At 60.3% G+C, this 115343-nt stretch carries 93 protein-coding genes and 2 pseudogenes (1 of these 95 running past the window's edge); 42 read left to right on the top strand and 53 right to left on the bottom strand.

Annotated features, from left to right (window positions below; genetic code table 11):
* From BMZ70_RS26905 to BMZ70_RS26885, 5 genes are all read left to right on the top strand, one after another.
* Positions 1–570, top strand: the 3' portion of a protein-coding gene (locus tag BMZ70_RS26905; RefSeq protein WP_307184483.1) for an ABC-type transport auxiliary lipoprotein family protein. The gene continues 54 nt to the left of window position 1, outside the view; the window shows 570 of its 624 coding nt (coding positions 55–624); the start codon falls outside the window, past its left edge; the stop codon is at positions 568–570.
* 125 nt (positions 571–695) lie between these two features.
* The gene (locus tag BMZ70_RS26900; protein WP_092281389.1) at positions 696–1811 is read left to right on the top strand and encodes a VanZ family protein; all 1116 of its coding nucleotides are present in this window, start codon (positions 696–698) and stop codon (positions 1809–1811) included.
* Positions 1812–1838: 27 nt separating this feature from the next.
* Positions 1839–2156 (top strand): (2Fe-2S) ferredoxin domain-containing protein, encoded by a 318-nt coding sequence (locus BMZ70_RS26895; RefSeq protein WP_092281361.1) that lies wholly within the window; start codon positions 1839–1841, stop codon positions 2154–2156.
* Between the two features lie 5 nt (positions 2157–2161).
* Positions 2162–2830 (top strand): alpha/beta hydrolase, encoded by a 669-nt coding sequence (locus BMZ70_RS26890; protein WP_092281359.1) that lies wholly within the window; start codon positions 2162–2164, stop codon positions 2828–2830.
* Between the two features lie 43 nt (positions 2831–2873).
* On the top strand, positions 2874–4019 hold the full coding sequence (locus tag BMZ70_RS26885) for a D-alanyl-D-alanine carboxypeptidase family protein (protein WP_092281357.1): 1146 nt from the start codon (positions 2874–2876) through the stop codon (positions 4017–4019).
* A 120-nt stretch (positions 4020–4139) separates the two neighbouring features.
* Here the strand turns inward: BMZ70_RS26885 and BMZ70_RS26880 are convergent, their stop codons facing one another.
* Positions 4140–5327 (bottom strand): EAL and HDOD domain-containing protein, encoded by a 1188-nt coding sequence (locus tag BMZ70_RS26880; RefSeq protein WP_229205613.1) that lies wholly within the window; start codon positions 5325–5327, stop codon positions 4140–4142.
* A gap of 182 nt (positions 5328–5509) precedes the next feature.
* On the opposite strand from BMZ70_RS26880, the gene BMZ70_RS26875 reads away from it, so the two are divergent.
* Positions 5510–6427, top strand: a complete 918-nt coding sequence (locus tag BMZ70_RS26875) for an aldo/keto reductase (RefSeq protein ID WP_092281353.1) — start codon at positions 5510–5512, stop codon at positions 6425–6427.
* 9 nt (positions 6428–6436) lie between these two features.
* On the opposite strand, the gene pssA is transcribed toward BMZ70_RS26875, so the two are convergent.
* A complete protein-coding gene (pssA, locus tag BMZ70_RS26870; RefSeq protein ID WP_092281351.1) occupies positions 6437–7192 on the bottom strand; it encodes a CDP-diacylglycerol--serine O-phosphatidyltransferase in 756 nt (251 codons plus the stop codon).
* Between the two features lie 112 nt (positions 7193–7304).
* On the opposite strand from pssA, the gene BMZ70_RS26865 reads away from it, so the two are divergent.
* Both BMZ70_RS26865 and BMZ70_RS26860 read left to right on the top strand, forming a co-directional pair.
* Positions 7305–8234 carry a CAP domain-containing protein gene (locus tag BMZ70_RS26865; RefSeq protein WP_092281349.1) on the top strand — a complete coding sequence of 310 codons (930 nt, stop codon included), beginning with the start codon at positions 7305–7307 and terminating at the stop codon, positions 8232–8234.
* A 62-nt stretch (positions 8235–8296) separates the two neighbouring features.
* Positions 8297–8920: an Hpt domain-containing protein gene (locus BMZ70_RS26860; RefSeq protein WP_229205612.1), complete on the top strand. Its 624-nt coding sequence runs from the start codon at positions 8297–8299 to the stop codon at positions 8918–8920.
* A gap of 6 nt (positions 8921–8926) precedes the next feature.
* Here BMZ70_RS26860 and BMZ70_RS26855 read toward each other — a convergent pair whose 3' ends face one another.
* A complete protein-coding gene (locus BMZ70_RS26855; RefSeq protein ID WP_092281347.1) occupies positions 8927–9136 on the bottom strand; it encodes a hypothetical protein in 210 nt (69 codons plus the stop codon).
* 260 nt (positions 9137–9396) lie between these two features.
* On the opposite strand from BMZ70_RS26855, the gene BMZ70_RS26850 reads away from it, so the two are divergent.
* Both BMZ70_RS26850 and BMZ70_RS26845 read left to right on the top strand, forming a co-directional pair.
* Positions 9397–10368 carry a sensor domain-containing diguanylate cyclase gene (locus BMZ70_RS26850; RefSeq protein WP_092281345.1) on the top strand — a complete coding sequence of 324 codons (972 nt, stop codon included), beginning with the start codon at positions 9397–9399 and terminating at the stop codon, positions 10366–10368.
* Positions 10365–11300: an SMP-30/gluconolactonase/LRE family protein gene (locus BMZ70_RS26845; protein ID WP_092281343.1), complete on the top strand. Its 936-nt coding sequence runs from the start codon at positions 10365–10367 to the stop codon at positions 11298–11300. Before BMZ70_RS26850 ends, BMZ70_RS26845 begins: the two co-directional genes overlap by 4 nt.
* 186 nt (positions 11301–11486) lie before the next feature.
* On the opposite strand, the gene mnmE is transcribed toward BMZ70_RS26845, so the two are convergent.
* The 5 genes from mnmE to rpmH are packed head-to-tail and all read right to left on the bottom strand — an operon-like array spanning position 11487 to position 15545.
* On the bottom strand, positions 11487–12866 hold the full coding sequence (gene mnmE / locus BMZ70_RS26840) for a tRNA uridine-5-carboxymethylaminomethyl(34) synthesis GTPase MnmE (RefSeq protein ID WP_092281341.1): 1380 nt from the start codon (positions 12864–12866) through the stop codon (positions 11487–11489).
* A 56-nt stretch (positions 12867–12922) separates the two neighbouring features.
* Positions 12923–14674, bottom strand: a complete 1752-nt coding sequence (yidC, locus tag BMZ70_RS26835) for a membrane protein insertase YidC (RefSeq protein WP_092281339.1) — start codon at positions 14672–14674, stop codon at positions 12923–12925.
* Between the two features lie 8 nt (positions 14675–14682).
* Positions 14683–14940: a membrane protein insertion efficiency factor YidD gene (gene yidD / locus BMZ70_RS26830; RefSeq protein ID WP_092281337.1), complete on the bottom strand. Its 258-nt coding sequence runs from the start codon at positions 14938–14940 to the stop codon at positions 14683–14685.
* Positions 14937–15374 (bottom strand): ribonuclease P protein component, encoded by a 438-nt coding sequence (gene rnpA, locus BMZ70_RS26825; RefSeq protein ID WP_092281385.1) that lies wholly within the window; start codon positions 15372–15374, stop codon positions 14937–14939. Before rnpA ends, yidD begins: the two co-directional genes overlap by 4 nt.
* A gap of 36 nt (positions 15375–15410) precedes the next feature.
* A complete protein-coding gene (rpmH, locus tag BMZ70_RS26820; protein WP_040378179.1) occupies positions 15411–15545 on the bottom strand; it encodes a 50S ribosomal protein L34 in 135 nt (44 codons plus the stop codon).
* 388 nt (positions 15546–15933) lie between these two features.
* Here rpmH and dnaA point away from each other — a divergent pair, with 388 nt between their 5' ends.
* The 3 genes from dnaA to gyrB all read left to right on the top strand — a co-directional run bounded on the left by dnaA (position 15934) and on the right by gyrB (position 21159).
* Positions 15934–17337 carry a chromosomal replication initiator protein DnaA gene (gene dnaA / locus BMZ70_RS26815; RefSeq protein WP_092281335.1) on the top strand — a complete coding sequence of 468 codons (1404 nt, stop codon included), beginning with the start codon at positions 15934–15936 and terminating at the stop codon, positions 17335–17337.
* Positions 17338–17439: 102 nt separating this feature from the next.
* A complete protein-coding gene (gene dnaN, locus BMZ70_RS26810; RefSeq protein ID WP_092281333.1) occupies positions 17440–18546 on the top strand; it encodes a DNA polymerase III subunit beta in 1107 nt (368 codons plus the stop codon).
* Between the two features lie 120 nt (positions 18547–18666).
* On the top strand, positions 18667–21159 hold the full coding sequence (gene gyrB, locus BMZ70_RS26805) for a DNA topoisomerase (ATP-hydrolyzing) subunit B (RefSeq protein WP_092281331.1): 2493 nt from the start codon (positions 18667–18669) through the stop codon (positions 21157–21159).
* A gap of 644 nt (positions 21160–21803) precedes the next feature.
* On the opposite strand, the gene BMZ70_RS26795 is transcribed toward gyrB, so the two are convergent.
* From BMZ70_RS26795 to BMZ70_RS26780, 4 genes are read right to left on the bottom strand one after another with little or no spacing between them, the layout of a single operon-like run.
* On the bottom strand, positions 21804–23423 hold the full coding sequence (locus BMZ70_RS26795; protein WP_092281329.1) for a type I restriction-modification system subunit M: 1620 nt from the start codon (positions 23421–23423) through the stop codon (positions 21804–21806).
* A 21-nt stretch (positions 23424–23444) separates the two neighbouring features.
* Entirely contained in the window at positions 23445–24578 is a 1134-nt protein-coding gene (locus BMZ70_RS26790; protein WP_092281327.1) for an AAA family ATPase, read from the bottom strand.
* The gene (locus BMZ70_RS28505) at positions 24575–25852 is read right to left on the bottom strand and encodes a restriction endonuclease subunit S (protein ID WP_229205611.1); all 1278 of its coding nucleotides are present in this window, start codon (positions 25850–25852) and stop codon (positions 24575–24577) included. Before BMZ70_RS28505 ends, BMZ70_RS26790 begins: the two co-directional genes overlap by 4 nt.
* Complete coding sequence (locus tag BMZ70_RS26780) at positions 25845–28835, bottom strand: type I restriction endonuclease subunit R (protein ID WP_092281383.1); 2991 nt, start codon at positions 28833–28835, stop codon at positions 25845–25847. Before BMZ70_RS26780 ends, BMZ70_RS28505 begins: the two co-directional genes overlap by 8 nt.
* Positions 28836–29242: 407 nt before the next feature.
* Between BMZ70_RS26780 and BMZ70_RS26775 the strand changes: the two are divergent.
* Both BMZ70_RS26775 and BMZ70_RS26770 read left to right on the top strand, forming a co-directional pair.
* Positions 29243–29566: pseudogene (locus BMZ70_RS26775) on the top strand (IS21 family transposase); the annotation flags it as partial.
* Positions 29567–30053: 487 nt separating this feature from the next.
* A complete protein-coding gene (locus BMZ70_RS26770; RefSeq protein ID WP_092281325.1) occupies positions 30054–30542 on the top strand; it encodes a hypothetical protein in 489 nt (162 codons plus the stop codon).
* A 266-nt stretch (positions 30543–30808) separates the two neighbouring features.
* Here the strand turns inward: BMZ70_RS26770 and BMZ70_RS26765 are convergent, their stop codons facing one another.
* The 3 genes from BMZ70_RS26765 to BMZ70_RS29055 all read right to left on the bottom strand — a co-directional run bounded on the left by BMZ70_RS26765 (position 30809) and on the right by BMZ70_RS29055 (position 35181).
* The gene (locus BMZ70_RS26765) at positions 30809–33097 is read right to left on the bottom strand and encodes a hypothetical protein (protein ID WP_130300990.1); all 2289 of its coding nucleotides are present in this window, start codon (positions 33095–33097) and stop codon (positions 30809–30811) included.
* Positions 33094–34332, bottom strand: coding sequence for a hypothetical protein (locus BMZ70_RS26760; RefSeq protein WP_092281321.1), 1239 nt, complete (start codon positions 34330–34332; stop codon positions 33094–33096). The genes BMZ70_RS26765 and BMZ70_RS26760 overlap by 4 nt, the downstream gene beginning before the upstream one ends.
* A 147-nt stretch (positions 34333–34479) precedes the next feature.
* On the bottom strand, positions 34480–35181 hold the full coding sequence (locus BMZ70_RS29055) for a hypothetical protein (RefSeq protein WP_229205610.1): 702 nt from the start codon (positions 35179–35181) through the stop codon (positions 34480–34482).
* A 73-nt stretch (positions 35182–35254) separates the two neighbouring features.
* On the opposite strand from BMZ70_RS29055, the gene BMZ70_RS26750 reads away from it, so the two are divergent.
* Positions 35255–36172 (top strand): hypothetical protein, encoded by a 918-nt coding sequence (locus tag BMZ70_RS26750; RefSeq protein ID WP_092281319.1) that lies wholly within the window; start codon positions 35255–35257, stop codon positions 36170–36172.
* A 342-nt stretch (positions 36173–36514) separates the two neighbouring features.
* The gene (locus BMZ70_RS26745; protein WP_092281317.1) at positions 36515–36859 is read left to right on the top strand and encodes a hypothetical protein; all 345 of its coding nucleotides are present in this window, start codon (positions 36515–36517) and stop codon (positions 36857–36859) included.
* Between the two features lie 226 nt (positions 36860–37085).
* Here the strand turns inward: BMZ70_RS26745 and BMZ70_RS28210 are convergent, their stop codons facing one another.
* The 3 genes from BMZ70_RS28210 to BMZ70_RS26735 form a co-directional block, all read right to left on the bottom strand.
* Positions 37086–37280 carry a hypothetical protein gene (locus tag BMZ70_RS28210; protein WP_130300992.1) on the bottom strand — a complete coding sequence of 65 codons (195 nt, stop codon included), beginning with the start codon at positions 37278–37280 and terminating at the stop codon, positions 37086–37088.
* Between the two features lie 185 nt (positions 37281–37465).
* The gene (locus BMZ70_RS26740; protein ID WP_229205609.1) at positions 37466–38338 is read right to left on the bottom strand and encodes an HNH endonuclease; all 873 of its coding nucleotides are present in this window, start codon (positions 38336–38338) and stop codon (positions 37466–37468) included.
* 8 nt (positions 38339–38346) lie between these two features.
* Positions 38347–38775, bottom strand: a complete 429-nt coding sequence (locus tag BMZ70_RS26735; protein ID WP_229205608.1) for a helix-turn-helix domain-containing protein — start codon at positions 38773–38775, stop codon at positions 38347–38349.
* A 56-nt stretch (positions 38776–38831) separates the two neighbouring features.
* On the opposite strand from BMZ70_RS26735, the gene BMZ70_RS26730 reads away from it, so the two are divergent.
* The 8 genes from BMZ70_RS26730 to BMZ70_RS26695 all read left to right on the top strand — a co-directional run bounded on the left by BMZ70_RS26730 (position 38832) and on the right by BMZ70_RS26695 (position 48915).
* Positions 38832–39578 (top strand): hypothetical protein, encoded by a 747-nt coding sequence (locus BMZ70_RS26730; RefSeq protein ID WP_092281315.1) that lies wholly within the window; start codon positions 38832–38834, stop codon positions 39576–39578.
* Positions 39579–39815: 237 nt separating this feature from the next.
* Entirely contained in the window at positions 39816–40211 is a 396-nt protein-coding gene (locus tag BMZ70_RS26725; protein ID WP_092281313.1) for a helix-turn-helix domain-containing protein, read from the top strand.
* Positions 40212–40393: 182 nt separating this feature from the next.
* The gene (locus tag BMZ70_RS26720) at positions 40394–41122 is read left to right on the top strand and encodes a hypothetical protein (protein ID WP_130300994.1); all 729 of its coding nucleotides are present in this window, start codon (positions 40394–40396) and stop codon (positions 41120–41122) included.
* Positions 41123–41133: 11 nt separating this feature from the next.
* The gene (locus BMZ70_RS26715) at positions 41134–43095 is read left to right on the top strand and encodes a DDE-type integrase/transposase/recombinase (protein ID WP_092281309.1); all 1962 of its coding nucleotides are present in this window, start codon (positions 41134–41136) and stop codon (positions 43093–43095) included.
* On the top strand, positions 43092–44030 hold the full coding sequence (locus BMZ70_RS26710) for a TniB family NTP-binding protein (protein WP_092281307.1): 939 nt from the start codon (positions 43092–43094) through the stop codon (positions 44028–44030). Before BMZ70_RS26715 ends, BMZ70_RS26710 begins: the two co-directional genes overlap by 4 nt.
* Positions 44031–44033: 3 nt before the next feature.
* Positions 44034–45542 (top strand): TniQ family protein, encoded by a 1509-nt coding sequence (locus BMZ70_RS26705; protein WP_092281305.1) that lies wholly within the window; start codon positions 44034–44036, stop codon positions 45540–45542.
* A 366-nt stretch (positions 45543–45908) separates the two neighbouring features.
* Positions 45909–47210 (top strand): hypothetical protein, encoded by a 1302-nt coding sequence (locus BMZ70_RS28205; RefSeq protein WP_130300996.1) that lies wholly within the window; start codon positions 45909–45911, stop codon positions 47208–47210.
* Between the two features lie 142 nt (positions 47211–47352).
* The gene (locus tag BMZ70_RS26695) at positions 47353–48915 is read left to right on the top strand and encodes a recombinase family protein (RefSeq protein WP_092281301.1); all 1563 of its coding nucleotides are present in this window, start codon (positions 47353–47355) and stop codon (positions 48913–48915) included.
* A gap of 1513 nt (positions 48916–50428) precedes the next feature.
* Here the strand turns inward: BMZ70_RS26695 and BMZ70_RS26690 are convergent.
* The 9 genes from BMZ70_RS26690 to BMZ70_RS26650 all read right to left on the bottom strand — a co-directional run bounded on the left by BMZ70_RS26690 (position 50429) and on the right by BMZ70_RS26650 (position 59691).
* Complete coding sequence (locus tag BMZ70_RS26690) at positions 50429–51319, bottom strand: plasmid partitioning protein RepB C-terminal domain-containing protein (RefSeq protein WP_092281299.1); 891 nt, start codon at positions 51317–51319, stop codon at positions 50429–50431.
* Positions 51316–52212: a ParB/RepB/Spo0J family partition protein gene (locus tag BMZ70_RS26685; protein ID WP_092281297.1), complete on the bottom strand. Its 897-nt coding sequence runs from the start codon at positions 52210–52212 to the stop codon at positions 51316–51318. Before BMZ70_RS26685 ends, BMZ70_RS26690 begins: the two co-directional genes overlap by 4 nt.
* Before the next feature lies 1 nt (position 52213).
* On the bottom strand, positions 52214–53779 hold the full coding sequence (locus BMZ70_RS26680; RefSeq protein WP_092281375.1) for a recombinase family protein: 1566 nt from the start codon (positions 53777–53779) through the stop codon (positions 52214–52216).
* 127 nt (positions 53780–53906) lie between these two features.
* On the bottom strand, positions 53907–54173 hold the full coding sequence (locus tag BMZ70_RS29050) for a hypothetical protein (protein ID WP_229205607.1): 267 nt from the start codon (positions 54171–54173) through the stop codon (positions 53907–53909).
* 583 nt (positions 54174–54756) lie between these two features.
* Positions 54757–55215: a contractile injection system protein, VgrG/Pvc8 family gene (locus BMZ70_RS29045; RefSeq protein WP_255372226.1), complete on the bottom strand. Its 459-nt coding sequence runs from the start codon at positions 55213–55215 to the stop codon at positions 54757–54759.
* Positions 55216–55306: 91 nt separating this feature from the next.
* Entirely contained in the window at positions 55307–56245 is a 939-nt protein-coding gene (gene tssG / locus BMZ70_RS26665; protein WP_092281293.1) for a type VI secretion system baseplate subunit TssG, read from the bottom strand.
* On the bottom strand, positions 56209–58041 hold the full coding sequence (tssF, locus tag BMZ70_RS26660; protein ID WP_092281291.1) for a type VI secretion system baseplate subunit TssF: 1833 nt from the start codon (positions 58039–58041) through the stop codon (positions 56209–56211). The genes tssG and tssF overlap by 37 nt, the downstream gene beginning before the upstream one ends.
* Positions 58042–58310: 269 nt before the next feature.
* On the bottom strand, positions 58311–58715 hold the full coding sequence (locus BMZ70_RS26655; RefSeq protein WP_092281289.1) for a type II toxin-antitoxin system PemK/MazF family toxin: 405 nt from the start codon (positions 58713–58715) through the stop codon (positions 58311–58313).
* Positions 58716–58788: 73 nt separating this feature from the next.
* The gene (locus BMZ70_RS26650; RefSeq protein ID WP_092281287.1) at positions 58789–59691 is read right to left on the bottom strand and encodes a hypothetical protein; all 903 of its coding nucleotides are present in this window, start codon (positions 59689–59691) and stop codon (positions 58789–58791) included.
* A 117-nt stretch (positions 59692–59808) separates the two neighbouring features.
* On the opposite strand from BMZ70_RS26650, the gene BMZ70_RS26645 reads away from it, so the two are divergent.
* Positions 59809–60534 (top strand): substrate-binding periplasmic protein, encoded by a 726-nt coding sequence (locus tag BMZ70_RS26645; RefSeq protein ID WP_092281285.1) that lies wholly within the window; start codon positions 59809–59811, stop codon positions 60532–60534.
* On the opposite strand, the gene BMZ70_RS26640 is transcribed toward BMZ70_RS26645, so the two are convergent.
* From BMZ70_RS26640 to BMZ70_RS26605, 8 genes are read right to left on the bottom strand one after another with little or no spacing between them, the layout of a single operon-like run.
* The gene (locus BMZ70_RS26640; protein ID WP_092281283.1) at positions 60531–61787 is read right to left on the bottom strand and encodes an NAD(P)/FAD-dependent oxidoreductase; all 1257 of its coding nucleotides are present in this window, start codon (positions 61785–61787) and stop codon (positions 60531–60533) included. The two genes, BMZ70_RS26645 and BMZ70_RS26640, sit on opposite strands and share 4 nt — an antisense overlap.
* On the bottom strand, positions 61784–62101 hold the full coding sequence (locus BMZ70_RS26635) for a c-type cytochrome (protein ID WP_092281280.1): 318 nt from the start codon (positions 62099–62101) through the stop codon (positions 61784–61786). The genes BMZ70_RS26640 and BMZ70_RS26635 overlap by 4 nt, the downstream gene beginning before the upstream one ends.
* Before the next feature lie 10 nt (positions 62102–62111).
* Complete coding sequence (soxA, locus tag BMZ70_RS26630; RefSeq protein ID WP_092281278.1) at positions 62112–62864, bottom strand: sulfur oxidation c-type cytochrome SoxA; 753 nt, start codon at positions 62862–62864, stop codon at positions 62112–62114.
* Positions 62861–63187 (bottom strand): thiosulfate oxidation carrier complex protein SoxZ, encoded by a 327-nt coding sequence (gene soxZ / locus BMZ70_RS26625; protein WP_092281276.1) that lies wholly within the window; start codon positions 63185–63187, stop codon positions 62861–62863. The genes soxA and soxZ overlap by 4 nt, the downstream gene beginning before the upstream one ends.
* Entirely contained in the window at positions 63187–63627 is a 441-nt protein-coding gene (locus tag BMZ70_RS26620) for a SoxY-related AACIE arm protein (protein ID WP_229205605.1), read from the bottom strand. The genes soxZ and BMZ70_RS26620 overlap by 1 nt, the downstream gene beginning before the upstream one ends.
* Positions 63624–64016, bottom strand: a complete 393-nt coding sequence (gene soxX / locus BMZ70_RS26615) for a sulfur oxidation c-type cytochrome SoxX (protein WP_092281373.1) — start codon at positions 64014–64016, stop codon at positions 63624–63626. Before soxX ends, BMZ70_RS26620 begins: the two co-directional genes overlap by 4 nt.
* A 2-nt stretch (positions 64017–64018) precedes the next feature.
* Complete coding sequence (locus tag BMZ70_RS26610) at positions 64019–66175, bottom strand: xanthine dehydrogenase family protein molybdopterin-binding subunit (RefSeq protein WP_092281272.1); 2157 nt, start codon at positions 66173–66175, stop codon at positions 64019–64021.
* On the bottom strand, positions 66172–66675 hold the full coding sequence (locus tag BMZ70_RS26605; RefSeq protein WP_092281270.1) for a (2Fe-2S)-binding protein: 504 nt from the start codon (positions 66673–66675) through the stop codon (positions 66172–66174). Before BMZ70_RS26605 ends, BMZ70_RS26610 begins: the two co-directional genes overlap by 4 nt.
* A gap of 153 nt (positions 66676–66828) precedes the next feature.
* Between BMZ70_RS26605 and BMZ70_RS26600 the strand changes: the two genes are divergently transcribed.
* Positions 66829–67437, top strand: a complete 609-nt coding sequence (locus tag BMZ70_RS26600; protein WP_092281268.1) for an OmpW/AlkL family protein — start codon at positions 66829–66831, stop codon at positions 67435–67437.
* Here BMZ70_RS26600 and BMZ70_RS26595 read toward each other — a convergent pair whose 3' ends face one another.
* Positions 67438–68361: a LysR family transcriptional regulator gene (locus BMZ70_RS26595; RefSeq protein WP_092281266.1), complete on the bottom strand. Its 924-nt coding sequence runs from the start codon at positions 68359–68361 to the stop codon at positions 67438–67440.
* 107 nt (positions 68362–68468) lie between these two features.
* Here BMZ70_RS26595 and BMZ70_RS26590 point away from each other — a divergent pair, with 107 nt between their 5' ends.
* Together BMZ70_RS26590 and BMZ70_RS26585 are read left to right on the top strand one after the other, a co-directional pair.
* Positions 68469–69065 (top strand): NADPH-dependent F420 reductase, encoded by a 597-nt coding sequence (locus tag BMZ70_RS26590; protein ID WP_092281264.1) that lies wholly within the window; start codon positions 68469–68471, stop codon positions 69063–69065.
* A 64-nt stretch (positions 69066–69129) separates the two neighbouring features.
* Positions 69130–69555 carry a hypothetical protein gene (locus BMZ70_RS26585; protein WP_092281262.1) on the top strand — a complete coding sequence of 142 codons (426 nt, stop codon included), beginning with the start codon at positions 69130–69132 and terminating at the stop codon, positions 69553–69555.
* A gap of 1 nt (position 69556) precedes the next feature.
* Here BMZ70_RS26585 and BMZ70_RS26580 read toward each other — a convergent pair whose 3' ends face one another.
* The 5 genes from BMZ70_RS26580 to nudC all read right to left on the bottom strand — a co-directional run bounded on the left by BMZ70_RS26580 (position 69557) and on the right by nudC (position 74602).
* On the bottom strand, positions 69557–71155 hold the full coding sequence (locus BMZ70_RS26580) for a methyl-accepting chemotaxis protein (protein ID WP_092281260.1): 1599 nt from the start codon (positions 71153–71155) through the stop codon (positions 69557–69559).
* A gap of 161 nt (positions 71156–71316) precedes the next feature.
* Entirely contained in the window at positions 71317–71610 is a 294-nt protein-coding gene (locus tag BMZ70_RS26575) for a DUF4148 domain-containing protein (RefSeq protein ID WP_092281258.1), read from the bottom strand.
* A gap of 225 nt (positions 71611–71835) precedes the next feature.
* A complete protein-coding gene (locus tag BMZ70_RS26570; protein ID WP_092281256.1) occupies positions 71836–73155 on the bottom strand; it encodes a thioredoxin family protein in 1320 nt (439 codons plus the stop codon).
* Positions 73156–73160: 5 nt separating this feature from the next.
* Positions 73161–73721: a GTP cyclohydrolase I FolE gene (folE, locus tag BMZ70_RS26565; RefSeq protein WP_092281254.1), complete on the bottom strand. Its 561-nt coding sequence runs from the start codon at positions 73719–73721 to the stop codon at positions 73161–73163.
* Positions 73722–73783: 62 nt separating this feature from the next.
* Positions 73784–74602, bottom strand: a complete 819-nt coding sequence (gene nudC / locus BMZ70_RS26560) for an NAD(+) diphosphatase (protein WP_092281252.1) — start codon at positions 74600–74602, stop codon at positions 73784–73786.
* A gap of 208 nt (positions 74603–74810) precedes the next feature.
* Here nudC and BMZ70_RS26555 point away from each other — a divergent pair, with 208 nt between their 5' ends.
* The 13 genes from BMZ70_RS26555 (at position 74811) to BMZ70_RS26495 (ending at position 100410) form a co-directional block, all read left to right on the top strand.
* Positions 74811–87371, top strand: coding sequence for a hypothetical protein (locus BMZ70_RS26555; RefSeq protein ID WP_092281250.1), 12561 nt, complete (start codon positions 74811–74813; stop codon positions 87369–87371).
* Between the two features lie 132 nt (positions 87372–87503).
* Complete coding sequence (locus BMZ70_RS26550; RefSeq protein WP_092281248.1) at positions 87504–90704, top strand: O-linked N-acetylglucosamine transferase family protein; 3201 nt, start codon at positions 87504–87506, stop codon at positions 90702–90704.
* A gap of 19 nt (positions 90705–90723) precedes the next feature.
* Positions 90724–91137: a sugar 3,4-ketoisomerase gene (locus BMZ70_RS26545; RefSeq protein ID WP_092281246.1), complete on the top strand. Its 414-nt coding sequence runs from the start codon at positions 90724–90726 to the stop codon at positions 91135–91137.
* Positions 91138–91155: 18 nt separating this feature from the next.
* Positions 91156–92262 (top strand): DegT/DnrJ/EryC1/StrS family aminotransferase, encoded by a 1107-nt coding sequence (locus tag BMZ70_RS26540; RefSeq protein ID WP_092281244.1) that lies wholly within the window; start codon positions 91156–91158, stop codon positions 92260–92262.
* Between the two features lie 10 nt (positions 92263–92272).
* Positions 92273–93007: an acyltransferase gene (locus BMZ70_RS26535; protein WP_092281242.1), complete on the top strand. Its 735-nt coding sequence runs from the start codon at positions 92273–92275 to the stop codon at positions 93005–93007.
* An 18-nt stretch (positions 93008–93025) separates the two neighbouring features.
* Positions 93026–93988: a glycosyltransferase family A protein gene (locus tag BMZ70_RS26530; protein WP_092281240.1), complete on the top strand. Its 963-nt coding sequence runs from the start codon at positions 93026–93028 to the stop codon at positions 93986–93988.
* 39 nt (positions 93989–94027) lie between these two features.
* Positions 94028–96943 carry an O-linked N-acetylglucosamine transferase family protein gene (locus BMZ70_RS26525; RefSeq protein WP_092281238.1) on the top strand — a complete coding sequence of 972 codons (2916 nt, stop codon included), beginning with the start codon at positions 94028–94030 and terminating at the stop codon, positions 96941–96943.
* Positions 96944–97003: 60 nt separating this feature from the next.
* Positions 97004–97639, top strand: coding sequence for a PI-PLC domain-containing protein (locus BMZ70_RS29040; RefSeq protein WP_092281236.1), 636 nt, complete (start codon positions 97004–97006; stop codon positions 97637–97639).
* On the top strand, positions 97626–98261 hold the full coding sequence (locus BMZ70_RS26515) for an HAD family hydrolase (protein WP_092281234.1): 636 nt from the start codon (positions 97626–97628) through the stop codon (positions 98259–98261). Before BMZ70_RS29040 ends, BMZ70_RS26515 begins: the two co-directional genes overlap by 14 nt.
* The gene (locus BMZ70_RS26510; protein ID WP_092281232.1) at positions 98254–99009 is read left to right on the top strand and encodes a glycosyltransferase family 2 protein; all 756 of its coding nucleotides are present in this window, start codon (positions 98254–98256) and stop codon (positions 99007–99009) included. The genes BMZ70_RS26515 and BMZ70_RS26510 overlap by 8 nt, the downstream gene beginning before the upstream one ends.
* Positions 99006–99341: a nuclear transport factor 2 family protein gene (locus tag BMZ70_RS26505; protein WP_092281230.1), complete on the top strand. Its 336-nt coding sequence runs from the start codon at positions 99006–99008 to the stop codon at positions 99339–99341. The genes BMZ70_RS26510 and BMZ70_RS26505 overlap by 4 nt, the downstream gene beginning before the upstream one ends.
* Before the next feature lie 2 nt (positions 99342–99343).
* Positions 99344–99670, top strand: a complete 327-nt coding sequence (locus BMZ70_RS26500) for a hypothetical protein (RefSeq protein ID WP_092281228.1) — start codon at positions 99344–99346, stop codon at positions 99668–99670.
* On the top strand, positions 99667–100410 hold the full coding sequence (locus tag BMZ70_RS26495; protein ID WP_207231561.1) for a glycosyltransferase family 2 protein: 744 nt from the start codon (positions 99667–99669) through the stop codon (positions 100408–100410). The genes BMZ70_RS26500 and BMZ70_RS26495 overlap by 4 nt, the downstream gene beginning before the upstream one ends.
* Before the next feature lie 26 nt (positions 100411–100436).
* Here BMZ70_RS26495 and BMZ70_RS26490 read toward each other — a convergent pair whose 3' ends face one another.
* The 12 genes and pseudogenes from BMZ70_RS26490 to BMZ70_RS28500 form a co-directional block, all read right to left on the bottom strand.
* Positions 100437–101285 (bottom strand): hypothetical protein, encoded by an 849-nt coding sequence (locus BMZ70_RS26490; RefSeq protein WP_092281226.1) that lies wholly within the window; start codon positions 101283–101285, stop codon positions 100437–100439.
* 75 nt (positions 101286–101360) lie between these two features.
* Entirely contained in the window at positions 101361–102020 is a 660-nt protein-coding gene (locus tag BMZ70_RS29375) for a putative sugar O-methyltransferase (RefSeq protein ID WP_373922569.1), read from the bottom strand.
* A gap of 423 nt (positions 102021–102443) precedes the next feature.
* The gene (locus tag BMZ70_RS26480) at positions 102444–104018 is read right to left on the bottom strand and encodes a glycosyltransferase (protein WP_092281222.1); all 1575 of its coding nucleotides are present in this window, start codon (positions 104016–104018) and stop codon (positions 102444–102446) included.
* A gap of 25 nt (positions 104019–104043) precedes the next feature.
* Entirely contained in the window at positions 104044–104946 is a 903-nt protein-coding gene (locus BMZ70_RS26475; RefSeq protein WP_092281220.1) for a transketolase family protein, read from the bottom strand.
* Complete coding sequence (locus BMZ70_RS26470; RefSeq protein WP_092281218.1) at positions 104943–105749, bottom strand: transketolase; 807 nt, start codon at positions 105747–105749, stop codon at positions 104943–104945. Before BMZ70_RS26470 ends, BMZ70_RS26475 begins: the two co-directional genes overlap by 4 nt.
* A gap of 14 nt (positions 105750–105763) precedes the next feature.
* Positions 105764–106702, bottom strand: a complete 939-nt coding sequence (locus BMZ70_RS26465; protein WP_092281216.1) for an NAD-dependent epimerase/dehydratase family protein — start codon at positions 106700–106702, stop codon at positions 105764–105766.
* A 3-nt stretch (positions 106703–106705) separates the two neighbouring features.
* Positions 106706–107950: a class I SAM-dependent methyltransferase gene (locus BMZ70_RS26460; RefSeq protein WP_092281214.1), complete on the bottom strand. Its 1245-nt coding sequence runs from the start codon at positions 107948–107950 to the stop codon at positions 106706–106708.
* A gap of 22 nt (positions 107951–107972) precedes the next feature.
* Positions 107973–109040: a CDP-glucose 4,6-dehydratase gene (rfbG, locus tag BMZ70_RS26455; protein WP_092281212.1), complete on the bottom strand. Its 1068-nt coding sequence runs from the start codon at positions 109038–109040 to the stop codon at positions 107973–107975.
* Entirely contained in the window at positions 109037–109810 is a 774-nt protein-coding gene (gene rfbF / locus BMZ70_RS26450; RefSeq protein WP_092281210.1) for a glucose-1-phosphate cytidylyltransferase, read from the bottom strand. Before rfbF ends, rfbG begins: the two co-directional genes overlap by 4 nt.
* 86 nt (positions 109811–109896) lie before the next feature.
* Positions 109897–111264 (bottom strand): HlyD family type I secretion periplasmic adaptor subunit, encoded by a 1368-nt coding sequence (locus BMZ70_RS26445; RefSeq protein WP_092281208.1) that lies wholly within the window; start codon positions 111262–111264, stop codon positions 109897–109899.
* Positions 111237–113387, bottom strand: coding sequence for a peptidase domain-containing ABC transporter (locus BMZ70_RS26440; protein ID WP_092281206.1), 2151 nt, complete (start codon positions 113385–113387; stop codon positions 111237–111239). Before BMZ70_RS26440 ends, BMZ70_RS26445 begins: the two co-directional genes overlap by 28 nt.
* Before the next feature lie 268 nt (positions 113388–113655).
* Positions 113656–115343: pseudogene (locus BMZ70_RS28500) on the bottom strand (heme utilization protein); the annotation flags it as partial.

The following is a 115343-nucleotide window of genomic DNA, read 5'->3' as shown; positions in this document are numbered from 1 at the left end:
GCCGCGTGCGCCAGCAAAGGTTCGCCGACCGCGCAGTATGATTTCGGACCGCTGCCCGCTGCCGCCAGCACCGCCGGCCCGGCGCCGGCCAGCGCCAGCAAGATCGGCGCGATCATCGTGGCCGATGTCAGCGGCCCGGCGGCGCTGGACACCGAGCGCATGCATTACCGCCTGCTGTATTCCGATGCACGTCAATCGCGTCCTTACGCATACAACCAGTGGGTCAGCACCCCGGCGCAGTTGCTCACCCAACGCATGAAAGCGCGCCTGTCGCAGGCCGGCGTGAAGGTGCTGTCGACCACCGATGCCGCCGCCAGCGCCACGGTGCTGCGCATGGAGGTGGAGGATTTCGCGCAGAACTTCGACAGCGCCACCAGCAGCAAGGGCGTGCTGAGTTTGCGCGCCTCGGTGTTCCGCAACCACCAGCTGGTGGACCAGAGGACCTTTAGCGGCAGCGTTGCGGCGCCGAGCGCCGATGCCGCCGGCGGCGCGCGCGCACTGGCCGACGCCAGCGACGCCGTCGCTGCCGACCTGCTCACCTGGCTGGCGGCGCTGCCGCCGTCGAAATGACGGAGAACCTGCCGCCGCAAGACGCAGCGCGCGAAGCCGCGCCTGCGCCTACGGCGGATGCGCAAGCCGCACCGGGCGCCGAGACTGCCAGCTCCGCCACCTCCGCCCGGCCGCCGATCGCGCCAATGAGCAAGACCTCGCCCATCACGCGCGCGGCGCTGCTGGCTTACCTGCTGCTGATCGTCTACGCCAGCTGGTTCCCGTTCTCCGGCTGGCACAACCAAGGCCTGTCGCCGCTGATCTTCCTCGAGACGACCAGCATGCCGCGCTACTGGACCAAGTTCGACGCCATCATCAACATCATCGGCTACATCCCGTTCGGCACGCTGATCGCCTACGCGCTGTACCCGCGCGTCAAAGGCATCCTGGCGCTGCTGATCACCGCCGCCGCCGGCCTGCTGGTGTCCGGCACGATGGAGGCGGTGCAGACCTACCTGCCCAGCCGCGTCTCCTCCAACCTGGACTTCTACACCAACGCCGCCGGCTGCGCCATCGGCGGCCTGATCGGCGTGCTGACGGTGCGCCGCCTGCTCGACCAAAGCCAGCTGCAGCGCCTGCGCCAGGCCTGGTTCGCGCCGCATGCCAGCCAGGGCCTGGTGCTGCTGGCCCTGTGGCCGCTGGCGCAAATCTACCCGCAAAACTTCCTGTACGGCCTGGGCCAGCTGTTGCCCATCCTGTCCGAATGGCTGTCGCAGCTGCTGGACATGGAGATCGATCTCGCCAGCTTCGTGCGCCCCGACGTCGACCTGACGGTGGAGCAATACTGGCTGTCCGAAACCATCATCACCGCCTGCGGCATGGTGGGCGCCGGCCTGACCCTGCTGTGCCTGATGCGCAAGCCCTCGCCGCGCGGGCTGCTGGTGGGGCTGATGATCGCCGCCTCGGTGATCGTGAAAGCGCTGGCCTCGGCCCTGCTGTTCGCGCCCGAGAATGCTTTCGTCTGGATCACCCCCGGCGCCCAGGGCGGCTTCCTGATCGGCGCCATCATGCTGGCCGGCCTGGCCTACGCGCCGCATGTGGCGCAGCGGCGGCTGGCCGTGACCACCCTGCTGCTGGGCCTGGTCATCATCAACACCACCCCGGCCAACCCGTATTTCGTGGCCACTTTGCAAACATGGGTGCAGGGCAAATTCCTGAATTTCAACGGCGCGGCCCAGTTCCTGTCGCTGATGTGGCCGTTCTTTGCGGTCTGGTTCCTGTGGCTCCCGGCCCACAAGCTAAACGCGGCCAAGGTATCATAGCGGCTACGACTTTAAAGAGGCACCGCCATGAGCGACAACCAATACTTCAAGCACCACGTCTTCTTCTGCATGAACAAGCGTGACGACGGCCGCAACAGCTGCGGCGACCACGGCGCCGAAACCGCCCAAAAGCACGCCAAGAAGCGCTGCAAGGAACTCAACCTGAACGGCGCCGGCAAGGTGCGCATCAACCAGGCCGGCTGCCTCGACCGCTGCGAGGAAGGCCCGGTGATGGTGGTCTATCCGGAAGGCACCTGGTACACCTACGTCGACACCAGCGACATCGATGAAATCATCGACAGCCATCTGGTCAACGGCAAGGTTGTGGAACGTCTGAAAATCTGAGAACTATGAACAAGAGCGAAAAATTCACCCTGGCCGGCGGCGCCGGCCAAATGGAAGGCGTGATCGATTACCCGGCGGACGACGCCGCGCCGCGCGGCGTGGCGCTGGTGGCGCACCCGCATCCGCTGTACGGCGGCACGATGGACAACAAGGTGGCCGTGACCCTGATGCGCACCTTCGTCAACCTCGGCTACGTGGTGGCGCGCATTAACTTCCGCGGCGTCGGCAAATCGGAGGGCGTACATGACCACGGCCAGGGCGAAACCGACGACATGGCCATCCTGCATGCGTGGATGACCGAAAAATTCCCCGGCCTGCCGGTGGCGCTGTCGGGCTTCTCGTTCGGCACCTATGTCCAGACCCACCTGGCGCAGCGCCTGGCCGCCGCCGGCACGCCGGCCGAGCGCCTGGTGCTGGTCGGCGCGGCCGCCAAGAAATGGCAGATGGCCGACATCCCGGCGGACACCATCCTGATCCACGGCGAGAACGACGACACCATCCCGCTGATCGACGTGCTGGACTGGCTGCGCCCGCAGGATATCCCGGTGATCGTGATCCCCGGCGCCGACCACTTCTTCCACCGCAAGCTCGGCCACATCAAGAGCTGGGTCACGCAATTGTGGGGCGGCAGCGGCTTAACCGACGCTGAAACGGACACCGCAAACGCGGACTAAGCAACTATAATCATCGGGCTTTTAACTTTTACCACCAGATCACATGAAGAAAATTATCGCGGCACTGGCCACCAGTGTGATGTTGATGACCTCGGCCGTGGCGCAGACGCTGCCGGCCCCGACCATCGCCGCCAAATCCTGGCTGCTGCTGGACGCCACCAGCGGCCAGATCATCGCCTCGCAGGATCCGAACGCCCGCATTGAGCCGGCCTCGCTGACCAAGATCATGACCGCCTACGTGACCTTCGGCGCGCTGCGCGACAAGAAGATCGCGCTGAACCAGATGGTCAACGTCTCGACCAAGGCGTGGAAAGTGGACTCCTCCAGCTCGAAGATGTTCATCGACCCGGCCACCCCGGTCAGCATCAACGACCTGCTGTACGGCCTGATGGTGCAGTCGGGTAACGACGCCGCCGTGGCGCTGGCCGAAGCCGTTGCCGGCGACGAGTCCGCCTTCGTGGTGCTGATGAACAAGGAAGCCCAGCGCCTGGGCCTGACCTCGACCCACTTCGCCAACCCGCACGGCCTGCCGTCGCCGGAAAACTACTCGACCGCGCAAGACCTGTCGCAGCTGGCGCAGCACGTGATCAAGGACTTCCCGGAGTTCTACAAGATTGATTCGGTGAAGACCTTCACCTACAACAAGATCACCCAGCCGAACCGCAACCGCCTGCTGTGGCTGGACCCGACCGTGGACGGCATGAAAACCGGCCACACCGAGGCGGCCGGCTACTGCATGATCGCCTCGGCCAAGCGTCCGAACGGCAGCGGCGAGCGCCGCCTGATCTCGGTGGTGCTGGGCACTTCGTCGGACCAGGTGCGTACCCAGGAAAGCCAGAAGCTGCTGAACTGGGGCTTCCAGAACTTCGACACGGTCAAGCTGTACTCGAAAGGCCAGCCGATCGCCACGCCGGAGATCTGGAAAGGTTCGAAGAACGCCGTCAAGATCGGCTTCGCGCAGGACGTGATGGTGACCGTGCCGAAGGGGGTGGCGGGCAAGATGAAACCGGCGCTGGAGCGCAAGGATCCGCTGGTCGCCCCGCTGGCAGAGAACAGCCGCGTCGGCACCCTGAAGATGGTGGTGGACGGCAAGCCGATGCTGGAACTCCCAGTCGTGGCGCTGGAGACCGTGGAGCAAGCCTCGATCTTCGGCCGCGCCTGGGATTCGATCCGTCTGTGGTTGAAGTAACGCGTCGTTCCGGCGCAGGCCGGAACCCATAGAACGCCGAGCTCGGACGCTCAGCATGGACCGCAGCGGCGGACCGCCCGCCTGCGCCGGGAGTCATTTCGCCCAGTGGGCGGAATGACGCTAGTCGGCGCCGGTCTGTTGCATCGATTCCTGCGCCCACTGGAAGGCGGCCTGTCCCACTTGCGGCAGGCCGTCGATATCAATCTCCAGCGTTGCCGCAATGTCCAACGCGCGGTCGACCTTGTCCCGCTCCAGCAGCAGCACCATCGTCAGATACGGGCCATAAGCGCCCTCTTTCCCCAGCAGCACATCGCGGATATCGTCCGACAAATGCATCTTGCCGACCAGGTTAGCCATCGGCACGCTCAACAACACATCGAACAGCGACAGCAAGCCGACCAGGAACAACTCATCGCGCTTGGCCTGCGGCAGCTTGCTGCACGTCTCGAGGAAGCGCGCACGCGTCAGCGCCACTTCCAGCAGCGATTCATCGCGCTCCTTGTTGGCGCCGCCGCCGAGGCGGAACATCGACACCGTCAGGCCGCGATACAGCTGGTTGCGGCCCAGCACCATGAACGCCTGCTGCAGGCTGGTGACCTTGGTGGTCTGGCCGCTGCCCGGCGCGTTCGCCCATTGCAGCACCTGGTAAGTCATGCCCGGATCGCGCTTGGCGACTTCGATCATGGCCGGCAATTCGGCATCGGTGCGCAGCAGGTTAAGCAGCTCGATCGACGTCATGCGGCTTTGATCGATCTTGGCGTCCGGATCCACCTTGTCGGTGGTGGTCAGGAAATGCCCCATGAAATAGTTGGCGCCCCACGACGCACACATGCGCTGCTCGTCCCAGGACTCGACACCGTCCACCACCAGCTTGAGGTCGGGATAGCGCAGGCGCAACTGCTTGGACAGGGTCTGGAACTCGGCCAGCGTGTGCTCCTGCAGGTGCAGCAGCACCACGTCGCACTTGGCCAGCAGCGGCGCATCGTCGGCATCGAGCGAGACGCCGCGCAGCGCCACCTTGCAGCCGGTTTCGCGCAAGGCCGCGATGCGGCCGGCGATCTGGTCGACCGGCAGGTTGGCTGTCTTGCGATCCAGCAGGAACACCGTGTACGGCGCCACCAGCGGCAGGTGGCGGTTGAACACCACCGCGTCCATCGTGATCTGCACCAGGGCGACGCGCTTTTGCGCGAAGTCGGTGATATGGCCGGCCACCAGCGCATCGATCATGGCCTGCTCGGGCAGCGGCGCGTTGAAACGGTAGCCGCACAGGCGATGACGCTCGTCGACGATCTCGACACGCGTGATCACAGCATCGGCAGCCGGGGCAGACGGAGGCGGTGCAGCGGGCGCAGCAGTTGGCGCGCTGGCGGGTGTGGCTTGAGGTTCCGGCTTCGATTTCAGAAACGATAACAATCCCACTTGATCCCTCCGTTGAGTCAGCATACGTCCTGATCATACTATAATTCCTGCCTCTCACTTAACCTGGAAAGATGCCGATGACCGACCTGACCTGCCCCTCCCTCGTGACCTACCAAGGCGGCCTGACGCTGTCGCGCATCGTGGCCGGGATGTGGCGCATGAATGAATGGAACCTGACGCCCCAGCAGCGGGTGGAATGGATCGAGCAGGCGCTGGCGTTGGGCGTGACCAGTTTCGACCACGCCGATATCTACGGCGGCTATGGCGTGGAAGCCACGTTCGGCGCAGCGCTGGCGCTGCAGCCTTCGCTGCGCGACAAAATGCAGATCGTCAGCAAGTGCGGCATCAAGCTGGTGAACGCGGCGCGCCCGGAGCACACCATCCAGCACTATGACACCAGCGCCAGCCACATCATCGCCTCGGCCGAGAATTCGCTGCGCCAGCTGGGCACCGACCACCTCGACCTGCTGCTGATCCACCGCCCGGATCCGCTGATGAATTTCGATGAAATCGCCGGCGCGTTCCAGAAATTGAAAGCTGATGGCAAGGTCAAGCACTTCGGCGTGTCCAACTTCACTCGCCATCAATTTGAAAGCCTGAACCGCCGCATTCCGCTGGCCACCAACCAGGTGGAGTTCTCGCCGCTGCACGTGGCGCCGATGTTCGACGAAACCTTCGACGGCCTGCAAGACCTGGGCGTGGCGCCGATGATCTGGTCGCCGCTGGCGGGCGGCCGCCTGTTCAGCAGCGACGACGCGGCCGGCGTGCGCGTGCGCGGCGTGATCCAGAAGGTCGCCGACGAGTTGCAGCGCCCGTTCGGCGCGGTAGTGTTTGCGTGGATTATGCAGCTGCCAAGCCGCCCGGTGCCGTTGACCGGTTCGGGCCGCATTGCAGCAGTAAAAGAAGCGGTGGAAGCGACCCAGTTCAGCCTGAGCCGCAGCCAGTGGTTTGAGATCCTGCGCGCGGCCCGTGGCCACGAGGTAGCTTAAACTGCGAGCTTAATCCTCGTAGACGACCGGCGGGGCGACGCCCGTCCAGCCGGTCCTCCACGCCGCGTTCAGCGCCAGCGTCAGGCCGATGTAGAAGGCAAAGAACAGCACGAAGTACACCGCTTGCAGCCAGGCCAGCAGGCCGAGGTTAATCAGCAATACCACCAGCGCAGTCCAGCTTTTCTTTTGCTTGGAACTCGGGAAGCGCACGGTCGACACCATCAGCGTACCCACCACGAACAGCAGCAGCACCACCCACACGCCTTGCAACACGGTAGCCGCCGGCTCCGGCCACGCCACCACCACTGAAGCCACACAGGCCGCGCCGGCCGTGATCGGCATGCCGACAAAGTAGCGCGGGTCGGTGCGGCCCACATTCACATTGAAGCGCGCCAGCCGCAGCGCGCCGCACGCGACAAAGAAGAAGCTGGCCATGCCGCCCAAGCGCAGCAGGGTCGGATGCTCGAGTCCCAGTTGCTGGAAGCCCCAGCAATACAGCAGCAAGCCCGGCGCGCAGCCGAAGTTCATCACATCCGCAATCGAATCGAGCTGCATGCCGAAGTCGGACTGGGTGTTGGTGGCGCGCGCCACCATGCCGTCCAGCGCGTCGAACACGCCGGCCAGCACCAGCAGCACGGCCGCCAGGCGGTAGTCGTGCGCCGCGCCGATCAACGCGTTGTCGACCGAAATGACGATACTGCCAAAGCCGCAAGCGATCGACATCAGGGTGACCATGCTGGGCAAGGCAAACTTGGCGCGCTGCATGCGCGGATGGTGTAAAGGCTTCAAAACTGGTGCATCCCGAAAAAATAGACGGCAAGCTTACCATGTGTAACGGGTGCGGCGGTTTTGAAATCCGGCATAGAATTTACCCATCATGAAGAAATCGCGCATTCTCCCCGCAGCGTTGCTGTGTGCCCTGCTGGCCGCCTGTGGCGGTGGCAGCGACAGCACCAGCAACAGCGGACCGGTCATCACGCCGCCCACGCAAGAGCCGGGCGCGCCCACGCTCACGGGCAATACCGCCACCGACGGCTACAACTGGTTCAACTACCGGCGCAACCAGGTCGGCCTGACCACCCTCGCCCGCAACAGCCTGATCGATGTGGCGGCGCAGGGGCATTCAGACTACCAGCGCCTGAACCGCACCATCACCCACGAGCAAACGCCCGGCCAGCCCGGCTTTACCGGCGTGGCGCTGACCAACCGCCTGCTCGCCGCCGGCTACACGCTGAGCGGCTCCTATTCGGCCGGCGAAGTGATTTCCGCCACCACCAGCGGCTCCGGCTTCTACCAGGCCGAGGAACTGATTGCCGCCATCTACCACCGCTTCGTGATCTTCGAGCCGGTGTTCAAGGAAATCGGCACCGGCGCGGCCAGCGTGAGCGGCGGCTACACCTATTTCACCGCCGACTTCGCGGCCGTGAACGGTTTGAGCGGACTGGGCGAGGGACGCCTGGCCGTCTACCCGGTAGCCAATCAAACCAATGTGGCGCTGAATTTCTTCAGCGACAACGAAGCGCCCGATCCGGTACCGGACCGCAACGAAGTCGGCTACCCGATCAGCGTGCACGCCGACTACGGCCGCACGGTACTGGTGCGCAGCTTTACGGTCACGCCGCGCGGCGGCACGGCGCTCGAGACCCGCCTGCTGAGCTATGCCAACGGCACCAGCAACGACAGCAGCAGCGCCGCCGCCATCGTGCCGCTGGCGCCCTTGCGCAGCGCCACCACCTACGACGTCAGCTTCAACGGCGCGGTGGGCGGCGTGGATGTCAGCCGCAGCTGGTCGTTCAGCACCAAATAAAAGCCGCAGGTGTTGCACGAATTTAACTGTTCATTGTCACACTGTCTGCTATCGTAGCGTCTATGATGACCCTGCCCAGCCCGCCAGAACCTGTCGAAGGCCACGTCCTGCAAGTGGAGACCGGCTTGCAGCAGCTGATGGGCGACCGCGAGCTCTACCTGCAAATCCTGCGCCGCTTCCGCCAGCGCTATCCGGACAGCGGCTGCGAGGCGCGCACGGCGCTGGACAACGGCGAGCCGGGCCACGGCCAGCGCATCGTCCACACCCTCAAGGGCGCGGCCGGCATGATCGGCGCGCAACAAGTGTATTTGCTGGCGTCCCGGCTGGAACCGCTGTGCGCGGGACCGGCGCCCGGCTGGTCGGCGCCGCTGGCGCAACTGGAACTGGCGCTGCGCGCGCTGATCACGGCCATTGACGACATCCTCGACGGCGATCCGCAACAAATGCTGGCGGTGCCGGCCGACCATCCCGGCGCACGCGCGCACGTGCCGGAAACCCGCATGCTGTTGCTGCATCTGGCGCGCCTGCTGGACGAGGGCGACGGCGCGGCGATCGACGTGCTGGAGCAATCGGCGACGGTGCTGGCGGCGAGCCTGGGAGTGGAAGTATTTCAGGAAGTGACGGAAGCGGCGCACCAGTTCGACTTTGAGGCGGCGCTGGCGACCTTGCAGGCGGCGATGGCCTGAGCGGCCTTAGCGGGTGTATTCCTTTTCTTCGTCGAACGCGTCGGCGCATTCCTTGTCGCAGAAGCGGCGCACATTATCGAGCGGTTTTTCACAGTACCAGCACGAGCCCTTGGGCGGCAGCATCTGGCGCGTCCGCGCTGGCGGCGCCGGCGTCGCGGCGCTGGGGGGCGGCATGCCGGCGCCGTCGTCGGGAAGACTCTCTTGTATCGGTTCCACGCTGCACTCCTTTCCAGGCCACGCTAGGTCAGTTGCAAGATTACTTCAGCGGAATAGCCGCAAGCATGAGATTTCTCAACGGTTGCCTGAAACGGCATACCCATTTGCGACAAACAATAATAGCAGGATAAATGCGACGCCCGCTGAGGCTACAGTCGGGGAAATATTTTTCAATGAAAAAGCGAGTTACGATAGTGCAGCAAGCCGCGTGGCTGCCCTTATAATCTGGACACGTTTTCAATTCCATCAGGAAAGCACGCATGACTGAATCCGCTTCTGTACCGCACCAACTGTCCGCGCGCGTGCTCGGGCTGGCCCAGCTGGGCATGATCGTCATCGATGCCGATATGCACATCGTCATGTGGAACCAGTGGATGGCCAGCCGTTCCGGCAAGTCGGCACACCGGGTGCTGGGGCAGGACTTGTTCGACCTGTACGGCGAACTGCGCGGCCAGCGGCTGGAACAGGCGGTGCTGAGCGCGCTGCAGAGCAACCTGCCGCAGACCCTGTCGCCGTCGCTGAACCCGTCGCCGTTCCCGCTGTACCCGGCCGGCAGCTGGGGCGGCGAGCGCGTCGAGCAGGCGGTGTCGGTGACGCCGTTCAACGAAGGCAAGGAACGCTTCTGCCTGATCGAAGTGAGCGACATCAGCACCATCGTCGGCCGCGAGCGCCAGCTGCGCAGCCAGGCCGAAGCGCTGCGCGCGCAATCGTATGTGGACGGCCTGACCGGCATCGCCAACCGCCGCCACTTCGACGTCGCGCTCGACCGCGAACTGCGGCGCGCCCAGCGCAACGACGGCCAGCTGTCGCTGCTGCTGATGGACATCGATTCCTTCAAAGCCTACAACGACCACTTCGGCCACCAGCAAGGCGACGCCTGCCTGACCCTGGTGGCGGAAGCCTTCGCCTCCATGCTGCAGCGTCCGGCCGACCTGGCGGCGCGCTATGGCGGCGAGGAATTCGCGGCCGTGCTGCCGGACACCAGCGGCGAGCAGGCGGCGCAGCTGGCCGAAACCATCCGCGCCAAAATCGCCTCGCTCAACATCAGCCACGCACCGGCGGCGACGCGGCCGCACGTCACCATGAGCATCGGCGTGGCCACCTTCGACAAAGACCGGCTGAACGAAGGCGCCGCCATGCTGGCCGCCGCCGACAGCTGCCTGTACGCCGCCAAGAAAGCCGGGCGCGACTGCGTCATCGTTTATCGTCACCAACAGGAGAATGCAGCATGAAGTTACGCAGTACCTTGATTCTGGCAGCCATGCTGGCCGCGCCGCTGGCCCACGCCGCGACCGGTGTGTGCACGGGCAAAGCCCCGTCCGGCGAACTGAGCGCCACCCGCATCGCCGCCGCCAACAGCACCCGCAGCGAGCCGGGCTTGTACGAGGGGCCGGTGTGGATCAAGGATGCGCTGTACTTCTCCGACTTCACGTTTGGGCCGGGCTTCCCGTCGCGCATTCTCAAGCTGGACGCCAGCGGCAAAGTCAGCACCGTGATCGACGACAGCGGCAGCAACGGCCTGGCGACTGATGGCAAGGGCAACCTGATCGCCGGCACGCACAAGTGGAAATCGGTATCGCGCTACACGCTGGACGGCAAGCGCAGCGACGTGGTGAGCCAGTTCAACGGCAACGTCTTCAACTCGCCGAATGACCTGGCACTGGCTGCGGATGGTACCTTGTACTTCAGCGATCCCGACTTCCAGCGCGACGCCGCGCCGGGCGGGCAGGAAAAGACCCGCGTGTACCGCGTGGCGACCGATGGCAAAGTGACGGTGGTGGACGATACGCTGAAGAATCCGAATGGCGTATCGCTGTCGCCGAAGGGTGACGTGCTGTACGTGAACGGCATGGTGGGCGAGCACGGCGTACTGCGTGCGTATGCCATCGTGAACGGCGTGCCGCAGCAGGGCAAGACGCTGGTGGACAAACTGGGCATCCCGGACGGCATGGCGGTCGACTGCCACGGCAACATCTACGTCACCGAGCACACCGACAAGCGCCTGCGCGTATTCACGCCGGCCGGCAAGCAAATCGCCACGATCAAAGTCGACGCCAACGTAACAAACGCCGCATTCGGCGGCGCCGACGGCAAGACCCTCTACATCACCGGCGCCGGCGCCGTCTGGCAACTCAAACTCGACGTCACCGGCTCGCCCTACTAATTCAGGGTCAGCTCTGTCATTTGGACACGCGCGCAACACCTTTGATGCATCTCAATACGGGATGCGTCAATTTCAGAACGAATTACCATCGACAGTGATCAGGGCGCTCCACGATCGGACGCGGCGCGTCTTGAGGTACCTCAAGCTTGTGGCGCGCGTGTCCAAATGACAGAGCTGACCCTGAATTTATTTGCCGATGCAGAAGCGGCTGAAGATGACGCCTAGCAGGTCGTCGGAGGAGAAGGCGCCGGTGATGCTCGACAGTTGAACTTGCGCCAGCCGCAGTTCTTCCGCGAACAGGTCCAGCGACTGGTCGTTCTGCGCCGCGTGTTCGCCAGCCCGCGCCAGATGGGCGCCGGCGTTTTTCAGTGCGATCAGGTGGCGCTCGCGCGCCAGGTACAGCGATTCGCCAGTCTGCTGCCAGCCGGCGATGCGCAGCAGTTCCTGGCGCAGCAGGTCAATCCCGATGTGCTCGTGCGCCGACAGGTAGATGTGGGTCGCCTCGTCCATCTGGTCCACCGCCGGCTTGTGGCCCGACAGGTCGATCTTGTTCCAGATGCGCAGCACCGGCACGCCTTGCGGGAAGGCTTCCATGATGTTTTCATCCGAACGCGACGGGCCGTGGTCGGCATCCAGCAGGTGCAGGATGACGTCGGCCTTGCCCACTTCGGTCCAGGTGCGCTCGATGCCGATGCGCTCGACCACGTCGCTCGCCTCTTCCGGCGCGCGGATGCCGGCGGTGTCGATGATGTTGAGCGGGATGCCTTCGATCTGGATGGTCTCGGTCACTTTGTCGCGCGTGGTGCCGGCGATCGGCGTGACGATCGCCACGTCATTCCCCGCCAGCGCATTCAGCAGCGAGGATTTGCCGACGTTCGGCTGGCCTACCAGCACCACGTTCAGGCCTTCGCGCAGCAAGGCGCCCTGCGCCGCCTGCTTGAACACTTGCTCCAGTGCGTCGACGATGCCTTTCAGTTGGCCGCGCGCGTCGGATTTTTCCAGGAAGTCGATTTCTTCTTCCGGGAAGTCCAGCGTGGCTTCCACCAGCATGCGCAGGTTGGTGACACTGCCCACCAGCTTGTTCACGGTATTCGAGAACGCGCCCGACAGCGATTGCGAGGCCGACTTGGCCGCCGCTTCGGTCGATGCATCGATCAGGTCGGCCACGGCCTCGGCTTGCGCCAGGTCGAGCTTGTCATTGAGGTAGGCGCGGCGCGTGAATTCGCCCGGCTCGGCCAGCCGCAAGCCGCTCTCGGCACCGGCTTCCAGCACCCGCGCCAGCAGCATTTGCAGCACGATGGGGCCGCCGTGGCCTTGCAGTTCCAGCACATCTTCCCCGGTGTACGAATGCGGTCCCTTGAACCAGATGGCAATGCCTTGGTCGATCACGCTGCCATCGGCCTGCTTGAACGGGATGTAGGTGGCGTGGCGCGGCTGCAGCGCGATGTCGCCGAACAGCGTTGCAATCAGCGGCTTCAGGTTTTTGCCGGAGGCGCGCACCACGCCGATGCCGCCGCGTCCCGGTGCGGTGGCGATGGCGGCGATAGGGGAAGAGTCGATATTCATAACATCAATTGTATTCAATAAAAAAAGCCCGCGATCAACGCGGGCTTTGTCAGGCGTCAGGCCTTGGCGGGCTCTACCGCACCAAATTTTTTCGAAATCACATACTGCTGCGCAATCGACAGCACGTTGTTCACGACCCAGTACAGCACCAGGCCGGACGGGAAGAAGAAGAACATCACCGAGAACGCCAGCGGCATGAACAGCATCATCTTCGCTTGCATCGGATCGGCCGGCGCCGGATTCAGCTTGGTGGTGATGTACATCGAGATCGCGTACAGCACCGGCAGGATCGCATACGGGTCATGCTGCGCCAGGTCGGTGATCCAGCCGATCCACGGCGCGCCGCGAATTTCCACCGCCGACTGCAGCACGTAGTACAGCGCGATGAACACCGGCATCTGCACCAGGATCGGCAGGCAGCCGCCCAGCGGATTGATCTTCTCGGCCTTGTACAGTTCCATCGTGGCCTGGTTCATCTTGGCCGGGTCGCCTTTGTAGCGCTCGCGGATGGCTTGCATCTTCGGCGTCACCAGCTTGACCTTGGCCATGCTGCGGTAGCCAGCGGCCGACAGCGGGAAGAACAGCAGCTTGATCAGGATGGTGAAGGCGATAATCGTCCAGCCCCAGTTGCCCAGCACGCCGTGGATGTGTTCGATCACCCAGAACATCGGCTTGGCGATCATGGCCAGCCAGCCGTAGTCGCGCACCAGTTCCAGGCCGTGCGACACTGGCTCCAGCAGCGAGGTTTCCTGCGGACCCGAGAACAGCTTGGCGTCGTTGGTCACGGTCGCGCCCGGCGCGATGGTGCCCAGCGGCTGCTTGACGCTGATGCCGTACAGGTTGGTATCGATCTTGGTGGTCTCGATTTCATGCATCAGCTTAGGCTGCGGCACGAAGGCGGAGACGAAGAAGTGCTGCGAAATCGCGATCCAGCCGTTATCAGCCTTGGTGGCGTGGTCTTGCAGCATCGGCTTGCCGGTCTTGGCGGCTTCCTGTGCGGCTTTTTCCAGCTTTTCAAACTGCAGCTTTTCGTAGTGCTTCTCTTCGGTGTACAGCGTAGGACCGGTGTAGCTGCTGTTGAAGAACGAGTCGCCGGCCGGCTTGTTGCCGTCGTGCGCCAGTTGCAGGTACAGGGTCGGCGACACTGGCGCGGTGCCGGTGTTGGTCACGTCGTGACGCACATCGACCACGTAGTCGCCGCGCTTGAAGGTGAAGGTCTTGGTCAGCTTGACGCCGCCCGCTTCCGATTCCAGCACCAGTTGCACCTGGTTGGCGTCGTTCAGCATGCGCGGGCCAGGCTTGGCCACGAAGCCGGTGGTGTGATTAGGCAGGCCAGCGCCGATCAGGCCGGTGCGGCCCAGATAGGTCTTGCCGGTGCCGGCATCGACGTCGAACAGCACCACGTTCTTGCTGTTGTCGCCCGGCTTGCACCAGTCGAACAGGCCGAAGCAGCCGCCGAACCAGCCTGGGTGGCCGTTTTCTTTGTACTTCAGCAGTTCCAGACGACGGATCACGCCGCCCTGGGTGTCGATATCGGCACGCACCACATCGGTGGTGATGGTGATGCGCTCGGCCTTGAACGGCGCCACATCAGCTGCGGCAGCGGCGGCACCAGCTCCCGGCACGGCGGCGGCAGCGCCGGCAGCGGCCGGCACATCGGATTTCTTCGCCTCAGGCGCCTTGGCCGTCTGCGCCGGCGGCGGCGCAAACATCGATGGATGGCCGTTGGAGATCTGCCAGTTGTTCCACAGAACAAACAGCGACACCGCAAACACGATCCACAAGATGGTACGTTTATTGATATCCATTATTTCAATCAGGAGTGGTTGCAACCGCAAGCGGTTGTAGAAGAATTCGATTTGGCCGGAGGGACCGGGTCATGCCCGCCCGCATTCCACGGATGGCAGCGACACACGCGCTTGACCGCCAGCAGGCTGCCCTTGGCGGCGCCGTGCACTTGCAGCGCTTCCAGCGCATAGTTCGAGCAGCTCGGATGAAAACGGCAGCTCGGCGTCATCATCGGGCTGATGGCCAGTTGATAAAAGCGCAGCAGGAAGCGGAGCACGGTTTTCATGGCGACCTATCTGGAGGCGGCGACGATGAAGGCAAGGCCGGCTTGGCCGACAATTTGACTTGCGCGGCGAACAGACGTGCCAATTCCACCCGCAAGGCTGCTTTCAGCTTTGCAGTGGTGGCAGGTCCAGCCTTGCTGTTGACCGGCTTGGCCAGGCGCACCAGGCAATCGATGGGCGGCAGGCCAGTCTGGCGGAACAGTTCGCGGGTGACGCGCTTGATCGTGTTGCGGGTGACGGCACGCGGCGCAAAGCGCTTGGCCACCACGACGCCCAGCCGCGCATGCGGCAGTTGATTCAGACGGGTGTACAGCACGAAGTGCGCGCTTTTTTGGCTAGGGCGCAAACGAAAAACGGATGAAAATTCATCCGTTTTAACGATACGCCGAGCGCGCGCGAAGTCGTGTGAACCTTCGCCTGTCGAGCCGCTGTTGATGCAGCTGTCCACGCGATCAGCTAACAAGTGACTAGCTTATACAGCCAGACGCTTGCGGCCTTTGGCGCGGCGTGCGTTCAGCACTTGGCGGCCACCACGGGTAGCCATACGTGCGCGGAAGCCGTGGGTACGCTTACGGCGTACAACGGAAGGTTGGTAAGTACGTTTCATGTTGGTCTCGCTTAAAGCAGAAAAAAATGCAAAATCGGGTCAGACGGCCCGTCAGTTTTTGGTGCCAATGACACTTCGCGCACCCATGCCAACGCTATCCGGCACAAGCTGGGTCCATCTCATCGCCCGCTAAATCCTCGCTACTCCATATTGATATCCATGTGAAGAAACAAGGAATACGGGCGGGGAACCCTGAATTATCAGCATTTCGGCCCCGCTTGTCAACAACTGGCTGGCCCGGATTGCCGTGCCGGCCAGGCCCCCGGCGCGAAAAAATCCTGTTTCGCCTGTGGATAACTGTAGCGAGCGAGAGTAGAATAGCGCGTTACGTGTGAAAAACTTCAAAGTTGCCCACACCCTTATACAAGCAAGAACAAAGATACGTTTCATGGAAAATTTCTGGCAGACCTGCTCCGCCCAGCTGGAGCTGGAGCTGACGCCGCAACAATTCAGCGCCTGGATCAAGCCGCTTATCCCCATCGATTACGAGGCGGGTAAGTTGCGCGTGGCCGCGCCCAACCGCTTCAAGCTGGACTGGGTGAAGACCCAGTTCGCCAGCCGCATCACCGCGCTGGCCTGCCAGTACTGGGAGCAGCCGACCGAGGTGCAGTTCATCCTCGACCCGCGCCTGTCCGCGCCGAAGAAAGCCACGACCACCGCGCCGGTGCCGGACCACAATGGCGGCGCCCCGAGCAATAATGCCCGGATGGCAATGGCCGACCCGGCGCCTTCGGTGCCGGAACTGCCGGCCTCGGCCCCGCCGCGCCGCGAGCAAAGCAAGATCAACACCGACCTGACCTTCGACAGCTTCGTCACCGGTAAGGCCAACCAGCTGGCGCGCGCCGCTGCGATTCAAGTGGCCAACAATCCGGGCGTGTCGTACAACCCGCTGTTCTTCTACGGCGGCGTCGGCCTGGGTAAGACCCACTTGATCCACGCGATCGGCAACCAGGTGATGGCCGACCAGCCAGGCGCCCGCATCCGCTACATCCACGCCGAGCAGTACGTGCGCGACGTGGTGACCGCCTACCAGCGCAAGGGCTTCGACGACTTCAAGCATTACTACCACTCGCTGGACATGCTGCTGATCGACGATATTCAATTCTTCGGCGGCAAAAGCCGCACGCAGGAAGAATTCTTCTACGCGTTTGAAGCGCTGATCGCGGCCAAGAAGCAGATCATCATCACTTCGGATACCTATCCGAAAGAGATCACCGGCATGGATGACCGCCTGATCTCGCGCTTCGACTCCGGCCTGACGGTGGCAATCGAGCCGCCGGAGCTGGAGATGCGCGTGGCGATTCTGCTCAAGAAAGCGAAACAAGAAGGCGTGACCTTCTCCGACGACGTCGCCTTCTTCGTGGCCAAGCACCTGCGCTCCAACGTGCGCGAGCTGGAAGGCGCGCTGCGCAAGATTCTGGCGTACTCGCGTTTCCACGGCAAAGACATCACGATCGACATCGTGAAAGAAGCGCTGAAGGATTTGCTGTCGGTGCAGAACCGCCAGATCAGCGTGGAAAACATCCAGAAGACCGTGGCCGACTTCTTCAACATCAAAGTCGCGGACATGTACTCGAAGCGCCGGCCGGCCAACATCGCCCGCCCGCGCCAGATCGCCATGTACCTGGCCAAGGAGCTGACGCAGAAATCGCTGCCGGAAATCGGCGAGCTGTTCGGCGGCCGCGACCACACCACGGTGCTGCACGCGGTGCGCAAGATTGCCCTGGACAGAACCAAAAATCCGGAATGCAACCACGAGCTGCACGTGCTGGAACAAACGCTCAAGGGCTAGCTTGAGGCAGGCTTTGGCTTTATCATTTAGTCAAACCTGTCCGGCTGCTCACAAGGCAAAAGTACTAAAAAAACATCTTTAAATTTTTACTGAGGATAATCTATGCAATTGGTCAAAACCACCCGAGATACGCTACTCCGGCCACTGCAGATCGTGAGCGGTATTGTCGAGCGTCGGCACACTATGCCGATTCTGGCCAATATCCTCATCCGCAAAGAGGGCGAGAGCGTATCCTTCCTGTCGACCGACACCGAAGTCCAGATCACCACCAACGCCGAAATCGGCTCCGGTGCGGAAGTGACCGGCACCACCGTGGCCGCGCGCAAGCTGCTCGACATCTTGCGCGCGCTGCCGGAATCGGGCGACGTCACCATCACCCTGCAAAACAAGCGCCTGGCGGTGCAATCGGGTAAATCGCGCTTCGCGCTGCAAACCCTGGCCGCCGAAGAGTTCCCGACCGTGCAGCAAGCCGACAGCTACAGCGCCTCGGTCACCCTGCCGCAGAAAACCCTGAAGCACCTGTTCAACATGGTGCACTTCTCGATGGCGCAGCAGGACATCCGCTACTACCTGAACGGCCTGCTGCTGGTCCTGGACGGCAACAACGTGATCGCCGTGGCCACCGACGGCCACCGCCTGGCCTTCTGCCAGGTGGAGACCGAGCAAACCTTCGCGCGCCAGGAAGTCATCATCCCGCGCAAGACCATCATCGAACTGCAGCGCCTGCTGGAAGAAAACGACGAGCCGGTACAACTGGACATCGCCGCCAACCAGGTCAAGCTGACCTTTGCCGACATCGAGCTGATCTCGAAGCTGGTGGAAGGCAAGTTCCCGGATTACACCCGCGTGATCCCGAAGGGCTACAAAAACGAATTCACCATCGGCCGCGATGAACTGCTGCGCTCGCTGCAACGCGCTGCCATCATGACCAGCGACAAATTCAAAGGCGTGCGCTGCATCATCACGCCGGGCAGCATGAAGATCAGCTCCACCAATGCCGACCAGGAAGAGGCCGTGGAAGAACTGGAAATCGACTACGGCGGCGACAGCGTCGACATCGGCTTCAACGTCACCTACCTGCTGGACGTGCTGAACAACCTCAAATGCGACCAGGTCAACGTCGCGCTGGGCGACTCCAATTCGTCGGCGCTGATCTCGATCCCGGAAAATGCCGACTTCAAATACGTCGTCATGCCGATGCGCATTTAACCCCGTCGCCCCGGCGCAGGCCGGGGCCCAATGAAAAGCATGCTCCGCATGGATTGGATCCCGGCCTTCGCCGGGATGACGTCCCAGTAATACACGTTATATTGATTGAGAAAGCAGCACATGTCCGAAGAGAATGCAGTCCCAGCGGTAAAGAGCGAAGAATACGGCGCGGCCTCGATTCAAATCCTTGAAGGCCTGGAAGCAGTCCGCAAACGTCCCGGCATGTACATCGGCGACACCTCGGACGGCACCGGCCTGCACCACCTGGTGTTCGAAGTGCTGGACAACTCGATTGATGAATCGCTGGCCGGCCACTGCACCGAGATCCACGTCACCATCCACTCGGACAACTCGATCTCGATTACCGACAACGGCCGCGGCATTCCGGTCGGCCTGAAAATGGACGACAAGCACGAGCCGAAGCGCTCGGCGGCCGAGATCGTGCTGACCGAGCTGCACGCCGGCGGCAAGTTCGACCAGAACTCGTACAAGGTATCGGGCGGCCTGCACGGCGTGGGCGTATCGTGCGTGAACGCACTGTCCAAACTGCTGCGCGTGACCATCCGCCGCGACGGCAAAGTGCACCAGATGGAATTCGTGCGCGGCGTGGCACAGAACCGCGAAATCGAAATGCGCGACGGCGTGGCCGTCTCGCCAATCAAGGTCATCGGCGAAACCGAAAAGCGCGGCACCGACGTCCACTTCTGGGCCGACGAAGAAATCTTCACCCACGTCGAATTCCACTACGAGATCCTGGCCAAGCGTATCCGCGAACTGTCGTTCCTGAATAACGGCGTCAGCATCAAGCTGAGCGACCAGCGCACCGGCAAGGAAGAACTGTTCGCGTTCGAAGGCGGCACCCGCGGCTTCGTGGAATACATCAACAAAGCCAAGACCGTGCTGCACCCGACCGTGTTCCAGGCCACCGGCGAGCGCCAGTCGGACCAGAACACCACCATTACCGTGGACGTCTCCATGCAATGGAACGACGCCTACAACGAACAGGTGCTGTGCTTCACCAACAACATCCCGCAGCGCGACGGCGGCACCCACCTGACTGGCCTGCGCGCGGCGATGACCCGCGTCATCAACAAATACATCGACGAGAACGACTTCGCCAAGAAAGCGAAAGTGGAAGTCTCCGGCGACGACATGCGCGAAGGCCTGACCTGCGTGCTGTCGGTGAAAGTGCCTGAGCCGAAATTCTCGTCGCAGACCAAGGACAAGCTGGTGTCGTCCGAAGTGCGCGGCCCGGTGGAAGAGATCGTCGCCAAGACGCTGTCCGACTACCTGATGGAAAAGCCGAACGACGCCAAGATCATCTGCGGCAAAATCGTCGAAGCAGCGCGTGCGCGCGAAGCAGCCCGCAAGGCACGCGACCTGACCCGCCGTAAAGGCGTGATGGACGGCCTGGGCCTGTCGTCGAAACTGGCGGACTGCCAGGAACGCGACCCGGCGCTGTGCGAACTGTACATCGTCGAGGGTGACTCAGCAGGCGGCTCGGCCAAGCAAGGCCGCGACCGTAAATTCCAGGCCATCCTGCCGCTGCGCGGTAAGGTGCTGAACGTGGAAAAAGCGCGCTTCGAGAAAATGCTGTCGTCGGAACAGATCACCACCCTGATCGCCACGCTCGGCACCTCGATCGGCCCGGACGAATTCAACGTTGAAAAACTGCGCTACCACCGCATCATCATCATGACCGATGCGGACGTCGACGGCGCCCACATCCGCACCCTGCTGCTGACCCTGTTCTATCGCCAGATGCCTGAGCTGGTGGAACGCGGCCACATCTACATCGCGCAACCGCCGTTGTACAAAGTCAAGGCCGGCCGCGACGAGCGCTACCTGAAGGACGATGCGGAAGAAGCGACCTACATGATGAACGTGGCGCTCAACACCGCCGTGCTGACCCCGCGCGAAGGCGCCGAGCCGATCATGGGCGAAGCGCTGAGCGAGCTGGTGCGCCAGTTCAACCTGTCCAACGTCATCATGACGCGCCTGACCCGCGTGATCGACCGCGCCGCGCTGACCGCCATCATGACCGGCGTGACGCTGGACATGAGCACGCTGGAAGCCTCGGAAGCCTCGGCCCGCGCGCTGGAGACGAACATCAACGACATCGCCGTCAAAGTCAGCGTGCGTTCGGACGAGCTCAACGAGAAGCACCAGCTGTGGATCGAGCGCATGCACCACGGTAACGTCAAAGTCAGCTCGATCGACGCCGACTTCGTCGAAAGCGCCGACTACCGCGTGCTGGCCGAAGCGGCCGCCACCTTTACCGGCCTGATCGGCCCAGGCGCCTACGTGCGCCGCGGCGAAGGCGAGCGCACCAAGGAATCCGCCGTGACCGACTTCCACCAGGCGATGCAGTGGCTGCGTGACGAATCGGAACGCGTGGTGTCTAAACAGCGCTACAAAGGTCTGGGCGAGATGAACCCGGAACAGCTGTGGGAAACCACCATGGACCCGACCGTTCGCCGCCTGCTGAAAGTGCAGATCGAAGATGCGATTGCAGCGGACCAGATCTTCACCACGCTGATGGGTGATGATGTTGAGCCGCGCCGGGCGTTCATTGAGACCAATGCGCTGCGTGCAGGTAACATCGACGTCTAAATTTTAGTTTGCACGCGTAGGGCGCCAGAGTAATTGCAACTGGCGCCACAATTCTGCGACTAAAAGCCGCTAGTTAATGCAACTTGCCTATTGTTTTCGCTAGACCGGAACGCAAAGAGCCATGCTGAGTTATTGAATAACCAATGGCCAATGGTGTGAGGATTGAAAATCCTTGTGTCGGTGGTTCGATTCCGCCCCGGGCCACCAAGAATAAGCTTTAAAATCAAAGAGTTACGCGCAGTGGCACGTAACTCTTTTTTACGCCCTTAGTAAAGGTAGCCTATAGGTAGGATACCTTGCCCATGCCGTGGGAATGATCGCCTCCACCATGCGAGCACCGGCCTGCGCGACACGAATGCAGCGGCCACTCCAACACAGTGACACCCCAGACATTTTTCTCGGGTTCATTGCCGCTATCAAAGCAGGGGGCGTAAAAATTCCCCCCAGTTTTTCCAAAATTTTACCTTTGAATTTGCGTGGTGATGCTACTGGCACTCGGTGATATGCGACGCAGCTAAGTAGTGGCCTCATCCAAGATTTAGAATGTCTCGCTCCATCCCACAAGTCAAAAACATTCCAAATCAAATCAAGTAACAATAGCAATGACGCGCAAATAAATCAATTAACGCAGTCTTTGAGTTTACTCACGAGATGGGCAACTGCCCCAATTCTTTAAGAAAAGAATTGTGCACTTTGACAGCTTTCGCAGCACGTTTTTCGATCTCATTGAGCTCAGTGCTGATTAAAGACAATTCTATCTTTTCGGCTGTAGTTGCCGTGCTGACGTAACGCGAAATATTAAGGTTAAAATCGTTTTTCTCTATTTCCGCCATCGATACCCGCCGAGAGTAGCGCGTCTCCTCCTTGCGATATTGGTAAGTACCAACTATCTTTTCGATGTGCTCCGGAGTTAAATGATTTTGTCGCTTACCCTTCTCAAAGTTTTCCTCAGAGCTTGCATTTATAAACAGCACATCATTTGGCTTTTTACATCTTTTCAAAACTAAAATACAGACAGGGATACCCGTAGAGAAAAACAAGTTAGCGGGCAATCCAATCACTGTGTCTATATGCCCATCTTTGAGCAACTTCGTTCGAATACGTTCTTCCGCCCCACCACGGAACAAGACGCCATTCGGTAAAATAATTGCCATAACTCCATTTTCACTGAGGAAGTGAAAACCGTGCAATAAAAAAGCGAAGTCAGCGGCAGACTTCGGCGCGAGGCCATAACTCTTAAAGCGGAAATTCTCGTTTAATGCGTCTGTAGGCTCCCAGCGATAGCTGAAAGGTGGATTCGCAACCACGGCGTCGAACTGCAGCTTTTTGGCCGGATTCATCTCGTTAAGAATATTCCAGTCATTTAACAGCGAATCACCGTGGTGAATCTCGAACTCGGTGTCTTTTACACCGTGAAGCAGCATATTCATGCGTGCTAGATTGTAAGTAGTAATATTTTTTTCTTGTCCGTATATCTTTCCAATCGTCCCCCCTTCTTTTTGCAGTCGCTTACGCACATTCAGCAGCAACGAGCCAGATCCACAGGCGAAGTCTAATACCTTAGTTAGTTTTTTCTTCTTCCCGCTTGCTGGGTCTTGACTGTCCAGCGTGACTATTTCTGACAAAACTGTTGAAATTTGTTGCGGGGTGTAAAACTCGCCTGCTTTTTTGCCAGACCCAGCCGCAAATTCACCGATCAGATACTCGTAAGCATCGCCCAGGATGTCTGTGTCAGTGCTAAATTTAGAAATACCTTCGGCGATCTTCTGAATGATAGTACAGAGCTTAGAATTTCGCTCAGAAGCTTTCTTACCCAATTTTTCAGAGTGCAAATTCACTTCGGAAAATAATCCCTGAAAGGTACTTTCGAATGATTTCTCTTCGATATACTTGAAGCCTTTCCACAATGTATCCAAAAGATCAGGGTGCTGGGTACGCGCCATCTCGGCAACACTGCTCCAAAGATACTGCGGCTCGATAACATAATGCACCTTCAGGCGCATCTGTTTTTCAAAGTCGTCAATATCTCCCGAATTGGCGTTATACCAAATTGCCAAAGGTGTACGGCGATCATTCTTTGGAGCAACAGGATAATCTCTACCCAATTCTTTCTTTGCGGCAATCTCGTAATTATCAGAGAGGTAACGCAAAAATAGAAACGACAACATGTAGTCGCGAAAGTCATCGGCGTTCATTGCCCCCCGCAACTGATCGGCAATATCCCAAAGGGTTTTACCAAGCTGATTTAATTCTTCTTTAGTCATATCTTAATAATCTTTTTTAAATCACAGATGCACTTCTGGCAAACTGAATGCGTATCGTTCCAAAAATCCATGCAGAATATTTCGGAAAAGTTGTTTATTATCTTCAGTCAACTCTTTTGGATCAAATAATGAATAATCTCCATGACTTAATAAATTCAAAGCCCGAGAAAACAAAATTTCATCTTCAATGCCATGAATGCACCCAGAAAAATCAGCCAACCCAAAAAACGAAGACGTTTTTTCTAGTACGCCGCGTAGCACATTAAAGTGGTTCGCGTAGAGTTGCCCAGCATCTGAAGCTCTCTTAAGCTCACTAAGCATCGCTACATGATGGAAAAATGGGGTATCGTGCGTCGCTTGTAAGCTATAGCCGTCATTATTTTTCCCATAGACAAAATAAGACTTATGCTCTTGCTTTTTTAATTCATTACACATAACATTAAAAAAGAGACTATGATGCGATGATATTACTACCTTAACTTTTCCAATGCATCGACGCAACAATTTTGCCAAATCGGAGCCCACTGCAATTGCATTGTTATCGTCAAGTGATGAAATCGGGTCATCAATATAAAGAAACTTTACCCAATTGTAAGCTTCTGAACCATCCACAACCAATTCACATATGGCAAGATAAATACACCATATAAAAACATTTTCTTCACCGCGAGAAATCTTTATATTATTCGCAATAATAGTCTGTGGTTCGTCAGCGCCAGGTCGAAATTTTGGGTTAACAACGTCCTTACTGAATACAACGTTCCAATTCTCATAATCAATTTTAAAATTGAACTTTGCATATCTTTCCAAATACGAAAAAATCTTCTCCTCTAATGCCAAGGCTCGAAAACCATCAAAAAACTTAGATTCTGAGTTAATATTTAATGTACGCTCGGTATCATTTTCAAGATCATTATCCCAATTAAAGAGATCCTCTGTAAAGGCGTTAAAGTAAAGCGTATCGCGCTTTATTCCTCTTTTACGCTTTCCAGCTTCCTTAAATTCCATTGACAAACGTGTCTTGCCAGTACCGTTGTATGCATAAAGCAATACAAAATCAACGCCACCGTTAGCTGAAACCCGCAAATCGTCGCGCAACCGCGTTACTACACCACGAAGACTGCCATATTTCTGAATCTTTGGCTTGCCACTCATACATTCACCTCAGGAGCGCTCAAAAAAAGCTGTTGCATAAGCCCTCTTTTGTGAGCCTTGAGGCCATCAACCTTTTGAGTTTGAGCTTTAATAAGTTCGTCGATCGAATTAAGACAATCGGTAATTTTCTTTTGTTCTAAGCCAGAAGGAAATTTTATGGTTAGTTTGTGCAGTACCTTACCTTGAATACCTTGTACTGTGCTCCCAATAGCCATAAATTTCAACAGGTTCTGGAACGTATCACCTAACATATAATGTTTAAGGAAATCGTTGTCGATCAGCTCACCTGCTCTAAATTTAATTACTCGCTGCGCTAATGCTACGTTTTCCCTGTCTATTTGGGCGACATTCCCCAGGGGAGCTTCAGTCGTTAAAAGAACGTCGCCAATTATCGGCTTCCCTTTTTTCATTACCTCATCATAATCATCCAGCAAAACATATTCTTTCGAAATATCGTAATCTATATTTCCTTGCTTTATATTTTTTGCTGTTACTAAAAATATTCCATGATCAGATTTCGGAGGGGCTTTGCCTCTATAGTCGACATAGCTAGTTAACTTATTCAGAGGCTTTGCGTCCCATGCTCCATTAGCTTTAAACTCCGGAAATCGAAGTTGAGGAATAACCTTTCCTTCAGCAGGAAAAAGTTGTTGCATTAAGCCTTTTTTGTGAGATTTAAGCGCCGCAAGTTTTTGAGTTTGAGCATCAATTAAATCGCTTATCGAATTGAGGCAATCTGCGATTTTTTGTTGCTCCTCCAACGATGGCACATGCAATGTTATATTACTGAAAAACTCCCCTACACTGACATTTAATAACCCATGCGCGCGGCCACCCTCCTGCGCAATTTTCGCAATTTCAGAATTGAGAAGCCCTGCTTCGAAATAATGTTCAAAGAAAGACTCGTTAAATCCTTTTTTGGCTCTGAAACAAATGTAGAGAGTTGAGACAACACCCTTTTCATATAGCTTCAGTGGCTTAATTGCCCCCATCGGGTAGCCTTGAGAATAGCTCTTATTGTATGCAAAGTCACCTTTATGAAGCAGGTAATATCCCGATAAATTCTTTGCTGCTACTTTTTTATTAAAATAATGCAATTGACTGACCAATCCAAGTTGCGCTGAAATGGTTAGCGCATTTTGATTGTCCTCTACATTCTTAGTGGTAATTCTTTGAAATACCTCGTCAAACCGCTTCTGTGACCATTTCGGCGCGCCACGAAACTCGGGAAAGCGAGTCGCAGGCACCAAGCCTCTTTTTTGTTGCCTATTCATACCCATTTAACCCTGAAATCTCGCGCCCACCAGTGAGCTTTTGCAAATATGGAACTAAGTCTTGCATTAATGCTAGCTCGACTTCACGTCGAGCTTTCCATGACAGCTCCAACGGCGCAAGGAGATCCGTGAGCTGCTCACCATCGAAGATCATTCGGGCCACAATGGCCTCTACAAAGGCTTGCAAAGCTCCGGCTGGCAAACCATGCTTGCCGGCGATATGAACTAGGTCGGTGGCAGCTTTCTGCGCTTGAAATGCCTGATAGCCTTCGCGAATCTCTTTTTCATTTAGAACTTCACCAGTTTGCAAACTATTGATATAAGCGATAACTACTTCGCGCTCGTCAAGAAGGTTAGCATTCGCGCTTATCAGATCGATAAGTTGAACGCGCGTCATTTTTTGTTTACCGGTTTTTTGGGTGGACTTCGCAATCAACCCCATGATGTAGTCGTAGTCAATTAAGCTGGAGGCAAACAGGACCAAGTCAAACTCCAAAGCCTCTACTTCTGGACCAACATCATCGCCTTTTCCCTGCTTACGCTTAAGCTCCAACGCGATGTCAAGATATGCAGCCTTAAAGCTGCGCAGCGTGTCCGTGGGAAGCTTGTGCTCAATGGTCTGCCTGCTCTTGTCGTCCAAGTCGGTGTATTGCTCCAGTTGCGTCTTGAGTTTCTGTACCTCTTTAAAGTGGTTGATGAAGTCCGCTTTTGCAATGTCACCTTTGAGGTTGACGACCTGTGAGGGATCGCATGGTAGACCTTTGGCAGCCATAAATGTTTCCAGCTTATCTACGGCAACTCTATAAAGTTCAACCACTTGTGGAGCCGGATCGACCAACCAGATTTCCCGTGCTCGATCTATCGCAGCGCCGGAAAACAGCTTGATGGCGTCATCTACCTCGCTTTCTTGATAGCGAAAGTCGAGAATATTTCCCCAGGGCTTGCTGTCGTTAAGCACTCGATTGGTACGCGAAAATGCCTGGATCAGGCCATGATATTTAAGTCTTTTATCAACGTATAAAGTGTTCAGATATTTAGAATCGAAGCCAGTGAGCAGCATGTCCACTACTATCGTCAGATCGATCTTATTCTTGCGTGAATAATCGGCGTTGCTATACTTTTGATCCTTAATACGCTGTTGAACATCTTGGTAGTACAAATCGAATTCACTAATACTATGATTGGCACCGTATTGCAAATTGTAATCGTCAATAATTGCCTTGAGCGCTGCTTTCTTCTTCTCCGGGTCTTGCTTGTTATCTTCTTTTTCTTGTACGAGATCTTCCTGTAGCTGCTGAACGTCTTTATTTCCCTCTGCGGGAGGTGAAAAAACACAAGCGATATGTAGCGGCTCAAAATTTGCATCTTCAAGTTGCTTCTGTACCTGCATGTCTTTGAACAACTCGTAATATTCAATGGCACTGTTGATTGAAGCAGTAGCGAGAATCGCGTTGAAACGACGCTGGTCCGTTGCGCTATCATGTTTTTGCAAAATTGCGTTGACAATAGCCTCTGGTGGCGGTGTTTGACCTTTCTTTGGCTTTTGGTCTCCCTCTTTACCAAAGTAATCGATATGGAAACTCAGTACATTCTTGTCATCAATGGCGTGGGTAATCGTATAGGCGTGCAGCTCTTTTTCGAAAATATCCTTCGTGGTCTTAAATGAACCGACATTTCCGTCGATCTGCTGATACGTGGCGTTGTCGTCAAAAATTGGGGTGCCAGTAAAACCAAACAACTGAGAGTTAGGAAAGAATTCTTTGATAGTCTTGTGGCTCTCGCCAAACTGGGACCGATGACATTCGTCGAAAATAAAGACGATGTGCTTATCGCGTAGCGGTTCAAGCCGCTCCTTGTATGTCTGCTTACCCTCTTTTTGCCGTGCCTTGTTTCGTTTGCTTTTTTCGTCCAGTGCCAAGGCCAACTTCTGAATGGTAGTGACGATTACTTTATCGGAATAGTCATCCGACAACATTCGACGAACCATCGCATCAGTATTTGTATTTTGTTCAACACAACCTTCCTGAAATTTATTGAATTCTTCGCGAGTCTGCCGGTCTAAGTCCTTGCGATCTACCACGAAAACGCATTTTTCTATGTCGGCGTTGTCTTTCAGTAGGGTAGCGGCCTTGAACGACGTGAGCGTCTTGCCGCTCCCTGTGGTGTGCCAAATGTAACCGTTGCCCCTGTTTTGGTGGATGCACTCAACAATGGCCTTAACCGCATAGATTTGGTAAGGGCGCATGATTAGGATTTTTTGCTCACTCTGCACGAGAACCATGTAACGGCTGATCAAGCGACCTAAGCTGCACTTTTCGAGGAAGTCTTCAGCAAAGTCGTGCAGATGAGCAATTTTGTTATTTTTTTCATCAGCGTGCTGATAGATGGGCAGAAAACGTTCTTCCGCATTAAAGCTAAAGTGCTGATTGTTGTTGTTGGCAAAGTAGCGAGTGTTGCCTTCGTTGCTCACAATAAACAATTGCATAAAACACAGCAACGAGTTGCTGTATCCGTTGCCGGGTTCATTTTTATAATCCACAATCTGCTCCATGGCGCGGCGCGGACTGAGGTGTAGTGATTTCAACTCAATCTGCACCATTGGGAGGCCATTGATCAGCAGGATAATATCGTAGCGCTGATGGCTGTTATCGGTGTTGATACGAAGCTGGCTGATCACCTCAAACTCGTTCTTGCACCAGTCGCGGATATTGACCAGCATGTACTCTAGTGGAGTGCCATCTTCGCGGGTGAATTTCCCCTTTTCCCGCAACGCCTGCGCGGCTGCAAAGACATCTGCAGTGACGATCTCTTCTCGTAAACGTACAAATTCGGCATCGGTGAGGTGCACGCGATTTAACGCCTCAAATTTTAGGCGGAAATTATGCTCAAGCTTGGCCTTGTCACGGATGTCCTCTCGGTAGGTGTACTTAAGATCAGTCAGCTTAGCGATCAGGTTCCGTTCGATCTGGCTTTCTTTATGCATCATCAGGGCAACTCGATTCACTTAATTGTTCATTATGGTCCCACACACCATCCAACGGAAGTCATCCGTTGACATATAGTTTTGATGCGGCGCTTCTTGCGGCAAGGGAGCTGCCAGAGTAAGCTTGCGTCGCAGTGCACGGCCGGGCATAGTCCGGGAGCACGTGCCGCAACAGCTAAGAATTGGCTATTATCGCCGATTTAAAGCTCACAAAAAAATGTGAAATAAACAATGAAATATCTCACAGCTACCAGCCTTTGCGATAGGCACCTTAACGCTTAGAAGGCTCGTCGAAATGATGGGTCAATTTGCATCGAAAATTGACCCACTTCACCCCATAATTTGCAGGCGAATCTGACCCACGTATAAGACACAATCCTACTCATAACATTGAGCGGGGAAATGGAGTGATCGACGTGGAGCTACTAGGAATTATTCGACGCTGGCACATTCGTGACCAGGTCTCATTGAGAGAGAGCGCCAGACGCTTAGGCATCTCCAGAAACACCGTCAGACGCTATCTCCGTGCGGAGATGGTGGAGCCAGCCTACCCTGAGAGGCGCGGCGCCAGCGCCATCGACAAATACGCCTTACAGCTCGCTGCCCTGCTCAAGACAGAAGCCAGCAAAAGTCGCAAGCAACGACGCACCCTAAAACAGATACACGAAGACCTGAAGGAGCTGGGGTTTGAGGGATCTTACGACCGCGTCGCGGCATTCGCGAGGGTCTGGAGAGAGGGTCAAATTGACAGGGTCAATTCAGCGAGCAAACGAACAGGTAGATCACCGATTGAAGGCACAAAGCAGTACGAGCGAATGGATGGGATAGTCGGTGTGTCATCAAATGACTGCGGCTTTTTTTCCATATTCAAGTTCTTCTCATAAGCGCGCCGAAGGCAAGGAGTAAAGCCAAGTCCCCTTTGGCACAGAGTTGCGTGGGCTACTAAAACACCTACTGAGCGCTATTCCACATTGTTCAATATCGCCCTGATGGTCAGAGAAAAGAAGCCAGGGTAATTATCAGCGCTGAAAAGAGTAGCATCTTGCACTCTTAATATTGTCACACTTTTTCACACTACCAATCTTGGAAGGTGAAAATTAATATTCCTCCCTTGAAATTGCAGCAATCGTACCTCACCTCAATGGGCAAGAAGTCTTCTCTAACTTCATTGAATGGATTCTCATGGTTACAAGATGCCCTGCACAACCAGATGCTGAGATGGTCAAAGCACTTGGTGATTTCGATCTTTCTACGTCTAGGCCACTGAAGGAAAATGTATTCGGATTTGGGGTCAACATTTGGCAGAGTGATATCAATGTTCCTGGTGGCATAGGCCTGTGGATCGGTTTGATGGACAATGGTCAAGGAGAGCAAGACATCTACTCGTTCCTAGCCCTGGTCCCTAGAAATTTGGGTACTCTGCAAGTGTTAGAGGGGAAGAAAGGATGGACTGAGGACATATGGCGCAGGAAAGGACTCAGTCACGCCTTGTTGCAGGAAGCTGCCAAGATTTCTCCGTTATGCAGTGACTTCGACGGCATGACGGACAACGCTTACAATCATTGGATTAGTGCATCGGAATTCACGCGGCGATGGTGGGACAAAGCCACGTCGCAGTTTGTCACAGAGCCGGCTGTACCAGCACTTGATAAATTCACCCATTACGAACAAGGAGCACGATGGATTTTAGTGATAGATCCCAAATAGGCCTGCTCAGCACCTCATTAGTCAAAAGGCATCTCGTTAGATGGTACGAGCTCAAATTTAACTGGCGAAGCTGCGCAGCAATACTCCTGTCAAGGGGCGTATAGTTAGCCGGCAACCAAGATCACGTTTTCCCATGCACGTTGAAGCACAGCGACCCTGCTTACGAGCTTTTTCAGAACCTTCTTCGTACTGCGGAAGAAAAAATTGCTCGGCAAAACGGGAAAATGATGCAATGCATGACGAGGAAGACTAGATGCCACCAGTCGTCAGTCGGACGTCCTGGTCAAGTTAGCCGTTGCAGGAGTGGCCAAACTCGCCAAAATAAATTGTGCAATTGTGGTCATCACTGGCGACTCCGAGTTATCCACAACCGCTGCCAGAAATTCCTGCACATGTTCTTCATGAAGCGTCAGCCGACCAATCAACAAAGCAATAAGATACTCGATCAGCGCTGGGCCTCCGCCGTGTTTTGTAGCAGCAAGTTCGCCCATAAGAAACACGAACATTCGCTCGCTAACCGTCTTTTCGCAATTGCCGTATGCGATCTCACCACCTCGCGCGGCTCGAAGAAAGGACGCTTGAAGGACGCCATCGCTAAACCTTTGGAAGCATTCGGGAGCAATTACCGTTCGCTCATAGTTGCGTGATACAAGCTTCGGCTTCTTCCTCACACCTTGCCGGTATTTATGAAATAGCGAGGTAACAATCGCGAAAATGTCCGCTTGAGATATCTTACGGGATCCATCTCGCGTTGGGATGATCGTAAAGTCAGAAGCAATGTTCAGCTGAGTGCCTGCTGGAGTAGGCCAATACACATCATTTATCAAACCGACGGCAGGGGCGTTGCGTAAAGCTGTGATGCGGCCGCCGATAGGTGTAGGCACCTCTATAGCGTTCAAATCGCACCAATGCTGAACCTCAAGCAGGCGATCGTACTCTAAGCTCCATGCGTGGTTTGACTCGCACGATGGCAGGTCAATCGTGAGAACGTTAAACAGAGAAAATGTCTTGGGGCCTTGATCACCGAAGGTCAGATTGGACTCAACCCGCTTGCGTTCCGACTCAGAACTCGCCCTGAAGACTGGGCTGACATAAGTGATGTTGCCCCCTGGCTGGACCGTACGCAAATCTCTGCTGATGCCCATCAACTCATAAATATCGTCCATACACCCTGATACAACTAAAGTTGCGGTTTCCGCATCCTCAGGCCGAGGCAACAAATTCTCCGAGAGGAGCACTTCAACGCTTGACTGTACTGAACTAGGAAGAGTCTCCCGCGCTTGCTTCGCAAAGCGTTCAGCCCCTAGATATTTCGTTGGAACGATACGCCTAAGATGGGTAGGCATTCCACGGCGCAAAAGCCTCGTAAATCGCATTTGAATGTCGTTAATTGAAGCAGTACCATCAACGTCATTGGTCTCACCATAAACCAACTGCTCGACATCAATGTAAAGCTCCATTTGGCGAGCACCGTTCGAGCGAAAAACTTTGAATGCGCCAGTGCTGACCAGCCTATTAAGAGTCAGGCGTGTAGCCTCGTCAAAGTCACTAAGAAGAATATTCAGCTCCTCGACCTTTGCCGGCTCTGTGCGAAATTGATCACCCACGAGTGGAATTGGATAAGAGTGCATCTTGCAATCCGGACAGTTTTCTGTGCTGTGATTGTCTATGACTGGGATCCCCTCAAAGCCAACGCCCCTGTCATCCTTGAGCTCACATATGACAGTTCCATCTGTAGAGGAACCTAAGAAGAAAAGCGTAAAAATGTTTTGAGCCAGTGCCCCTTTACTCATCAGCTTTGACGCCAGATTGCCAGAGGTAGATGCTGAAATGAGGAAGATGGTCTGATCAGGATCAGCAATGGTTAGGGAATCTAAGCCGCCATAGGATGCATGGGACTCAATACTCGGTAGCTCCGAATCAATGCCTCTCCGCAGCCGTTCATATGCCAGTATGAATGCCACAGGGGCGATTCCCGAAGTGTCTACGATCAGTCTCCGAATCCTCCGTCGACTGAGACGGGGATAAAGCCAAAATGCCAGCTGATGACTAGCAGCGCGTCTTTCGAGCAGGTTTGCCGCTCGAAGAAATCGCTGAGAGTGCGTGCCAGATGGCTTTGTGAAATGCGTCCCGGTAGCGGCAGTAACTACACCACCGTTCTTCAAAAACGCATCGCTTAACGAGAAGCGTCGCTCAAGGTCTGTGATACTTTGCTCTAATGAGGTGCCAGCTAGCGTCTCCCCTACGATATTGTCATTTGAAGGTAGACTCCATTTGATAAGTACGACATCACGCTCAACGTTTGGGAGCACATTCTGTAAGCGAGCGCGTGGTGAAGATTCTGCTTTGAGGATTTCGCGGACACGCGCGATATCCTCCGGCGCTCCCGATATGTGCACATAATCAGGCGGCTCGCCGCTCCCTAGGAATGGCGCTATTGCTTCGTCAAAGAGCTCTTCGTTGAGAGGTACGGGCGGAAGAAAAATCGACAGCACGCGCTTCGTTTGCCCATCACCCTTAGTACACACAAATTTACAGACTGTGATGGGGTTCATAGGTTGTCCCCCAGAGGAATTAGAACTGTGACGTGCGCACCTCGCATATCGCCATAATCGTCTGAAATCTTTTGCGTAATTCCTCGACGCCAGTCCATCATCCTTTCCTCAGGCGCTACTATGTCGGACTGCATGAACATATCAGTATACCAAGCGAAGTCACGATAGACGTGAATACGATTTGTTCGAACTCGAATAAATCCCTTGAGTTCGCGTAGGTCGCGCAAGACTTTCCAGAGCCCATAGCCGCGGCTTGGGTCACTTGTTGAGGATCTGCCCGTGCTGAAGCAACCCAAGACCGCATCAAACTGATCCTGAACTGAGGAACCTGAAAATTTGTTCTTCAAATATGTAGCGGCAAATCCAGGCCCGGTATCGAATACAGACAGCTCAAGGAGCCCCAAAAAACGAGGCGGATCACCTGCTTTTATGCGCTTGGCAGGCGCTACTTTTGCACGGACAAAATACGACGCATAACGCTCTGCCTGATTGAGATCAGGAAAAATCTCGTTACCTTCTTTATCTTCTTTTTTCGGCGGCGCAGTGTAAGCCAGCTCTTCCGCAGTGTAAAACCGAGCGTAGGGGCCCCTGATAGAAAGAGGCAATGCTCGCATGTCAACGGTAGTTCTGGCGTGATCGTGGGTATTTTTAAACAATTCGTGAAGTATCGTTGTGAGGCGGTCGCGATGATCATTGATTGCACCGCGTATGTTCTCTTCTGCAGTCACTGCACGAATGAGCTTGTCGACCAAGTTCTCAAATTGCTCTCGACTAGCCACGCGATTGGCATGTCCTACCGGATACAGCTGTAAAGGAAGACCGATGGTCGGGGGAACATTATCCAAACAGAGCAAGGAGGCCCGGTCCTGGACGTTCAAGTCCGGCCAAGATCTCTGCTGCTTGAAAAAAGCATCTTTGTAACGGGCGAGTGCCGATCGAGGTATGTCGATCAATGCTTGATCATCCAGCATGCCAAGCAGTGCTCCGGGCAACGTCATCGATATCCGCTTAAGCGTATCGCTTGCTAAGTCTGGGGTAAATGGCTCGATTAGAACGCGGCCGTGGAGGTCCTGAGTCCATGTGGCTAACCATTGCACTATTGAGGCTTCGGCAAGAAGCTTTTCACCGCCAGTTCGAGCAAAACTCGCATTGAATACAACTGTCCGCTCCTCTAATGGAGGTGGAGCCAAGAGGAGTGACTCCATCTCTTCGAGCGTTTGCGGAAACTTGAGCATTTGGTATCGGCCTTAGGTTCGGCATGCAGTTAGGAAATTATCCCAGAAAGTTACCTGGAAATAATCACGAATTCTCACCAGCAAAGGTTCATAGTAGGCGACTGCTCGTAGGCGTGAAGGCCGTAGGTTAGCGCTGCAAAACTACGCCTACTTATTTTCTACTGAATAAATTTGCTCCAAAATCTCGCGAACTAACTCGAAAGTCCCCAGTACTTGGTTACTTAGCTTAAAGCTGCCGTGCGCATACGAATTCCGGATGCCAGGCAGAATCTCATCAAGCGTTGAAACAAATTCGCAACTCAGGTCTTGGGTATTCGGTACCACCTCATCAAGTCTAATTTCCGCAGAAGTTGAATTCGTCCGCTCCATCTCAGCGATTTGTTCATACATAGCCCTACTTCGGGCACGCTGTTGTACGATGTTGTGCCAACGAGAAAAACCTTCATTTCTGATGAGTTCTTGGTCAATGGCATAGCGAAGTAGCGGCGCCAACGTGGGGCGAAGATTAGGATGTTTTTTGAAAGGGTAGCCTATCGGCAGCCCTCCTGAGAAACGAACTCTCAGTCCCATTTCCAGACAAGCTAACACTTGTTGTTCAGCTACCGGGTAGAACCGGTACACATGCCAGGAGTAAAGGTACAAATTCTTTGCAGTTTCATATAGGACCGCGACATCGATCGGAACGGTATCAGATAATTGAAATTTGGCGATATCAGTGTAATGATCGTCCAAGGTATTGGCACGCAAACCAGCTTCATCGTAGCGAGAATGTGCGAAACATCTTTCATCCGGAGAATGAATTTCGCATAGATTTCTTAGTGAGTCGGCCAGATGAACGCGATTACTCATGATTGTTGAGCGGAGTCGAGTAATCAAGCAGAATATCCCAATTTTTCGTATTAACAAATCTTTACGGAGAAAAATGGAAGCAACTATGATTTGGTCGCTGCGCAAACCGGTCATGTGGGTTTGGCGCAACCTGGTCGGCTTGGTGGGTGCTTGGACCGTAGCACCGATCTTTCGCCAAGCTCACGACTATCACCTCGCAGTTCGTCGGTGGCAGCGACGATGGGCCGAGCTTGCCGAAAATGTTGAATTTCAACTTCATACGCGGTCAAGCTTCGATGAGGACAATAACGGTGAGCAGTCCATCTGGATACGAAACAGTGGGCCAGTTCTCATTGACGAGGTTCACTTCTGCGTTGAGGCCAAGCTCGGCAGCGTTTCATATCAAGTTCCACTCGCAGCGTATCGTCTCAAACCTGGTTGCAAATCGAAATTAGCCCTAGTTGGGCTGCCACTGCAAGACCTGATTTTCCACAACGATCAGGTGTACACGACCTACGATTCCATAAGCACCTATCCGGTGCGCATTATTAGAAATCAACACATGGAAATTTACTCGACTGACGGCGTGTCACGGCATCCAACCTATGGTGATTACCTCAACGGCGAATGGAGGCGTTGGAACGGCCGCCTGTATAACATAAAGGCCATCGATGAATTACGGCGCGAGAATTTCTTCCGGCTCGCTCATTCCTTTTGCGGAAGGCATGGTTTGTTTGGCTTGGAATTCGATATGCTACTGAAGCAGACGATGCGAACAAGGAACTATCGAAGACTTCCTGGGGTGATGATCTTTGCGCTGATCTCGTACAAGCCGATCCTCAACGCGATCGTCTGGGCACGCCTCTTATTGCGTGTAGAGCGAATTGTCTTCGAACGAGATCCAGCCACAGACAAGGCAACAGAACATATCCTTAATAAGGGACATGGAGACCGTCCAGTAAAGGTGATCCTTATAGATGCCGGTCACACGGCGATTGAAGGCTCGACCTAGACCGACCAGGCCACCTACTGCCTGCTCGGCGGGATTCGCTACAAGATACACCACAACTTAAATCTGATGATCAGTGAAGTACTCGTCCTTTGCTGACAGTGTCGACTTCAGTACTGCAACGATCGGGACGCACTAAAAACTGAAGCTCGGTTTAGCTGGTCAATCCCACTATGAAGCGCACTAATGAAATTAGGATCTTATGCAAAACCGCCCGAATTGCTGTTTCGCGGATCAGGCGTTATGTCCAATTTGTGGCGCACACAACATATTCGCCACTTGCAGCGTTTTATTGGGCGCGTATCATGCCCTGATCACCTGCAGCGCAACACCGCGGAGATCACCATGCCCACCACCACCATCGACCACACCACGTTTATAAAACTCACCGAGGCCGACGTGGTGCGCCAGGTCCAGGTCATCGGCCAACCGGCCGGATGGGCGATTCTCGTACAGTACGGCATGACCGAACGGGTGTTGGCCGCGCAGCGCTCCCACCAAGTCCGTCTCTTCCGCAAACTCGACACCTTGGTCCTGTATCTGCGCAGCGTTGGCATCGCTCGCTTTACGGTCGATGCCGCGCAGTACACCCCGCACAGTGCGCAGCAGCAGAAACGCCCAGACCGAGCCGCCGCCATGAAAGCCGCCCATGCCGCAGCCGCCCGCGCGCGTCTCAACGGCGTGGGCTAAGCCTGCGTGTGGAGGGGAGTGACATGTTGGCGCCCGGGGATAGCGCACGTGTGGCGATCGGCAACGCCGGCGCCGTCGTTAATTGAATATTCTCTTCACTACCGCCACCCAATCGCCTAGAACGCCACCACTCGTTCTCGTTGGTCACCGCCAGCGCTCAGCTGTGGCTGCACTACAACCGCGCTACCTCGCTGCAATGATTTCTGAATGGTGGTGGGGCGCAATGTTATTCAGTGGCAGGCCCAATGCAGATATCTTTGCAGTGGAGTTGCTGCTTTGTTTCCAGTTCAGCAAACGTTTTACGAAAGCCCCCTGTCAATGCCTCTTCCCATTCCGCTACCGAATACCCAATGACACGGGTTTCGGAGGTCATGATGGACGGTGAGCTAAATCGATTGGTGATGAGTTGAGAAGCTTTCATACAGTTCCCATGTGTCTTGCAATCAGAACTTCATCATACGCTACACTCGGCTCTTTTTCGCCGCTTCAGATAGCAATTTCCAGCTTCTAGCAGGAATCAGTGGCCGATCAGGGAAGAATACGTAGGCAGCAATGATGAGAAGACTCAAGATGCGAATGAGGGGCGTTTTTGAGGCGAACACTCAGTTAATCAGGCTCAAGCGCACGCAAGCGTTCTTGTAACGCCGCATTTTTTGCTTCACCGCCAACACCAAAATGGAGTTCGCGATGACACGCGGGACAGACGGCACCGACAAAGCGTGGGTGATCCGGGCCGCCATCGGACACCCTGGTCGTGTGATGCGGTTCCAGATACGGCGTGCCGTTTTTGCGAATAAAGGGTGCCGGCTGATCGCACGACTCGCAGTGCCCTGCTGCCCGCATCAACACGTAATCGCGTACCGCTTTGCTGCGCACATATAAGGTCCGGGCCGCCGAGTCTTTGGCGGGCATCGCGCCGCCGGCGGCAGCGGCTAAGGCCATGCGGCGCGCGTCCGCTAAGGTCATGCTGATGGCGGTGTGCACGCTCTCCTCATCCCCCACGGCGTCTTCAATCGCGTGGGCATCCGCGACACCGACCAAGCGAAACACGATGAGGCGCCGAGTGTCGCCATTGCGATCTGGTCCTGGTATGAACTTGTGACCGGCATACACAAACTCGCCAACGTACCGCTGCCCTTTGCCTTTACCTAAGGACTGAAACAAGTGCAGCGCGCGCCCATCATTGCTGTGGTCCAGAATGGCGCGATTGCCGCGGACGAATTCCATATCCCCGACTTGGCCCTCGCCAGTGTACGAAAAAGAGCGCACGCCTTGCGCATCGACTTCTTCTTCATCCGCATAGCCATATTGACTGCCAGTGTCACCAGTAAAAATGAAGATCGCATCCACCACGCTCGATGGCGCGATGCCGCTTTGAAAGCTGCCACCATAGGGACCATGAATGTGCTGCCGACGGTCATAGACCTCGCCCACCGTAAAGTGGGGAATCGGCTTAGGTTGCGCACGACGGGATGGCATGCGCCTTCTTACCGCTTGCCTTGGGCCGTCGTGGCCAGTTTGGCGCACATGTCCGTGACCCAGCCAAGTACCCAGACGCGGTCTTCTTCACTCAGCGTATTCAAGGCACCCGCAAGATCAATGGCCTGATCAATGGAGCGGGCTGAGCCGGCACGCACCAGCGCATCAAGGGGGACGTCAAAAATCTCCGCCAGGTCGATCAGACGGAGTAACGGCGGCAGCGTGGCGCCGCGCTCAAAACGAGAAATGGTTTCCTGCTCGACGCCCAGCTGCGCAGCCACTTGTTCTTGCGTCAGATTGCGCGCGATGCGCTGCTTGGCCAATGCCTTGCCGATCCTCTTAGCAAATAGTCCCTCCTGCCGCGCCGTGACCATATTCCACATTCCATGATGAGTAACCACATGAATGGTGGTGCCGCAGAGAAATTCTGGTAACATCGCAATATGTGGTTAAACCACAAATTTTGCATATAAACCTTCCTCTGGAGCTGTCGATGCCCTCTTCCCCCGCGGTCTTTCGGTGTGTGATGATCGGTCTAGGGCTGGCCTTGTCGGGATGCGCCACCACTATCCCCGAGGCACAACTGCACGACTATGCGCTGCTCGTGCCGCAAGACGTTACGGGGAATGGCGCCGCAGTGACCGAGATCGATCGCGGTCCGAACCGGATGGCGCTGCAGATGACGGCGGAGGGCAGCAACATCCTCCCTGGCGTGCGTACCCGACCGGGCGTCAACGTCCTCCCGGGACGACATACCATTGAGGTGAATGTGTGCTATGGCGGCGGTGCACGGAGCTGCACACCGGACACCTATGTATTTGAGGCACAGCCTGGTGTGGCGTACGTTCTGCGGGGGCCGGCGCAAACCATCGTGATGCTGGACCGATTCAAGAAATCTCCGCTGGGCGAACTGTACCCCGCCGCGCAGCATGCATTCGTCAGTCAACAAGAATGGACGACGATGCGCAACGGCGAACTCGCCGCCGCGGCTGACGCAGGTCTGCGGCTCAGCGAGCAGCGCCAACGCGATCTGCCGATGATCCGCAAAGTGGGCGCGCACGTGTGCCAAGAGGCTGGCCGCGACATTATTTATAGCGGGTACGTGGAGAGGCTCACCGATGACAAGATGCAGATCCGTATCGCCGAGGCGCATTTCAAGGGCAACCCCAACCTTCGCCCTGGCGGCTTCGTCCCGACAACGGTATGGGCGTCCCCTATGCAATGGGACCTCTGTAACTAACGCATTAGTTCCCGCAAAAACAACATCAGACATCCTCCTATTTCCCAGGGCATAGCACCCGCTCTGGGAGTCCAACGTAAAAGAGCCCCATATCCGCCAGGGCAACATCGGTGCCATCCTCCCTAACCATCTGATTCGTAACGGTTTTTTGCTGTTGCGAATATCATATATTCTTGTCAACATTCAGCGCTCATGCTATTTTCAATCTAAATCTGAGCATTTAGAGAACAGAAAATTATGGCCAGCATGTTGTTTGGGAATGCGTTCAACGTGACGCGCGTTCGAATGCAGAAGCGTCAAGGCGAAGTTGCGCGCCTCGCAGGGATCGACGCAAGTTATTTAGCGAGTATTGAATGCGGCCGCCGAAAGGCGCCCAATCGCGAAGTCGTAGACAAGCTATTGCCTACGCTCAATGTGGACGAGCCGCTGCGCCAGAAGCTGCGCAGTCTCGCCGTCATCGATCGTATGCTGGATGTCGTAGAGGGGCAGGCTGCCGACGAGCTGACTATGGCTCGTCTAAACAAACTATTGCGCCAGGTGGCTGATTTTAATGAAGGGGAATGGAACTCATTAGAGTGTGCACTCGCTGCTCTGACCAATCAATGTCTACGAAGGAAAGAGGGAGAACCATGAGCTAAAAACCAAAAAAGCACCGAACCCACAAGGGGTTGGCGCCTTTGGCAAAACAGTGATGCGGATCTGGTAAATCAAGTGTCTACTGCCTGCCTTTCCACGTCAAGCCCCTTGTCGAGAAATTCGTAATTTTTGAATTGCGATCTGGACAAAACACGTCCATTACTTTGACGAGGATTTCCATGACTAAGCATCAAGGAGGGGCGAGCACGTCCCAAGCAATGAGTGTGAACGTTCCCGCAGGCCGCCGAACCAAGCCGCGTCCCGGTCGGTTTAGCCAATTAGAGATCCCTGCCGCAATCAGCAACATCGGCCAGAAGCTCTCCGACAGAAAAGTGCGGGAGATCGTGACCGTCAGCGGGCGCGGGGTACGGGGTCGCTTTCCAAGCTACAAAGGAAAGTTACTGAATTTTGAAAGCCTCATCGAAGAAGACGCGTTGCGGGTACTCAATGTGGCGAGTGTAGTGACCTCGCTGGTCACGCAGCCTTGCGTCTTCGCGATCCCCGGCTCTCCGCATTTGCGCTACACCCCGGACCTTCGTGCCACGATGTACGGCCGCGACTACTTCGTCGAAATTAAGCCGGCCGACTTCCAGAAGAACTCGCATGTCGCCACCCGCCTCCGGCGTGTCATCTCCCATTTCAAAATTTCGCAGACGCCTTTCTTACTCATTCTCGACACCGATCTACGGTCGGCCGGTTTGCAAGAAGAATTAAAGGCGCTCCTCCGACTGCGCCCAGCCCCAGGGCGCTACGACCCAACACTCGACAGTATTCAATGGGACCCTCGTCAAACGCAAACTGCCCCGCCGGCGTTGCTGCACCGGTGGTATGCGGCACAACGAGAATGCGATGCGTTGCTCCAGCGCGTGATGCGCCGTGATCCAGATGCACTTTTCGAACACATTTAAGGGAGAGAATCATGCTTGCATTCATCAAGAACCAGACGATCTTTCGCAACGGCATCGAATATCGCGTCGACCGACGGACCGCAACGGGTGTGCAACTCGAAAACGCAACCACCGGAGAGTTCTCAACACACGACCTCTATGCACTGCTGGCGGAATATGCCAAGGGCGCCTTAACCATCACGCCCTTCAATACTCAGCACCAGAGCCAGTTCCCCCCGATCAAAGTACGACAGCATGCGGAGCCGCCGACATCGCCAGCAGCGCAATCAGCCTCCCGGCGCCAGATCGACTACATCGTCAAGCTTACTGATGAATGCGCATTTGAAGGAACCAAGCAGCAGCTCATCAACGCCATCGGCAAGGTCAGCCAAGAGCGCAACGAATCCGTACCACCGCACGTCACCACTGTCTATCGCTGGCACAAGCTATTTCAGCAAGCTAAGAAAGACATTCGTGCGTTGTTCTCAAAAATTAATTCACGGGGCGGTAAAAATAAATCACGCTTAAACGCCGAAGTCGAAGCCATCATCGACGAAAAAATCGAGAGCATTTTTTTAGCGCAAAAGACTGGCTCAGCAGAAGAAGTTCATGATGCGGTATCCCAGACTATTTCGCTTAAAAACACGACGCTGATTGAGAGCGAGTGGCTCAAAGTTCCAAGTTTTCGGACCATCCAGCGCCGGATCAGTCGGCTTTATGCCTACGATATCGCGGTGGCACGCTATGGTCAACGAGAAGCAGATCGCCGCTACGGTGCGACGCTGGCCTCGCGCCGTGTCTCCAAAATACTCGAACTCGTTGAGATCGACCATACGCCCGTAGATCTGATGGTCGTTGACGACAACAGGAAAACTATCGGTAGACCATCCATCACCTTTGTCTTCGATCGTTACTCACGCTGCGTACTCGGGTATCACCTTTCGCTGGCCGGTCATGGGACGCCGGCAGTTTTCGAGGCGCTTCGGCATGCGATGCTGCCAAAAACCTATCTTAAAGATCGCTATCCAGATCTCAACATGACGTGGGAGTGCTACGGCTGGATGGAGCGCCTACTCATGGATAACGGGCGGGAGTTCCACGCCTTTGCGGTTGCCGATGCCCTATTGAACGTGGGCGTGCTCTCCGAGTTCTCAGGTTCCCGTGAGCCCAACGACAAGCCGTTTATCGAGCGGTTCAATCGCACGTTCAACTACTCATTCATCCATCGTTTACCTGGCACGACACTAGCCCGCATCACTGATCGCATCGGTTTTAAAGCTGAGAACGATGCGTGCATTACCTTGGCCGAGTTGGATAAGATGATTCATACGTGGATACTCGGCGTCTATCATTTACGACCTCACGTTGGTCTTGGACGCAGAACGCCAATTGAAGTATGGCGTGAAAGCGCTACTCAACATCCTCCCCAGCTCAAAGCGAACGCAAAAGACCTTGAAATTGAATTTTCAGAATCTTGTGTCTCCAAAGTCCAGCAATACGGAATCGATCTCAACACCCATCGCTATGCCTCGAAACAACTGTCTAATCTGCGCTGCATGCTTCCTGAGAAGAAGACAAGCGTGGAGGTCAAATGGCCAAGACATGATGTAGGGCACATTCATGTTTGGGACCCATTTGAGAAAAAATATTTCGAAGTACCTAACGTCGACAACGACTACTTGGGCCTTACGCTAGCTCAAGGTAAAGCGGCCAAGCGCGCGATCCAATCTACCGATGCATATCAACGCACCCGTGCCTCCGCACGTGATATCGTCCGCGACCTGGTAGCTAAGGCCTCCGCAGATAAGAAATTAAAGAACAGGAAACAAGGGGCCAATCTCGCCAATAAAACCAGTAAAGAGATGCATCGTCCAGCGCCGGCGCCGGACGAGGTCGTACTCAACAGGCCTAACGAAGAGGCCTCAACGCCCCCGGCCGCGAATTTCAGTGGCTTTGATTTCGAAATGACGAGTGATATCGGAGGTGATCAATGAATGCTCCAGATAAACCGATGCTCATCGTGCAAACCATCACGCGCGCTTTCGTCAACTTGCCGCATGTTGTTTCCTTGACTGATCGAATGACTCAGCTCATCCAGCACGCACGAACCAACGAAGAACCCGAGAACTTACTCGTATTGGGGGAGTCTGGTGTCGGAAAATCTCGTGTACTACAAAAATTTCGGAATAAATATTCGCCGGTCGTTCACCCAGAATTTACCGAGGTACCTGTTCTCTACGTGAGTGTTCCTGCAAATGGTAACGCGAGCGCGCTCGCTAGTGCCATGCTGCTTGCGCTAGGCTCACCTTTTTGGGACCGGGGGAAAATCAAAGATCTCACCTTTCAATTGCACTGCCTGCTCAAACAATGCAAGGTTAAAGTCATTCTCTTGGACGAGGTGAATCACCTGGTCGACAAGGGCGGAATCAAAACGCACCACTACACCGCGGATTGGCTCAAAGTGTTCTTGGACCAAGCCGGCATTCCTATCGTCATGGCGGGTATTCCACGGGCGATGCGGCTATTGAAGGCAAATGATCAATTACGCAGCCGGTTTCGCGAGATCATTTATATCAAGCCGTTTTCAGTTGCAAACGAAGTAGAGACGCACCGGTTTTGTGAGGTACTCGCCACATTTACCAAGATGATGGCCGGCGTCGAGGTCATCAAGTTGACCAGCGGAGACCTACCGAAAAAAATGCTTTTCGCGACGAATGGATATCTTAGAGACTTACGTCGCCTGCTCGTGAGAGCAGTTGAAATTGCCTTTCGCGATGGCTCGCAAAAAATACGGCTATCCACTTTAGAAGAAGCATTCCGACAAGTCGTCTATGCCGACGCCCCTAATGATCGAAATCCATTCTGTGCGAACTTCACGAATACGCCACTGACTGAAAGTGATGAACCATTTGCGCCTAGGGAGAACTAAACGATGACCACCATTGCCAGCGCGCCCATCGCGCCGATACGTCCTGCAAAAAAACCAGGCGAATGGATTGAGAGCTACCTTGTGCGTGTGGCCCGTGCCAACGGTCTGCGCTATCCGTCAGCGAGCCATATCGAGCGCCTCAAGAGCATCGCACTTGAACTCGGACCGAAGGTAGAATCAGATGCGCAGAGTTATTTATCGCCCCTCCCGATATGGGCAAAGAAAAAGACGGGTTCGCCGATTCGATATTGCCCAGCCTGCTTTCAGGAAGAGCGCTGTGTCCAAACTCGGTGGCGCCTCACACGACTGGAAATGTGCACAAAACATCATCTGCACTTGAAAACAGGATTAGTGGAGCCGGCGCTGTGCGTTACAGTGAACTACCCTAACCCGATTCAGCTCAACGAGATCACCGACAGTCAACTATGGGACGGTGCAACCTGCCCCATGCCGGCGGAGAAAAGCTACGCACTGGGGATGTGGGAAGCGTTCGAGCGCGCCTCAATCGAGGGCGACTCGGAGCATGTAGCAGAACACTTGGCTTGGGTCCTCTTAGCCGAGTATATTCTCGATGCGGTGATCAGTACAGGCGAAGGGCCAGAAATACCTGTCAGGGGCCACTCGCGCTTGAGCCAACGCGCCCAATGGCTCCGCGATACCGGCCTGACCATATCCCCCTCCTATGGCGCGATCGTCGCTTTTTTAACCTCATTGAAAAACCTCTCCGAGCGACGCGCTGCGGCGAGGTGCCTCCGCACACTGATGAAGGATACGGAACAGAGCTCCCCCCTTTTGCGCTCCCTACCGCTGCAGGAACTGCTTGATCGGTTACATGCCACCTCACCCGAAATGTACTGTCCATCGGCGCAAGGCGCCTTGCCCATCCAGTATCATCCCAAGGGATACGTAAGCCTGAACTACGCCGAATTGTTGTTAGGACGGGATACCAACTTCGTTCATTTTCTGGTCCGAGCCAATTTTTTCGAGCGAGTAAAAAAAGTACGGTTTGGCAAGCGAGTATTTTTCTTTGTACACCAGGCAGAGATCGAATCTTGCAGAAGGTGGCTAAGCGATTGCATGACGCCAGCGCAATTGATGAAACACTGGAATATCAATAGAACAATCTGGAGAGCATTACGCCGCAACGGGATTTGCCGGCCCTTTAAAATAGGTATTTGGGCCTATCACCGCATCGACGAGATCAATGCGCTCACGATAAAACTCGAGAGTACTGCGCGTCTAATGATCGGGCAGCCCACACAGCGCTTGCCTCTCTTCGACGATTGGTTGCTCGGCCCATCTACCCCACCATCTGTCTTTAAAACCATACTCGACGAGATACTGGAAGGGCGGATAAAACTATATCGTGTTCCAGAGCACCCGGGTCTTTCCGGATATTACGTGGATGCTGCGGCTGAGGTAAGGGCGAAGGAGATATCGCGATGCACACGCCGTTGTCATCATCAACAGTCCCAGCAACTCGCGTTGTTCGACGCAGATCCGACGCCGTAATTCAAGCGGCACTACCTCATGAGCCCAGTCGCCTTTTCGCACCTGCTTGTCAGACCATGCTTTCGCTTCGGTGAGGCACACAATGGATACAAGCTGCGGCTGGCGCATGCGAATGGCCTTACGTCGCCAGGCTGGCTAGATAATTGCGCTGGCCTGGCGCTCCCTGACAAACCAGACGCCAGCCACACGCGCTGGTGTCCACTTTGCCTAGACCAAGAGGCTCCCACCTGGTGGGAACAATGGAGCGGCCCGGTGCCGATCTGCCCCATTCATCAATGCTGGCTAGCTGATACGTGTGAACGCTGTGATCGCCGGCTCAATTGGCGTAATGCCCGCTTTCTCTCCTGTAGTTGCGGTGGGTCGCTTGTGACCATCACCTCGACACCATTGAATGCTGATTTGATGGAGCTTATCTCCCCGTCAGATCAACACTCGTCTAGTTGGTGGGCTCATCTCAATGTTGAACATCGCTGGCGGACAGCTCGCTTGCTAGGAGCACTCCAGAATTTTGGTCTGAACAATAAACCGTTGAAGAAAGCTTCCGCCAACACCATCCAACATCTACGAAGCCCCATCGGCACAGGTGCCGCCATTATGCTTGGTGGCGAAATAGCATTCCATGATCTGCTTCGTAGAATACGAATGGCACCATCATCTGCGACAAGTGCACAGTTAATGGGAGATGCCTTCCCAGCGCTACTCACCAAAATTCGACGGCAACTGCCACACTCTGCGCAGGAGGTGATACTTGGATGGGTACGTACTTATCTGCAAGAGCAATCAAAGAATGCAGAAGCGATATCATGGAAAGCAAGTCGAGTTACCCTCAGCGCCACTGAGTGCGCGAAACGCCTGCACATTCGTCCTGAGCGGGTCTTAGAAATACTCGCTTCGCATGGGGTTGCACCGCCAGCCCGCATAACCGGCGCGGGGCGAACAATGCTTGCCGTGGCACCATCGGTGATTGAAGCTATTCAAAGCAAGTCCGCTCGCAAGCTGCCGCATGCAGCGGCCTCGAAAATCTATGGATTGTCCGTCAAACGCTTGACGTGTTTAATCAAAATGGGCTTGATCAACGGCGACGCCCGGAAGGTCGATAGGGAATCAATCGCAGATCTACTACGGGGTGCTGTCCAGACACCTGTAAAAGAACCATCAGGGACCAATCTCATCCCGCTCGACAGCTTGTTAAGGACAGCGGTTCCATTACCTCACACCGCTGCCTTCTTCACCGCGTTACTATCCCGGAAAATCAGCAGTGCCGGCACACCCTATCATTCCCGTGAAATTCTAGTGTGCCGGCTAGATACCAAGGCTGCGCTGGCCGAATGCTCCGCTCCCGTCAACGAGCTCGTCTCGATTCCGCAAGCTGCAGAGCGCCTCAAACTCAAACAAGAGGTTCTGTATCACTTAGTCGGCAGAGGTCTGATTAAGGTCATTAGTGCTCAGGTCGGCCGGCGCTCGGCGAGATTCGTTACCGAATTGGAACTCGCCAGATTCACCGCGCAAATAGAGCCATTGAGTGTCGCCGCATCCCGAAGTAACATCAGTAAACAAAGTGCGCTGCGTTGGGCAATCAGCTGCAAGCTCGAGATCCTCTCTGGACCAAGCATCGACGGCGGACGGCAATATTTTTTGCGAAAAATTCGCTTACCAATATCCGCATAGTGGAAATGCAGCTGATGATGGCGTGGTACGCATGCCAGTCAAAGGCATCCATAGTATCAAGCTTCTTTAGCAACCCTATCTGAATTAGACAGGCGTATATTGAGATACCTCAGCAGTCGACTCAATAACGGGAGGGAAGCTCATGGATACACGTCCAAAAAATTCCGATCGCGAGCCGTTCGCAAGCAACCGCGCAGCCGCATACTTACGAATGTCCACTGAGCGCCAGAACTATTCCATCCAGCACCAGAGAGTAGTGATAGACGAATACGCTCGGCGACGGGGAATATCTATTGTGCGATCTTATGAAGACAGTGGAAAGAGCGGTCTGCGGTTAGCGGGGCGCTCAGGCCTGCGCTCTTTGCTTGAAGACGTCACATCAGGCTTGGCAGATTTCAATACGATTTTGGTTTACGATATCAGCCGTTGGGGGCGCTTTCAGGACGCCGACGAAAGCGCGTATTATGAGTTTGTCTGCAAAATCGCTCGCATTAATGTCGTTTACTGTGCGGAGCCATTTGCAGAGGATGATTCGCCAATGGCTGCGATTCTCAAAGCATTAAAACGTTTGATGGCTGGCGAATACAGTAGGGAGCTCTCCGCGAAAGTATTCGCTGCACAGTGCAATTTTACGCTGATGGGTTACAAGCAGGGAGGCCCTGCCGGGTATGGCCTTCGGCGTATAGCCCTGGACATAGTCGGTAATCCGCGCGTCGAACTGCAGGCCGGCGAACGAAAGCCAGCACAAACGGATCGCGTTGTGCTTAGGCCCGGCACCAACGAAGAGGCTCTTGTCGTCGGGACCATTTACGATTGGTATCTGCGCTTAAAGCTTGGAGACAAGCGTATTGCGGCCATGCTTAACGCGGCCGGCGTGCCTGGCGAGGCAGGAAAGCCTTGGACGAAGAATACGGTGAACAGCATACTTACGAACGAGAAGTACGCTGGAAACGCGGTCTACAACCGTACCTCGTGCAAGCTTCGAAAGCACTTCGTCACCAACCCTCCGGACATGTGGATACGAAAGAGTGGAGCCTATCCCGCACTGGTTCCAAACGATCTGTTCAAAGAAGCTCAAGCGGAGCGGACGCAGCGCCACCAAAGGTACTCTGACGACGATCTGTTGAAAATCTTGCGAGAGATTTATGCCACTCATGGAAAAATTTCAGCGCTGCTGATTTCCAAACGAGCTCCCTCTCCTACGCCGCAGACCTTCAAATATCATTTCGAGACGCTCGCCAATGCCTATAGCCTGGCAGGCCTCGACGTCCCAGGCGCATTCTCGTATGTCGAATCCAGGCGGGCATTGCGTGAAATCAGATCGGCTTTGGTTGCTAAGGCCACCGAATTAATCGTGGCGGCAGGGGGGACCGCCACTACTGCTAAAGGCAAGGACATGTTGAGGGTGAATAACGCGATTACGTTGAAAATTGCGGCGGTGCGTTGTCAGAAAGAAGGCGCGGGCAATCGCTGGAGGCTGCGCGCCATCTTGGCGGCTGGGGCAGACTTCGTCATCGCAGCCAAGCTCGATCCTAGCAACAGGACCGTATTGGACTTCTACCTTGTGAGAATGGCTAACTACGACGGCAAGTGGATTCCGTTACCGTGCCGCCCTGACTCCCGAAGCCCACTCAATCAGCATCGATATGCCTCTATGAGCGACATGTTCGGAACGAGGCGGGCGAGACGCCCAAAAGAAACGTAAGGGGTACCGCATTGAAAACAATAACGCTACTTTCCGCTTGGGCCATTCGCTAAGCCGCGCGAAGCGTAACAACACAGACTGCCGGCTTGCGCCCGCGACCAATGATCGCCGGGTAGCATCTTGCTCCGTGCGAAGTCAACGTGTCCCGCTGAGACGTGGAGTGTTCAAAGATGAGCTGGGCTGGATTACCTGGCTCTGCACTAAGACAGCGAGGGCAACATTGATGTCGATATGATTTTCACATAAAAATACGGCAGCATAGTAACGTCCATGTGACAGCGCTAGCTGGCGCGCTATCGCGCAAAATCGAAAAGTTCGTATGTCCATGAAAAAATAATACGCACTTTGAAAGCCATGCTGTTGAGCTAGCACAAACTAATGCTGAAATTAAGTGTGAGCCACTTCTCTCTGCCGCGCATCAATACGCCGGCACGGACACGTACGCTGCCGAGGTCATTTACTTCAACTCAATTCACTACTCATCACTGAACAACTACGACGGTGGGCCAATGTGATCCATTGAGCGTCCAGCAGGACTGGCGGGACGCTCGATAAGAACTCAATAAATTTTTAAAGAGCGTGCGCCGATCGTGTAGTAACGGCGCCATATGAAGCTACTAGTCAATAGACACCATCTGTACAATCGCTTCAAACTCTGCAAAAACCTCGGGCCGGCGATTTTAAGATAGTGCGCGACGGCCGGATTCCCAATAGTTTTGCTAGATAGCACCGCAGCCGAGGTCGCCACATTCACCGCACAAATAGAGACATTTAGTGTTGCTGCTTTTCGATGTGGCATCAGCAAACAAAGTACGCTGCGTTGGGCACCTAACAATAAACTTGAGATCATCTCTGGAAAGAGCATAGACGGCGGACCACAATATTTTTACGGAAAAGTTACGCTTCAACCTCAATTCAGCATTAAAGCAAATGTGGAGGAGGACGATCGTGCCCCCCACTGTCAGACCATGCCATCAAGCTGTCGCTGCTGAATGCCGTTTGCACGTCAAAGAAAATTTTTGTGTCGAACAGATCAATTCCATTCAGCTCGCAGCCGATTTTGGTACTCGATTCCGTCCCTAGGTACATCAGAGCGATTCTTCCACAGACCTTCGGCCGCAGCCAGAGCCGCAACGCGACGACTACGACGCCCCTCGAGCACATCGACGGGCTGGTGCTGCGATTCCGATGACGCGTCGAGGTCTGGGGGCTCACCAGGATTTTTTGCAATAGCCATAACCCCTCCACATATATTAGTCATTCCAGGCCCATTCGAGCCATTTGGCTAGTCTACAGTAATGATGACCACGCCAGATCTCGTCACGTTTCAATGTCAGTACCGCAGCCAGTGTCTTCCCCGGATTCGCGCAGTTTGTACTTTGGGCGACTGCAATCAACCGACTGCCACCCGCGTTTAGCGGCCAATTAACAGCATAACCGTGAAAGCGTTCTGGTGGACGTACCGCAGGCCCACTTTCGGCCGCGTCGGGCCTAAGGCAATTTGGCCCAATAGCTACTGATCAAGAGAAACTGTCTTCACTATGATTTCGAACTCCGAATATATTTCAGGCTGCTTCTGCTTGAGATAGCGAGAGACGGCTTTATTTTCTAGTAGTTTTGCGAGGTAACCTTTCGCTAAGACCAAATGCAGCACATCCTGACCATATGTCTGTTCGACTGTCTTATATTGCACCTGCAAATTACTCATCTCGCGTTCCATCTTTGATATCTGCTCTGACGAGACACCAGACATACGTGTCGGCTTCTTCCCGTCTACTAGCATCTGGGCTGGCGTTGCTACTAACATCGCTTCGGCATAACTTACCGTTATGTTATTTGCGGAGACCATAAGCTCAACACATTCCACTTGTCTGGTCGGCTTCATCTTGCGAAGCACACGCGATATCTCCGTAGAGAACTGTCTATCTGCCAGGAGCTCTGCCGCCTCAGGACAGATGCCATTTAGAAGCCCGAGCTTCTTACTGATCTGAGTAACATCGACACTGAGCGCTTTCGCGAGACGCTGAGGTGTGACGCCGCGCTCGATAGCTCTACGAATCATGAAATGCTCCTGGATCGTAGACAGTCGATTGACGCGACTGTTGTAGGTATAGGCTTCATCGTCCGTCGCAACTAGACAGAACGCCTCCGTGCAGTTCAATTGTTGTAGTGCCACTAGCCGCAGATGGCCATCCAGTAAAATGTACAACCCCGGTGCGCTTGAGCCTTTACCTGATGGAACCACCGACAAGGGCTCAATCATTCCTACCTCCTCTATGGAAGCGCGAATTTGGGCAAACTTTCGAGAAGTGACCGACTCCGGTGGCACCTTTCGCGAGAGAAGGATGTGGTCAATCTGAACGTTAAGGGGTTCAGGTAAAAACCCAAGTGCGATCTCTGTCATGCTGCGTTCCCCATAGGCCAAACACGTTCAGAAAGATACTTTGGCAACGTATCAAGACTTTCGGCTCTGAGGAGGGTTGTAAAGTTCTCATCCACCAACAGTTGGCGTAAGGCTCCTGTGACGAACAATAAGCGCTGTTGGGCAAACTCCGCTTTCTTGACCATCATTTTTTGGCGAGAAACCTCTTTTTGATAGGTTCTGATCAGACTGGAGGTGGTGACATCCGCACGTTTGCGCTTTGTGCCGGTGGAAACCGATGGGCCCAATACTTGACGGTTCTCTATGACCTTCCTGGCCTGCAGAAGCTGTTGTCCACGCAATGCTCCAGATTCATACGCGTTCTGCAGCGCCACTTGCACTGCAGCGTTGTCATCGCCGGCGTTAGCAATCGTCAACGCCGCAGTCAACGGAATTCGCCCCTTTGCCACGGCAACGAGCAACCGTTCTTCGCCGTTCTTTAGCAATGAGAGAATGCCATGAACATACTCTGGACGAAGGCCCGTTTTGGCCGCGATGTCTTTTTTATCGTACCCACTCTTCCGTAAATTTTCGATTGCTTGCATCGCCTCTAGCGGCCGATATTGTCGGCGTGCGATGTTCTCGGTGAGGTTCATGATGAGAGCCCCCTCATCATCCACCGTCACTACAAGCGCCGGTATCGACATCTGTCCAAGGGCTTTGAATGCCTTAACTCGCCCTTCTCCACAGATAAGAAGATAGCGCTCCGTTCCGTCTGATCGTTTTCTCAACGTTACGGTGATAGGTTTTTTAAGGCCTATAGTTCTTATGTTCGCGACGATATCGTCGAAGACCTTGGCATTGCGCTCTCGTGGATTTAGAGTCTCGATCAGATCGATCGGAATCATCTTCATTTCTGTAGGCCACTGTTCCATATTAGGCAGCCTTTCTTACTCTCACGCGCTCCGCCATGCCGTAGAGATAGTCCAGGGAGTCAAAATGGTAAGCCTCAAACTCGATGGGATTGCTTTCCTTAAGGCTGATACGCGCGTCATCAAAATCGAGCCGAGGAAGAAGATAGTAGTCGAGCGCATTTCGGTTCGTTCGATCCAAACGCACAGCGACAGTAATATCCGGAGCGAGGCTGGTATCGAACCGTATCTTCCACGAGTAGCGGCCCACACCATGTTCTTGGCACCGAGCCAGGACCAGCGAGATGCTGAACTCTCCATTTAGCCATAACATTTCTGTCGCTGGATCTCTGACAACCAACCCGCCTAAGTCCGCAATGGCGCGTTCTACCTGTCCGACAACTTCAGGGTGATAGCCGCGCAAAAACCTATTTGCCTCCAGATAGCGATAGTCTCGATCGGGCGAAAAGCCCACAGTCTCGTAAGCCCTTAACAGACTCCCAAAGCGATGCGAGTAGACAGCTGTGGACGGCATACCTTCTGTCTCGTTAATTACTAATCCAGATAGAAAGCCGCGATTCTGGTATAGATTGCGCAGTCTCGTAATCAGCTCCTCATCCGAGTAGCGTCGGGCGCGTGCTGTCATGATTCCACGCACGGTATAGAAAATTTCACTCGGAACGATCGGAGCAAAGGCACTCTCCTTACGGACCCACATATCCGGCGTGTTTACCACCCTGATTTTTTTGAGCTTGAAAGAGGTACGGTTGTACACGTTATTACCGATGTACTTCTCATTGGTCAAGACCTCGTGCACCGTAGCACGCGTCCAAGACCGGCCCAAATCTGTCTTGAGTCCGAGATTGTTTAACCTCGTTGCGATTTCAGATTCAATAAGACTTTCTTCGATAAACCACCGGTACATCTGATTGACGGTTTCGACCTCCTCGTCCGGCCCGGAAACAAGGATCACCCGATCTGTTTGTAAACTCTTATGCTCTCCTCTTTGAAGCTCCGTCTTGAGGCACCCATTTTGATCAATGAGAACTCTCCGTAGCCCATACCCGGCCGGACCACCTTGGCGGTAGCCGAGCTCGATCAGGCGGCATTGGCCAGCAAAGACTTTGGCCGAGAGCTCACGGCTATATTCGCCAGCCATAGCCCGTTTAACTCCTTTCACAATTGTGGATACTGGCGAGCCATCGTTTTCGAATTGCTCGGCGCAGTACACTACTTGGATGCCAGCCCGACGGCAGCGATACTCGTAGTACGCACTTTCATCAGCATCTTGGAATCGTCCCCAACGGCTCACGTCATACACCAGGATCATCTGGAACTCATTAGCCCCACTCTCGACGTCACGGAGCAGCCGTTGCAACGCTTCACGTCCGTCAATACGTAGACCACTCTTGCCTGCATCAGCGTAAGTACGAATTATCTCAACGCCCCGCCGGGCTGCGTACTCGCGAATTTTTGATGCTTGATTTTCCGTGGAATATTGCTGATGCTCAGTCGACATCCGAACGTATTCGACCGCGCATACGCGGTTCACTGTCGCGACTTCAGCATTGCTAAACGGGTCTCTTGACATAGCCGCCGCCATCCAGATCATTGACTCGTCTTTCCGGAGTCGGTTGATGCCGGCTCGTCGGGAGAAGACGCTAGATCCAAGATAGCAGCTGAAATCGGTAACATCCAGACGTCATCTCTTTGCAACGCTATTTTTCGCCAGGCTCGGAGTATGAGATCACTCGCAATTCAACCATCCACACGCCCATTTTTGCAATGTCAAACGTTGAGATCAGATTCATGCGATAGATCCCTGACGTCACTCTTCCACCCGGTGTGGACGCGTCCATCTTTGCAATTTCGTTTTTCTGATCGGATAGTTCCTGCCGACTGCGGATGCGTTGATTTTTCCGGTTCCGCTCGACATAATCAGGATGCTCGGCACGATAATTCTTCCAGTAGTCGGCGTTTCGCATTCTCCACGCCAGCTGCGCCCGATATTGATTCTCCGCGTAGTCTGGATCGTTCTTGCGTTTGTCAATTTGCCACCTGAGCCGGCGGGTCCTCTGACACGCTGGCTCAGAGCAGTAGGCCTGATTGGGAGCCTGTGGCCTGGGCTGAAATCGCTGGCCACAGGCTTCACATTTTTTTGTCCGCATTTGTGCTCTCCGTACCTTCAAGACACAATGCAGGATCTGTCAAAACACGAAATTTGCAACCCGAAATTTCGTCTCAACTTTCGCAACAACATCTTGCTCAACGCGCTTCCAAAAGTTCGGAACGTCGCAGGATCATCTTCCACAACACGCCCCCGTCCCCACCGATCGAACACGACATTTTTTGCAGTCAGTTGGTGACCTCGCTCTACTTCTGCCCTCGATCAAGCAGATTGCTCAAGGACGAAGCTCTTTCTGAACGCACGAAAAAAAGGAGGTGCACAAACTGTGGTACCTCCTTAGGCTGGTCGCGAAAAATCTGTCTCAACCCTATCTTCACTTTGTCACCAAGCCTGCTATGTCTTTGATTTTCGATGAAGTGAGTTGAACTAACTATGGCGCCTTACGGCACGCAGAGCTTTACAGTCAGTATAAACTTTTCACCTCTGTGAAAAATCTTCGAAGTTAATGAAAAATAGGGGCCGCAGGCTCCTATTTTTTTGTCATACCTATATCTTGTCTCGTTAAAGAAAACAACACCGGCCTGCCCCCTGCGTCCAGCGCGGCCGACGCGCTGCTGGTAGTTGAAGCGCTGGGGCGGCATGTTGGCCTGGAACACCGCGCGCAAGTCGCCAATGAAGGCCGCATCCGATTCGTTGTGCTGCATGGTGAATTCGCGCTTTGGGTAGGTACGCAGTTCGAACGCCTCGTCCAGTTCTTGCCTGAAGCAGGAGCCCAGCACCGGGCTTTTCTGCCGCCATTCGTTGAGGATGCGCTGGACGATTTCCACTTCATCCATATTGCGGAACAAGCGTGTGTTGGTGCGCTTTTCCAGTATCGCCAGCGCGTCGCGCAGCACCAGCTGGTAGCCGCAAGGGCCGGTTGTCAGTGACCAGTTCCTTGATCAATCCCATGAAGCCGAAAAAATCGCTGTCGCTTTCCACGGTCGCTCCTTAGCTATGCAGCAGATACATCAACTCGTCGTGATCCTGGGTGGCCGGGCCGCCCAGCAGCCTTGCGTTCACGCCCAATCTGGCGCTGGCGTCGAGACGCACGCCACGCATGTCTTGCGCGCGTTGGATCAGGTGCACTTCCCATGTCATGCCCACGCCGCAGTGCAGTTCCAGCACGGCGCGCAGGTGGTGCGCGCTGGGATGGCCGGGTAGGAAGCGCTCGTAGTGTTCCCGGTCCAGCGGGCCGATACGCAGACGTGCGCGCGCGTCGCAGCGATAGGTGCGGCCTCCGAGCATCACGCCATCTCCCAGGTCGACGTTCGCGCCTCCCAATTGCGCCTGGTCCGATGGCGGCAGTTCGCTCCATTCGCCCACCAGCTGTTCCACCTTCACCGGCACGCCGAAGTATTCCGAGTACATGCTCGCCATCAGCGGTGCGGAGACGGTGCGGGCGCGGATTTGCATGGCGTAGAAGGCCAGTGTTTCGCGGTCGATGATGTCGTCGTCGAGATGGTGGCCGGACAAGGCGTTCAGCATGTCCAGATAAGCATCGTCGGCGCATTCCAGCCGGTTCCTCGCCCACGCTTGGTAGAACATCTGCACCGCCCGGTGCGACAGCAGATCGAGGAAGGCGCGCGGGCCGCCGTCGTTGCGTTCCCGTTCGTGCCTTGCGATGCGGTCCGAGTAGTGCAGCGGCAGCACGCCTTGGCTGCCCAGCAGGCCGATGAAGGTCGGCGTCAGGCGCACGCTATTGTCATCGACGCCGATATTTTCGATCTGGTTGGGCGGGAAGCTCATCGCCAGCCGGTTACGGAAGCGCGCGCTGTCCGGACGCCATTGTTCCAGCAGCCGCACCGCCTGGAAGAATTCAAAGCGCTGCGGCGCGGCCAGCAGTTGGCCGATCACGCCAGCGTCAATGTGCCGTTGCGAGGTGGGCATCGCAGCAACTCCTTTCCGCTCACGTGGGACAACACCACCAGCCGCGTAAAGCTGTTCAGGTGCACATGCAGGGCAAACAGGTGGTCGAGGATTTGTGCGAAGGCGTGGATGCCAACGCCGGCATAGGCTTCCTCGTCCAGCGACACCTGCACTTCGATGCCGCGCAGGTAGGCGTTGCCGTGCGCCTGCCGCACCCACGCTGTCGCCGGCCGGTGGGTCAGCGCGGTCACGCCGTCGATCAGCCGCTGCGACACCAGGCTGTCCTGCTGGGCGTAGAGGCGTAGCATGGCGGTCAGCGCCGGCTGGCCTTCCTGCGTCAGCGAGCGATGGTTCAGCGCCAGTTGCGCGATCAGGCCCCACTGGCGGCGGCCTTCGCTTGACAGCCGGTGCGACAAGGTAGGGCGATGCAGCAGGCGGATGGGGAAGCTGCCGGTCTGGCTTTCCGTGGTCAGGTCGCCGCCGGCGCGGCCGTACGGCAGACCGTGCGGCAGGTCACGGTTGGTGCAGGTCATCTGCACGGAAGCGATGGCGCTGTCGCAGCGCAGCGGTGAGAAGTCGCGGTCCACCAGTGTGAGCGTGTGTTCGTGGCCTGCGCTCATCAGGTCTTCACGCTGCATCAGCCAGTAATGGCCTTTGCGACTTTCCGCCTCGCCGTGGCGCAGCGAATAATAGGGGAAGAATTCCGTGACCGCGCTGCCCTCGGCGGTCTTGCGCACCATCTGCACACGGTCGACGCTGTAGATGTCGCAGACCTTGCCCGGCATGTCGTCAGCCATCAGCGGATAGCTGCTGCTCTCTTGCGTCACGCGGATGGGCGTGGCGGCTTGCGAGAACAGGTTGACCACGGGCGTGCAGCCCAGCAGCAGGTTGTCCGCCGTCAGGGTGTGGAGGATGCGCGCGGCCGGCATGTCGGGGCGCACGTCGCGCAGCAGCAGGCGCAGGGTCAAGCGCGTGCAGTGTTCCGGCAGGCCGGCGGTCAGCGCGGCCAGGTCGATGTCGAAAAAGTCGAATTTTTCAGGGAAAGCAAAGTACTCGCTCAACAGCCGGTAGGCGCTGTGTTCGGATGGTGCGGCGGGCAGCAGCGCTTCGTCGGCGGATAGCCCGGCGGGCGACAGCGGCAGGCGCTCCAGCATGCGCCATTGGTCATCCGCTTCCACGCAGGCGCAGGCGGTGCGCATGAATAGCGCATCGCGCAGGGCGGCCCGCAGCGAGGCTTCGCCATCGATGTAGACGCGCAGCGTGGACAGACCCACCGCAGCCAACCCGCGCGCGGTGGCGGTGCACGAGATGGCGATGCGGATGGCGACGCCCGCATCCGGCGGCAGCGCCAGCGTGGGCGGGGTTTGCGGATACGGCTCAAGTGCCGCCGCGCTGATGTCTAGCGGTGCCACTACCGTGTCGTAGACGGTGCGGAAGCTGCACACCATCGTGCCCTGCCCCATCGTTTTCAGGCTGGCGCCGCGTGGCAGCACGTTGATGGTACTGATGTCGTTACCACGCGCTCCGCTGTAGTCTATGCGGGCGATGGAGCAGGAGGGGATCGGCCGCAGGTAGTGCGGGTACAAGATGCCGAGCAGCGCTTCGGTGAAGTGGGCGTAGCCGTCGTCGAGCAGCTTGGCGACGCGGGCGTTGAGGAAGGCGGAGGCCTGGATCAGCCGTTCCACATGCGGGTCGGCGCAGTTTTCACCGCGCAGTTGCAAGCTGCCCGCGAGCTTGGGATAACGCCCCGCAAACTCGGCGCCGGCGCGCCGCAGCATGCTTAACTCGCGTTCATAGTACGGCAGCAGTTTTTCCATCGTCGGCATCCATCCGGGAAAAGCCGGCCCGCAAACAGGCCGCGCAAGTCCCCGATGATGTCACTATGAATAGGACTGTTTTTGAGATTAAGCAATTCCTAGTGAAATGTCGTGTCTTTCCCAAAAAGCAAAGAGCCCCACCGAAGTAGGGCTCAGAATGTCGTTGCATAGGATTGCAATCTCCAGATGCAAAGGCCTCTTCCGAGGACTTAAGCCTGATGCCTGAGGCAGTGCAGGAATCCTGATCATAGTTGATGCATTTTATGGTGTCAAATTAAGCCAAGCGCCATTGCGATGCCATTTTGTATCTGATGCAGTGTTGCGGAACTTACCACGCGCTGGTCATACATTCGCCGCTTATTCTCATCTCTGCCAATTCGCGGCAATGTCAGGCGATCTAAACTAACTTGATAAATCATATCGCACTTAATCCAGAACTCCGCATCGGAGTATGGATCAGGGAGAGGTGGATCAAAAGTGATTTTGAAGTGAAATTTCTCCGCTGGTCGGGGCGCTGTAGTACTGGTCGGTATCACCGTCACCAAGCGAGGGCCATGTTTCCGTTTGGGCGACACTACAATTACAGGACGCCTTTTAACCATCTCAGACTCAATAAATCCTTTGAAATCACATACCAGCACCGTGCCCTGCTCCGGATAAAAAGGTATCTTCATTGCAAGCTCCCCAGCTTCAACAACAAATCATTTTGTCGTTAAAGTCAGGGGGCTATTTTGAGATAAAGCAGGATTACTTCGTAATACGCTCCCACCCATGCCGCACCGCTTCCTTGAACTTGTCCCAGCTCGACTGCGGGTGGCGGCGTTCCCAGGTCACGCGCAGTTCGGATTCCACTTCGCCGAACGGCTTGTCCTCGTAGCCGGGGTTGCCCGCCATCGATTCGCCGTAGCGGTAGGCCGGGTCGTATTCCTGGTAGGTGCCGCCGGTGTAGGACAGGGTTTTCTCCCAGTGCGAACGGAAGTAGTCGTCCTCCGCTTCCTCGTTCCCGCGCAGGATGTTGAGGGTGTCCTGATTCGGTTCGTTGCGCGGGTAGATGCGCATGCCGCTGCGCTGGATGGTGCTCTGGATATCGGCCACGGCGTCCGCCGCAGCGGGCGGGATGGCAGCGTCGCCGCGCTGCTGTGATCCCGGCGTCGCCACCTGCTCGGCGCGCGCGAACACCACCGCGTCTTCGCGCGGGCGGATGCCATGCTGCTCGGGCGCGGCTTGCTGGGCGCCGGTGCTGATCTGCTGCATGCGCGCGCCGCCCTGCAGCGCTTCCGCGCCCCAGCCGCTGGCGCGCCACATGGTTTCGTGTTCGTCGATGTCGATCGGATTGAAGTCCTCGATGATGTCGGCCGCACGTTCGGCCGCTTCCAAGGTGGTAGTGTCCACCGCCAGCACGGTGTGGCCGCGGTTCAGTGCTTCAGCGTACACATGGCGGTCGGCGTGGTCCTTGCCGATCATTTGGCTGAACATCTGCTTGACGTTGTCGAGGATGGAGGCGTCGTCATTGATGCGCGCGGTGCCGGCCACGCTGCCCGAGTCGTGGATCTGGATGCTGTCGTGGTCGTAGCCATTGTGGACCAGCTCATCCTTGGCGAGCTGGGCTTCGGCACGGGTTTCAAATACGGCGGTCAAAGTGTGTGTCATGGTGTACTCCCCAAAGAAACATTGGGTTCCAGTCTAAAATGTCTGCGCGGATACCAGCGCCCGTTTGCCCAAAGGCAAGCTCGGCGCGGCAGGCAAGGCGCCGGGCTATAATGGGCCATGCCCCTACGCCGACGCCATTTTCCCCTCCTGCTTGGCCTGGCCTGCGCCCGCGCACTGGCCGGACCGGGAGAATTGGTCATGCTGGCGCCGCTGGACCAGGCCATGCCGATCGCGCGCTTCCAGGGCGGTGCGCTCAGCGGCGGCATCGTCAAGGATGTCGGCGACGCGCTGGCCCAGCGCCTGGGCCGCCGCCCGGTCTATCTGAATGCCGATTCGCCCGATGTCACGCCGGCACTCAGCAGCGGCCGCGCGGACGGCATGTGCTATCTGCTGCCGTTCTGGATCGACGGCGATTACAACTGGAGCCCGCCCATGCTGCCGGACGCGGAGATGATCGCCGCCCGCAGCGATGCGCCGCACCTGCGTTCACTCAAGGATTTGAAGGACAAGCCGGTCGGCACGGTGGTCGGCTACCGCTATCCGCGCGTGGAGCTGGTGCTGGGCCATCGCTTCAAGCGCGTGGATGCGGCCAATATGGACAGGAATATCCAGCAGATGGTGGCCGGCAAAGTGCCCTACACGATGATCAGCGAGGCCACGCTGAATTACCTGCACCGCGTGCAGCCAGGCCTGAAGGTGCGGGCGGATCTGGTGTTCTCGTCGTACAAGGCGCAGTGTGCGTTCTCGCTCAAGTCCTCGATTCCCTTCGATGAAGTGAACAAGGCGGTCGATGCGCTCATCAAGGACGGCAGCATCGACCAGATCATGGCGCGCTACCGCTAGCCCAGTGTGTCGGCCCAGATGTTGCGGGCCCAGTTCATCGCATATTCCCCTTCCAGCGCGGTCGCGCCAGGCGACACGCCGCCCGAGCCGGAGACCACCAGCAGCGTTTTCTTTTCCGCGTCGTAGGCGTGCACGGAGGCGACGTGGATCACGTCCTTGTCGGAGACGAAGCTGTAGCAGGTGTTGGTCAGCATGGGATGCGCGTAGGGCGCGCGGCCATTGAGCAGGTCCACCACGGCGGCGGCGCAGACTTTGGCGTGCTGGTTGGCCATGTGGGCGGACTTGGGCATCAACGGCGCCACGGCGATGGCGTCGCCCAGCACATGGATGTTTTTCGCCTGCGTGGATTCGAAGCTGAGGAAGTCCACGCCGCACCAGCGCGCGTTGGCATTGGCCAGGCCGGTTTGCACGGCGATGCTGCCGGCGCGCTGCGGCGGGATCACGTTCAGTACATCGGCTTGCACTTTGTCGCCCAGTTCGGAGATGGCGGTGCGGTTGGCGGGGTCCACGTCGGCGGTGCGGAACGATGGGCGGTATTCGATGATGCCGGCGTAGCGCTCTTTCCAGATTTTCTTGAACAGCGGGCCTTTGGATACCACGTCGTCGTTGGCGTCCAGAATCAGGACTTTGGATTTTGGCTTGTGGCGGCTGAAGTAGAAAGCGATTTGCGATGCGCGTTCGTAGGGGCCGGGCGGGCAGCGGTACGGCGCGGGCGGGATGGTCATGGCGTAGGTGCCGCCGTCCGGCATGGCTTGCAGCTGCGCGCGCAGGGCGGTGGTTTGCGCGCCGGCTTTCCATGCGTGGAGGATGCTGTCCTGTGCGCCGGGTTTGAGCATGCCGGGGAGCTGGTCCCACATGAAGTCCACGCCGGGGGAGACGATCAGGCGGTCGTAGCTGAGCGTTGTGCCGCCGGCCAGCGCCAGCGTGCGTTTCTCGGCGTTGATGCTCGTCACGGTGTCGCGCACGATGCGGATGCCATGTTGCGCCTTCATGGTCATGGTGAGGTCGCCGAGTTGTTTTGATCCGCCCAGCACGAGGTTGGAGAGCGGGCAGGAGATGAAGCTGGCGTTCGGTTCGATCAGGGTGACGTCGATGGTGTGTTCGCTCCACATGCGCACGTAGCGTGCTGCCGTGGCGCCGCCGTAGCCGCCGCCGATGACGATGACGTGCGGTTTGGCCTGGCCGGTGATGGTGGCGCATCCAGCCAGCAGTGCGCTGGCGCTGGTGGCTTGCAGGAATTGGCGGCGTTTCATTTTGCGGCCTCCGGTTTCTTTTGCGCGGCGAACCATGCGGCCAGTTGTTCGATCTGTTCGTCGGTGTAGCCTTTGGCGATTTGCGTCATGATGGTCGATTCGCGCTTGCCGGTTTTGAAGGCGTGCAGGCTGGCGGACAAGGCTTGTTGCGGTTGGCCGGCGAGGGGTGGAAGCGTGCTGCCCTTGGTGTCGCCGCCGGTGCCGTGGCAGGCGGCGCAGGTGGCGGCAAGGCGCGCACCTGCTGGAATAGCGGACGGCTCGGCGCTCGCCGCGCCCGCAGCTGTCAGCAGGATGGAAAACAGCAGGTGTTTCATCGTTGTCTCCTCAGGGCCTTACGCCCGGCGTTTCGATTTTCATGCCTTGGTCGCGCACGGCGAGCCAGGCTTCCAGTTCGATCAGTTCTTGTGCGCCGTACTGCGGCACTTCTGCGCGCACGCCGCTCATGCAGTTGCGCAGGCGGCGTTGTAGTGATCCCATCGCTTGCCATTCAAGGCGGTAGATCGGATACGCGTTCGCGTGTGCTTGCGGGATGGTGCTGCCACCGAGGCGCTTGCCCCACTGCTGGTCATGGCACTGTGCGCATGAGAGGTTCAGTTGACCGATGCGTTGAAAGTACAGCTGCTTTCCGCGTGCTGCGGTGGCGCGCGTTCCCTCGTTCTGTGGCGGTGCGACTGGCATGCCGCGTGATTGCATGGCGATGTAGGCTTCCATGCCGAGCAGTTCTTCGCTCTCGGCGCGCCACGGCATGGCTTGCTGCTTGCGCTCGCGGCAGATGTTGATGCGCTGGCTGAGGTTCACGGACTTGCCGCTGTCGGCATGGAAGGCCGGGAAGCGGGCTGCCACGCCGCGCATGCTGGTACGGGCGTCGCCGTGGCAGCTGGCGCAGGATTTGGTGCTGCTGCCGGCGGCGGCGTTCCATTGCGCTTCGCCGCTGCCGATCCACAGCATGGCGGGGTTTTGTGCGTCGTCGCGCTGCATGGCTTGTGTGGCGGGGCTCATGAAATCTGCGCCGGAGCGGCGCTCGTCGGCGGCCAGCGCCGATGCGGCGATCAGGGCGAAGGCCAGCGCCAGCTTCATGATGCGCTCACCGTGAGCTGCATTTTTTCGGAGTGGGCGAAGCCGTTGTCGCCCTCCCACTTGAATTCCAACGTGCCGCTTTCCGTCGCCAGTGCGAAGAAGGCGATGTAGGGATTGGCGGAGATGGCCTGATGCAATTCCGCGCCGAAGACCGCTTCGCCGTTGTAGCGACATTCAAACTTGCGGATGATGTCGCGCGCCAGCAGCTTGCCGTCGGCGCCGACGCGGTAGCCGGTTTCCATCGGGTGCCCGATCAGGGCGCGGATTTCGATCACCTCACCCTGGCGCGCGGTGGCAGGCATGTGGATCAGGGCGCGGGCCATCAGGGGGCCTCGCCTTCGATACACGCGGCCAGTGCAACGATGACGTCCACGCCGTGCGACCAGTAGCTGCCGTCGCTCATGCGCGCCACGGCCATCAGGCGTTGCGAGGTGGCGAGGCGGATGCGGGTGGAGACTTCGGCTTTGCCTGCGCGTGGGCCGAGCGTGAATACGGCCACTTCGGTTTGCGGGTTACGCTCCGTGAAGATGGCGATGGCGCGCACCTGCGCCGCTGCGCTGTCCACCGAGACGGTGACGGGGACGGCGTTGCCGTTGTCGATCAGTTGGGCGATGTCGAATTTGACTTTGCCGGTTTGCGGTTTGGCGCCGCCGGTGAAGGTGTTGATGGCGGCGGCCATGTCCGCCGGTGTTGCGGAAGCCGGGCGGACCAGCGCCAGCAGCGCCATGCCTGCACCGGCGGCGAGCAGCTCGCGGCGCTTCATGGCGCGGGCTCCTTCAGGGTTTGCAGCCATGCCACCACGTCTTCGATCTGCTGCCCGGTGAGGATGGTTTTGTCCTTGTAGGCGGCGGCCACGCGATGCAGTCCGTCGATCTTGTAGTAGGCGGGCATGATGGTGTCTGGATTGAAGCGGCTGGCGTCCATGATGCGTTCGCGCAGTTGGTCGCCGGTCCAGCGCGAGCCTGCGCCTTGCAGGTCCGGCGCGAGGTTGCCTTGAAAGCGGTCTTCAGGAATCGGTGCGGTGTGGCACAGCAGGCAGAGGCTGAGCTGGCGGTTGGCGACGATGGCGCGGCCGCGCGCTGCGTCGCCGTCCATCGCAAGCGCTACACTTGCGACGGCGGACAGCAGCGCGGCCAACGCCAGCGCTTTCATTGCTAGGCCTTCTTCACCAGACTGGTGTTTTTGAGCGGCAGGTCGCGTACACGCTTGCCGGTGGCGGCGAAGATGGCGTTCAGCACCGCCGGCGCGGCCACCGCAATCGTCGGCTCGCCCACGCCGCCCCAGAAGCCGCCCGATGGCATGATGATGGATTCCACTTTCGGCATCTCGTCCATCTTCAGCACGCGGTAGGTGTCGAAGTTCTGCTGCTCCATCTGGCCATCTTTCAGCGTGCACTCGCCGTACAGCGCTGCGGACAGGCCGTACACAAACGAGCCCTCCACCTGTGCCTCGATCTGCTGCGGGTTCACCGCGTAGCCCGGATCGGTCGCTGCGACGATGCGAAGGATCTTCACCTTGCCGGTCTTGCGGTCCACCGACACTTCGGCGCACGCGGCCACGTAGCTGCCGAAGCCCATCGTCTGCGCCAGGCCGCGATACACGCCCTTCGGCGCCGGCTTGCCCCAGCCGGCCTTCTCCGCCACCGCGTTCAGCACCGCCAGGTGCTTGGGCGAATCGGCCATCAGCTTGCGGCGGAAGGCCAACGGATCCTGCTTGGTCGCATGCGCCAGTTCGTCCATGAAGCATTCGAGGTAGATCGCATTCTGGTTCAGGTTCACGCCGCGCCAGAAGCCCGCAGGCACGGACGGATTGCGCATCGCGTGATCGACCAGCAGGTTCGGGATGCTGTAGCCGATGGAGGCTTCGCCACCCGGCGCGTTCAAGCCCTGGAACACCACCGGGTCCTTGCCATCCTTCAGCGTGGAGCCCAGCGATGCAAGAATCGACTGCCCTGCGATACGCATGTGCAGGCCGGTGACGTTACCCTTCGCATCCAGCCCCGCCGTCAGCTTGCACTGCGTGATCGGGTGGTAGCGGCCATGCAGCATGTCTTCCTCGCGCGACCAGATCAACTTGATGGGCGTGCCGGGCATCTCCTTGGCGATCTTCACCACCTGCGTCACCCAGTCATGCGTGGCGCCGCGACGGCCAAAGCCGCCGCCCAGATGCACCTTGTAGACATCGCACTTGGCCGCAGGCAGGCCTGCTGCTTCGGCGGTGGCGGCCAGCGCGGCCTCGCCGTTCTGGGTCGGCGTCCAGACTTCGCAGCGCTCCGGCGTCCAGATCGCGGTGGCGTTCATGGTTTCCATCGTGGCGTGGTTTTGCCACGGGAAGGAATACACCGCCTCGATCTTGCGCGCGGCGGCGTTGATGGCCGCCTTGGCGTCGCCGTTCGCATTGCCCACCACCGCTTCCGGCGCGTCCAGCGCGGCCTTCAGCGTGGCGTTGATGTCCTTCTGCGACAGCTTGGCGTTCGGTCCCTTGTCCCATTCAATCGGCAAGGCATCCAGCGCGGACTTGGCGCGCCACCACGTGTCGGCCACCACCACCACGGCGCTGTCACCCAGCTTGAAGACTTTCTTGATGCCGGGCCGCTTCTCGATGGCCGCAGCGTCGAAGCTCTTCACCGTGCCGCCAAACACCGGGCAATCCTTGATGGCCGCGTTGAGCAAACCGGGCATCTTGATATCCATGCCGTAGATTTGCGCGCCGGTGGTTTTGTCCACCGTGTCCAGACGCGCGAGGCGCTTGCCGGCCAGCTTCCAGTCCTTGGGATCTTTCAGCGCCACCTCGGTCGGCGGTGTGAGTTTGGCGGCGGCATCGGCCACCTTGCCGTAGCTGATGGTGCGGCCGGTCGGCTTGTGCGTGATGATGCTGGCCGAGGCGACGCATTCGGACGCGGGCACCTTCCATGCATCGGCTGCGGCTTGTACCAGCATAGTGCGTGCGATTGCGCCACCCTTGCGCACGTAGTCGTGCGACTCGCGCACACCACGGCTGCCGCCGGTGGAGAACGAGCCCCACACGCGCTTGCGCGCCAGGTTCTGGCCCGGCGTTGGATATTCGGTGGTGACCTTGCTCCAATCGGCATCCAGTTCTTCCGCCACCAACTGCGCGAGACCGGTCAGCGTGCCCTGCCCCATCTCGGAACGGGCGATGCGGATCACTATGGTGTCGTCGGGCTTGACCACCACCCACGCGTTGACTTCAGGCGCGGCCTCGGCGGCGGCGGCATCGAACGGAATGTGGAAGGCGACCATCAGGCCGCCGGCCATCTTGAGGAAGCTGCGGCGCGATACAGGTGCGTTCATGCTTTGCTCCCTTCGATGCGTTCAATCGCCAGGCCCGCCGTGGCGGGATCGCCGCCGCGCACCGCCACGTGGATGGCCTTGCGCACGCGGTTGTAGGTGCCGCATCGGCAGATATTGGTCATGGCCGCGTCGATGTCGGCATCGGTACACTTAGGTTTCTCGCGGATCAGCGCAGCGGCGGCCATGATCATGCCGGACTGGCAGAAGCCGCACTGCGGCACGTCCAGCGCGGCCCAGGCTTTCTGGATGGGATGCGAGCCGTCTTTCGACAAGCCCTCGATGGTGGTGATCTTCTGGGTGGCGGTGACGGCGGCGGCAGGATACACGCAGCTGCGCACGGCCTGGCCGTCGATGTGCACGGTGCAGGCGCCGCATTGGGCCATGCCGCAGCCGTACTTGGTGCCGGTCATCCCGAGCTGCTCGCGGATCACCCACAACAGCGGCGTATCGTCCTCCGCCTCATACTCCCTCACCACGCCGTTGACGTTCAGCTTGCCCATGCCTGATCTCCTGTTTGTAGGTTGCCCAAAACGACAGCTGGTCATGCTACCACTATTTTGCTTTTGGAAATTTTTGACCTGGATCAAAGTTTTTACTGCGCCGCATCAATAGACTTGTTCACGTTATTTAACGACGACAAAAGAGGAAGTGAAATGAGCAAGCATGTAGCAGCAGTATTGGCAGCACTGGTTCTGGTGAGCGGCGCCGCTGCGGCGCAAGAAAGTCCGTGGCTGGTGCGCGCACGCGCCGTGCATCTGGATCCCGCCGACAAATCCGACCCGGTGGGCGGCATCGGCGCCAGCGACCGTATTAGCGTCAGCAGCAAGACCATCCCGGAACTGGACGTGTCCTATTTCTTCACCAAGAACATCGCGGCGGAACTGGTGCTGACCTATCCGCAAAAGCACGACGTGGCATTGGATGGCGCGAACATCGGCACCGTCAAGCACCTGCCGCCGACGCTGCTGGCGCAGTACCACTTCCTGCCTGATGCGAGCTTCCGTCCGTACGTGGGCGCGGGTGTGAACTACACCACCTTCTCAGGCAACAAGCTGCTGAACGGCGCGGCCAGCCTGGAGCACGACAGCGTCGGCCTCGCACTGCAAGCCGGCGCCGATGTGGCGATCGACAAGCACTGGTCGTTCAACATCGATGTGAAGAAAGTGCAGATCCGCAGCGATGTGCTGATCGGCGGCGCCAAGGTCAGCCGCGTGAAGATCGATCCGGTGCTGCTGGGCGTGGGCGTCGGCTACCGCTTCTGATCACACTGCAGAAAGGCGTTTCGCCAGTTGCTGCTCGCGGAACGCCGACGTCACATAATCGACAAAGGCGCGGGTCTTGGCTGGCATCAGTTTCTGACTGGTGTAGTACAACGACACCGCGCCCACGTTCACATGCCAATCAGGCAGCACGCGTACGAGCGCACCGCTTTGCAAATGGTGCGCCACATCGGGAAGCACCAGCAGGGCCACGCCCATCCCCAGCAAGGCGGCGCTGCATATGGCATCCGGATCATTGAGCAAGACACGCGGTCGTAACTCAGCTGCCACCTCGTCTCCTTGCCGGTTACGCAGCTCCCAAGGTTTAACACGGCCACTCTGCGGCGAGCGCATGGCAATCGCATCGAACGCGGCCAGCGCAGCCGGCTCTGTCGGCAGCTTGCGCCCCTTCAGGTATGCCGGCGACGCCACCACCACGCCATGCGCAGGGATCAGCTCCCTGGCCACCACGCCGGGCGACAGCTCAAAGCCGCCGCCGATCGCCGCATCGTAACCGCCAGCAATCAGGTCGACACGGCGATTCTCCACATGCAGGTCCAGCGTCAATGCAGGATAGCGCGCCAGAAACGCCGGCATTAGCGGCAGCACGTACTTACGGCCGAAGCGCGGCGCCACGCTGATCTTCAACACACCGGCTGGTTCGCCGGCTGTGGTGCTGGCCTGCGCGATGGCTTCCTGAATGCTGTCCAGTCCCGTTCCCACCGCTTGCAGGAAACGTTCGCCAGCCTCGGTCAACTTTAATCCGCGCGTGCTGCGCTGAAACAGACGCACGCCCAGATTGCGCTCAAGTTGCGCGACGTTGCGGCTGACCGCAGCCGGCGTCAACGCCAGGCGCCGCGCCGCCGCCGAGAAACTGGCCGATTCCGCGCTGCGCACGAAGGATTCGAGGTTGGACAGGGTTTCCATGACTCTCAACGTTTGCTTGAAACTGCTACCAGCAGTCTACCACTACCTGTATCAACTTGAGATCGCCATACTAGCCTCATCGCAAACCCATTTGAAAGGAACGCAGCATGAACAAGATCGCTATCATCGGCGCGGGCGCCATCGGCACTGCCATTGCACGCTTGCTGAGCAAAGCCGGCATTGCCGCCTCGATCGCCAACAGCCGCGGCCCCGAATCACTGGCGGCCCTGAGCCAGGAACTGGGCGTGACCCCGGTCAGCGTGGCAGAGGCGGCCAAGGCCGATATCGTTTTCCTCGCAGTGAACTGGGCTCGCCTGCCAGAAGCGGTGCGCGGACTGGGGCCGTGGAATGGCCGCATCGTGATCGATGCCAACAACGCGGTCGAAGTGCCGAGCTTCCGCGCGGTGGATCTGGACGGACGCGCTTCCAGCTCCGTGGTGGCCGACCTGCTGCCCGGTGCAAGCGTGGTCAAGGCGTTCAATCATCTGGGCGCTGCATTGCTGGGCAGCGACCCGCAATCAGATGGCGGGCGGCGGGTGTTGTTCTATTCGGGTGATGACCAGGACGCCAAAGCGCGCGTAGCCGAATTGATCGGGCAACTGGGCTTTGCCGGCATCGACCTCGGCACGCTGGATGGCGGTGGACGCCTGGCGCAATTCCCTGGCGGCCCGCTGCCCGTGCTGAATCTGGTGCGCATGGGTTAATATCGAGCAACGCGCGTGGGCCGCTATAATGTTACCAAATCGATAGCCCACTCTGGAAAGCCCCATGCGCAACGCCCTGATACTCCTCATGCCCTTGCTGCTGACCGCCTGCGTGGACGACTCCGCGTCGTACTACGCCGACGGGCCGGTGGGCAATCACGCGCTCACCATCCATCGGGCGCAGAAGCATTTCTGGAGCAGCGAGAGCCGGGTCGAGCTGATCATGCAGCGCCTGCCCGAATGCATCCGCCGCATCGAGCTGACCGAGATGCCGGCCGAGGATGTGGAAATCGAACTGCTGTCCGGTGGCGACAACGTCTGGACCCTGCGCGCCGGCCAGGAAGTGTGGCAGGTCGAAACGCAGACCTGCACCCAGTATCCCGATGTGAAAGGCGACGGCGGCGAACTGATGGGCGTGTTCCGCGCGGACGGCAACAAGTTCGTCTACGAAGCCGCCGTCATCGAAACCGTGCCCGCCGACGCCAAGTAAGTTAGCGCACCAGCGCCACCTGGCGCCCGGCCGGACGGGCGGCCGCCTGCTCGCCGCTCAGCTTGAAGCGCGCCACCAGCGAGGCCAGCATCGCCGCCTGTTCCTGCATGCTGCCCGCCGCTGCTGCGGCCTGCTCCACCAGCGCGGCATTCTGCTGCGTCACCGAATCCATCTCCGTGATGGCCATGTTGACGTGGCCGATGCCAGTGCTCTGCTCGCTCGATGCCTCGGTGATCGACGACATGATCTGGGTCACGCGCGAGACGCTGGCCACCACCTGGTCCATCGTCGTGCCGGCCTCCGCCACCAGCGCGCTGCCGGCGCCGATGCTGTCCACCGAGGCGTTGATCAATTCCTTGATTTCCTTGGCGGCAGCGGCCGAGCGCTGGGCCAAGTTGCGCACCTCCGACGCCACTACTGCGAAGCCACGGCCCTGCTCGCCGGCACGGGCTGCTTCCACTGCCGCGTTCAATGCCAGAATATTCGTCTGGAAGGCGATGCCATCGATCACGCTGATGATATCCACAATGCGGGTGGCCGAAGCGTTGATGGTTTCCATCGTCTGTACCACCTGCTTCACCACCTTGCCGCCGCGCTCGGCCACTTCCGAGGCCGACTGCACCAGTTGGTTGGCCTGCACCGCGTTGTCGGCGTTCTGGGTCACGGTCGAGGTCAGCTCTTCCATCGAGGCGGCGGTTTCTTCCAGCGAGCTGGCTTGCGACTCGGTGCGCGCCGACAAATCCATATTGCCGGAGGCGATCTCGCCCGATGCGGTGGCAATCGTCTCGGCACTGTTACGGATTTCGCCGATGGTCGTGGCCAGCCGCTGCTGCATGGTCTTCACCGAGTACAGGATGCTGCGCTGGTCGGACGAATGGGTATGCACCTCAAGGCTGAGATCGCCCTCGGCTATCTTCTGCGTAATCTCGCCCACATATTCCGGATCGCCGCCGATGGTGTGGCGCAGGTTCTTGTTGACCACGCTGACGATACCCGACAGCACCACGCACACCACGGCCAGCATGCCGGCCGACTTCAGCAGCGAGTTGCGGAAGGCGATGTCGATATCGTCGATATACACGCCGGTGGTCACGTCCCAGTTCCACGGTTCGAAGTGCGAGACGCGGCTCATTTTCGGGACCGGTTCGGTGGAGCCAGGGCGCGACCAGTAGTAATTGACGAAGCCGCCGCCGCCCGCCAAGGCGCCGGTGGCCGCGATCGCGCGGTAGACGTAGGTGCCCTTGGGATCCTTCAGCTCGGACAAGTCCTTGTTATTGTTTTCCGGCTTAATCGGGTGCATCAGCGACAGGGTGCCGGTGCTGATGGTGAAGTAGCCATCCTTGGCGTAGCGCAGGCCGCGAATCAGATCCATCGCCTGCTTTTGCGCCTCCTCCTTGGCAAGGGTGCCGGCGGCGGCCTTGTCGCCGTATTGCTTGAGGATGCTGATGGCGAGGTCGTCCATGTTCTGCAAATCGGCCTTGCGCTCTTCCATGCGCACGTTGCGGGTCTGGAAGGTTTCAAACACGAAGATCGCGGTGATACACAGCAGGCTGCAAATCAAGGGTACCCACAGCTTCTGCTGGAACGTCAATTTATTCATGGCAGTTGTCTCCTATTGACTTATAGCAACGAGGATACTGCCAAAGCCCAGCGGTGCGGTGTAAGAAATGTCATGCTGTGGTTTATGCGCAAATAAAGAAAAACGGGCGCCGCGTGGGGATCGCGGCGCCCGTTGAGCGGGGCTTGGAGCGGGCGCGCGGCTTAGTGCGCGGACTGGTCCTTGTTCTGCTTGGCGGCCAGTTGTTGGGCTTTCACTTGCGCCTGTTTCTGCTGGGTGGCCTGGTAGGCGATGTCCTGGTAGGCATCGTTGATATCCAGCAGACCAGCCTTGCGGGCGGCGATGGTTTCGGCGATCACCTGTTCGCGGGTCAGGGTGCTGGTGCCGGTATTGCTGCGGAAGGCCTGGTCGAAGGCGGCTTCGTTGGTGTCAGCGGCGAAAGTGCTGCCAGCGGCGATCAGCAGGGAGGCGGCGGCGAAGATGGCTTTGGCGTTCATTTTGATGCTCCTGAAGTGAGGTTCGATGGAGTCATCTTAGTATTAAAAAATACGATAAAAAAGCGCAAATATCAGCTCAAACCCATTCGATAATCCGATAAATTTCAAAGCCGCAATTCAGGGTCAGCTCTGTCATTCGGACAAATAATTCGCGTGTTGATATTTCTCAAACATCATACGCGCGTGTCCAAATGACAGAGCTGACCCTGAATTGGGGGGCGGAAATTAGAGGGCGGCGGCGAGGGCGCGGGGGAGGCTGGCCCGTTTCGGCGCCAGCTTTTGCAGTTGGCTCAGGTTGCGCTGCTGGTGGGCGTCGGCGCCGGCGGCTTGGACGTCGGCCAGCAGGCTTTGTGCCGCTTGCTCGATGCGGGCGCTGTCCTGCGGCACCAGGTCGATCAGGCTGCTCAGGTAGCTCACGCCCCACTGCAGGCGCGTCGCCGGGCCGGTCGAGGTTTGCCAGGCTTGGCCGTACCAGTCGAGCACGGCGGCGGTGTCGCTGCGGCGCTTGGCGCTGGCCGCCAGACTCAGCATGAAGTAGTACGGTGAGTGCGAACGCGGCAGTTCGGCCAGCAGCACTTGCTCGGCCTCGGCCGACAGGCCGGCGTCGTTGAGCGCGCTCACGGCGGTGTTGACCAGGGTGTGGCGTTCGTACGGATCGGTGGATTCGGCCAAGGCCTGTTCGACACGCTCGCGCACCACGTCCTGCAGGCCGTGCGACGGCGCCAGCAGGCGCGACATGCGCATTTGCAGGCGTACTGCCATCAAGCGGTCCGGCGCGCTCAGCCAGAAATCGTCGGCCCATTGGGCGGCGACGCTGCCCAGCGCAGCAGCCAGCTCTTCGCGCCGGCCCGCAATTTTGATGAGGCTGAGGCCGCTGTTGTTGAAGATGTCCAGGTTGGAGCGGGCCAGGCGCGCATCGGCCAGCACGGCCAGCAGCGCGGCGGCGTCGCCCGTGCCGGAAGCCAGTTGCGCGTGCAGGTGCAGGCGCGCGGCGGCGTCTGGATTGGCATGGTCGCCAGCCGATGCGGCGGCTACCAGTGCGGCCAAGGTGGGCGCCAGCGCGCGGTCGCCCAGCAGCTTGCCTTCGTCGGTGTCCCACGAATAGTGGCTGAGCAGCGACCATTCGGCGGCGCTCAGAGCGCGCGAGCCGGACAGGGCCGCTTCCAGCGCGGCGGCGGCCGATGAGCCGGCCTTGTGCACGCCCAGCGCGGTATCGAATGCGGCAACGAACAACTCGCCGTCGAGCTCGCACGGAAGGCGCGTGATTTCGCTGCCATCCGGCGCGAACAGCACCAGCGTCGGGTAGCTGCGCAGTTGGTATTGTGCGGCCAGCGCCTGCGCGCCGGCGCTGTCGCCATCAAGGTGGTAGCACAGCGCCGAGGCCGAGCGCGCCACGAATTCGTCGCGCGCAAAGATCTCGGATTTGACGCGGTTGCACGGCGGACACCACACGGCGCCCCAGTACAGGAACAGCGGACGCTGCTGCGCCCGCGACCATGCCTGCGCTTCGGCCAGGCTGCCGTCCAGCCATTCGATTGCCGCCATGTGGATCAGTCCCGGGCCAGCGCCAGGAATTCGGTGCGCATCGCCAGGTTGGGCTGCAGTTCGCCCAGCATGGCCGAGGTGACGGTCTCTTCGCCCGGCGTGCGGATGCCACGGCTTTCCATGCACAGGTGGCGGCATTTCACCACCACGCCCACGGCCTTCGGTTCCAGCACTTCCATCAGCGCGTTGGCGATTTGCATGGTCATGCGTTCCTGCACTTGCAGACGCTTGGCGAAGCAATCCACCAGGCGGGTCAGCTTGGACAGGCCGACGATCTTGCCGTTCGGGATGTAGCCGATGGTGGCTTTGCCGAAGAACGGCGCCAGGTGATGCTCGCAGTGGCTGTACACCGGGATGTTGCGCACCACGATGAATTCGTTGTACTGCTCGGCGCCGTCTTCAAACGCTTTCAGCAGGGTGACCGGATCCTGGTCGTAGCCCGAGGTCCAGTGCTTCCACGCCTTGGCCACGCGGGCCGGGGTTTCCAGCAGGCCAGGGCGGTCCGGATTTTCGCCGATGCTGGCGATCAGGCGGCGCCAGTCGTTTTCCGTAAATTCTTGAGACATGATGAAACACCTTTGTTTAAATTTGCCCGACAGTATATAGGACCTGCGCGGACCCTGCGCCCCTACCGCTTAGGCCGGTGGGCGTCGATCAGCCTGGCGGCGATCGATACCTTGACCGGCAGTTCCGGCCATTCATCGTCCACGCCGAACCAGCGCGCATCGGCAATTTCGCCCGGATCGACGCGGATCTCGCCGTCCAGGTAGTCGGCGGTGTAGGCAATCATCAACGAATGCGGGAACGGCCACGACTGGCTGCCGAAGTACTGCAGGTTATGCACCCGCAAGCCGACTTCCTCGAACACTTCGCGGTGGATGGCTTCCTCCACCGATTCGCCCGCTTCGAGGAAACCCGCCAGCGCCGTGTAGCGCTTGTACGGCGAGTTGGTGTGCATGGCCAGCAAGACCTGATCGCCCTTGCGCACCAGCACCATCATGGCCGGCGAGATGCGCGGATAGGCGCTGTGGCCGCAGTTCGGGCATTTGTAGCAACGCTCGCCTTCGAGCAACGCCAGCGGCGTGGCGCACGCGCCGCAAAAGCGATGGGTACGCGACCATTCGGCCAGCTGGTAGGCGCGGCCGGCCAGCCCGAGGAAGGCATCGTCCAGCACACCGAACAGCGAGCGCAGGCCGTGGTAGCCGAATTCCGCCCCCGGCAGCACCGCCTCGTCCAGCCACGCGGCCTGGTAGTAGCGCCCCTCCCACAGCCCGAGCGGGTGGATGCGCTCAGCCGCCAGTTTCAGCCCGGTCAGCTCGGCCGCAGCCGGCAAGCTCAAACTCGTGTTGTGCAAAAGCAACTCGCCACGATGGAACACAAATGTGAGCGTTTCGTCATGCTGGTGCGGGCGGATCAAGGGGGTAAATGTGGCGGGAGTTTGCAGCATGGCCGGAGAAATAAAGGATGAGCGCGGATCAATATCTTACAGTGTTTCCTGATTGCTTATTTTCCGCGCAAAAATGCCGATAAAAAGTAAAGGTGGAATCAACGCTAAGTCATTGTTTTCAGACCAAGATTTAAGGGATTTTTAGGGCTTTTCTCTCTGGATAAGCTCGTTTGGCGGTACTATATATTTCCGTCAGGAGAATATTCACATGCCATCATCAATACCCAGTTTCACCACCGAACTCATCGCCAGTCTGCAGAGTAATCAGATCGTCTTCTTGACGACTGCGGATATCGCATCGCTGTCGACTTACCAGATGACGGCATGGAGCACGGAACAACTGGGCTACTTCACCACCAAGCAACTGCGCGCGCTGTCCGTGCAGAACTTGCAGACGCTCACCACCAGCCAGCTCGGCTATGGTTTCAGCACGCAGCAAATCCAGGCGCTGACCAGCGCCCAGTTGAGCAACCTGACGACCGCCCAGCTGACCGCCGGCCTCATGAGCGATCAATTCGCCGCCCTGACCACTGCGCAACTGAATGCCCTGACGGCCAGCCAGTTCGCCCTGATTGAAACCGAAGACATCGCCGCCCTGCGCAGCGCACAAGTGGCCGCCATCGGCACCACCCTGCTGCGCGCGCTCAACAGCAGCCAGATCGTGGCGCTGCACTCCGACCAGTTCGTGGCGCTGCAAACCAGCCAGGTCGCCGCGCTGACCACGGCGCAAGTGGCCGCCATTGACACCGAAGACTTTGCCGCACTGAGCACCAGGCAGTTGAATGCGCTGGCGATCAGCCAGCTGAACGCCCTCAGCACCGACCACCTGGCCGCGCTGGGCACCTGGCAGACGGCCAGCCTGAGCACGGCACAGATCAACGCTCTGAGCACGGCGCAACTGGCGGCCATCGGCACCAGCGGCCTGTCGACCCTGAAGACGCGGCAAATCACCGCCCTCAGCACTGCCCAGTTTGCCTCGCTCACCAGCGACCAGATCATTGCGCTGGAAACGGCGCAAGCGCAAGCCCTGAGCACGCTGCAACTGAGCCAGATGTCGGCCACCCAGCTGGCCGCGATGGAAACCCAGGACCTGGTGGCGCTGCGCAGCCAGCAGCTGGGCGCACTCAGCACCAGCGCCACCGCTGCGCTGGGCACCGACCAGGTCGCCTCCATGACGACCGCCCAGATCGCCAGCCTGAACAGCGCCCAGCTGCGCAGCCTCGGCAGCGACCAGATTATCGCGCTGACCGCGGCCCAGGCTGCCGCGCTGACCAGCCTGCAAGTGCAAGCGCTGGGCAACAGCCAGCTGGCCGCCATCGAGACGGCCGACCTCGCCACGATGAAGGTGGCCCAGCTGAACGCTCTGAGCAGCGCCCAGCTGAACGCCCTCGGCAGCGACCAGATCGCCGCCCTCACCACGGCCCAGGCCGCCGGCCTGGCGACCGCGCACATTGCCGCCATGAGCACGGCGCAAATCGCGGCGCTGGAAACGCAGGATCTGGCCGCACTCAAAACCCAGCACATCGCTGCCCTCACCACGGCCCAGGTTGCCGCGCTGACCAGCGACCAGATCGTCGCGCTGAAAACCGCGCAAGCGGCCGCCCTGAGCTCGCAGCAATTGGCCGCGCTGAACAGCGACCAGGTCGCTGCACTGGAAACGCAAGACCTGGCCGCGCTGAAAACCAGCCAGATCAACGGCCTCGGCAGCGCCAGCATCGCGGTGCTGTCCAGCGACCAGGTCGCCGCGCTGAGCACCGCGCAAATCGCCGCCCTCGGCAGCAACCAGCTGTCGTCCCTGAACAGCGACCAGATCGCCAACCTGGGCACGGCGCAAGCGGCCTCCCTGACCACGCAGCAAATCGCCAGCCTGGGCAGCGCCCAAGTCGCCGCAATGGAAACCCGCGACCTGCGCGCCCTCAAGACCGCCCAGATCAGCGCCCTGACCACGGCGCAGATTGCCGCGCTGGGCACCGACCAGATCGCCGGCCTGGGCACGCAGCAAATCGCCGCCCTCACCACGCGCCAGTTCGTCACCCTCAGCACCGACCAGATCGTTGCGCTGGGCACCCAGCAAGTGGTGGCGCTGACCACGCTGCAACTGAGCCAGATGTCGGCCGCCCAGCTGGCCGCGATGGAGACCCAGGACTTTGCCGCCTTCCGCAGCCAGCAACTGGCGGCGCTCGGCACCGCCACCACCGCCGTATTGAGCACCAGCCAGCTGGCCGCGCTGAGCACCGCGCAAATCGCCGCCTTGCCGAGCGCCCAGGTGCGCGCGCTGAACACCGACCAGATCATCGCCCTCAGCACGGCGCAGGTCGCCGCGCTGACCAGCGGCCAGGTGCAAGCCCTGAGCAACAGCCAGCTGGCCGCGATGGAAACCGCCGATATCGCCGCGATGCGCACCGCGCAACTGGCGGCACTCAGCACCGCCCAGCTGGGCGCCCTCGATACCGACCAGATCGCCGCCCTGAGCACGGCGCAAGCGGCCGGCCTCGGCACGCAGCAGATTGCCGCCCTGAGCACGGCGCAACTGGCCGCCGTGGAAACCCAGGACCTGGCCGCGCTGCGCACCCAGCAAGTGGCCGCGATCAGCACCGCCGGCATCGCCGCGCTGAGCACCAGCCAGGTTGCCGCACTCGGTTCGGCACAGATCCGCGCCTTGCAAACGGCGCAGCAAGCCGCCCTGGGCAGCGACCAGATCGCCGTCCTCAGCAGCGCGCAAGCGGCCGGCCTCGGCACCCAGCACATTGCCGCCCTGTCGGCGTCGCAGGCGCAGGCCCTGAGCACCGACACCCTGGCCAGCCTGAAATCGCAGCAGATCGCCGCGCTCGACACAGCCGCCGTGGCGGCCCTGAGCAACGGCCAGATCGTCGCCCTCGGCACGGCGCAAGCCAATGCGCTGGACGCGCAGCAACTGGCGGCGCTGTCCACCGACCAGCTCAACGCCCTGGAAACGCAAGACCTGGCCGCGCTGCGCAGCAGCCAGCTGGGCGGCCTCGGCACCGCCAGCATCGCCGCCCTCGGCACCGCCCAGGTGGCGGCCCTGGCCAGCGCGCAAATCGCCGCGCTCACGACCAGGCAGCTGGGCGCGCTCGACGACAACCAGATCATCAGCCTGACCACCGCCCAGGCCGCCGCACTGACCACCCAGCAAATCGCCGGCCTGCGAACCGCCCAGGTGGCGGCGCTGGAAACGGTCGACCTGGCCGCCCTGCGCACCGCGCAGATCGCCGCCTTCAGCACCGCCCAGCTGGCGGCGCTGGGCACCGATCAGATCGGCGTCCTGAGCTCGCAGCAAGTGGCCGCGCTCACCACCCGCCAGGTGGCCGCGCTGTCGACCGACCAGATCCTGGCGATGCAAGCCTCGGCACTGGCCGCGCTGCAATCGCAGCAGGTGATCGCCCTGAACGGCAACACCATTGCCGCCCTCAGCACGGCGCAAGTCGCCTCCCTCAGCACCACGGTGTTGAGCGCCTTCACCAGCAGCCAGATCGTGCTGCTGAGCACGGACCAGATCGTGGCGCTGACCACGCTGCAAAGCATGGCCCTGACCACGCGCCAGCTCAACGCGCTGGCCACCGACCAGGTCAACGCCCTGCAAACGCAAGATCTGGCCGCCTTGAGCACGACCCAGGTCGCCGCCCTGAACAGCAACCAGATCGCCGCCCTCGACACCGACCACATCGTTGCCCTGCGCTCGCAGCAGGTGGCCGCACTGGGTACGGCACAAATCGCCAACCTGAGCACGGCGCAGCTGGCCGCGATGGAAACGCAAGACCTGGCCGCGCTGCGCACGCAACAGGCGCTGGCCCTGGGCAGCAACGCCATTGCCGCACTGACCACGGCGCAAGTATCGGCCTTGACCACCACCGTGCTGGCCACGCTGGCCACCGCGCAAATCGCCGCCCTCGGCACCGATCAGATCGTCGCGCTGGGCAGCGCCCAAAGCGCGGCGCTGACCACGCGCCAGATCAGCGCGCTGTCGACCGACCAGCTGGCCGCGCTGGAGACGCAAGACCTGGCCGCGCTGAAAACCAGCCAGATCGCCGCCCTCGGCAGCGCCCAAATCGCCGCGCTCACGACCGACCAGGCTGCTGCATTGGGATCGCAGCAAGTGGCCGCGCTCGGCTCGCAACAGCTGGCCGCCTTGAGCGGCGCGCAGCTGGTCACCATGTCCAGCGCCGACCTGGCCGCGCTGCAATCGAAACACGTGGGCGCGCTGGCCACCAGCGCCATTGCCGCCCTGACCACCGCGCAAATCGCCACCCTGACCACCACCGTGCTGGCCGCGCTGGGCACCAGCCAGGCCGCCGCCCTGACCACCGACCAGATCGTGGCGCTGAGCACCGCGCACCTGGTGGCGATGGGCACGGCCAACCTGGCCGCGCTGTCCACCGACCAGGTGAACGCGCTGGAAAGCCGCGACTTTGCGGCGCTGAAAACCAGCCAGCTGGTGGCCCTGACCTCGGACCAGATCGGCGCGCTGAACACCAGCCTGATCGTCGCCCTCACCACCGCCCAGGCCGGCGCGCTGACGCTGGCGCAACTGAACGCGCTGTCCACCGAGCAGCTGGCCGCGATGGAAACCCAGGACTTTGCCGCGCTCAAGACCAGCCAGCTGCTGGGCCTGGGCACCAAGGGCATTGCCACGCTGTCGCCGGCCCAGGTGGCGGCGCTGAACACCACCCAAATTTCGCAGCTGAACTCGGACCAGATCCAGGTCCTCAGCAGCGCCCAGCTGGCCGCGCTGACCACGGCGCAAACCGGCGCCCTGACCACCGCCCAGATCGGCTACTTGCTGACCAGCCAGGTGGCGGCGCTGACCACCGCCGACTGGGCCGCGCTGAAAACCAGCCAGCTCAACGCCCTGAGCAGCAGCCAGGTCGCCGCTGTCACCACGGCGCAAATCGTGGCGCTGAGCTCGCAGCAAGCGGCCGCGCTGTCGACCCGCCAGCTGGCGGCGCTGTCGACCGACCAGCTGAACGCCCTGGAAACGCAAGACCTGGCCGCGCTGACCTCGGCCCAGATCAGCGCCCTGACCACCGCCGCCATCGCCGCGCTCGACCTGGGCCAACTGGCCGCCCTGAAAACCCAGCAAACCGCCGCCCTCAACAGCGGCCAGTTGCAGGCGCTCGGTACCGCGCAAATCGCCGCCCTGAGCACGCTGCAAGCGTCGACCCTGGGCACGGCGCAAATTGCGGTGCTGACCAGCGACCAGATCCAGGCACTTGAAACCGCCGACCTGGCCGCGCTGAAAACCGCGCAGGTCGCCGCCCTCGGTACCGACCAGGTAGCGCAACTGAGCACCAGCCAGATCGTCGCGCTGCAATCGCAGCAAGTGGCCGCGCTCGGCAGCCGCCAGCTGAACGCGTTCACCAGCGACCAGATCGTTGCCCTCGAAACGCGCGACCTCGGCGCGCTGACCACGCAGCAAATGAGCGGCCTCGGCACCAGCCTGCTGGCCACCCTGACCACCGCCCAGCTGCAATCGCTGGGCACGGCGCAAGTCGCCGCGCTCAGCAGCAACCAGCTGCGCGCGCTGGAGACCGCCCAGATCGCCGCCCTGAGCACGCTGCAAGCGGCCAACCTCAGCACCAGCCATGTGGCGGCGCTGACCAGCGACCAGTTGCAGGCGCTGGAAACGGCCGATATCGCGGCATTGAAAACCGCGCAGCTGGCAGCGCTGTCCACCGCCCAGATCCAGTTGCTGAACAATGCGCAAATCGTGGCGCTGGGCACGCAGCAAGTGGCCAGCCTGAGCACGCGCCAGCTGGCCGCGCTGACCAGCGCGCAGATCGTGGCGCTGGAAACCCGCGACCTGGTTGCGCTCGGCACGGCCCAGATGGCCGGCCTCGGCAGCGATGACTTGAATGCCCTGACCAGCGACCAGGTCGGCGCCCTGAGCAGCGCCCAGTTGAACGCCCTCAGCAGCGCGCAACTGCAAGCCCTGGCCACCGCCCAGGTCGCCCTGTTGAGCACGGCGCAAGCGAGCAACCTCGGCACCAGCCAGATCCAGCAACTGAGCAGCGACCAGCTGGTCGCCCTCGGCACCGACACCCTGGCCGTGCTGAAAACCCAGCAGATCGCCGCACTGAAAACCAGCCAGATCGCAGCGCTGGACGATGCCCAGATCGCGGCCCTGAGCACGCTGCAGGTGAGCAACCTGAGCGCCCAGCAACTGGCCGCGCTCGGCACCGGCCAGCTCAATGCGCTGGAAAGCCAGGACTTGCGCGCGCTGCGCACGGCGCAGATCGCCGCACTGGGCACCAGCCAGCTCGCCGGCCTCAGCACCGCACAGGCGGCCGCCCTGAGCACGCTGCAGATCAGCAATCTCAGCAACGCGCAATTGCAGGCCTTCGGCAGCGACCAGCTGCAAGCGTTCGACACGGCCGACATCGTGGCGCTGAAAACGGCGCAAGTGGCCGCGCTCGGCAGCGACCAACTGAACGCCCTGCGCAGCGAGCAGTTCCAGGCGCTCGGCACGGCACAACTCAACGCCCTGGGCATCAGCCTGTTCATGACGGTGGACGGCGCCCACATCGCCGCCCTCAGCACGCTGCAAGCGAGCAATCTGTCGGCCAACCTGCTGCAGGCCATGACCTCGTCACAGCTGGCAGCGCTGGAAACGCAAGCCCTGGCGGCGCTGAAGACCTCGCAGCTGAACAGCCTGCGCACCAGCCAGATCGTGCAGCTCGACAGCAGCCAGATCGCCGGCCTGAGCACGCTGCAAATGTCGTGGCTGGCCACCCAGCACGTGGCCTCGCTGGGCACGGCGCAAATCCAGGCGCTGGAAACCCAGGACCTGGCCGCCCTGCGCACCTGGCACACCATCGCGCTCAATAGCGACCAGCTGGAAGCCATCACCACCGCCCAGCTGCAAGCGATGAACACGGCCCAGCTCTCGACGCTGACCACCACCCAGTTCCAGGCGCTGCTGACGACGCAGATCGCCGCCTTGAGCACGCAACAGGTCAGCACCCTGGCCACGGCCCAGATCACCAGCCTCGGCAACGGCCAGCTGGCCGCGCTCAGTACCAATGACATGGCGGCGCTGAAATCGGCCCAGGTGCAGGCGCTGCGCACCGCGCAGGTCACGCTGCTGAGTACCGACCAGGTGTTTGCCCTGACCAGCAACCAGGTGGCGGCCCTGAGCACCAGCCAGCTGTCCGCCTTGAGTTCGGACCAGGTGGCGGTGCTGGGCACCGAAGATTTTGCCGCCCTGAGCGCCGCCCAGCTGGCCGCGCTGGGCTCCTTGAGCAACCTCAGCACCGACCAGATCCAGGCCCTCACCACGGCCCAGATCGCCGGCCTGACCACCGCCCAGGTGGCGCAGCTGAACACGGACCAGATCATCGCCCTGACCACCCGCCAGATCGGCGCCCTCAGCAATGCCGGCGTCGCCGTGTTGAGCAGCGACCAGCTGCACGCGCTGGAACTGGACGACCTGGCGGCCATGAAGACCGCGCAGATCACCAGCCTCGGCACGGCCCAGGTGGCGCAGCTCAGCACCGACCAGATCGCCGCCCTGACCAGCCAGCAATTCGGCAGTCTGCTGACCTCGCAAGTGATGGCACTCGGCACGGCCCAGGTGCAAGCACTGCCGGACGCCGACATGGTGGCGCTGAAAACCGCGCAAGTCAGCGTGCTCAATAGCGACCAGATCGCGGTGCTGTCCTATACCCAGCTGCTGGCCCTGTCCGGCACCCAGCTGAACGCGTTCGGCAGCGCGCAAATCCAGGCGCTGAACACCGACCAGATCATCGGCCTGAGCAGCCAGCAGTACGCGGTGCTCGGCACGGCGCAGGTGGCCGCCCTCAGCACCACCCAGCTGGGCGTGATTGAGCTGGAAGACCTGGCCGCGCTGAAAACCCTGCAAGTGTCCATCCTCAGCACCAACCAGATCCAGGCGCTGGCGGCGGACCGCATTGCCGCCCTGACCACCGGGCAAGTGCAAGCGCTGACCAGCAACCAGCTGGCGGCCCTGACCACGCTGCAAATCCAGGCGCTGGAAACGGCCGACCTGGCCGTGCTGAAATCGGCCCAGCTGCAAACCTTGAGCGGCACCCAGCTCAACGCACTGCTGTTCGACCAGGTGCAAGGCCTGGGCAGCGCCCAGCTCAACGCCCTGACCAGCGCGCAGTTCCGCGCCCTCGGCAGCGATCAGATCATTGCCCTCAGCACCAGCCAGGCCAGCCTGCTGGCCAGCGCCCAGCTTGCCGTGCTCACCTCGGACCAGCTGGCCGCGCTGGAACTGGAAGACCTGGCCGTGCTGAGCAGCGGCCAGATCGCGGCGCTGACCACGCAGCAAATCAGCCAGCTCGACCTGGCCCACGTCAGCGGGCTGACCACGGCGCAAGCCGCCGCGCTGGCCACGGCCCAGCTGGCCGCGCTGTCGACCACCCAGTTCCAGGCGCTGGAAACCGCCGACCTGGCGGCGCTGACCACGCTGCAGATCAGCACCCTGGGCACCAGCCAGCTGGTATCGCTGACGCTGGACCAATTGCAAAACCTCGGCACCGGCCAGATCGATGCCCTGAGCTCGGCGCAAGCAGCGTCGCTGACCACCGACCAGATCGCCGCACTGACGCTGACCCAGGTGGACAACCTCGGCACCCGCCAGCTGGGCGCCCTGAGCAGCGACCAGATTGCCGCCATCAGCACCGACAACTTCGCCACCCTGTCGAGCAACCAGATCGGCGCGCTCAACGCGGCGCAGTTCGGCGCCATCACCACCGACCAGATGGTGGCCCTGAGCAGCGACCAGGCCGTCGGCCTGAGCACCGCGCAAATCGCCGCCCTCAGCAGCGACCAGCTCGACGCGCTGGAGACGGCCGACTTCGTGGTGCTGCGCACCGCGCAGATCGCCGCCATCGGCGCCGCCAACGTCTCGGCGCTGACCACCGACCTGGTCAGCGTGCTGACCACGGCACAGTTTGCCGCCCTCGGCAGCGACCAGGTGGCCGCCTTGCAAACCGACCAGATCGTGGCGCTGACCACGGCCCAGGTGGTGACCCTGAGTTCGGCACAAATCGCCGCCCTCAGCGCCGACCAGATCGGCGCGCTGGCCACCGAAGACTTCCTGGCCCTGCGCAGCGCCCAGCTGGCCGCCTTCAACAGCGACCAGTTCGCGGCCCTGACCAGCGACCAGCTCAACGCGCTGTCGACCAGCGCCTTCACCGCCCTCAGCACTGCCGTGCTGGCGGCCCTGACCACCACCCAGCTGGCGCAGCTGCGCACGGCGCAAATCAGCGCCATGACCACGGCCCAGACGGTGTCGCTGAACACCGACCAGCTGGCAGCGCTGACCACCGACCAGTTTGGCGTCCTCAGCACCAACGCCATCCGCGCCTTGACGTCGGACCAGTTCAGCGCCCTGATCACCGACCAGATCGTGGCCCTGGCGACGCAGCAAGTGCGCGCCCTGGGCAGCGTGCAACTGGCCGGCCTCAACACCGACCAGGTGGCCGCGCTGGAAACGCGCGACCTGGCGGCGCTGACCACCAGCCAGCTCAACCTGTTCAATACCGACCAGTTGCAGGCGCTGTTGACCGACCAGGTCGCCAGCCTGTCGACCGCCCAGCTCAGCACCCTGAGCACCGACCAGCTCAGCGCCGGCCTGAACACCGACCAGATCGTCGCCCTGACCACACTGCAAGCGGCCACGCTGGCCACGCGGCAGGTGGCGGCGCTGACCACCGACCAGGTGGTGGCGCTGGCGACGGCCGACCTGGCGTCGTTCACCACGCGCCAGATGGTGGCCCTGACCAGCGACCAGATCAATGTGCTCGGCAGCGACCAGCTGAACAGCCTGACCACCACCGAACTGGCGGCCCTGACCACCAGCCAGCTGCTCAGCGGCCTCAACACCGACCAGCTGGCGGCGCTGGCCACCGCGCAACTGAACGCGCTGACCACCAGCCAGCTGGTGTACGGCATCAGCAGCGACGCCATCAGCGCCCTCACGACGGACCAGGTCGCATCGCTGCGCACCGCGCAAGCGGCCAGCCTGGCCACCGCCCAGGTGCAGGCGCTGACCACCGACCAGATTGTTGCCCTGAGCACCCAGCAGGCCGCCACGCTGAGCACCCAGCAAGTGACCTCGCTCACCACCGACCAGGTGGTGGCGCTGGAAACGGCTGACCTGTCCTCGTTCACCACGCGCCAGATGGTGGCGCTGAACAGCGACCAGATCGGCGTCCTTGGCAGCGACCAGCTGAACAGCCTGACCACCACCGAACTGGCGGCCCTGACCACCAGCCAGCTCAGCAACGGCCTGACCACCGACCAGCTGGCCGCGCTGGACGGCACCCACATCAGCGCGCTGACCACCAGCCAGCTGGCCTACGGCGTCGGCGTGACCAACATCGTGGCCCTGACCAGCGACCAGATCGGCGCGCTGCGCACGGCGCAAACCGCCACCCTGACCACGCTGCAGATCCAGGCCCTGCTCACCGACCAGATTGTGGCGCTGGGCACGGCGCAAGCGTCCACCCTCGGCACCCAGCAAATCGCGGCCCTGACCGTGGACCAGGTGGCGGCGCTGGAAACGGTGGACCTGAACGCGCTGGCGACACGCCAGATCGCCGCCCTGCAAGCGGCGCAAGTCGGCGCGCTCGGCAGCGACCAGCTGAACGCCCTCAGCACCACCCAGCTGCTGGCCTTCGGCACCAGCCAGCTGCTCAACGGCCTCGGCACCGCGCAAGTGGCGGCGCTGGACACCGCCCAGATCACCGCGCTGGGCACGCAGCAGCTGGCCTACGGCTTCAGCATCGACCAGCTGAACGCCCTGACCAGCGACCAGATCCAGGCGCTGCGCACGGCCCAGATCGCCGGGCTGAGCACCATCCAGGCCAGCGGCCTGAGCACCGACCAGATCGCGGCCCTGAACGTGGCCCAGATGACCGGCCTGAACACCGCGCAAATGGCGGTGCTGACGGCCGACCAGCTGGCCACCCTGAGCACGGCGCAAATTGCCGCCATCGATACGCAAGACATGGCCGCGCTGAGCGCCGGCCAGTTCATCGGCCTCAGCACCGACCAGACCGTGGCGCTGACCACGGCGCAGGTCCGCGGCCTGAAAACCGCGCAGATCAACGCCATCGACGGCACCCAGATCAGCGTCTTCACTAGCGACCAATTGCAGGCGCTCAGTACCCAGCAAGCGGCGGCCCTGAGCGTGAACGCCGTGCTGGGCCTGTCGACCGCGCAAATCGACGTGCTGACCACGGCCGCCGTGGCGGCGCTGGGCACGCTGCCGCTGTCGAGCATGGACGTGAGCCAGCTGCCGGGCCTGAACACCAGCCAGGTGCAGGCGCTGACCAGCGCCCAGCTCGGCGCGATGACGGCCGACCAGCTCTTCGCCTTCAGCACCAGCCAGATCGCCGCCCTGCGCACCACCCAGATCGGCTACCTGAACACCACCCAGCTGGCGGCCCTGTCCAACACCCAGGTGCAGGCGCTGACGACCGACCAGATCGCCTCGATCAAGCTGAGCCAGATCACCGCGCTGACCGTCGACCAGATGGGCGTGCTCGGCGCCAGCCAGTTGCAGGCGCTGACCACGGCGCAAATCCAGACCCTGTCGATCACCCAGCTGACCGCGCTGACCACGCCGCAGGCGGGCTACTTCAGCACCACCCAGATGGCGGCGCTGAAAAACTCGCAGATCGGCGCGCTCGACGCGACCCAGATCTACGGCTTCAGCACCAGCCAGCTGGGCGCCTGGAGCACCAGCCAGCTGGGCGCGCTGACCAACGCCCAGATCGGCTACCTGTCGACCGACCAGATTGCCGGCCTGAGCACGGCCCAGGTGGCGGGCCTGAAGACCAGCCAGCTGATCGTCTTCACCGACGCCCAGCTGCAAGCGTTCACCACCGACCAGACCCCGGCGCTGGCGGTGGCCGGCCTCAGCGCGCTGAGCCTGGCCCAGGCCAACGCCTTCAGCGTGGCCCAGGTGGCAGTGATGTCGGTCACCCAGACGATGGCCTTCAACGGCGCGTCGACCAATTACGCCACGCCGCTGATCCTCGACCTGGACGGCAACGGCGTGCAAACGCTGGGCAAGGACGCCGGCGTGCGCTTCGACATCCGGGGCGCCGGCCAGGCGGTGGCCACCGGCTGGGTCGACCAGCACGACGGCCTGCTGGCCCTGGACCGCAACGGCGACGGCGTCATCAACGACGGCAGCGAGCTGTTCGGCAGCGCCACGCGCCTGGCCGACGGCAGCACGGCGGCCGACGGCTACACCGCGCTGCAGGCGCTGGACAGCAACGGCGACGGCCAGATCAGCAGCGCCGACCGCGCCTACAGCGCGCTGCGCGTGTGGGTCGACAGCAACTCGGACGGCGTCAGCCAGGACGGCGAGCTGCACACCCTGGCGCAGCTGCAGATCGCCACGATCAGCACCGGGGCCAGCGGCAGCCAGTGGCAGCAGAACGGCAACCTGGTCGGCCTGGTGTCGGACTACACCCGCACCGACGGCAGCCACCACCAGAGCGCCGACGTCTGGTTCCGCGCCGACACGCCAGCCGCAGCAGCGCCCCTGCAGCAACAGGTCAGCAGCCTGAGCAATGCGCTTTCCGGCTATGCGACGGCCGCCGCCGGTGCGGCGCCGGCGCCACGGCCGGAGCTGCTTGCTGCAAGCGGACTCGGCGACGCCCTGCGGCAATACCACGCCGCCCAGGGCTTGACCGACCATGCCGCGCCGATCGACGCCAAAGCCGCCGTCGAGCAGCACAGCAACAGCTGGTTCAGCGTGCCCAAGCGCTGAACCCCGCCCCGCCCGCTGCCCATCGAATGAGCAGCGGGCGATTTACGGTCTTGCTCCAGAGCCAAAAGTTGCCCCGTACCCAGCGACAGAAGGTATGATAGGGCTTATCTTTGTGCACTCCCCATCCTGGCTATGACCGTACAAGCACCTGCAGCAACCTCCCCCGTCGATAACAGCCCGCTGGGCACTGTCATGGCGCTGGCCGTGCAGGGCGCCCTGAGCATCGGCGACCTGTTCAGCGCCGCCGGCGTGCTCCAGCAGTCGGGCCAGTTGCCTGCCGCCATCGCCCTGTACCGCGCGTGGATTGCCCACACGCCGACGCCGCTGGCCTACGCGGCCTGCTTCAACCTGGCCGTGGTGCTGTCGCAATCGGGCGACGACGCCGGCGCCGAGCAAGTGCTGCGCCAGGCCATCGCGCTCAATCCGCATTTCGTCGAAGCCCGCCTGAACCTCGGCACCCTGCTCGAACGCGGCGGCCGCCCGGACGAGGCGCTGGCCATGTGGGAGAGCATCCTCGGCCCCGAGATCCAGCCCGACATCAAGACCAACCCGACGCTGCACGTGCAGACCCTGAACAACCTGGGCCGCCTGCTGGAAATCCGCAAGCGCTACCCGGAAGCCGAAGCCATGCTGGCGCGCAGCCTGCGCGTCGATCCGCAGCAGGCCCATGTCATGACGCACTGGGTGCACCTGCGCCAGAAGCAGTGCGAGTGGCCGGTGTACAGCGGCCTCGAACACATTTCGCTGGCCACCATGATGGAAGGCACCTCGGCGCTGGCCATGTTGAGCGCCTCGGCCGACCCGGCCCAGCAGCTGGCCGCCGCGCGCCGCTTCGTCAACGAAAAGGTCAACGCCGCCGTGGCGCCGCTGACCGGCGCCCACGGCTACGGCCACCAGCGCCTGCGCATCGGCTACCTGTCGTCGGACTTTTGCTCGCACGCGGTGTCGATCCTGACCGCCGAGCTGTACGAGCTGCACGACCGCAATAAATTCGAAGTCTATGCCTTCAGCTGGAGCCGCGAGGACGGGTCGCCGATCCGCGCCCGCGTGGTCAAGGCGATGGACCACTACATCCGCATCGACGCCATGAGCGACGAGCAGGCGGCGCGCACCATCCGCGCCCACGAAATCGACATCCTGGTCGACCTGCACGGCCTGACCCTGGGCGCGCGCCCCAACATCCTGGCCTACCGTCCGGCGCCGGTGCAGCTGACCTATCTCGGCTTCCCGGGCAGCACCGCGCTGCCCGGCATCGACTATGTGCTGGCCGACGAGTTCCTGATCACCCCGGACATGGCCGAGCACTTCACCGAGAAGCCGCTGTACCTGCCGGACTGCTTCCAGATCAACGACCGCCAGCGCGCCATCGCGCCCAAGCCCAGCCGCGCCAGCGTCAACCTGCCGGAAGACGCCTTCGTGTTCTGCTCGTTCAACAACAACTTCAAGTTCACGCCGGAGCTGTTTGAAGTCTGGATGAACATCCTGCGCCGCGTGCCCAACAGCGTGCTGTGGCTGGTGGCCGACTATCCGGAAGTGCGCGAAAACCTGTGGCGCCACGCCGAGCAGGCCGGCATCGACCGCAAGCGCCTGATCTTCAACACCCGCGCCGTGCCGGCCGAATACCTGGCGCGCTACCAGCTGGCCGACCTGTTCCTCGACACCTACCCGTTCAACGCCGGCACCACCGCCAGCGATGCCTTGTGGGCCGGCCTGCCGCTGCTGACCTGCGCCGGCCAGACCTTCTCCTCGCGCATGGCCGGCAGCCTGCTGCGCGCGGTCGACCTGCCGCAGCTGATCACCTACAACTTCGCCGACTACGAAGAAAAAGCTGTGGCACTGGCCAACGAGCCGCACCGCATTGCCGCCATGAAGCGCCAGCTGGTGGCCAACCGCCTGACCTGCGCCCTGTTCGACAGCCCGCGCTTCGTGCGCAACCTGGAAACCGTGCTGCAGCAAGTGGCCAAGCCGGCCGCGCCGCGCCTGGCCGCGCCGGCGCATGCGGTGCATCCGTCGGAACAAGTGCCGGCCGAGCCGGTGCGCATCGACCAGATCCCGGTGGTCACGGTGTCCTACAATTCGCCCGACCTGATCGAGGCGCTGCTGCGCACCTTCCGCCAGTTCTACAGCAACCGCGTGTACGTGATCGACGGTTCCAATCCGGACGTGGCCGAGCAGATCCGCGCCATCACCGACCGCCACGACAACGTCGAGTTCATCCCGTTCGGCTACAACATCCACCACGGCCCCGGCCTGGCATGGGCGATCAACCACCTGGGGCTGTCGGGCGAGGTGCTGTTCCTCGATTCCGACGTCGAGATCATCAAGGGCGGCTTCCTGGAGTCGCTGCACAGCGCGCTGCGTCCGGGCATGTACGGGGTCGGCAGCATCCAGCCGGTCAACGAGGCCGGCTACGACCGCGCCGACGGCCATGTGCGCTACCTGCACCCGGCCTGCATGCTGACCAATATCGAGGTGGTGCGCCAGTGGCCGATGCCGATCAAGCATGGCGCGCCGCTGATCGCCGCCATGCTGGCCATCCACCAGGCCGGCCAGCATGAGCTGATCGACAGCCTCGACTGGGTGAAGGAAGATTTCGCGCCCAAGCCGCCGAAACGCAATTACATCAAGCACGACTGGCAGGGCACGGTGATCCGCACCGGCGGCTACCACTACGACCTGCCCAGCGCCACCAGCACCGTCAACACCGACCTGCTGCAATTCGTGCCGCTGGAGGCGCGCAAGATCGTCGAGGTGCACTGCCGCGACGGCGCGTTCGCCAAGGCCTACAAGGCGCGCAACGCGATCGTCAACTACACCGGCATCGAGGCCGCGCCGGCGCCGGCCCAGGCCGCCCGCGCCCACTGCGACTTCGTGTTCAACGCCGACATCGAGCACGGCGCCCCGGACCTGTGGGACCACGTGCGCGGGGCCGACTGCTGGGTGCTGGACGAGGCGCTGGAACAGATGGACGATCCGTGGTCGCTGCTGCGCAAGATCCGCACCAGCATCGCGCCCGGCGGCAAGCTGGTGCTCACCATCCACAACTTCCAGCACTGGAGCATCCAGGCGCGCCTGAACGTGGGCGACCTGCGCTACGGCGGCGCGCTCGACAAGGCGCGCAAGCGCGTGTTCACCCGCGGCGCCGTGCTGGAATTGCTGCAGCAGGCCGGCTTCCAGATCAGCGGCGGCAGCGCCCGCATCACCGACGAACCGGCGCGCGAAAAATACCTGCCGGCGATCCGCCTGATGGCCGGCGCCAGCGGCGTCGATCCGGTGGTGGCGGTCGAGGATGCGCTGCCGTGGCAATACATCGTGACGGCCGTGGCCGCCTAATCCGAGGAGTGTGCGCATCATGATGGACCAATGCCGCTTGATTGACCTGCCCAAGCACCACGACCCGCGCGGCAACCTGTCGGTGATCGAGGGCGGCGTGCACGTGCCGTTCGACATTGCCCGCGTCTACTACCTGTACGACGTGCCGGGCGGCTCCTCGCGCGCCGGCCACGGCCACATCGAGCTGCAGCAGCTGTTCATCGCCATGTCGGGCAGCTTTGACGTGATCGTCGACGACGGCTACCAGCGCAAGAAATTCCAGCTCAACCGTTCCTACTACGGCCTGTACGTGCCGGGCATGATGTGGCGCGAGGTCGAAAACTTCTCCTCCGGCGGCGTGTGCCTGGTGCTGGCCTCGACCAAGTACGATCCGGGCGACTACTACCACGACTACGACGAGTTCGTGGCCGCCGCCCACCAGCATCGAAAATAACCACTTTAGCGAGTCCCCATGAGCGTCCCCTTCCTCGACCTGAAAGCCATCAACCTGTCGCAAGCCGACGAGCTGGAGGCCGCCTTCAAGCGCGTGCTGCACTCCGGCTGGTACATCCTGGGCGCGGAAACCGCCGCCTTCGAGGCCAACTTCGCCGCCTACTGCAACAGCCAGCACGCGATCGGCGTGGCCAACGGCCTGGATGCCATCTTCATGATCCTCAAAGCCTACGGCATCGGCCCCGGCGACGAGGTGATCGTGCCGTCCAATACCTTCATCGCCACCTGGCTGGCGGTCAGCGACTGCGGCGCCACGCCGATCCCGGTGGAACCGGCGCCGGACAGCTTCAACATCGATCCGGCCCGCGTCGAAGCAGCGATCACGGCGCGCACCAAGGCCATCCTGGTGGTGCACCTGTACGGCCAGACCGCCGACATGGACCCGCTCAAGGCGCTGGCCGCCAGGCACGGCCTCAAGCTGATCGAGGATGCGGCCCAGGCGCACGGCGCGCGCTACCGTGGCGGCGTGGCCGGCCAGCTGGGCGACGCTGCCGCGTTCAGCTTCTACCCGGGCAAGAACCTGGGCGCGCTGGGCGACGGCGGCGCCGTCACCACCAACGACGCCGCGCTGGCCGAACGCATCCGCACGCTGCGCAACTACGGTTCCAAGGTCAAGTACTACAACGAGGTGCCGGGCTATAACTCGCGCCTGGACGAGGTGCAATCGGCGGTGCTGAACGTCAAGCTGCCCAAGCTGGACGCCGACAACGCCCGCCGCCGCGCCATCGCCGCCATTTACACGCGCGAGCTGGCCGGCGTGCCGGGCCTGGCGCTGCCGCTGGTGCCGGCCTGGGCCGAGCCGGTCTGGCACGTGTATGTGATCCGCCACGCCCGCCGCGACGAGCTGGCCAAGGCGCTGGCCGAGCAGGGCATCGGCACCATCGTGCACTACCCGGTGCCGCCGCACCTGCAACCGGCGTACGCCGGCCTGGGCTACCAACAAGGCGCCTTCCCGCTGGCCGAAGCCATCCACCGCGAAGTGCTGAGCCTGCCGATGGGGCCGACCATGAGCGACGCCGACGCGCTGCAAGTGGCGGCGGCGGTGCGCCAGTTCTGCGGCGCCTGAGGCAGTCATCATGATCCATCCCAGCGCCATCGTCTCGCCGCACGCGCGGCTGGGCGCCAACGTCAGCGTCGGCCCGTTCACCATCATCCATGACAACGTCGAGATCGGCGACAACGCGGCGATCGACGGCTATTGCGAAATCGGCTACCCGACCCCGCTGGCCGACGGCCTGCCGCTGGTGATCGGCGCCGGCGCGCGCATCCGCTCGCACTCGGTGTTTTATGAAGGCTCGCGCTTCGGCGACAAGCTGGTCACCGGCCACCGGGTGGTGGTGCGCGAGAAAACCGTGGCCGGCGTGGCGTTCCAGATCGGCACCATGAACGATATCCAGGGCGACTGCGAGATCGGCGACTATGTGCGCTGCCAGTCGAACGTGTTCATCGGCAAGGCCTCCAGGGTCGGCAATTTCGTCTGGCTGCTGCCCTACGTGGTGCTGACCAACGACCCGCATCCGCCCAGCAATCTGCTGCTCGGCGCCACCATCGGCGACTACGCGGCGATTGCCGCCATGTCGGTGATCCTGCCCGGCGTGACCGTCGGCGAACGGGCGCTGGTGGCGGCCCACAGCAAGGTGCACCGCGACGTCGAACCGCACACCGTGGTGGCCGGCAACCCGGCGCGCTACCTGTGCGACGCCAGCAAGATCCGCCTCAAGGACGGCAGCGACCAGCCGGCCTATCCGTGGACCCGCCACTTCCACCGCGGCTATCCGGCCGACGTGGTGGCCGGCTGGGACACCCCTTAACCCTATGGCACTGCCCCGATGAAAATTACCACGGTCATCCCCGCGTATAAACCCAAGTACCTGATGGAACTGCTGGCCGCGCTGGCACAGCAGACCGAAGCGCCCGAACGCATCATTTTCTCCGACGACAGCCCGGACCAGAGCTTCATCGCCATCCTCGAATCGGAGCCGGTCAAGTCGGTGATCGCGCATTTGAACGTCAGCACCATCGTCGGCCCGCGCCGTGGCGCCCACGCCAACTGGGCGCACTGCATCCAGGCCTGGGACGGCCAGACCGAGCTGCTGCACATCCTGTGCGACGACGACATCATCTACCCGCACTTCTACGCGCGCCACCGCCAGGCCCATATGTCGGGCCATTTCAGCTCCACCATCAGCCGCCGCTGGTACGCCAACGAGACCGGCCAGCCGGTGCGCCACAGCCTGAACCTGCCGGAAGCGGTGGACAACCATCCGCAGCGCCTGATTTCGCTGGACGCCAACGCGCTGTTCGTCAGCACCGTCGGCCGCGCCGCCAACTGGCTGGGCGAGGTGTCCAACACCGTGATGCGGGCCGACGTGGCCGAGGTGATCGTCAAGCGCGAGGTGGACGGCATCGCCATCAGCGGACTGGAGGATCTGGGCGCCTTCATCTGCGGCGCGCATGCCCATCCGCTGTGCTTCATCAACGAGCATCTGGGCTTCTTCCGCCAGAGCGCCAACCAGAACTCGGCCGTCAGCACCTCGGGCGCCATGAAGTGCGCCATCATGAGCTACCTCGGCTTGGCGCTGATCGGCCTGCGGCGCGGCCTGATCAATGAGGAACAGGCGCAGTACTGCTTCAACGCGGTGGGCAGCAATGTGCTGTGGCACTACCGCGACGAGGCCGACACGGCGGCGATCCGCGCGGTGCTGCCGGCCCTGATGGCCGGCGCACCGGGCGCCGACGCGCCGTTCCTGGCCGCCTGGCATGATTTCGTTGCCGCCCACGGCCTGTTCTAGGCGGTTGTGCCGGGCGCGAAATGCGCCCACAATATACCCATGAGCCACAGCGTCCCCAGCGAACCATCGCCCCTGCAGGAACTGAACCGCGCCCTGGCCGCCAACGAGCTGGCGCGCGCCAGTTCGCTGGCGTTCGCGCTGGCGCGGCAGGGCGAACTGCCGATCGTCGAACTGTTCGGTCTGGCCGGACTGCTGGGCCAGGCCGGCGACGCCGCCCGCGCCGCCGAGCTGTACCACCTGTGGCTGCGCTGCACCGACACCCCGCTGCTGTACGCCGGCTGGTACAACCTGGCGGTGCTGCAAATGCAGAACGGCGACCAGCGCGAAGCCGAACCGTCGCTGCGCGCGGCGCTGGCCATCAAGCCCGATTTCCTCGACGCCCGCCTGGCGCTGGGCGCTTTGCAGGAACGCCTGCAACAGCCGGAAGCGGCGCTGGCCACGTGGCGCGCGGCGCTGGCGCAAATCGATCCGGAACTGCCGGCCAGCCGGCCGCAGCAGCTACAGGCGCTCAATCACCTTGGCCGCCTGGCCGCCGCGCGCCGCCTGTACGGCGAAGCGGAGGAAGCGCTGGCGCGCAGCCTGCTGCTCGATCCGCGCCAGCCGGCCGTGATCGCCCAGTGGCTGCAACTGCGCCAGCAGCAATGCGCCTGGCCGGTGTACGCGCCGCTGCCCGGACTGCGCGAGGCCGACCTGGCCGAGGCCGCCTCGCCGGCCACCGCGCTCGACAGCAGCGACGACCCGGCGCTGCACCTGGCGGCCGCGCGCCGCCACAGCATCAACCAGGCCGCCGCGCCGGCCGCGCCGCTGGCCGGGCCGCACGGCTACGCCCACCACCGCCTGCGCCTCGGCTACCTGTGCGCCGACTTCGGCGCCGATGGCGCGGCGCGGCTGGCGGCCGGCCTGTATCGCCTGCACGACCGCGAGCGCTTCGAAGTCTACGGCTTCAGCTGGTCCAGCCCGCCACCGCCCGATGCGCCGGCCAGCACTGCCGCCGCCAGTGCGCTGGCGCCGGCCGCGCTGGCCGGCCTCGACCACCACATCGACCTGGCCGGCATGGGCGACCTGCAGGCGGCGCAAACGCTGCGCGCGCATGAGATCGACATCCTGATCGACCTGCACGGCCTGGATGAAGCCGGCCGTCCCGGCATCGTCGCGCTGCGCCCGGCGCCGGTGCAGATCGCCGCGCCGGGCCTGCCGGCCAGCAGCGCCATGCCGGCCGTCGACCACGTGCTGGCGGACGCCTTCGTGCTGCCGCCGGCGCTGGCGCCGCACTTCACCGAACAGCCGCTGTACCTGCCGCACTGCGCCCAGTTCAACGCCCGCCTCGACCAGCCGGCCGAGGCCGCCATCGTCCTGACGCGCGCCGCCTGCGGCCTGCCGCCCGAGGGCATGGTGTTTTGCTGCTTCCACCCGCAGCACCAGATCACCCCGCAGCAGTTCGGCAGCTGGATGCGCATCCTGCAGCGCAGCCCCGGCAGCGTGCTGTGGCTGGGCGCCGACAGCGAACCGGTGCGCGACAACCTGCGGCTGGCCGCCTTGCGCCACGGCGTCGCCAGCGCCGCGCTGGTGTTTGCCGCGCCGGCCACGCCGGCCGTGATGCAGGCGCGCTGCCAGCTGGCCGACCTCTACCTCGACACCGCGCCGCGCAGCGGCGCCATCGGCGCCAGCGACGCGCTGTGGGCCGGCCTGCCGGTGCTCACGCGCGCCGGCCGCAGCTACGCCAGCCGCAGCGCCGGCAGCCTGCTGCACGCGGCCGGCCTGCCGGAACTGGTCACGCACAGCGAGCGCAGCTACGAAGACCGCGCGGTGCGGCTGGCAACCCGGCCCAAGGAACTGGCGCGGCTGCGCAATCGCCTGTTGCGCAAGCGCGACAAGCTGGCCTGGTTCGATGCCCCGGCCCAGGTGCGCGCACTGGAGCAGCTGTACTGGCAGGTGGCGCGCCGCAGCCCAGCCGAGGCCGGTATCGATACCGATGTCGATGTCGATACCGGCGCAGCAGCGCACGGGCCGGCGCCATGCGGCAAGCGCGACGCCAGCCTGCCGCTGGTCAGCCTGCTGGTGGCCAACCACGCCAGCGGCGCCGCCGCAGCGGCCGCGCTGGAACAGACGGTGCGCAGCGCGCTGGCGCAGGACTATGGCCACTTCGAAATCATCGTCAGCGACAGCAGCGGCGACGACGCCTGCCGGCGCCGTCTGGCGCCGCTGCTGAAGCGCCAGCCGCAGCTGCGCTACCACCGCGCACCGGCGCTGGCGCCGGCCGACAACCTCGACCACAGCCTGGCGCTGGCGCTGGGCCAGTACATTGCGGTGGCGCCGCCCGGCGAACAGCTGGACGCGGACAAACTCAGCCGCATGATGCGCTACTACCACGACTATCCGGCGCTGGGCCTGGTGGCCTGCTGGCGCCAGGCCTGCGACGCCGACGGCGCGCCGCTGGCGGGCGCACCGCTGCTGCCGGGCGACACCGCGCTGGGCGGCGCCTCGCTGGCGGCGCTGCTGCTGAGCGACGAGCACGGCGCCGGCGGCGCCCTGTGCGAGCCGGCCGCGCTGCTGCTGCGGCGCGACGACCTCGGCGCCGGCTTCGGCCACTACCAGGGCAAGCGCTACACCCGCCTGGCCGGCATCGCCACCCTGCTGGCCAGCCTCAACGGCCGCGACTGCGCCTACATCGCGGCGCCGCTGTCGCACTACGCGCCGGCCGGCGAGACCGCGCCAGCCGGCATCGACAGCGAACTGGAGCTGGCACTGGAGCGGCTCACCCTGTTGTACGAGGCCCACACGCGCCAGCACTACCTGCCCGACCACGCACGCTACAAGGCATTGCTGGCCACCCGGCTGGCGGCGCTGGCCACGCTGGCCACGCAGCACCACGCGGCACTGGCCACGGCCGCGCTGGCGCGCCGCGAAGCGATCCAGCAGGCGCTGCGCCAGGGCTACCACCTGCTGCTCGAATAGTGCCGCAGGGAAGCAAACCGGGTACAATCACAAGCTCTTCTTCTGCTCCAATACGCAAGCATGAAAATAGTCGCGCACCGGGGATACTGGCTCCAGGATCAGGAAAAAAACACACTGGCCGCCTTCGAGCGCGCACTGGCAGGCGGCTTCGGCATCGAGACCGATTTGCGCGACGCCGGCCGCCAGGTGGTGATTTCGCACGACATGCCGGGCGGCGCCGAAATGACGCTGGACGCCTTCCTGGCGCTGTGCGCGCGCTATCCGGCCGGACGGCCGCTGGCGCTCAACATCAAGGCCGACGGCCTGCAGGCGGCGGTGGCCGCCGCGCTGGCTGCACATGGCACCACCGACGCCTTCGTGTTCGACATGGCCGTACCCGATGCGCTCGGCTACCTGCAGCGCGGCTTGCCGACATACACCCGCCACAGTGAATACGAAACCGCGCCCTCGTTTATCGCGCGCGCCGCCGGCGTCTGGCTCGACGCCTTCCACGGTGAATGGTACGAAACCAGCCACATCACGCACTGGCTGGAGCAGGGCAAACAAGTCTGCATCGTCTCGCCCGAGCTGCACCGCCGTCCACACCTGGCGCTGTGGCAGCGCCTGCGCGACGCCGGCCTGCAGCACCACGACGCACTCAGCCTGTGCACCGATTTCCCCCAAGCCGCAAAGGATTTTTTCCGTGACCCAGATTAAAGCCATCATCTTCGATATGGATGGGGTGCTGATCGACGCCAAGGAATGGCACTTCGAGGCGCTCAACCGCGCCTTGACGCTGTTCGGCATGGCCATCAGCCGCTACGACCACCTGGTCACCTACGACGGCTTGCCGACCAAGACCAAGCTGCGCATGCTGTCGATGGAGCGCGGCCTGCCCGAGGCGCTGCACGGCTTCATCAACGAGATGAAGCAGATCTACACGATGGAAGTGATCTACGCCAAGTGCAAGCCGGTGTTCCAGCACCAGTTCGCGCTGTCGCGCCTGAAGGCCGAGGGCTACCGCATGGCGGTGTGCTCGAACTCGATCCGCAACACCATCGCCATGATGCTCGAGCGCGCCGAGCTGCTGCCCTTCCTCGACTTCTTCCTGTCCAACGAAGACGTGACCGCGCCCAAGCCGGCGCCGGACATGTACCTGAAAGCCATCGAGCGCATGGGCCTGCGACCGGATGAGTGCCTGATCGTCGAGGACAACCCGAACGGCATCAAGGCGGCACGCGATTCCGGCGCCCACGTGCTGTGCGTGCACGACGTGCGCGAAGTGAACTACGCCAACATCACGCAAACCATCGCCGGGCTGGAGGCCAAGCATGCTTAACATTATCGTGCCTTTGAGCGTGCCGTCGATGTTCTTCGAGGGCGCCGACTTCCCGTTCCCGAAACCGCTGATCGAGATCGCCGGCAAGCCGATGATCCAGTACCTGATCGAGAACCTGGGCGGCATCCGCGAAGACAAGCGCTTCATCTTCATCCTGCGCGACGAAGACTGCACCCGCTACCACCTCGACAGCACAGTGCGCCTGCTGGCCGGCCCGGACAGTGTCATCATCCGCCTGATGCACCCGACCCAGGGCGCCGCCTGCAGCGCGCTGCTGGCGATCGACTACATCGGCGCCGACGAGCCGCTGCTGATCACCAATGCCGACCAGGTGTTCGACCTCGACCTGAACGCCTACCTGGACCAGTTCCGCGCCCGTGGCAGCGACGCCGGCACCCTGACCTTCGACTCGGTGCACCCGCGCTGGTCGTATGCGCGACTGGAAAACGGCGACGACATCATCGAGACCGCCGAGAAGCACCCGGTCAGCCGCCACGCCATCGCCGGCTTCTACTATTTCGCGCGCGGCGCCGATTTCGTGCTGGCGGCCCAGCATTCGATCCGCAAGAACACCAGCGTCGACGAGGTGTTCTACATCGCGCCGGTGCTCAACGAGCTGATCCTGCTGAACCGCAAGCTGACCGCCCTGTCGATACCCAACGCGGCCTACCACACCTTCTATTCGCCGAAGAAAATCGAGGAATACGAAGCCGCGCTGCACCGCCAACCTAACCGTACCGAACCATGAGCAAAGCACTGACAGTAGCCTATATCCGCGCCTTTGACGCGCGCGACCTGGACGCCGTGGGCGCCCTGCTGACCGACGATTTTTCGCTGGAAGACCCGGTGGTCAAGCGCATCGAAGGCAAGAGCGCCGCGCTGGCCATGATGAAAGGCATGTTCGAGGGCTGCCAGGCGCTGTCCTTCCGCGCCAAAAACATCTACGTCGACGGCGCCACCACCGTGATCGAATTCACGCTCGACATCGACAGCATCCACCTGGAAGGGGTCGACATCATCGAATGGCAGGGCGACCAGATGCGCGCGCTGCGCGCCTACCTCGACATTCCCAAAGGCTGAACATGGACCGCTACAAACTCGGGGACATGACGCGCGGCTGGTTCGTCGGCGATTTCACGCCGACCGCGCTGGCCACCCGCGCCGCCGAAGTCGGCATCAAACACTACCGCGCCGGCGACCGCGAGGCGCGCCACTACCACAAGATCGCGCAGGAAATCACCGTGATCCAGAGCGGCCGGGTGCAGATGAACGGCATTGAATACGCCAGCGGCGACATCATCGTCATCCACCCGATGGAGTCGACCGACTTCGTGGTGCTGGAAGACACGGTCACCGTGGTGGTCAAGGTGCCCGGCGCGGTGGACGACAAATACCTGGGGGAACCATGAGCGGCATGATCCATATCGTCGTACCGATGGCCGGCCACGGCAGCCGCTTCGCCAATGCCGGCTACACCGATCCCAAGCCGCTGATCCCGATCAACGGCCGGCCGATGATCGAAGTGGTGATCGACAACCTGCGCCCGAGCCAGCCGCACCGCTTCATCTTCGTGTGCCAGCAGGCCCACCTCGACCAGTACGGCCTCGGCGCCCGCTTGCAGGAAATCTCGCCCGGCTGCGCCGTGGTGCCGGTGTCGCAAGTAACCGAAGGCGCGGCCTGCACCGTGCTGCTGACGCGCGAACTGATCGACAACGCCACGCCGCTGATGATCGCCAACTGCGACCAGTACATCGACATCAAGATCGACGACTACCTGGCGCAGATGGCAGCACAGCAGCTCGACGGCCTGATCATGACCATGAGCGCCAACCATCCGAAATGGTCGTACGTGCGCTTTGGCGCGGACGGCGCGATCGTGGAAGTGGTGGAAAAACAGGTGGTCTCGGACGAGGCCACGGTGGGCATCTACAACTACGCGCGCGGCAGCGATTTCGTCGCCGCCGCCGACGCCATGATTGCCGCCAACGAGCGCGTCAACGGCGAGTTCTACGTGGCGCCCGCCTACAACGCGATGATCGCCAAGGGCAGCAAGCTCGGCTACTACAACATCGGCAGCGACCGCGCCGGCATGTACGGCCTGGGCGTGCCGGAAGACCTCGACTTCTTTCTGGCCAATCTGCCGTACTAACGCCGCCGGACCAGGCCGCGCGGCCGTCAGGCCGCCTTCGGCGGCAGCGGCGCGTTGCCGGTGGCTTCCGGCGGGATGCGCGCGATCAAGTCTTCAACCCGCAGGCCTGCCGGGATCACCACCGCCGTATCAAAGGCCAGCTTGTCCAGGAAGCCGGGGTCGATATCCTGGTGAAAATAGCGCGGCACGCCGCGCCACAGCAGGGTGTCGTACAGCTGCCGGCTCATGCACACGATCTGTCCCACCAGGCCCTGCTGCTGCAGCAGCAGGTAACTCAGCATGTGGTCGATATGCGACGACACGTGGTAGGCGGCGCCGCTCACGCTGCGCTGGAACATGCCCTCGTACAGCGTGGCCATCACGCCGCTCTCGCCCAGCAGCAGGAAGTCGGGCGTCGACATCATATTGGTGACGTTGCAGTATTCGATCATCAGGTCGCCCGAGCCGGGCGCGATGCGCGTCAGGTGGGCGTCGATCAGGCGCTGGTTCAGGGTGACGTCGGCACGCACGCGGAACACCAGCGCATGGTCGCCCAGCTCGGCGCGGATCAGCCGCAGGCCTTGCAGGGCCGCATAGTAGAGCTTGTCCTTGTTGTTGCCGATGGTATTGCCGAAGTAACTGCTTTCCGTGTTCAGCTGGTGCTGGTCCGAGACCACCAGGTAGTCGAACAGCTCGCGGTTGGCGTTCAGCCATTCCTCGTCTTCGAGCCAGCCGCTGTAGACGATCTTGTAGCCCAGCGCGCGGTAGACGCGCGCCATCTGCGTGATGCAGTAGCGTGCGTCGTATTCATTGGGCGGGTAAAACATCTCCGGATACAGCGGGCGCGACGGAAACTGGGTAGGCCCCTGCATCAACAATACTTTTTCTGCCGCCATGACACGTACTCCGCAATCGATGAAGCTTCAAGTATAACAAAGGTTCCCTACGGCAAGGGCCGGGGAACCCTGCTTTCAAAATGACAGATTTTTGGCTTTGTATAAAAATTCGTACTCATCCATGAGCGGATTGCAGGCTTTGCCCCAGATGGCCGGCGCCCGCGAAATCAGTTCGAATTTTTCATAATCAATCGCGAATTCATCGGCCTTGGTGCTGCCGACGGTGGTGTGATTGATGTGATAAATGAACTTGGAGGAGATCCGGTTAAAATGCGCCAGGTAATTCGTCACCGTGGCCATCGGCATTTCTGACAGGCTGTAGGAATTAAAGCAGAGGTCGATCGCATTATCTTTGATTTCCTCGATCGCAAAATTGGGCAAGATCACCGCGTCATATTGGCTCAGGTCGTCCGTTGCCAGATCGACTTCACCGTACAGCGCGATTTTTTTATCCGGGCATCCGCTGAGCAGGAAAAACGCGGCCAGGGCCATATTTTCCGGCAAATCCATGTCGATGTAGGTCAGATCGGGATTGTCGCGCACCAGGAAATAGGCCATGCCGCCGAATCCGCCGCCAATTTCCAGCGCAAACCGATGGCTGTTGCTGCGGGTCAGGCGACCGATCATGGTGGCGTAGTAATGCTGGTAGTCGCAGCCTGCGCGATAGAAATTACCATCAATAAAGCAGCCGTAAGGATTGCCCACATCCGGCGCATTGAGCACGGTAATTGGCATGGTCTTGCCGATCGAGGTCAGCCAGGTGCCGAAACGGTGCATCAAATCTTCCAGATATTTGCCCCGGTTCTCATCCGAAATATGACCGGAAAAATAATCCGTGAACATATTCACGGGCATGCCGTGCAGGCCGACGCTGCAGGGCTCCCGGAAAAAATTGCTGTAGATTTTAGCGACAGCAGCCTCATCTTCGCTGGACAGGGCCGCCATGATTTCCTTCATGTAGCCTTGGTAAATCGGCAGCCACATATAGCCGACTTGATACTCGTCGCGGGCATCTTTTTGCACTGCCTTGGCCAGGTTGTAAGCCTTGATGATGCGTTTGATGTGATCGTAATTGACTTCCATCTTACGATCAGCGAAACCGTCGTCCATCGTTAACAGCATATTTTTTCCCCGTGTTTGTGGATATTGGAAGCGTATTTATGGGTGCTGCAATTTTTGCAAAACGACATCGACATTATCAGATGTCAATTCTTGATACAAGGCTTCCCGGTTTTTCAAAATCGTTTCATCGCTCAGGCTGGAAAAGTCGAAATCCAGCAGCCGGTCGATCACCGCCTGGTCGAAGCGATACTTGATCAGCCTGGCCGGATTCCCGCCAACGATGCTGTACGGCGCTACGTCCTTGGTCACCATGCTGCCGGCTGCAATAATAGCGCCCTGGCCGATGGTAACGCCGGACAAAATCGTGGAGTTGTAGCCGATCCACACATCGTCCTCGACCACAATCGGGCCCTTGGATCCAGCCTCCAGGGTGGCAAAGTACTTGGTTGCGAATGGGAAGGTCGATAGCCCTTGATACGGATGATTCCCGCCCAACAGGAATTTGACGTCATCGGCGATGGAAACAAAATTACCGATCGTCAAACTCTCGCCAGCGCCGCCGAACAGCCATAATTCCAGGCCGCCATACGATCGCCGGCCCGCCTTCACTTTATTGAAATCGACAAAACCGTGCCAGCGGGTAATGCTCACTTCATTATGCGCATTCAGGTGCCGCCAATGGTCGGCAATCTCCATATTGCGCACCTGGACCGGATCGGGGGCTGGTGGCGCACTGGCGACGGCTGGGGCGCTGGCGGCTGGCGCCGCAGCCGGTTCGGCCAGCAGCAGGCCTTCAATCGCCTGGTAAAAATAGTCATCGTGCAGATAGTCCTGCATATGCACGAAGAAGCCATTCTTGTGGAAGCCGTTGGTTTTGTCGAAATAATAGGGGATGATGTGGTTGATTAAGATCAACCTCTTTTCCCGCTGATAGGTTTCTTCCCGCAACAGGCCCATCGCCATATATTTCTTCAAAAACGCCAGGTAATTCTTGCCGAAAACCTCGGCGATATTGTATCCACCCTTTTTGCCGATCGGCAGGCCGATGAAGTAGACGCCATAAAACACGATGGCGCGCTTACCGGTCTCCATCAAGCGCAGCAAAATATCGGTCTGGATCAGCTGGGTCTTGGCGCTGGCGGTGAAATCGGGAATCGCGCGGAACTCGTCGCGCCAGATGCAGAAGCCACCCATCCAGGTGGTGAAATACGATGCCGCCTGGACGAATTCGTCGAGGTTGTTGCACGTCGTCAGTTGCACACCGTGGACGTTATTGTTTCCGTTGGTGAAAAAGAGGATGGGCTTTTCAGCCTCGGTGGCCTTGATGACCTTCACCAGCTCGGCCAGCGAGCCATCGCGCATGGTCAGATTATCATTCTGCAGCTTCAGGCAAATGCCCTCGCCCCGGGCCAGGACCCGCTCCAGATTGAGTTCGGTGCCCAGGTTAGTTTCGTTCTTGAAGTATTTAACTTTGCCCGGGAACCGCTGTTCAAATTCTTGCCCGACAACCTGGGTATCATCGGTCGACACATTGTCCGAAATGATGACTTCAATTTCATCCGTATTGATAAACGCATCCTGGCAGGTGATGCTTTCCAGCGTCTGCCTTAAGAAGCGGTCACGATTGTAGGTCGGGATGCAAATTGATAAATAAACGCCTGTCGCACTCATGGAAGATCACCCGTAATAAATTGAATCACACAGCCTTGGCGCGCCGCTGCACCTGTCCCAGGCGGCCTGCCGCGTTCAATGCCGCCTGGCTGCCGACCATCGCGCACACATCGGTCGCCAGGCCGCCTGGCAGCACGGCGCCGGCGCGTCCTGCCGGCGACAGGGCCTCCATCATCCAGGAGCCAAAGCCGCCATCGATCAGATGGTCTTCCAGCGTGATAATTTCATCGAAATTCGCGCTGGACGCAGCCTGCAAGGGCTTGCTGCGCTGTCCCCACAGTGGCAAGGAATGGACCGCGCAATCCTGGAACGCTTCCTGTCCCGCCATCTGCATGCCGAGCTCCAGCGTCGAACCGGTGGTCAAGATGGTCGCGCTGCCGGAGCCGGCGCGCGCGGTCAGCCACTTGCCGGGCGCTATCTCTGGGACCTCGCTGTGGAAACATGGTTCGCCAGCCTTGCCCAGCCGCAGATAGGACGGCTGCGGATGCTTCACCAGGTAGCGCAGGCAGGCCCGCACTTCCATTGGATCGCCGGGCGCGGCAATCAACATATTGGGCATGGAGCGGAGCAAGGCATAGTCCTGCACCGCATGGTGGGAATAACCCAGCGCGCCATACGCCAGCCCGCCGCCCACCGCCACCACCGTCACCGGCAGTTGGTGGTAATCGATGTCGTTGCGGATTTGCTCGGCGCAACGGAAGGTCGGGAAGTTGGCGATCGAATAGGTGAACACGTGATAGCCCTCGGACGCCATGCCCGCCGCCAGGCCGGTCATGTTTTGTTCGGCCACGCCGGCGTTGATGAAGCGGTCGGGAAAGCGGTCGGCAAAGGGCTCGATCACGGAATAGCCAAGGTCGCCAACGACCAGCGCAATGTGGTCATGGGCCGTCGCCAGCGCCACCAGTTCGTCAATAAACGCATTTCTCATGATGTCGGTCCGATTTCATTCAGGGCCTCTGCCAGCTGGCTGGCATTCGGGCTCTTGTAGTGCCACTCGACCTTGTTTTCCATAAAGCTGACGCCTTTGCCTTTGGTGGTGTGCGCGATCAGCATGCTCGGCTTGCCGGCTTCCCAAGGCACAGTGTTCAAGGCCGCCGCCAGGGCGGCATGGTCATGGCCGTCGATTTCGCGCACGGCCCAGCCGAACGCCGTGAATTTGTCCACCAGCGGTTCGAGCCGCAAGGTGCTTTCATTGGTGCCCAGGCTTTGCAGCTTGTTGTAATCGATAATGGCGACCAGGTTATCGAGGCGGTGATGGGCGGCGAACATGATCGCTTCCCAATTGCTGCCCTCATCGAGTTCGCCGTCGCTCAGCAAGACAAAGGTGCGCCACGCCGCCGCGCGCCGTTTCGCCGCCAGCGCTTTGCCGACGCCGAATGGCAGCCCATGTCCCAGCGAGCCGGTGGAAAACTCCACCCCGGGCACCTTGTGGCTGATGTGCGACATCAGCCGGGAGCCATCCTGGGCATAGTGTTCCAACTCCTCCAGCGGCAGGAAGTTGCGCAGGGCCAGCGCCGCATACACGCTGGTACAGCAGTGCCCCTTGCTGAGGATGAAGCGATCGCGCGACGGCCATCGTGGATCCTCGGGCTGCACCTGCAGTACTTCGCCATACAGCACCGCCACGATATCGGCGATGGACAGTGCGCCGCCGATGTGCGACGCCTTGGCCCGGGTCACCATCTGCAAGGCGGTGGCCCTGATTTGCCGGGCAAAATTGAGGGTATTCATAGATTTCCGTGAGATCACAAGATCGGCGCTGGGGCGCCGCTTCTGTTGCGTTCGAATGCCACCGTCGCGGCAATGCCGGCGGACAGGTCGACTGTGGGCCGCCAGCCAGTCTGCGTGGTCAATTTACTGGTGTCCGCCTCCAGGTGCATGACCTGGTCGGGCCGGTAGGGAACGGCGCCATATTCAGGCGTCAGGTCCGACGCCAGCACGCTGCGTATCGCCTCGACATAATCGACCAGCGGCCGCGCCGAGCCCGAACCGAGATTAAATACGCCGGAAGCAGCGCTGTCGATCACCGCCACCACCGCACGCGCCGCATCGGCAACATACAGGTAGTCCCATTGCTGCTCGCATTTGGTCAGGGTCGGCTTGCGGCCGGCCAGGAACTCCTGGGTCACGAAGGGAATGAACCAGCCCGGCGCATCGCCCGGGCCATAGGTGGAGAATACCCGCAGCCATGCCCCTTGGATACCACGCGCCTCGCACAGCGCGAGCGCGGCGATGCCTGCGGCCAGTTTGGCTTTGCCGTACAGCGTGGTGGGCAGCAAGGCCGCGTCTTCATTCAGGCGCCGGTTCTGGTTGCCATACTCGGCCTGCGAACCCAGCCCGACCCACTGCCGGCAGCCGATCGCCGCAGCCAGGTCGACCGCATCCAGCGTCAGCGCCAGATTGTCCTTGACCTGAAAGGCGGCGTTGCGGTCCTGGCCACCGACGCCTTGCCATGCGCAATGAATAAAAGCGTCGGGCTTGGCCGCGCTCAGGGCGGCTATCGTTTCGGCTGAATGCAGCGCGCTATAGCGGACTATCGTGACAGCGGACAAGCCATTCAGGCGGGTCAGGTCTGAATCCTGGCGTACCAGCACCGTGACGTGGTTGCCGGCAGCCAGCAGTTCACGCACGATGGCAGCGCCAATAAACCCGGTCCCGCCTGTGATGACGACATTACGCACCATGCTTCATTGACTCCCGGCCAGGACGTCCAGCAAGGAATAGAACTGGCTTGGCTTATAGCCCAACGGAATCAATTCCTTTTGAATCTCGGCCATATAGCCATAGCTGAACACCAGGATGGCGTCCACCGGGTGCGCCGCCAGGTACGCGATATCGACCAGCGGCATATGCGATTTCGGCACCAGCAAGCCCACTTGCTTGGGCTTGCGATCGACCAGGAACTCCAGCTTGCCGGCATTGGCGACGGCGGCCAGCGTCATCACGCCACGCCCGCCGGCGCCATAGCCCGCCAGCTTTTTGCCCTCAGCGGTGGACTTGGCGATGAAGGCCTCCAGGTGGGCGATGCCGGTGGCGATCTGCTGGCCGGTCTCGGCATAAAAGCCCAGGTCCTGGAATTTTTTCGGCGTGCGCGGCAGCACGGCCTGCTTGGCCCGCTCCGAGGTCTTGGGCGTGGCCACGATGATCAAGGAATTGGCGCGGCGGTCTTCATCGGGCACCAGGTCGAAATCGATGATGGTGTAGCCTTCGCGCTCGAACAGGGTGTGCGCGGTCTGCTCCGTCAGGTAGATCGAATGCTCGTGTTCAAACAGGCAGTATTCCTGACGGTCGATGATTTTTTCCAGGTCGTGGATTTCGATCACCAGCAAGCCGTCCTGCGGATTGAGCAAGCGCCGGCAGCTGGCCAGGAAAGGCTGTGGCTTGGGCAGGTGGTCAAAGGTGTACGACAGCATGATCACATCGATGCTTTGGAAATCGGCTGGCAAGGCACTCACCGAATTTTCATCGAACAGTCCCTGGATGCTTGGGATGCCTTTCTCTGCGGCGACCTTGCACAGCATCGAAGACGGTTCATAGCCCAGCACGCTGCAACCGGTCTTTTTGAATGCCAGCAGCTGTTCACCATCACCGGAACCAATTTCCAGCACCTTGACGCCCTGCTTGCCCGGATAGTATTTGGACTGCAAGTTCTCCGCCAGCAGGCGCATGAAGACGCTCGCCTTGCCGGAAGCGCCGACCGAATATTGATAGTCCTCGTAGTAGTCGCCGACGTCGACATTGTGCTGGGTCTGCGCGGTCAGGCAGTCACGGCAGATATACACCGGAATATCGGCGCAGAATTCGCTGCCCTTGTGCTCCGGCTTAACGAAATCGTCGGTGAAAGGCATGGCAGAAAAGTTCAGGAACTGCTGCAAATGCGTGCCACCGCAGGCGCGACACTGGTCAATACGGGTGATGGTCGGAGCACTCATGGTTCGATCGCTTTTCGTGTGGTTATTGGTTTTGATAGTGACGGAGTTGCTGCTGCGTGAAAGTGCGCATATCGGCGCCGGCCTTGTGCGCCTTGGCCCATTCGGTGGTCAGGCGCAGGGCGTCTGACAAGTGCAGGCGCGGCTGCCAGCCCAGGTGGTTGCGGGCCTTGGAAATGTCCAGCTTCAGGTAATTCGCTTCGTGCGGCGTGTTGCCCTTGACCTGATGCCAGGCCGCGCCCTCGCCCCACAGCCGCGTCATTTCTTCCGCAATCCAGCCGACCGGTTTGCAGTCGATATCCTCCGGGCCGATATTCCATGCCTGGGCAAAACGCGGCCCGGCCTCGCACAGCTTTTCGGCCAGCATCAGGTAGGCGCGCAAAGGCTCCATGACGTGCTGCCACGGCCGGATCGACGCGACATTCTGGATCTGCACCGGCGCCGAGCGGCTGAAGGCCGAGACGATATCGGGCACCAGCCGGTTGGCCGCCCAGTCGCCGCCGCCAATGACGTTGCCGGCACGCGCGCTGGCGACCGCCACGCCATGCCTGGCATAGTCGTCGGGATTGAAGAACGAAGAGCGATACGAGGCGGTCACCAGCTCCGAGCAGCCCTTGCTGCTGCTGTACGGATCATAGCCGCCCATCGGTTCGTCTTCGCGATAGCCCCAGTCCCACTCGCGGTTTTCGTAGCACTTGTCGGTGGTGACGTTAAGCACCGCCTTGACGCTGCCGGTCTGGCGCACGGCCTCGAACAGATGCACGGTGCCCATGACGTTGGTCGAATAGGTCTCGACCGGATGCTCATAGGAATACCGCACCAGGGGCTGCGCCGCCAGGTGCAGCACGATCTCCGGCTGGCTGGCGGCCATCGCCGCCTGCAGGCCGCCCAGGTCGCGGATATCGCCGATGACGCTGTGCATGCCTTGTGCCACATTGGCGATCTCAAACAGGCTGGGCTGCGTCGGCGGCGCCAGCGCATAGCCGGTCACCTGTGCGCCGAGTTCCTGCAGCCACAGCGACAGCCAGCTGCCCTTGAAGCCGGTATGGCCGGTCAGGAAGACGCGCTTGCCCTGCCAAAATCCCGGTGTCATTTCCAGACCTTCCAAGGCGCATTGCCGGATTGCCACAAGCCTTCCAGATAAGTCTGGTCGCGCTGGGTGTCCATCGGCTGCCAGAAATCGCCGTGGAAAAAGGCATGCAACTGGCTGTCACTGGCCAGGGTCTGCAACGGGTCGCGTTCCCAGATGGTGGTGTCATCCTCGATCAAGTCGATGACCTTGGGCGACAGCACAAAGAAGCCGCCGTTGATCCAGCCGCCCTCGCCCGGAGGCTTTTCCTGGAAGCTGTTCACCTGGGTGCCGGCGATTTCCAGCACGCCAAAGCGTCCCGGCGGCTGCACGGCGGTCAGGCTCGCCAGTTTGCCGTGTTCTTTGTGGAATTTGACCAGTGCCGAGATATCCACGTTGCTGACGCCGTCGCCGTAGGTCAGGCAAAACGCTTCCTCGTCGGCGAGGTAGGGCGCGACGCGTTTCAGGCGCCCGCCCGTCATGGTGTGCTCGCCGGTATCGATCAGGGTCACCTTCCACGGCTCCGAATAGCGCGAATGGACTTCCATCGAATTATTCTGCATGTCGAAAGTGATGTCCGAGGTATGCAAAAAATAATTCGAAAAATATTCCTTGATGACGTAAGCCTTGTAGCCGCAGCAGATCACGAAATCATTGATGCCGTGGGCGGAATACATCTTCATGATGTGCCACAGAATCGGCAATCCGCCGATACGCACCATCGGTTTGGGGATCAGATTGGTCTCTTCGCTGAGCCTGGTGCCAAACCCACCGGCAAAAATCACTGCTTTCATCGTGCTCGTCCATTCATTGGCTATTAACTTATTGTTTTACCCGCTGCGCTGGCGCTCCGACCTATTATACGCAGCGGCCCGGGCCATCAGGGTTCACGTATTGCTTCGTCCAGCGCCCGCGTCAGCGGGAACAACAGGTAAGACATGACGGTGCGGTGGCCGACCACCACTTCGGCCGTGACCGTCATTCCGGGCAGCAGGCGCGCGCCCGGGGTCAGCTTGCGCAGCTTGCCGCTGTAGGGAATGCGGCTCAGGTAGTACTGGTCCAGCCCGCTACCGCCCTTTTCGGCGGTGTCGCGCTTGAACGAATCCTGGCTGATGAAGCGCACTTTGCCTTCCAGCATGCCGTGCTCCTGGAAGTTGAAGGCGTCGACCTTGAGGTGCACCGCCGCGCCCTGCTTGATGAAGCCGACGTCCATCGAATCGATCTGCACTTCGGCCTCCAGTTCGGCGCCCAGCGGCACCAGCGTGAACAGCGGCTCGGCTTCGCGCACGATGGAGCCGACCGACAGCTTGCCGATCTCCAGCACCACGCCGTCGGCCGGCGCCACCATCTGCACCATCTGGTGCCGCTTGTCGGCCTTGGCCAGCTGCTCGCTGATGCCGTTGCGCTCGCGGCTGGCGTTGAGCAAGTCTTCCATCGACTTCTGGCGCCAGTTCTTGTCGAAGGCGGCGCGCTCGGATTCGGCCGAGGCCAGCTCGCGCGCCATCTCGACCGCCTTGTTGCGCTGCATGTCCATGTCGCGCTCGACCGAGAGGCGGCGGTCGCGCGCTTCCAGCAAGTGCATCTTGGCGCCGAACTGTTCGGCCATCAGCTGCTCTTGCATGGCTTCCACTTCGCGCAGCGATTTCACGCGCTGGGCCAGGATCACCTGGTCGTGCTGGTTGGTCTCCAGCCCGGCCTTGAGGCGGGCGATGTTCTGGTCCATCTTGGCCAGCTGCGCCTGGTAGTTGGCGCGACGTTCGGCCGACAGCTGCGCCTGCAATTTGGCGTCGTCGCTGCCGCCCTTGCTGCTGGCGACGCCGGCCTGGCCGGCCAGCTCGGCGCGCAGGCCGGCCGCCTGGGTGTCGAGCGAATCGAGACGCACCCGCAGCTGGGTTTCGTCGGCGGCGGTAAAGGTCGGGTCCAGCGTGGCCAGCACCTGGCCTTTTTTGACGATCTGGCCGACCCGCACGTCGATGCTCTGGATGATGGAGGTGTCGAGCGGCTGCACCACGATATTCGGCAGCGGATTGACCAGCTTGCCGTGGGCGACCACGATCTTCTCCACCGGCGACACGCAGGCCCACACCACGAAGCAAGCAAAGGCCAGCAACAGGGTGTGCAGCGTCACGCGCACCGAGCGCGGCAGCGGACCGCGCTCGATGGCGTCGGCGTCCGGCAGGAAGCCGATCTCGGTCTGGTCCTTCTTGCCGGGCTTGGCGGTTACAGGTGGCTTGTTTGCTGGTTCCATAAGTGCTGGTAGGTTTCGCTACGGGTAAGCAGTTCTTCGTGACGGCCGGCATCGACCAGGGAGCCTTGCTGCATGACCATGATCTTGTCGGAGTTCACCAGGGTCGACAGGCGGTGCGAAATCATCACCACCGTGCGGCCCACCGCGATCTTGGACAGGTTGTTGATGAAGATGGCTTCCGATTCCGGGTCCAGCGCCGAGGCGGCTTCATCGAGGATCAGGATCCGCGGCCTGGAAACCAGGGTGCGCGCGATCGACAGGCGCTGCTTCTGGCCGCCCGACAGGTTGGACGCGTTCTCTTCCAGCACCGTGTCATAGCCCTGCGGCAGGCGTTCGATGAATTCGTCGGCGCCGGCCGCTTGCGCGGCAGCCACCAGTTCCTCGAAAGTGGCGTCGGGCTTGGTCACCGACAAGTTCTCGCGCACCGTGCCGCGGAACAGGAAATTCTCCTGCAGCACCACGCCGATCTGGCGCCGCAGGTGCGACAGCTCGATCTCGCGCGCGTCGATGCCGTCAAAGCGCACCAGGCCTTCCTGCAGCGGATAGAGGCCCTGGATCAGCTTGGTCAGGGTGGTCTTGCCGGAACCGGAGCGGCCAACGATGCCCACCACCGTGCCCTGCTCGATGGTAAACGAGGCCTTGTTCAACGCCATGTTCTGCGAGCCCGGATAGCGGAACACCACATTGTCGAACTTGATCTCGCCCTGCAGCACCGGCCGCAGGCCGTTGGCGCCGGGACGGCCTTCCGGCGCGCGGTTCATCACCTCGCCCAGCATCTTCACCGACAGCGCGGTTTCCTGGTATTCGTTGACCAGGCCGACGATCGAAATCAGGGGCTGGGTGACGCGGCCCGACAACATCTGGAAGCCGATCAGCGCGCCCACCGTCAGCGTGCCGTCGAACACCTGGGCGGCGCCGACGATGATGATGGTGACCGGCAGCAGCTTGCCGAGGAAGTCGGTGACCGAGTTGCCGGCGATCGAAATCTGGCCGACCCGGAAGTGCATGGTGATGGCCTCGGCCGAGCGCTGGTCCCAGACCCGGCGCTGCGACGGCTCGATCGCCAGCGCCTTGACCGTGCGCATGCCGTGGATCACTTCCACCAGCATGCCCTGGCGCTGGCCCTCGGCCGCGTACAGCGCATTGAGGCGGCGCTGGAAGGTCGGCACCATCGCCATCACAATGCCGCCGATCATGGCGGCAAACAGCAGCACGATCAGGGTCAGCTGGAACGAGTAGCTGAACAGGATCGGCACGAACACCACCAGCGCGATCAGGTCGAGGCCGGTCATGAACAGGCGCCCGGTCAGGAAGCTGCGGATTTTTTCCAGCTGCTGCATGTGGCGCGTGACCACGCCGGCGCTGGTGGTTTCAAAGAAGTCGATCGGCAACGACAGCAGGTGGGCAAACACGCGCCGCGTCAGCCGCATGTCGATCTTGTTGGAGGCGGCCAGGGTCAGGGTCTGGCGCAGGAAGCCGAAGGTGGAGTCGAACAGCAGCGCCATCACGATGCCCACGCCCAGCACCTGCAGCGTGGTCACGCTCTGGTGCGTCAGCACCTTGTCGATCACCAGCTGGAAGAAGATCGGCGAGGCCAGCGCCAGCAGCTGCATGGCGATGGCGGCAATGAAGATGTCGCGGAAGGCCGCCTTCTGCTTGAGGATCTCGGGGATGAACCAGCGCAGGCCGAACGGCTGGTTCGGGTCGCTCAGTTTATGCTGGCGTTTGACGTACACCACCTCGCCGCTCCAGCGACGCTCGAACTCGCTGCGCGCCACCATCACCACGGTGGCGTTGGCGGCGGCCGGATTAAGCACGGCCGCCTGCTCCTCGCCGCCCGCTTCAGCCGGGCGCACCCCCACCACGATCACCATATTGCCGTCGTTCAGGCGCGCCATCAGCGGGAACACGCCGTCCTGCGCCATCAGGCGCGCCCAGCCGATCTGGTCGACCTTGGCTTTCAGGCCGATGTCGGTGGCAATGCGCATCAACTCGCCGTTGCGGGGCTCTTCCGCGCGCAAGGCGTAATCGTCAATCAGGCGCTCGGGATTGATTTGCAGGCCGTGGTGCTGGGCAATCGCAGTCAGGCACTGGATCGCGGTATGGGGAAATTTATCGTGCATTGTGACGGGACAGATGCATGGTCGTACTTGGCAACATCGATGACCACCTTGTTGGTTGACCTGGGCAAAACTTGCAGCAGCGCACTATTGCGCCACCGTTGAATTCTACCTTAGCGGGCCGCTTCCCGGCGCATTTTCTGCGGCGGAACAAGCGCCGTTTACGCCCCCTGTTCAGCGCACCGCCGCCGCTGCCGACAAAAAAAAACGGCAAGACCGTCAGGTCTTGCCGTCCTTGTGCCGGAGCGGGCTCCGGCCTGGCGCTTAGCGCTTACCTGGCAGCCAGGATGCCTTGCCCGGCAGTGCCGCTATGCAGCGCTTTCAGGCGCAGCGTTTCCTCGCTGGTCGCCGTGCTGTTGGACACGCCCAGGTGCTCGTTGCTGTACTGGCCGATGGCACTGGCCAGCGCAGCGGCGTTGCTGCTGACGTTGCCCGGCACTTCCAGCTTGGCCGTACTGCTGACCGTGGCGCTGGCGCTGTACGCCGACAACGCCTGGCTCAGGCCACTGACCGAAGCGGTCAGCGTGCTGGCCTGCGCCGTCATCTGGAACCAGACGTCGGCCGCCTGGTGCGTGCTGCCGTCGCTGGTCTCGTAGGTCGAGGTGATGCCCACGATGTTGCCGTTGTTGAACGAGACATCCTGCTTGGCGTCGAGGTTGAGCTTGGTGATGCCAAGGTCGGCCAGCGACTTCAGCTCATCGGCCTGGCTGACGCCGTCGGCATTGCCGTCGACCCAGACCTGCAAGCTGCTGAAGGCCTGGTCCTTGCTGTCGATCGCGCCGTCGCCGTTGGTATCGAGCTCGTCCATCGCCTGGTAGCCGGTGGTGGCTTTCTGGCCGTTGGCCAGCGTGGTGCCGGAACCGAACAGCTCGCTACCGTCGTTGATCACGCCGTCGCCGTTGCGGTCCAGTACCAGCAGGCCGTCGCCGCCGCCGACCCAGCCGACCGCGCCTTTATGGCCGTCCGCCAGCAGGTCGAACTGCACTCCGGCCGCGATGCTCAGCGTCGAGATGCCGTTGCCGTTCAGGTCCAGCACGATCGGCGTGCCAAGCGGCGAGCTGAGCGCTTGAACCTGGTCGGTGGTCATGCCGGCCGAGCTCGAGATGGCGCACACCTGGCTGCTGGTCAGCGCGTGGAACTGATCGGTCGTCAGACTGCCGAGCTGGTCGGAAGTCAGGGTGTTGATGACGGCCGTGCGCAGGGCGATCAGATCGGCGGTTTCGATCGCGACCAGCTGGTTGGTGCTCATCGCACGCACTTGCGCGGTGCTCAGCACGGCCACCTGGCTGTTCTGCAGGCCAACGATCTGGTCGGTCGTCAGCGCCTGGATCTGGCTGGTCTTCAGCGCGGCGATGGACGCGGTTTTCAGCGCCGCCACATCTTCGGTGCCCAGCGCGGCGATGACATCGCTGCTCAGCGCGGCCACCTGTGCGGTGAGCAGCACGCTGGTCTGGCTCGAGGTCAGGGCAACGGCCTGGTCGGTGCTCAGGCCGGCGGCCAGCGCGGTCGTGGTCAGGGCGGCCACCTGGGCGGTGCTCAGGTTGCCGATCTGGTCGGTCGTCAGCGCGGCCAGCTGCGCCGTCTTCAGCGCGGCGATCAGGCCGGTTTTCAGCGCGGCCAGATCCGCAGTCTCGATGGCGGCGATGCCGTCGGTCGACAGGGCGCCGAACTGCACGGTGCTCAGGGCGTTGAACTGCGACGAACCGAGCGCCACCACCTGGCTGGTGCGCAGGCCGGCGGACAGGCTGGCGGTACTCAGGGCAGCGATCTGGCTGGTGCTCAGCACGCCGACCTGGTCGGTGGTCAGGGCGCCCAGCTGGTCGCTGTTGAGGACGGCGATGCCGAAGGTTTTCAGTGCCACCAAGTCGGCCGTTTCAATCGCGGCAATCGCCGAGGTGCCCAGCGCAGCGACTTGCTTGCTGCTCAGTACACCCACCTGGCCGGCGGTCAGGGCAACGA

The sequence above is a fragment of the Duganella sp. CF402 genome, assembly GCF_900109645.1.
Lineage (GTDB): Bacteria > Pseudomonadota > Gammaproteobacteria > Burkholderiales > Burkholderiaceae_D > Rugamonas.
Note: the sequence above shows the minus strand (reverse complement) of the source record. Positions and strands in the feature narration are given on the sequence as shown.

Bases quoted from the DNA above. Each gene is read 5' to 3' on its own strand.
- BMZ70_RS26530 (WP_092281240.1), top strand. From the start codon at position 93,026: ATGAAAATTACCACGGTCATCCCCGCGTATAAACCCAAGTACCTGATG.
- rfbF (WP_092281210.1), bottom strand. From the start codon at position 109,810: ATGAAAGCAGTGATTTTTGCCGGTGGGTTTGGCACCAGGCTCAGCGAA.
- BMZ70_RS29050 (WP_229205607.1), bottom strand. From the start codon at position 54,173: ATGCGAAACGCCGACTACTGGAAGAATTATCGTGCCGAGCATCCTGAT.
- BMZ70_RS26640 (WP_092281283.1), bottom strand. From the start codon at position 61,787: ATGAAACGCCGCCAATTCCTGCAAGCCACCAGCGCCAGCGCACTGCTG.
- dnaN (WP_092281333.1), top strand. From the start codon at position 17,440: ATGCAATTGGTCAAAACCACCCGAGATACGCTACTCCGGCCACTGCAG.
- soxX (WP_092281373.1), bottom strand. From the start codon at position 64,016: ATGAAAGCGCTGGCGTTGGCCGCGCTGCTGTCCGCCGTCGCAAGTGTA.
- BMZ70_RS26680 (WP_092281375.1), bottom strand. From the start codon at position 53,779: ATGTCAAGAGACCCGTTTAGCAATGCTGAAGTCGCGACAGTGAACCGC.
- BMZ70_RS26540 (WP_092281244.1), top strand. From the start codon at position 91,156: ATGAGCGTCCCCTTCCTCGACCTGAAAGCCATCAACCTGTCGCAAGCC.
- tssG (WP_092281293.1), bottom strand. From the start codon at position 56,245: ATGCCCACCTCGCAACGGCACATTGACGCTGGCGTGATCGGCCAACTG.
- BMZ70_RS26725 (WP_092281313.1), top strand. From the start codon at position 39,816: ATGGCCAGCATGTTGTTTGGGAATGCGTTCAACGTGACGCGCGTTCGA.
- BMZ70_RS26695 (WP_092281301.1), top strand. From the start codon at position 47,353: ATGGATACACGTCCAAAAAATTCCGATCGCGAGCCGTTCGCAAGCAAC.
- BMZ70_RS26555 (WP_092281250.1), top strand. From the start codon at position 74,811: ATGCCATCATCAATACCCAGTTTCACCACCGAACTCATCGCCAGTCTG.
- yidD (WP_092281337.1), bottom strand. From the start codon at position 14,940: ATGAAAACCGTGCTCCGCTTCCTGCTGCGCTTTTATCAACTGGCCATC.
- folE (WP_092281254.1), bottom strand. From the start codon at position 73,721: ATGTCTCAAGAATTTACGGAAAACGACTGGCGCCGCCTGATCGCCAGC.
- BMZ70_RS26525 (WP_092281238.1), top strand. From the start codon at position 94,028: ATGAGCCACAGCGTCCCCAGCGAACCATCGCCCCTGCAGGAACTGAAC.
- gyrB (WP_092281331.1), top strand. From the start codon at position 18,667: ATGTCCGAAGAGAATGCAGTCCCAGCGGTAAAGAGCGAAGAATACGGC.
- BMZ70_RS26780 (WP_092281383.1), bottom strand. From the start codon at position 28,835: ATGCATAAAGAAAGCCAGATCGAACGGAACCTGATCGCTAAGCTGACT.
- BMZ70_RS26590 (WP_092281264.1), top strand. From the start codon at position 68,469: ATGAACAAGATCGCTATCATCGGCGCGGGCGCCATCGGCACTGCCATT.
- BMZ70_RS26770 (WP_092281325.1), top strand. From the start codon at position 30,054: ATGGTCAAAGCACTTGGTGATTTCGATCTTTCTACGTCTAGGCCACTG.
- BMZ70_RS28210 (WP_130300992.1), bottom strand. From the start codon at position 37,280: ATGAAAGCTTCTCAACTCATCACCAATCGATTTAGCTCACCGTCCATC.
- BMZ70_RS26655 (WP_092281289.1), bottom strand. From the start codon at position 58,715: ATGAAGATACCTTTTTATCCGGAGCAGGGCACGGTGCTGGTATGTGAT.
- BMZ70_RS26860 (WP_229205612.1), top strand. From the start codon at position 8,297: ATGATGACCCTGCCCAGCCCGCCAGAACCTGTCGAAGGCCACGTCCTG.
- BMZ70_RS26605 (WP_092281270.1), bottom strand. From the start codon at position 66,675: ATGGGCAAGCTGAACGTCAACGGCGTGGTGAGGGAGTATGAGGCGGAG.
- BMZ70_RS29055 (WP_229205610.1), bottom strand. From the start codon at position 35,181: ATGAGTAATCGCGTTCATCTGGCCGACTCACTAAGAAATCTATGCGAA.
- BMZ70_RS26865 (WP_092281349.1), top strand. From the start codon at position 7,305: ATGAAGAAATCGCGCATTCTCCCCGCAGCGTTGCTGTGTGCCCTGCTG.
- rfbG (WP_092281212.1), bottom strand. From the start codon at position 109,040: ATGACACCGGGATTTTGGCAGGGCAAGCGCGTCTTCCTGACCGGCCAT.
- BMZ70_RS26610 (WP_092281272.1), bottom strand. From the start codon at position 66,175: ATGAACGCACCTGTATCGCGCCGCAGCTTCCTCAAGATGGCCGGCGGC.
- BMZ70_RS28505 (WP_229205611.1), bottom strand. From the start codon at position 25,852: ATGAATAGGCAACAAAAAAGAGGCTTGGTGCCTGCGACTCGCTTTCCC.
- BMZ70_RS26440 (WP_092281206.1), bottom strand. From the start codon at position 113,387: ATGCACGATAAATTTCCCCATACCGCGATCCAGTGCCTGACTGCGATT.
- pssA (WP_092281351.1), bottom strand. From the start codon at position 7,192: ATGCAGCGCGCCAAGTTTGCCTTGCCCAGCATGGTCACCCTGATGTCG.
- BMZ70_RS26765 (WP_130300990.1), bottom strand. From the start codon at position 33,097: ATGAACCCCATCACAGTCTGTAAATTTGTGTGTACTAAGGGTGATGGG.
- yidC (WP_092281339.1), bottom strand. From the start codon at position 14,674: ATGGATATCAATAAACGTACCATCTTGTGGATCGTGTTTGCGGTGTCG.
- BMZ70_RS26570 (WP_092281256.1), bottom strand. From the start codon at position 73,155: ATGGCGGCAATCGAATGGCTGGACGGCAGCCTGGCCGAAGCGCAGGCA.
- BMZ70_RS26550 (WP_092281248.1), top strand. From the start codon at position 87,504: ATGACCGTACAAGCACCTGCAGCAACCTCCCCCGTCGATAACAGCCCG.
- BMZ70_RS26500 (WP_092281228.1), top strand. From the start codon at position 99,344: ATGGACCGCTACAAACTCGGGGACATGACGCGCGGCTGGTTCGTCGGC.
- BMZ70_RS26705 (WP_092281305.1), top strand. From the start codon at position 44,034: ATGACCACCATTGCCAGCGCGCCCATCGCGCCGATACGTCCTGCAAAA.
- BMZ70_RS26470 (WP_092281218.1), bottom strand. From the start codon at position 105,749: ATGAATACCCTCAATTTTGCCCGGCAAATCAGGGCCACCGCCTTGCAG.
- BMZ70_RS26585 (WP_092281262.1), top strand. From the start codon at position 69,130: ATGCGCAACGCCCTGATACTCCTCATGCCCTTGCTGCTGACCGCCTGC.
- BMZ70_RS26710 (WP_092281307.1), top strand. From the start codon at position 43,092: ATGAATGCTCCAGATAAACCGATGCTCATCGTGCAAACCATCACGCGC.
- BMZ70_RS26545 (WP_092281246.1), top strand. From the start codon at position 90,724: ATGATGGACCAATGCCGCTTGATTGACCTGCCCAAGCACCACGACCCG.
- BMZ70_RS26740 (WP_229205609.1), bottom strand. From the start codon at position 38,338: ATGCCATCCCGTCGTGCGCAACCTAAGCCGATTCCCCACTTTACGGTG.
- BMZ70_RS26900 (WP_092281389.1), top strand. From the start codon at position 696: ATGAGCAAGACCTCGCCCATCACGCGCGCGGCGCTGCTGGCTTACCTG.
- BMZ70_RS26645 (WP_092281285.1), top strand. From the start codon at position 59,809: ATGCCCCTACGCCGACGCCATTTTCCCCTCCTGCTTGGCCTGGCCTGC.
- BMZ70_RS26480 (WP_092281222.1), bottom strand. From the start codon at position 104,018: ATGAGTGCGACAGGCGTTTATTTATCAATTTGCATCCCGACCTACAAT.
- BMZ70_RS26790 (WP_092281327.1), bottom strand. From the start codon at position 24,578: ATGAGTGGCAAGCCAAAGATTCAGAAATATGGCAGTCTTCGTGGTGTA.
- BMZ70_RS26575 (WP_092281258.1), bottom strand. From the start codon at position 71,610: ATGAACGCCAAAGCCATCTTCGCCGCCGCCTCCCTGCTGATCGCCGCT.
- BMZ70_RS26730 (WP_092281315.1), top strand. From the start codon at position 38,832: ATGCCCTCTTCCCCCGCGGTCTTTCGGTGTGTGATGATCGGTCTAGGG.
- nudC (WP_092281252.1), bottom strand. From the start codon at position 74,602: ATGCTGCAAACTCCCGCCACATTTACCCCCTTGATCCGCCCGCACCAG.
- BMZ70_RS26890 (WP_092281359.1), top strand. From the start codon at position 2,162: ATGAACAAGAGCGAAAAATTCACCCTGGCCGGCGGCGCCGGCCAAATG.
- BMZ70_RS26460 (WP_092281214.1), bottom strand. From the start codon at position 107,950: ATGAGTGCTCCGACCATCACCCGTATTGACCAGTGTCGCGCCTGCGGT.
- BMZ70_RS26490 (WP_092281226.1), bottom strand. From the start codon at position 101,285: ATGGCGGCAGAAAAAGTATTGTTGATGCAGGGGCCTACCCAGTTTCCG.
- BMZ70_RS26495 (WP_207231561.1), top strand. From the start codon at position 99,667: ATGAGCGGCATGATCCATATCGTCGTACCGATGGCCGGCCACGGCAGC.
- BMZ70_RS26715 (WP_092281309.1), top strand. From the start codon at position 41,134: ATGCTTGCATTCATCAAGAACCAGACGATCTTTCGCAACGGCATCGAA.
- soxZ (WP_092281276.1), bottom strand. From the start codon at position 63,187: ATGGCCCGCGCCCTGATCCACATGCCTGCCACCGCGCGCCAGGGTGAG.
- BMZ70_RS26745 (WP_092281317.1), top strand. From the start codon at position 36,515: ATGCCCACCACCACCATCGACCACACCACGTTTATAAAACTCACCGAG.
- BMZ70_RS26580 (WP_092281260.1), bottom strand. From the start codon at position 71,155: ATGAATAAATTGACGTTCCAGCAGAAGCTGTGGGTACCCTTGATTTGC.
- BMZ70_RS29040 (WP_092281236.1), top strand. From the start codon at position 97,004: ATGAAAATAGTCGCGCACCGGGGATACTGGCTCCAGGATCAGGAAAAA.
- BMZ70_RS26635 (WP_092281280.1), bottom strand. From the start codon at position 62,101: ATGAAACACCTGCTGTTTTCCATCCTGCTGACAGCTGCGGGCGCGGCG.
- soxA (WP_092281278.1), bottom strand. From the start codon at position 62,864: ATGAAGCTGGCGCTGGCCTTCGCCCTGATCGCCGCATCGGCGCTGGCC.
- mnmE (WP_092281341.1), bottom strand. From the start codon at position 12,866: ATGAATATCGACTCTTCCCCTATCGCCGCCATCGCCACCGCACCGGGA.
- BMZ70_RS26600 (WP_092281268.1), top strand. From the start codon at position 66,829: ATGAGCAAGCATGTAGCAGCAGTATTGGCAGCACTGGTTCTGGTGAGC.
- BMZ70_RS26505 (WP_092281230.1), top strand. From the start codon at position 99,006: ATGAGCAAAGCACTGACAGTAGCCTATATCCGCGCCTTTGACGCGCGC.
- BMZ70_RS26685 (WP_092281297.1), bottom strand. From the start codon at position 52,212: ATGGAACAGTGGCCTACAGAAATGAAGATGATTCCGATCGATCTGATC.
- BMZ70_RS26845 (WP_092281343.1), top strand. From the start codon at position 10,365: ATGAAGTTACGCAGTACCTTGATTCTGGCAGCCATGCTGGCCGCGCCG.
- dnaA (WP_092281335.1), top strand. From the start codon at position 15,934: ATGGAAAATTTCTGGCAGACCTGCTCCGCCCAGCTGGAGCTGGAGCTG.
- BMZ70_RS26885 (WP_092281357.1), top strand. From the start codon at position 2,874: ATGAAGAAAATTATCGCGGCACTGGCCACCAGTGTGATGTTGATGACC.
- BMZ70_RS26750 (WP_092281319.1), top strand. From the start codon at position 35,255: ATGGAAGCAACTATGATTTGGTCGCTGCGCAAACCGGTCATGTGGGTT.
- BMZ70_RS26850 (WP_092281345.1), top strand. From the start codon at position 9,397: ATGACTGAATCCGCTTCTGTACCGCACCAACTGTCCGCGCGCGTGCTC.
- BMZ70_RS26535 (WP_092281242.1), top strand. From the start codon at position 92,273: ATGATCCATCCCAGCGCCATCGTCTCGCCGCACGCGCGGCTGGGCGCC.
- BMZ70_RS26620 (WP_229205605.1), bottom strand. From the start codon at position 63,627: ATGAAGCGCCGCGAGCTGCTCGCCGCCGGTGCAGGCATGGCGCTGCTG.
- BMZ70_RS26445 (WP_092281208.1), bottom strand. From the start codon at position 111,264: ATGGAACCAGCAAACAAGCCACCTGTAACCGCCAAGCCCGGCAAGAAG.
- BMZ70_RS26465 (WP_092281216.1), bottom strand. From the start codon at position 106,702: ATGGTGCGTAATGTCGTCATCACAGGCGGGACCGGGTTTATTGGCGCT.
- BMZ70_RS26895 (WP_092281361.1), top strand. From the start codon at position 1,839: ATGAGCGACAACCAATACTTCAAGCACCACGTCTTCTTCTGCATGAAC.
- BMZ70_RS26475 (WP_092281220.1), bottom strand. From the start codon at position 104,946: ATGAGAAATGCGTTTATTGACGAACTGGTGGCGCTGGCGACGGCCCAT.
- BMZ70_RS26875 (WP_092281353.1), top strand. From the start codon at position 5,510: ATGCCGATGACCGACCTGACCTGCCCCTCCCTCGTGACCTACCAAGGC.
- BMZ70_RS26510 (WP_092281232.1), top strand. From the start codon at position 98,254: ATGCTTAACATTATCGTGCCTTTGAGCGTGCCGTCGATGTTCTTCGAG.
- rpmH (WP_040378179.1), bottom strand. From the start codon at position 15,545: ATGAAACGTACTTACCAACCTTCCGTTGTACGCCGTAAGCGTACCCAC.
- BMZ70_RS26735 (WP_229205608.1), bottom strand. From the start codon at position 38,775: ATGTTACCAGAATTTCTCTGCGGCACCACCATTCATGTGGTTACTCAT.
- BMZ70_RS26595 (WP_092281266.1), bottom strand. From the start codon at position 68,361: ATGGAAACCCTGTCCAACCTCGAATCCTTCGTGCGCAGCGCGGAATCG.
- BMZ70_RS26650 (WP_092281287.1), bottom strand. From the start codon at position 59,691: ATGACACACACTTTGACCGCCGTATTTGAAACCCGTGCCGAAGCCCAG.
- BMZ70_RS26720 (WP_130300994.1), top strand. From the start codon at position 40,394: ATGACTAAGCATCAAGGAGGGGCGAGCACGTCCCAAGCAATGAGTGTG.
- BMZ70_RS26690 (WP_092281299.1), bottom strand. From the start codon at position 51,319: ATGACAGAGATCGCACTTGGGTTTTTACCTGAACCCCTTAACGTTCAG.
- tssF (WP_092281291.1), bottom strand. From the start codon at position 58,041: ATGGAAAAACTGCTGCCGTACTATGAACGCGAGTTAAGCATGCTGCGG.
- BMZ70_RS26795 (WP_092281329.1), bottom strand. From the start codon at position 23,423: ATGACTAAAGAAGAATTAAATCAGCTTGGTAAAACCCTTTGGGATATT.
- BMZ70_RS29375 (WP_373922569.1), bottom strand. From the start codon at position 102,020: ATGCCAATTACCGTGCTCAATGCGCCGGATGTGGGCAATCCTTACGGC.
- BMZ70_RS26760 (WP_092281321.1), bottom strand. From the start codon at position 34,332: ATGCTCAAGTTTCCGCAAACGCTCGAAGAGATGGAGTCACTCCTCTTG.